Origin of the sequence: Hymenobacter tibetensis, assembly GCF_022827545.1 — a bacterium.
Taxonomy (GTDB): domain Bacteria; phylum Bacteroidota; class Bacteroidia; order Cytophagales; family Hymenobacteraceae; genus Hymenobacter; species Hymenobacter tibetensis.
Map to the genome: position 1 here is coordinate 363,357 of NZ_CP094669.1, position 115,343 is coordinate 478,699.

At 56.3% G+C, this 115,343-nt stretch carries 91 protein-coding genes (2 of these 91 cut by a window edge); 35 read left to right on the forward strand and 56 right to left on the reverse strand.

Translation table 11 applies throughout. From position 1 onward, the window contains the following. The 9 genes from MTX78_RS01445 to MTX78_RS01480 form a co-directional block, all read right to left on the reverse strand. Positions 1–11: the start of a RagB/SusD family nutrient uptake outer membrane protein gene (locus tag MTX78_RS01445; protein WP_243799253.1), read on the reverse strand. It extends 1,543 nt beyond the left edge of the window; 11 of the gene's 1,554 nt are visible here — the first part of the coding sequence; its start codon is at positions 9–11; its stop codon lies beyond the left edge, outside the window. A gap of 13 nt (positions 12–24) precedes the next feature. Then, positions 25–3,237, reverse strand: a complete 3,213-nt coding sequence (locus MTX78_RS01450) for a SusC/RagA family TonB-linked outer membrane protein (RefSeq protein ID WP_243799255.1) — start codon at positions 3,235–3,237, stop codon at positions 25–27. A gap of 324 nt (positions 3,238–3,561) precedes the next feature. After that, positions 3,562–4,593, reverse strand: coding sequence for a 5-methylcytosine restriction system specificity protein McrC (locus tag MTX78_RS01455; protein ID WP_243799257.1), 1,032 nt, complete (start codon positions 4,591–4,593; stop codon positions 3,562–3,564). Positions 4,594–4,623: 30 nt separating this feature from the next. Continuing rightward, positions 4,624–5,958 carry an AAA family ATPase gene (locus MTX78_RS01460; RefSeq protein ID WP_243799259.1) on the reverse strand — a complete coding sequence of 445 codons (1,335 nt, stop codon included), beginning with the start codon at positions 5,956–5,958 and terminating at the stop codon, positions 4,624–4,626. A 116-nt stretch (positions 5,959–6,074) separates the two neighbouring features. Further along, positions 6,075–6,197 carry a hypothetical protein gene (locus tag MTX78_RS25245; RefSeq protein ID WP_262924447.1) on the reverse strand — a complete coding sequence of 41 codons (123 nt, stop codon included), beginning with the start codon at positions 6,195–6,197 and terminating at the stop codon, positions 6,075–6,077. A gap of 381 nt (positions 6,198–6,578) precedes the next feature. Then, positions 6,579–6,986, reverse strand: coding sequence for a hypothetical protein (locus MTX78_RS01465; protein WP_243799260.1), 408 nt, complete (start codon positions 6,984–6,986; stop codon positions 6,579–6,581). An 89-nt stretch (positions 6,987–7,075) separates the two neighbouring features. Beyond that, positions 7,076–7,351, reverse strand: coding sequence for a carboxypeptidase-like regulatory domain-containing protein (locus MTX78_RS01470; RefSeq protein WP_243799262.1), 276 nt, complete (start codon positions 7,349–7,351; stop codon positions 7,076–7,078). Between the two features lie 64 nt (positions 7,352–7,415). Further along, the gene (locus MTX78_RS01475) at positions 7,416–8,399 is read right to left on the reverse strand and encodes a trypsin-like serine peptidase (RefSeq protein WP_243799264.1); all 984 of its coding nucleotides are present in this window, start codon (positions 8,397–8,399) and stop codon (positions 7,416–7,418) included. Positions 8,400–8,625: 226 nt separating this feature from the next. Beyond that, entirely contained in the window at positions 8,626–10,710 is a 2,085-nt protein-coding gene (locus tag MTX78_RS01480; RefSeq protein WP_243799266.1) for a sigma 54-interacting transcriptional regulator, read from the reverse strand. 231 nt (positions 10,711–10,941) lie between these two features. Between MTX78_RS01480 and MTX78_RS01485 the strand changes: the two genes are divergently transcribed. The 3 genes from MTX78_RS01485 to MTX78_RS01495 all read left to right on the forward strand — a co-directional run bounded on the left by MTX78_RS01485 (position 10,942) and on the right by MTX78_RS01495 (position 14,002). Next, positions 10,942–12,261, forward strand: a complete 1,320-nt coding sequence (locus MTX78_RS01485) for a TolC family protein (RefSeq protein ID WP_243799267.1) — start codon at positions 10,942–10,944, stop codon at positions 12,259–12,261. Between the two features lie 85 nt (positions 12,262–12,346). Next, complete coding sequence (locus MTX78_RS01490; RefSeq protein ID WP_243799269.1) at positions 12,347–12,784, forward strand: universal stress protein; 438 nt, start codon at positions 12,347–12,349, stop codon at positions 12,782–12,784. A 111-nt stretch (positions 12,785–12,895) separates the two neighbouring features. Continuing rightward, positions 12,896–14,002, forward strand: coding sequence for an HlyD family secretion protein (locus tag MTX78_RS01495; RefSeq protein ID WP_243799270.1), 1,107 nt, complete (start codon positions 12,896–12,898; stop codon positions 14,000–14,002). Positions 14,003–14,039: 37 nt separating this feature from the next. Here the strand turns inward: MTX78_RS01495 and MTX78_RS01500 are convergent, their stop codons facing one another. Next, positions 14,040–14,300, reverse strand: coding sequence for a four helix bundle protein (locus tag MTX78_RS01500; protein WP_243799272.1), 261 nt, complete (start codon positions 14,298–14,300; stop codon positions 14,040–14,042). Positions 14,301–14,524: 224 nt separating this feature from the next. Here MTX78_RS01500 and MTX78_RS01505 point away from each other — a divergent pair, with 224 nt between their 5' ends. Then, entirely contained in the window at positions 14,525–16,096 is a 1,572-nt protein-coding gene (locus MTX78_RS01505) for a DHA2 family efflux MFS transporter permease subunit (RefSeq protein ID WP_243799274.1), read from the forward strand. 163 nt (positions 16,097–16,259) lie between these two features. Here MTX78_RS01505 and MTX78_RS01510 read toward each other — a convergent pair whose 3' ends face one another. From MTX78_RS01510 to MTX78_RS01525, 4 genes are all read right to left on the reverse strand, one after another. Then, complete coding sequence (locus tag MTX78_RS01510) at positions 16,260–17,258, reverse strand: hypothetical protein (protein WP_243799275.1); 999 nt, start codon at positions 17,256–17,258, stop codon at positions 16,260–16,262. 181 nt (positions 17,259–17,439) lie between these two features. After that, positions 17,440–18,390: a hypothetical protein gene (locus MTX78_RS01515; RefSeq protein WP_243799277.1), complete on the reverse strand. Its 951-nt coding sequence runs from the start codon at positions 18,388–18,390 to the stop codon at positions 17,440–17,442. A gap of 209 nt (positions 18,391–18,599) precedes the next feature. Then, on the reverse strand, positions 18,600–20,018 hold the full coding sequence (locus MTX78_RS01520; RefSeq protein ID WP_243799278.1) for a M56 family metallopeptidase: 1,419 nt from the start codon (positions 20,016–20,018) through the stop codon (positions 18,600–18,602). Then, the gene (locus MTX78_RS01525; RefSeq protein ID WP_243799280.1) at positions 19,984–20,394 is read right to left on the reverse strand and encodes a BlaI/MecI/CopY family transcriptional regulator; all 411 of its coding nucleotides are present in this window, start codon (positions 20,392–20,394) and stop codon (positions 19,984–19,986) included. The genes MTX78_RS01520 and MTX78_RS01525 overlap by 35 nt, the downstream gene beginning before the upstream one ends. A gap of 236 nt (positions 20,395–20,630) precedes the next feature. Between MTX78_RS01525 and MTX78_RS01530 the strand changes: the two genes are divergently transcribed. Together MTX78_RS01530 and MTX78_RS01535 are read left to right on the forward strand one after the other, a co-directional pair. Then, positions 20,631–21,836 carry an alpha/beta hydrolase family protein gene (locus MTX78_RS01530; protein WP_243799281.1) on the forward strand — a complete coding sequence of 402 codons (1,206 nt, stop codon included), beginning with the start codon at positions 20,631–20,633 and terminating at the stop codon, positions 21,834–21,836. 830 nt (positions 21,837–22,666) lie between these two features. Further along, positions 22,667–25,804 carry a PKD domain-containing protein gene (locus tag MTX78_RS01535; protein WP_243799283.1) on the forward strand — a complete coding sequence of 1,046 codons (3,138 nt, stop codon included), beginning with the start codon at positions 22,667–22,669 and terminating at the stop codon, positions 25,802–25,804. Positions 25,805–25,898: 94 nt separating this feature from the next. Here the strand turns inward: MTX78_RS01535 and MTX78_RS01540 are convergent, their stop codons facing one another. From MTX78_RS01540 to MTX78_RS01555, 4 genes are all read right to left on the reverse strand, one after another. Beyond that, positions 25,899–26,255 (reverse strand): hypothetical protein, encoded by a 357-nt coding sequence (locus MTX78_RS01540; protein ID WP_243799285.1) that lies wholly within the window; start codon positions 26,253–26,255, stop codon positions 25,899–25,901. Between the two features lie 12 nt (positions 26,256–26,267). Further along, positions 26,268–28,754: a penicillin acylase family protein gene (locus tag MTX78_RS01545; RefSeq protein WP_243799287.1), complete on the reverse strand. Its 2,487-nt coding sequence runs from the start codon at positions 28,752–28,754 to the stop codon at positions 26,268–26,270. 106 nt (positions 28,755–28,860) lie between these two features. Next, positions 28,861–29,487 carry an outer membrane beta-barrel protein gene (locus tag MTX78_RS01550; protein WP_243799289.1) on the reverse strand — a complete coding sequence of 209 codons (627 nt, stop codon included), beginning with the start codon at positions 29,485–29,487 and terminating at the stop codon, positions 28,861–28,863. A 119-nt stretch (positions 29,488–29,606) separates the two neighbouring features. Beyond that, the gene (locus MTX78_RS01555; RefSeq protein WP_243799291.1) at positions 29,607–30,374 is read right to left on the reverse strand and encodes a septal ring lytic transglycosylase RlpA family protein; all 768 of its coding nucleotides are present in this window, start codon (positions 30,372–30,374) and stop codon (positions 29,607–29,609) included. Between the two features lie 629 nt (positions 30,375–31,003). Between MTX78_RS01555 and MTX78_RS01560 the strand changes: the two genes are divergently transcribed. Continuing rightward, a complete protein-coding gene (locus MTX78_RS01560) occupies positions 31,004–31,915 on the forward strand; it encodes a DUF72 domain-containing protein (RefSeq protein ID WP_243799293.1) in 912 nt (303 codons plus the stop codon). An 11-nt stretch (positions 31,916–31,926) separates the two neighbouring features. On the opposite strand, the gene MTX78_RS01565 is transcribed toward MTX78_RS01560, so the two are convergent. Genes MTX78_RS01565 through MTX78_RS01580 form a run of 4 tightly spaced genes read right to left on the reverse strand, consistent with a single transcriptional unit; the run spans position 31,927 to position 34,841 of the window. Then, complete coding sequence (locus tag MTX78_RS01565; protein ID WP_243799295.1) at positions 31,927–32,664, reverse strand: hypothetical protein; 738 nt, start codon at positions 32,662–32,664, stop codon at positions 31,927–31,929. Between the two features lie 16 nt (positions 32,665–32,680). Continuing rightward, on the reverse strand, positions 32,681–33,622 hold the full coding sequence (locus MTX78_RS01570) for a hypothetical protein (protein WP_243799297.1): 942 nt from the start codon (positions 33,620–33,622) through the stop codon (positions 32,681–32,683). Continuing rightward, on the reverse strand, positions 33,619–34,302 hold the full coding sequence (locus MTX78_RS01575) for a hypothetical protein (RefSeq protein WP_243799298.1): 684 nt from the start codon (positions 34,300–34,302) through the stop codon (positions 33,619–33,621). The genes MTX78_RS01570 and MTX78_RS01575 overlap by 4 nt, the downstream gene beginning before the upstream one ends. Further along, complete coding sequence (locus MTX78_RS01580; protein WP_243799300.1) at positions 34,299–34,841, reverse strand: RNA polymerase sigma factor; 543 nt, start codon at positions 34,839–34,841, stop codon at positions 34,299–34,301. Before MTX78_RS01580 ends, MTX78_RS01575 begins: the two co-directional genes overlap by 4 nt. Before the next feature lie 201 nt (positions 34,842–35,042). Between MTX78_RS01580 and MTX78_RS01585 the strand changes: the two genes are divergently transcribed. Then, the gene (locus MTX78_RS01585; protein WP_243799302.1) at positions 35,043–37,151 is read left to right on the forward strand and encodes a matrixin family metalloprotease; all 2,109 of its coding nucleotides are present in this window, start codon (positions 35,043–35,045) and stop codon (positions 37,149–37,151) included. 44 nt (positions 37,152–37,195) lie between these two features. On the opposite strand, the gene MTX78_RS01590 is transcribed toward MTX78_RS01585, so the two are convergent. Continuing rightward, positions 37,196–37,810 carry a DUF6992 family protein gene (locus MTX78_RS01590; RefSeq protein ID WP_243799303.1) on the reverse strand — a complete coding sequence of 205 codons (615 nt, stop codon included), beginning with the start codon at positions 37,808–37,810 and terminating at the stop codon, positions 37,196–37,198. A gap of 90 nt (positions 37,811–37,900) precedes the next feature. After that, complete coding sequence (locus tag MTX78_RS01595; RefSeq protein WP_243802789.1) at positions 37,901–38,845, reverse strand: 3-oxoacyl-ACP synthase III family protein; 945 nt, start codon at positions 38,843–38,845, stop codon at positions 37,901–37,903. A gap of 160 nt (positions 38,846–39,005) precedes the next feature. Between MTX78_RS01595 and MTX78_RS01600 the strand changes: the two genes are divergently transcribed. The 3 genes from MTX78_RS01600 (at position 39,006) to MTX78_RS01610 (ending at position 44,163) form a co-directional block, all read left to right on the forward strand. Then, positions 39,006–39,569: a hypothetical protein gene (locus MTX78_RS01600; RefSeq protein WP_243799305.1), complete on the forward strand. Its 564-nt coding sequence runs from the start codon at positions 39,006–39,008 to the stop codon at positions 39,567–39,569. 291 nt (positions 39,570–39,860) lie between these two features. Next, entirely contained in the window at positions 39,861–41,630 is a 1,770-nt protein-coding gene (locus tag MTX78_RS01605) for a PA14 domain-containing protein (protein ID WP_243799307.1), read from the forward strand. A 745-nt stretch (positions 41,631–42,375) separates the two neighbouring features. Next, positions 42,376–44,163 (forward strand): PA14 domain-containing protein, encoded by a 1,788-nt coding sequence (locus tag MTX78_RS01610; protein WP_243799309.1) that lies wholly within the window; start codon positions 42,376–42,378, stop codon positions 44,161–44,163. A gap of 109 nt (positions 44,164–44,272) precedes the next feature. Here the strand turns inward: MTX78_RS01610 and MTX78_RS01615 are convergent, their stop codons facing one another. Then, a complete protein-coding gene (locus MTX78_RS01615; protein ID WP_243799311.1) occupies positions 44,273–44,989 on the reverse strand; it encodes a head GIN domain-containing protein in 717 nt (238 codons plus the stop codon). Positions 44,990–45,448: 459 nt separating this feature from the next. Between MTX78_RS01615 and MTX78_RS01620 the strand changes: the two genes are divergently transcribed. Beyond that, the gene (locus tag MTX78_RS01620; RefSeq protein ID WP_243799313.1) at positions 45,449–45,931 is read left to right on the forward strand and encodes a nuclear transport factor 2 family protein; all 483 of its coding nucleotides are present in this window, start codon (positions 45,449–45,451) and stop codon (positions 45,929–45,931) included. A gap of 49 nt (positions 45,932–45,980) precedes the next feature. Here MTX78_RS01620 and MTX78_RS01625 read toward each other — a convergent pair whose 3' ends face one another. From MTX78_RS01625 to MTX78_RS01635, 3 genes are all read right to left on the reverse strand, one after another. Next, the gene (locus MTX78_RS01625; protein ID WP_243799314.1) at positions 45,981–47,321 is read right to left on the reverse strand and encodes a phosphatase PAP2 family protein; all 1,341 of its coding nucleotides are present in this window, start codon (positions 47,319–47,321) and stop codon (positions 45,981–45,983) included. Positions 47,322–47,455: 134 nt separating this feature from the next. Next, positions 47,456–49,222 carry a hypothetical protein gene (locus MTX78_RS01630; protein ID WP_243799316.1) on the reverse strand — a complete coding sequence of 589 codons (1,767 nt, stop codon included), beginning with the start codon at positions 49,220–49,222 and terminating at the stop codon, positions 47,456–47,458. Between the two features lie 482 nt (positions 49,223–49,704). Further along, positions 49,705–51,156 (reverse strand): ArnT family glycosyltransferase, encoded by a 1,452-nt coding sequence (locus tag MTX78_RS01635; protein WP_243799317.1) that lies wholly within the window; start codon positions 51,154–51,156, stop codon positions 49,705–49,707. 779 nt (positions 51,157–51,935) lie between these two features. Between MTX78_RS01635 and MTX78_RS01640 the strand changes: the two genes are divergently transcribed. The 3 genes from MTX78_RS01640 to arfB all read left to right on the forward strand — a co-directional run bounded on the left by MTX78_RS01640 (position 51,936) and on the right by arfB (position 53,823). Beyond that, positions 51,936–52,364: a hypothetical protein gene (locus MTX78_RS01640; RefSeq protein ID WP_243799319.1), complete on the forward strand. Its 429-nt coding sequence runs from the start codon at positions 51,936–51,938 to the stop codon at positions 52,362–52,364. A gap of 100 nt (positions 52,365–52,464) precedes the next feature. After that, a complete protein-coding gene (locus MTX78_RS01645) occupies positions 52,465–53,223 on the forward strand; it encodes a PA2169 family four-helix-bundle protein (RefSeq protein ID WP_243799320.1) in 759 nt (252 codons plus the stop codon). 192 nt (positions 53,224–53,415) lie between these two features. Further along, positions 53,416–53,823, forward strand: coding sequence for an alternative ribosome rescue aminoacyl-tRNA hydrolase ArfB (gene arfB / locus MTX78_RS01650; RefSeq protein ID WP_243799322.1), 408 nt, complete (start codon positions 53,416–53,418; stop codon positions 53,821–53,823). A gap of 34 nt (positions 53,824–53,857) precedes the next feature. On the opposite strand, the gene MTX78_RS01655 is transcribed toward arfB, so the two are convergent. Both MTX78_RS01655 and MTX78_RS01660 read right to left on the reverse strand, forming a co-directional pair. Continuing rightward, a complete protein-coding gene (locus MTX78_RS01655) occupies positions 53,858–54,595 on the reverse strand; it encodes a hypothetical protein (RefSeq protein ID WP_243799324.1) in 738 nt (245 codons plus the stop codon). A gap of 111 nt (positions 54,596–54,706) precedes the next feature. Then, positions 54,707–55,618 (reverse strand): magnesium transporter CorA family protein, encoded by a 912-nt coding sequence (locus MTX78_RS01660; RefSeq protein WP_243799325.1) that lies wholly within the window; start codon positions 55,616–55,618, stop codon positions 54,707–54,709. Positions 55,619–56,003: 385 nt separating this feature from the next. Here MTX78_RS01660 and MTX78_RS01665 point away from each other — a divergent pair, with 385 nt between their 5' ends. After that, positions 56,004–56,609: a DUF4142 domain-containing protein gene (locus MTX78_RS01665; protein WP_243799327.1), complete on the forward strand. Its 606-nt coding sequence runs from the start codon at positions 56,004–56,006 to the stop codon at positions 56,607–56,609. Between the two features lie 107 nt (positions 56,610–56,716). Here the strand turns inward: MTX78_RS01665 and mgtE are convergent, their stop codons facing one another. Continuing rightward, entirely contained in the window at positions 56,717–58,102 is a 1,386-nt protein-coding gene (gene mgtE / locus MTX78_RS01670) for a magnesium transporter (protein ID WP_243799328.1), read from the reverse strand. A gap of 356 nt (positions 58,103–58,458) precedes the next feature. On the opposite strand from mgtE, the gene MTX78_RS01675 reads away from it, so the two are divergent. The 3 genes from MTX78_RS01675 (at position 58,459) to MTX78_RS01685 (ending at position 62,173) form a co-directional block, all read left to right on the forward strand. After that, complete coding sequence (locus MTX78_RS01675) at positions 58,459–59,274, forward strand: cyanophycinase (RefSeq protein WP_243799330.1); 816 nt, start codon at positions 58,459–58,461, stop codon at positions 59,272–59,274. Positions 59,275–59,547: 273 nt separating this feature from the next. Beyond that, the gene (locus tag MTX78_RS01680) at positions 59,548–60,690 is read left to right on the forward strand and encodes an OmpP1/FadL family transporter (RefSeq protein WP_243799332.1); all 1,143 of its coding nucleotides are present in this window, start codon (positions 59,548–59,550) and stop codon (positions 60,688–60,690) included. A 22-nt stretch (positions 60,691–60,712) separates the two neighbouring features. Next, complete coding sequence (locus MTX78_RS01685; protein WP_243799334.1) at positions 60,713–62,173, forward strand: SGNH/GDSL hydrolase family protein; 1,461 nt, start codon at positions 60,713–60,715, stop codon at positions 62,171–62,173. A gap of 73 nt (positions 62,174–62,246) precedes the next feature. On the opposite strand, the gene MTX78_RS01690 is transcribed toward MTX78_RS01685, so the two are convergent. Next, the gene (locus MTX78_RS01690; RefSeq protein ID WP_243799336.1) at positions 62,247–63,257 is read right to left on the reverse strand and encodes a YpdA family putative bacillithiol disulfide reductase; all 1,011 of its coding nucleotides are present in this window, start codon (positions 63,255–63,257) and stop codon (positions 62,247–62,249) included. Between the two features lie 217 nt (positions 63,258–63,474). Here MTX78_RS01690 and MTX78_RS01695 point away from each other — a divergent pair, with 217 nt between their 5' ends. Then, on the forward strand, positions 63,475–64,386 hold the full coding sequence (locus tag MTX78_RS01695) for a class I SAM-dependent methyltransferase (RefSeq protein WP_243799338.1): 912 nt from the start codon (positions 63,475–63,477) through the stop codon (positions 64,384–64,386). A 161-nt stretch (positions 64,387–64,547) separates the two neighbouring features. Continuing rightward, positions 64,548–65,018 (forward strand): hypothetical protein, encoded by a 471-nt coding sequence (locus MTX78_RS01700; RefSeq protein WP_243799339.1) that lies wholly within the window; start codon positions 64,548–64,550, stop codon positions 65,016–65,018. Positions 65,019–65,093: 75 nt separating this feature from the next. Here MTX78_RS01700 and polA read toward each other — a convergent pair whose 3' ends face one another. The 5 genes from polA to MTX78_RS01725 form a co-directional block, all read right to left on the reverse strand. After that, positions 65,094–67,991: a DNA polymerase I gene (gene polA, locus MTX78_RS01705; RefSeq protein ID WP_243799341.1), complete on the reverse strand. Its 2,898-nt coding sequence runs from the start codon at positions 67,989–67,991 to the stop codon at positions 65,094–65,096. A gap of 164 nt (positions 67,992–68,155) precedes the next feature. Then, complete coding sequence (locus MTX78_RS01710; protein WP_243799343.1) at positions 68,156–70,525, reverse strand: hypothetical protein; 2,370 nt, start codon at positions 70,523–70,525, stop codon at positions 68,156–68,158. A gap of 77 nt (positions 70,526–70,602) precedes the next feature. After that, positions 70,603–71,787, reverse strand: a complete 1,185-nt coding sequence (locus MTX78_RS01715) for a DUF4249 domain-containing protein (protein ID WP_243799345.1) — start codon at positions 71,785–71,787, stop codon at positions 70,603–70,605. Then, on the reverse strand, positions 71,788–74,565 hold the full coding sequence (locus MTX78_RS01720; protein WP_243799347.1) for a TonB-dependent receptor: 2,778 nt from the start codon (positions 74,563–74,565) through the stop codon (positions 71,788–71,790). 54 nt (positions 74,566–74,619) lie between these two features. Continuing rightward, entirely contained in the window at positions 74,620–75,366 is a 747-nt protein-coding gene (locus tag MTX78_RS01725) for a hypothetical protein (RefSeq protein WP_243799349.1), read from the reverse strand. Between the two features lie 295 nt (positions 75,367–75,661). Here MTX78_RS01725 and MTX78_RS01730 point away from each other — a divergent pair, with 295 nt between their 5' ends. Beyond that, positions 75,662–76,303: a DUF1684 domain-containing protein gene (locus tag MTX78_RS01730; protein WP_243799351.1), complete on the forward strand. Its 642-nt coding sequence runs from the start codon at positions 75,662–75,664 to the stop codon at positions 76,301–76,303. A gap of 98 nt (positions 76,304–76,401) precedes the next feature. Here the strand turns inward: MTX78_RS01730 and MTX78_RS01735 are convergent, their stop codons facing one another. The 4 genes from MTX78_RS01735 to MTX78_RS01750 all read right to left on the reverse strand — a co-directional run bounded on the left by MTX78_RS01735 (position 76,402) and on the right by MTX78_RS01750 (position 83,562). After that, the gene (locus tag MTX78_RS01735; protein ID WP_243799353.1) at positions 76,402–77,289 is read right to left on the reverse strand and encodes a glycerophosphodiester phosphodiesterase family protein; all 888 of its coding nucleotides are present in this window, start codon (positions 77,287–77,289) and stop codon (positions 76,402–76,404) included. 94 nt (positions 77,290–77,383) lie between these two features. Continuing rightward, complete coding sequence (locus MTX78_RS01740) at positions 77,384–78,886, reverse strand: calcineurin-like phosphoesterase C-terminal domain-containing protein (RefSeq protein WP_243799355.1); 1,503 nt, start codon at positions 78,884–78,886, stop codon at positions 77,384–77,386. 31 nt (positions 78,887–78,917) lie between these two features. Then, complete coding sequence (locus MTX78_RS01745; RefSeq protein WP_243799357.1) at positions 78,918–80,363, reverse strand: SusD/RagB family nutrient-binding outer membrane lipoprotein; 1,446 nt, start codon at positions 80,361–80,363, stop codon at positions 78,918–78,920. Between the two features lie 10 nt (positions 80,364–80,373). Beyond that, entirely contained in the window at positions 80,374–83,562 is a 3,189-nt protein-coding gene (locus tag MTX78_RS01750) for a SusC/RagA family TonB-linked outer membrane protein (protein WP_243799359.1), read from the reverse strand. A 376-nt stretch (positions 83,563–83,938) separates the two neighbouring features. On the opposite strand from MTX78_RS01750, the gene MTX78_RS01755 reads away from it, so the two are divergent. Continuing rightward, positions 83,939–84,547, forward strand: a complete 609-nt coding sequence (locus MTX78_RS01755; protein ID WP_243799361.1) for a 3'-5' exonuclease family protein — start codon at positions 83,939–83,941, stop codon at positions 84,545–84,547. Between the two features lie 60 nt (positions 84,548–84,607). Here MTX78_RS01755 and MTX78_RS25250 read toward each other — a convergent pair whose 3' ends face one another. The 3 genes from MTX78_RS25250 to MTX78_RS01775 form a co-directional block, all read right to left on the reverse strand. Next, a complete protein-coding gene (locus tag MTX78_RS25250; protein WP_262924448.1) occupies positions 84,608–85,435 on the reverse strand; it encodes a TPM domain-containing protein in 828 nt (275 codons plus the stop codon). Continuing rightward, complete coding sequence (locus MTX78_RS01770; RefSeq protein WP_243799363.1) at positions 85,432–85,893, reverse strand: TPM domain-containing protein; 462 nt, start codon at positions 85,891–85,893, stop codon at positions 85,432–85,434. The genes MTX78_RS25250 and MTX78_RS01770 overlap by 4 nt, the downstream gene beginning before the upstream one ends. Positions 85,894–86,133: 240 nt before the next feature. Next, positions 86,134–86,712 (reverse strand): LemA family protein, encoded by a 579-nt coding sequence (locus MTX78_RS01775; RefSeq protein WP_243799364.1) that lies wholly within the window; start codon positions 86,710–86,712, stop codon positions 86,134–86,136. Positions 86,713–87,016: 304 nt separating this feature from the next. Here MTX78_RS01775 and MTX78_RS01780 point away from each other — a divergent pair, with 304 nt between their 5' ends. From MTX78_RS01780 to MTX78_RS01800, 5 genes are all read left to right on the forward strand, one after another. Then, positions 87,017–88,018 carry a sugar phosphate nucleotidyltransferase gene (locus MTX78_RS01780; RefSeq protein ID WP_243799366.1) on the forward strand — a complete coding sequence of 334 codons (1,002 nt, stop codon included), beginning with the start codon at positions 87,017–87,019 and terminating at the stop codon, positions 88,016–88,018. A gap of 104 nt (positions 88,019–88,122) precedes the next feature. Next, entirely contained in the window at positions 88,123–89,628 is a 1,506-nt protein-coding gene (locus tag MTX78_RS01785; RefSeq protein ID WP_243799368.1) for a hypothetical protein, read from the forward strand. A gap of 145 nt (positions 89,629–89,773) precedes the next feature. Then, on the forward strand, positions 89,774–91,951 hold the full coding sequence (locus MTX78_RS01790) for a prolyl oligopeptidase family serine peptidase (RefSeq protein WP_243799370.1): 2,178 nt from the start codon (positions 89,774–89,776) through the stop codon (positions 91,949–91,951). A gap of 184 nt (positions 91,952–92,135) precedes the next feature. Continuing rightward, positions 92,136–92,363 (forward strand): hypothetical protein, encoded by a 228-nt coding sequence (locus MTX78_RS01795; RefSeq protein WP_243799371.1) that lies wholly within the window; start codon positions 92,136–92,138, stop codon positions 92,361–92,363. A 116-nt stretch (positions 92,364–92,479) separates the two neighbouring features. Beyond that, positions 92,480–92,965, forward strand: coding sequence for a GNAT family N-acetyltransferase (locus MTX78_RS01800; protein ID WP_243799373.1), 486 nt, complete (start codon positions 92,480–92,482; stop codon positions 92,963–92,965). An 86-nt stretch (positions 92,966–93,051) separates the two neighbouring features. Here MTX78_RS01800 and MTX78_RS01805 read toward each other — a convergent pair whose 3' ends face one another. From MTX78_RS01805 to MTX78_RS01820, 4 genes are all read right to left on the reverse strand, one after another. Next, positions 93,052–93,354 (reverse strand): DUF4286 family protein, encoded by a 303-nt coding sequence (locus MTX78_RS01805; RefSeq protein WP_243799374.1) that lies wholly within the window; start codon positions 93,352–93,354, stop codon positions 93,052–93,054. 203 nt (positions 93,355–93,557) lie between these two features. Next, a complete protein-coding gene (locus tag MTX78_RS01810; RefSeq protein ID WP_243799376.1) occupies positions 93,558–94,007 on the reverse strand; it encodes a DUF6526 family protein in 450 nt (149 codons plus the stop codon). 105 nt (positions 94,008–94,112) lie between these two features. Beyond that, positions 94,113–94,511 (reverse strand): hypothetical protein, encoded by a 399-nt coding sequence (locus MTX78_RS01815; protein ID WP_243799377.1) that lies wholly within the window; start codon positions 94,509–94,511, stop codon positions 94,113–94,115. A 74-nt stretch (positions 94,512–94,585) separates the two neighbouring features. After that, a complete protein-coding gene (locus MTX78_RS01820; protein ID WP_243799379.1) occupies positions 94,586–95,833 on the reverse strand; it encodes an MFS transporter in 1,248 nt (415 codons plus the stop codon). Between the two features lie 289 nt (positions 95,834–96,122). Between MTX78_RS01820 and MTX78_RS01825 the strand changes: the two genes are divergently transcribed. Continuing rightward, positions 96,123–96,365 (forward strand): hypothetical protein, encoded by a 243-nt coding sequence (locus tag MTX78_RS01825; RefSeq protein ID WP_243799381.1) that lies wholly within the window; start codon positions 96,123–96,125, stop codon positions 96,363–96,365. 45 nt (positions 96,366–96,410) lie between these two features. Here the strand turns inward: MTX78_RS01825 and MTX78_RS01830 are convergent, their stop codons facing one another. Continuing rightward, a complete protein-coding gene (locus tag MTX78_RS01830) occupies positions 96,411–97,286 on the reverse strand; it encodes a helix-turn-helix domain-containing protein (protein ID WP_243799383.1) in 876 nt (291 codons plus the stop codon). Positions 97,287–97,644: 358 nt separating this feature from the next. Between MTX78_RS01830 and MTX78_RS01835 the strand changes: the two genes are divergently transcribed. From MTX78_RS01835 to MTX78_RS01845, 3 genes are all read left to right on the forward strand, one after another. After that, entirely contained in the window at positions 97,645–99,477 is a 1,833-nt protein-coding gene (locus tag MTX78_RS01835; RefSeq protein WP_243799384.1) for a sodium:solute symporter family protein, read from the forward strand. A gap of 233 nt (positions 99,478–99,710) precedes the next feature. Beyond that, positions 99,711–100,937: a glycoside hydrolase family 130 protein gene (locus tag MTX78_RS01840; protein ID WP_243799386.1), complete on the forward strand. Its 1,227-nt coding sequence runs from the start codon at positions 99,711–99,713 to the stop codon at positions 100,935–100,937. 36 nt (positions 100,938–100,973) lie between these two features. Further along, entirely contained in the window at positions 100,974–102,179 is a 1,206-nt protein-coding gene (locus tag MTX78_RS01845; protein WP_243799388.1) for an AGE family epimerase/isomerase, read from the forward strand. 163 nt (positions 102,180–102,342) lie between these two features. Here MTX78_RS01845 and MTX78_RS01850 read toward each other — a convergent pair whose 3' ends face one another. The 6 genes from MTX78_RS01850 to MTX78_RS01875 form a co-directional block, all read right to left on the reverse strand. Next, on the reverse strand, positions 102,343–103,305 hold the full coding sequence (locus MTX78_RS01850) for a cation diffusion facilitator family transporter (RefSeq protein ID WP_243799390.1): 963 nt from the start codon (positions 103,303–103,305) through the stop codon (positions 102,343–102,345). A gap of 116 nt (positions 103,306–103,421) precedes the next feature. Then, a complete protein-coding gene (locus MTX78_RS01855) occupies positions 103,422–105,884 on the reverse strand; it encodes a TonB-dependent receptor (RefSeq protein ID WP_243799392.1) in 2,463 nt (820 codons plus the stop codon). A gap of 255 nt (positions 105,885–106,139) precedes the next feature. Continuing rightward, entirely contained in the window at positions 106,140–106,706 is a 567-nt protein-coding gene (locus MTX78_RS01860; RefSeq protein WP_243799394.1) for a hypothetical protein, read from the reverse strand. 70 nt (positions 106,707–106,776) lie between these two features. Continuing rightward, complete coding sequence (locus MTX78_RS01865; protein ID WP_243799396.1) at positions 106,777–107,985, reverse strand: YncE family protein; 1,209 nt, start codon at positions 107,983–107,985, stop codon at positions 106,777–106,779. Positions 107,986–108,016: 31 nt separating this feature from the next. Continuing rightward, positions 108,017–110,407, reverse strand: coding sequence for a TonB-dependent receptor (locus tag MTX78_RS01870; protein WP_243799398.1), 2,391 nt, complete (start codon positions 110,405–110,407; stop codon positions 108,017–108,019). 151 nt (positions 110,408–110,558) lie between these two features. Next, entirely contained in the window at positions 110,559–110,900 is a 342-nt protein-coding gene (locus MTX78_RS01875; protein ID WP_243799399.1) for a hypothetical protein, read from the reverse strand. Between the two features lie 672 nt (positions 110,901–111,572). Between MTX78_RS01875 and MTX78_RS01880 the strand changes: the two genes are divergently transcribed. The 3 genes from MTX78_RS01880 (at position 111,573) to MTX78_RS01890 (ending at position 115,210) form a co-directional block, all read left to right on the forward strand. After that, positions 111,573–111,944: a hypothetical protein gene (locus tag MTX78_RS01880; RefSeq protein WP_243799401.1), complete on the forward strand. Its 372-nt coding sequence runs from the start codon at positions 111,573–111,575 to the stop codon at positions 111,942–111,944. Positions 111,945–112,219: 275 nt separating this feature from the next. Further along, positions 112,220–114,061: a molecular chaperone HtpG gene (gene htpG, locus MTX78_RS01885; protein WP_243799403.1), complete on the forward strand. Its 1,842-nt coding sequence runs from the start codon at positions 112,220–112,222 to the stop codon at positions 114,059–114,061. Between the two features lie 204 nt (positions 114,062–114,265). Next, a complete protein-coding gene (locus MTX78_RS01890) occupies positions 114,266–115,210 on the forward strand; it encodes a toxin-antitoxin system YwqK family antitoxin (protein ID WP_243799404.1) in 945 nt (314 codons plus the stop codon). Positions 115,211–115,241: 31 nt separating this feature from the next. Here the strand turns inward: MTX78_RS01890 and MTX78_RS01895 are convergent, their stop codons facing one another. Next, on the reverse strand, positions 115,242–115,343 hold the 3' portion of the coding sequence (locus MTX78_RS01895; RefSeq protein WP_243799406.1) for a YraN family protein. It continues 258 nt past the right edge of the window; the window shows 102 of its 360 coding nt (coding positions 259–360); its start codon lies beyond the right edge, outside the window — the gene reads right to left on this strand; the stop codon is at positions 115,242–115,244.

The window sequence follows — 115,343 nt, forward strand, 5'->3', positions numbered from 1 at the left end:
GATGACTTCATTAGACTGCCGTAATTAGAAACCAATGTTGAAACCCACCGTGTATGTCCGAGCCTGACCAACCGAGTTACGGTCGACGCCGGCGCCGGTGTTGGCGTTGGAGCCCGAGGTGGCGTTGGTAGAGATTTCAGGATCGATACCCGAATAGCCGGTAATCAGGGCCGCGTTCTGCACCTGAGCGTATACCCGCACGCTGGAAACATTAAACCGAGTCAGGACCGAAGGCTTCACGTTGTAGCCCAGCGACACGTTGCGCAGACGCGCAAAGTCGCCTTTCTCGATGTTCGACGACATCACTAAGGCCGAGCCGTTTGATACGTTGTCACCATACACCACCCGTGGCCATTCAGCATTGGTGTTGGTTTCGGTCCAGCGGTTTAGAATATCGACATCGTTGTTCCAGAAGCGCTGGTCATGCAGGCCCGACTTGGTACCATTGTAGAGGTAGTTGCCGCCGGAGAATTGAATGAACACCCCCAAATCAAAGCTCTTGTACTGGAAGGTGTTATCAAAGCCTCCATACCATTTGGGCAGCGTTGGGCCAAAGTACCGGCCATCAACTAATTGGTTGGGGGCCGCGGTGGCCAAACCAGTGGCTACGTCCGTCCAGCCCAAGCCGAGGTGGTTGTATTGAGCCACAACGCCGTTGGCTTTCTGAATCATCCGCTGGCCGTTTTCTGGATTCACGCCCAACGAGGGCACTGCCAATAGCTCTCCAACCGAACGACCCACTTCCGTGTAGTTTACTGTTTCCAGGGAGGTAGGCGTACCAATGCGTTGGCCTTCCGTGGCCAAACTCAACACTCGGTTCTTGAGGGTGGTATAGTTGCCGCTTACCGTCCAGGTGAAGTTGGCGGTCTGCACTGCAATGCCTCTTAGATTCAGTTCGATACCCGTATTACGCATCGAGCCCACGTTGGCTAGGTACGTGTTGTTGTTGATGTTGGCAACGTCGCCGGGGGTGGAACCCGGAATGCCTTTAGACGGAGCCTGCGGTACTCGCAGAATCAGACCGTCCACGAGGTTGCGGTAGTAGGTGACGTCACCGGTGAGCCGGTCGCCGAATGCCCCAAACGTAAGACCTGCATCCGTTTTCTTGCTGGTTTCCCAGGTGAGGAGCGGGCTGCCAGGGTTGCTGAAATACAGGGTGGCGTTGTCGCCGTACAGGCTGTTTTCGTAGGTGAACAGCGAGGCGTAGTCGTCAACGCCTTGGCTGTTGCCCACTTCACCGTAGCTCCCTGTAAGTTTCAGGAAGTTGAATTTCTCGGCAAAGCTAGAGTTCTTCCAGAAGTCCTCCTCTGACACAATGTAGCCGAGCGAAGCGCCGTAGAAGTTACCCCACTTCTCGGCCCAAGCCGAGTAGCCGTCGCGCCGGAAGTTGAAGGATGCCAGGTACTTCTTACCGAAATCGTAGTTCAGACGACCGAAGTAGGAGAGTAAATAGTTTTCACCTTGGAAGTTACCTGCTGCCGAGATATTGGTAAACGTGCCCTGGTAGTTGGTCAGGAATGGATCAGCAATGTTGGTTCGGCTAGCACCCCAGCGCTCCGTTTCGGTATGCTGTTGTTCGCTGCCTACCAGCAACGAGAAGTTGTGCTTTTCACCAAACGTACGGTCGTATTGTGCTGTGTTCTGCCAGTTCCACCGTTTGTTAACCCGGTTGTAGTTGGCAGCTGTGCCCCCCGTCGAGAAGCCGTCGCCCCCTATGTTGGTGTTGAAAGATTTGTCTTCGAACAGGATATTGTTGATGCCGAACGTGGTACGCAAGTTCAACCCTGGAACCACTTCCCAGTTAGCATATACGCTGCCCTGAATTTCATTGCTTTCCGAAATGAAATAGTTGTTTTCCAGATCTACCAGCGGGTTGTAATAGTTGACACCCAATGCGTTGCCAGTAGTGGGGTCGATGTTGGCACCCGAGCCGATACCAGCACCACTGGTGTTGTAGGTACCGTTGGGGTTGAATGCTGCTACGTTGGGTGGCAACACCAGCGGCAAGCGGCCTAGGCCACCCGTTCCGAAAGCACCATCAGCCGTCGAGCCCGAGTTAGGCGACTGGTTACGGCCGTTGGAAATGCCTACCCGAGTGCCCAGCGAGAAGTTCTTGAACAGCTTATGGTCGAGGTTGAGGCGCGCCGATATACGCCGGAACTCGTTTTGCTCCAGCATGCCCTTCTGGTTGGTGTAGCCTACCGACGTGTAGTAGTTGGTTTTCTCGGTGCCGCCCGAAAAGTTCAAGGTGTTGGAAGTCGAGAAACCAGTCCGGTAGATGTAGTCATACCAATCCGTATCGACGTTGTTGCCGTTGGGATCTTGCTGAAGCCGGAAGCCTTCCACGTTGGTGCCTGGCTGTCCTACCGAAATGCGGTTGGCATTCAGGTTCCGAACGGCCTCGTTCTTGATGTCAACGTACTGCTCGGCATTGAGCACATCAAACAACCGCACGGGCTGCGACCAGCCTGCCCACGAATCCAAGGAAACGCGGCTTTGGCCTTTCTTACCTTTTTTGGTGGTTACCAGAATAACGCCACCTGCCGCCCGCGAACCATAAATGGCCGTGGCCGAGGCATCCTTCAGTACCTCAATGCTCTCAATGTCGCTGGGGTTAACGTTACTGAGCGGGTTGTTGGGCACGCTGCCCACCGCTGAAGTGTTGCCGGTGAAGGCCGGGATGCCGTCGATAACAAAGAGGGGTGACGAGCTAAGCGTGATGGAGTTTACGCCGCGAATCCTGATAACCGGGGCGTTGTTGAGTACCCCGTTCGGAGTGGTGATGTTCACGCCCGATGCCCGGCCTTGCAATGCCTGATCAAAGCTTTGCACTGGCTTGCTCGCAATTTCTGTTCCCTTAATAGTGGCTACCGAGCCAGTCAAATCCCGCCGTGACTGGGTGCCATATCCTACTACCACTACTTCGTCAAGACCGGTAGAGGCCGAGCCAAGCGTAGCATTAACAGTGGATTGGGTGCCTAGTGCTACTTCCTTGCTATCGAAGCCAACTGAAGAAAAAACAAGCGTGCTAGCAGAGGTAGGCACTGCCAGGCTGTAACGGCCTTCACCGTCGGTGGCAGTTCCTACGGAAGTGCCTTTTGCTACAACTGTAACGCCAGGAAGCCCTGCGCCGTCAGTGCCTAGCACCCGGCCGGTTACAGTGCGCGTTTGAGCCTGCACATCATGGCCGGCAAACGTAGCTACTGCAAGAGGCAATGAGAGTAAGATTTTTCTCATGTGTCAATTAAGAGTGAAAAAGAAGAGTGTTGCAAGGTTTTTAGAGAAGCAACTGTATTGTCAGTTTTAGCAAGTATATGTTATTGTTTCTTTAATAAAAACTACTAATACCGAATAAATTATTAAAAATTTTTAATCTAATAATACAGTGACCACACACTTACTATACTTTTTAGAGACAGTTTGAACTATGATAAGGTATATTCTGGCTTGGTAACAACGGCTGCCCTTTGTCTTGATTAAGCCCTATGTGCGAGGGTAGAAAATAGAGCCTTGCGTTAGTGAGTGCTAACCCCTACGAGTTTCTAGCGAACGACTATGAAACTAAGCAATCAACTCCAGTAAGGCGGTGGCAATGCCTTGCCAAGGCTGAGCTAGGTTCAGAGTAACGATGCGGACGGGGTAGCCGCCTAGCGTGTAGCGCACATCGAGGGCTTGTGCGGCGGCGGGGTACAGCAAAACTCCTTCTAGCGCCTGGCCCGGAGTAGTCGGCTGGTTTTGCAAGTAGGCATAAAGCTGGTAGAGGTGGGGCGAAATCAGCTTTTGCTGATCGTAGCGCGGACGCAGAGCAGCCTTATAGTATTTAGTATCGAGAATAATTTTGCGGTGGGGTGCCTCTAGCGTGGTGTCGGTAATCATGGCCGGAAGCAGATTCAGGGCCTCGGGCGTAGCAGTAGTGGCTTGCCAGCGGATAGTTTCCGATGATACTCGAAACTCCTGTTGCTCTAAGCGGTAGAAGTTGCGCACGAACTGCTCGAAGAGGCGCGCCATAAGTTGCTCATCGCGGCGGAAGTCGCGGAAGCGGAGGCGGCCGTCCGCGTTTGGTTCAGGCAAGGCGCTGTGGTACACTAGCTCACATACGTTCAGCAAGAACCCTTGCACCCCAGTGGGGCGTAGGCGGTGTACGGTGCGCAACAGGTCCGAAGAAAGCGGCAATGGAAGTAAGCCCACCGGAAACCGGCGTTGTGTTAGCTTGAATTCGTGGCGGAGAGCAGCGGGCAACGCGCGGCTGCGGCCTAGCTGCTGCAACGTGCCAAGCAGCAACTGGTTGAACGGCGTCTGGAAGCCTAATTCATCGTACACGCACTGCGCCCGACCCCGGCGCAGCAAGTCGCGGGAGAGGCTGGGGGCTAGCTGCACGCGTCCGCGCAGTTCCGGCAATTCTTCTTCCCGCTCGGCATACGCCACGCCCAAGCCTTGCCGCAACAGCCGCCGCGTGCCTAGCAGAAGCACGTGCGCCAGCAATTCCAACGGCCGATGAAAAGTGTCTGCCTCTGCCGTCAACAGCTCTTGCTGCTCCGGCAGCCGATTCCAGGCGTAGCAGAGCAGATAGTACAGGTTCTGAATCGGAATCATGCAGGGGGCGGCAGTGGGTACTACGGTGGGTTACCCTAAGAGCCGCTTCTTTTGGGCAGTTGCTTTGGCCGGCTGATCCAGCCAATAATCATCCAGCAGAGGCGCTATTTCCTGTTGCAATATCAAGCTCAGCCACGCGTCGGCGGCGGCAGGTTCGGGTGGAGGCTGGCAGAAGTAGCTATGGCCAATACAGAAATCGGGGCCAAGCTCTGGGTCATCGGCAATGGTGAGGTTGAGGTCGGTGAGGCGGTCAACGAGGCGCTGCACAACGGGGGCCGGCACCTGCTGCGCCGCCAGAAACTCTTGGAAAGGAACTCCGAATTCGGGGGCTAACTCCACAAAGGCAAAACGACGACGCAGGGCATAATCCAAGGGCGCTAGGCTACGGTCGGCCAGATTCATTGTGCAGACAACAAACACGTTGGCGGGTACGAAGAAGCGCGCATCGGTGGCGGCAGCATACGGGAGGCGCAAGGCGTGCGCAGGGCCTCGCTTATCGGCTTCCAGCAGCAAAAGCAATTCGCCGAAAATGCGGCTGACGTTGCCTCGGTTCAACTCGTCAATCAACAGGAAATAGGGGCGCTCCGGGTCTAGAGCGGCCCGCTGACAAAACTCGGGCAGCACCCCGTTCTGCAACCGAAACGAACCCTGGGTATCGGGCCGGAAACCTTGCACAAAGTCTTCGTAACTGTAGCTCGGATGAAACTGCACCAACTCTATGCGGGTGGTATCGGTGGCACCTAGCTCCAACCAAGCCAGGCGCCGGGCTAGAAAGGTTTTGCCGGTGCCAGGAGGGCCCTGTAGTATAAGGTTGCGGCGGCGGTGCAAGGCGGCCAGCGTGGCATCCAGTTGCTGTTCGGAAACAAACAGCTCTTGCAGCGCCGTAGCCCGGTCGTACGGTTGCGCGGCTGGCAGCTCATAAGCTGGGGCTGGCTCATGAACTGTGCTCGCAGGAGCCGCTGACGTATCGGTGAGGGTGTCAGGTGCCACCTGTTTGCGGCTGCGTGCAGGCTTTTCGCGGGTGATGCCCGTGTGCAGCTCCTGCATAGCATCCTGTGCGGCCACGTCGCCGTCCAGAGAAGAGTTTTCTAGGGTGGGGCGTTTGGTGGCAATGGTGAAGTCGAGCAGTTCCAGCACCTGGTTGGTTGGAGCGCCCGCCGGTAGGGGCCAGGTGGCTTCTGGTTGGTCGGTAGCTAGCCGGTAGGCTAATTGGGCCACGGCCCGCGGGGCGTAGCGCCGCCCCCGGTACACCAAGTCGTACACCGTGCTTAAGGGCATCCGAAGGCCTTCGCGGTCCATCTGGCGCAGGGCGCGGAGCACCTGCTCGCGAGTAAGCAAGCTCAGATCGGGTTCGGGTTTTGGCATGCGTTTAAAAGTACGGGTAAAACCTATTTGCCGCATGATTAGGTCCCGCCATAGCACTTTTTAAACGCAAAAAGCCCGGTTGCAGCAAGCAAACCGGGCTTCTAAAGCAGGCAGAATTACTTCTGCTGCGTGGTCTTTTTTTTGCCGTCGGGCTTATCCTTTACGGTTTCCTCGTTTTTCTTTTCCTTGCTTTTGGTAGCAGGATCGGTATGCTGCGGAGTGGTGGTGGGCTGAGCCATGGAAGTTGGGGTAACGGATGAGGTATAGCGCTGTTACGCGGAAAGCAGTCTAAGAGACGAGTTTCTCCGCGCTTTCTTCCCTGGCCAACCAAAAACCAAAGCGGTGCAGTGCCCTACGCAAGGCGCGCTAAGTGCGCGGGCTTGTCATGAAACCAGCCAAGACAACACGTGTATCGGCGAGTAGGAACGCTACTGCAAAGGTTCCGCTTACCCAGCTGCCCGTGCAGCGCTGGCTATCAGCACGGAGGTGTTTGGCAACTACGAGCATCAAACAACTTGGAGCCTAGCTTTCATGCACAAATCAAGAGGCTTACAACAGCGTGTTGTAAGCCTCTCGAGCTAGCTAAATAAGAATACAATGTTATAGAATAATGGGGTCTGTTAGGACTCGATAATCACGTCAACGCGTACGTTCAGAGGGCTGCCGAATGCTACATTCAGACGAATGAAAACGCCACCATTGTAGGGTGCCACGTTGTAGATCTGCATGACAGCGTTGCCAATGAAGCGGTTCAGACGTGGGTCCGTGTTGTACTCGCTGATTGAAGCCACAACCCGGGAGTTGGAGTTGATGGCGGCGTGCGGGCAATTCAACCGCACAGTGCCGTACCCACGATATGTGTAGTAGGCCGAGAATGCTTGGATAGATACGTCATCGGTGCCTCGCTTGGAGGTAGCCGTGTTCTTGGTGGATGTTTCTTCACCAAGCTTGCCCATCTCCACCTTAATAGCGGCATTGCTGCCTGCTTTCACTTCGGAGGGGGCAGCAGTTTTTTCTAGTGTTTCCATAATTGAAAAGTTGAAAAGGATAGGAGCCCGAGTTCACCAACGGGCAGTTGATTCTGGATACTGTGTACAAAACGTGGCGTGAAGCCAGCCTAAGGCTTCACGCTGATTTCCACGTGAACTGACTGGGAACTGGTAGCGGGCACCTGCACCGTGATGGTGGCTGGCGCATACCCATCGGCTGTGCAGCCTATCTGGTAAGTGCCAGCTACCGGCACGGCCAGTATAAAAGAGCCCTGTGCGTCAGTGAGGGCAGCCATGTCTGGTAGCGGTACCGGACCTTGCAGGAAATACACGCGTGCCTGCGCTACCGGCTGCCCAGACGGGCCGAGGACTCGCCCGGCAACAAGCGGGGATTGGGTGGTCATAGTGCTTCGGAGCCAGATGCCTAGGCCCACGGCCACGAGTAGGCCCGCAGCCCAGTACCAGCTGTTAGGCCTTCCAGGCCATGATGTTGTTGTAAACAGCTTGCCCAATGCGGGTTCCTGAGTTGGTGGTTGCCCCGCCATACGCATGAATGGCTACGGCATAGCGGCCCCCGTTGATGATGCGGTATACAGCGCTGCCGCTCTGGCCACCGGCCGTATCAATATCATAGTACACCTTGCGGCTGTTCACGGCCGCAATTCGGCGGGCAGCGTACCACTGGGTGCCGCTCGGTTTGTCGCCGGGGTAGCCCGAGATGTTGCCAACGGCGCTCAGCAAGTCTGCATCAGAATACACCCCGAACCCATACCAGCCTGTGGAGTTGCCAAGGTTGGTTGGGATGATGATGGCGCCGTAATCGAAATTTTGGTCGCCGTCGTTGGTCCAGCCGGCAACCGAGCGCAGGTTGGAGCTGCGGACCGTACCGTAGGGGAGCGAAGAGCCGTTGCGGCCCGGCATTACGCTGATGCTGCGCACCCAGCCGTCGCGGCCCGGCACGCCACTGTTTTTGATAAACACCACGTGGCCAGCCGTTATCAGGGTGTGCGGCCCAACAAACCACCCCGTACCAATCCACTGCGAACCGTCGCGGGCCGTGATTAGCAGCGAGGCATTGGCCCGCCACGGATAGGTGTTGGTGGCGGTAATCTGCACTCGGTCGTCGGGACCATGTACTGTTTTGATGGAAGGGCCGAACGACGCTTCGGCAATATCCGGCAGCTGGCTGGTGTCGGGCGCTTTGTAGACTTCAGCCATTGACTCCTCCGTCAGGGGCCGGAGCTTGAAGCCTTTCACCGGCTCGATACCGTCCATACTCGGGGCTACCGTGCGCGGGTTGGTGCCTTCGGAGGGCGCCATGCTCAGGGCGGCATTAGCTTTATCCTCCGCCTCGTCGGTTTCTGGCGCCAAACTCGATACGGGCGTGTGCCCGCTCATGCGTTTCAGCTTAGTGCCGTTCTTTACTACTTTCTCAAGGGCTTCCGTTTCCATAGTGTTTGGGTGGGGTTAAATAGAAGGTGGACGATGCCCCAAACATAGATAGTATAGGAAGACATAGATATAGCATATACATGTGATTGACAGCGGGTTAACATATCGCTCGGTGCCAGCGCGCCCGCCTTGCAGAGCGAGAGTTATGCTATTGCACTACAGGGCAGCGCCCTGTAGTGCGGAGCGCCGTTGAAACCAAGAGCCACAGCGCGAACGGTACGGTTGCTTACTCCGCTACCCCTATCGTGCGCTGTATGCCCAGCTTTTTCATGCGGGCTTCCAGCGTTTTCGGGTTTATATCGAGGAGGAGGGCCGCCCCAGTTGGGCCGCTCACCCGGCCACCGGTTTGGCGGAGGGCCGCCAGAATATGGTCACGCTCCTGATCCTTGAGGGTTTTCAGCGGGGTGTTGGTGTCGGGAGGCACTGGAACGGGACGAGCCGAAAAGCCCGCAAACTCCAGAAAAGGTCCTTCACTCACGATAACTGCCTGCTCCAGCACGTGCTCTAGCTCGCGCACGTTGCCGGGCCAGCCATATTGCCGCAACGCCCGCAAGTCCCGCTCACGCAGTCCGCGCACCGGCTTGCCCATCTGCTTGGTAAACCGCTCCAGGAAGTGCCGCATCAGCGGTTCAATGTCGTCGGGACGTTCGCGCAGGGCGGGCAGCCGAATCGGAAACACGTTGAGCCGGTAGTATAAGTCGGCGCGGAAGCGGCCCGCCGCTACTTCGTCTTCCAGGATGCGGTTGGTGGCGGCAATAACGCGCGCATCCGACTGAATAACGCGCCGGCCGCCGATGCGCTCAAACTCTTTTTCCTGGAGCACCCGCAGGAGCTTGGCTTGCAGCTCCAACGGTAGCTCGCCTACCTCGTCCAGGAAAATAGTGCCGCCGTCGGCTAGCTCGAACTTGCCGATGCGACGGTCCACGGCTCCCGTAAACGAACCTTTCTCGTGGCCAAATAGCTCGCTCTCAATAAGCTGAGCGGGCAGGGCTGCGCAGTTGAGCTTGATAAGGGCGCGGCTGCGGCGCGGCGACAGGTTGTGCAGGGCACGGGCTACCAGCTCCTTGCCCGTGCCAGTTTCCCCCTGAATCAGGACGGTGGTATCGGTAGCGGCCACTTGCCGGATGCGGGTTTGCACCTGTTGCATCACTGCACTAGTGCCCACAAAGTCCTCGAACTTAGCGCTGGTGTTGATTTCGTCGATGAGATAGGTTTTCTCTTGCTCTAACTGAGCCCGCAGGGCTTCAATCTGCTCGAAAGCAAACAGGTTTTGCATGGCCAGCAGAATCTGCGGCACCAAGCTGCGAACCAGCTCCAAATCGGCAACAGTAAAGTTGTCGGGGCGTTTGCTGGCCAATGCCAGCACGGCCAGTTGGTCTTGCTCCACCCACAACGGTACCCCCAGAATGGCGCGCATTCCATGGCGCTCAGCCGAGTAGCGCAGCATGCGGTAGCGCGTGGTAAGTTCCAGAAAGTCGAGGCCCCCATGAACGGAGGGTTCGGTGAACAAGCCGAAGGTTTCGGCCTGCATCGTTTCGCGGTCCGTCACGCCTTCCCAACGGTCTGCGCCCAACACGGTGAACTCGCCCTGCTCGTTTTTGGCAAACTCGGCAAAGCTTTCCGTAGCAGCCATCCGGCGCTGAATGCGCAACCCGAAATAGTCGCACGACACCACCCGGTCTAGTTCGGTTGCGACGGCGTGAAACAGCTGCCCCCGGTTTTTGCTGCTAAGCAAGGCGTTGTTGATGGTTAGCTGCGCTGATTTTTGCCGCTCCTGGCGAGCCACTTCCTCGAATGCCAAGGCGTTGCTGACGGCCATTGCCACCACGCTGCTGATTTTCCCCAGCAGCAGCATATCGTCGGGGGAGAAGGGCGGGCGTCGGCGGGCGGCCATCACCAGCAAACCCACCAACTGCCCACCCGTGCGGAGCGGTGCTACCGTCAGGTTCACCATGTGCCGCTCATGCAGCCGCTTGAATGGCTTGTACTCTGGGTACTCAACCAACAGGTCTTCTAAGTTGAGTTGCTGCACGTGCGGATCACGAACAAACAACTCGATGGGCGTACCTGCAATCTGGGTTTGCTCGGCTTCCGCCGAATCAGGCAGCAGGGTCGTGGCACTATCAATAAGGTCGCGTAGAAAAATGCGTTTGTATTGAAGTGCGTTATCGAAAGTGATGATGGCCACGCTGTCGAAAGGGAAGATAAGCCGGAGCTTCTCTGTTACTATCTTAAACAGCTTCTCTTTGCTGCGGGTGGTTGCAATGGCCTCATTGAGGTAGAGTAACAAGGATTCATCCTGATTATTCATAGATAAAGAAAGCAGAACGCTGCAAATATTGCTTAAATAACAGGACTTGAATTGAGGTATTCCTTAAATATAAGGAATAAAATAACAGGATAGTATGAGGTTATAATTGATTCACGAAAAAATAATATGTGTTTAAACGTTGTCAGCGAGGTTTTAGAGTGCTATTAAAAAAGTTTTAATGCTTTGGCACAACGTTGGGTAAGCAGCCAGCAACAACAAGCTGAATTTACGATGCTTTCCCGATCAACTTTCGCCGTTTCGCTTCTAGTCGCTGGTTTGCTGGCTGGTGCCCGCGCAGGCCACGCGCAAGTGGTGTCTGACTCTCTTACGCTGGGCGGCACCATTCAGGCAGTACTGGATGCCAACCCGGCCATTACCTCTTTAGAGGAAGAAGTGAATGCCGCTACCAGCCGCGTAACGCAGAGCCGCGGCGGCTTCTTGCCCCAAATCACTGGTACTGCCACCTACACCCGCGTCGACCCCGTGGTGAAGGTGCAGCTAAGCCCCGACGCGCCGGCCTTTCAGTTGGCGCCCAACAACAACTACGACGCGCACATCACGCTGCAATACGGTCTGCTCGATTTCGGTAGGAAAGAAGCCACAACCAACCTCGCCGAAAGCCGCCGTGCTACTGCCGTAGACAATATTGCGGTTACGCGGCGCGACCTGGCTTTTTCGGCTGCGCAAGCGTACTACAACATTCTGTTTGTGCGCGAAAGCATCAAGGTGCAGGACGCCCAGATTGTGTCGTTGCAGCAGCACCAGCGCGAGATGGAAAAGCGCGTGCAAGGTGGTGTTAGCACCCGGTTCGACGTGACAACCACCCAAGTACGTATCACGCAGGCCCAAAACACTAAAATCGACCTTGAAAACCAGCTCCGCAACCAGCAAACCTTGTTGGCCCGGCTGCTACACAAGCCCGAATACGTGAACGTGCCTGTCCGGGGCGCACTCACCTACCAGCCGCAACCCGTGGACTTGGATGCCGCCCTGGCGCAAGCCCTGGAAAAGCGCCCGGAAGTGAAGCTGGCCCGCGACGCTGAAAACACCGCCAACCTCAACCTCAAGCTGATTGAGCGCGCCAATACGCCCACTTTGGGGGTCGGTGCTCAGCTCGGTGCTAAAAACGGCTATTTGCCCAACCTAGACAGGGTGCGGCCCAACTCCGTGGGCGTGGTGCAGCTGTCGGTACCGATTTATGATGGCAACAAAAACAAAAACCAGCGGGTAGAGGCCCTGGCCAACATTCGGGGTTCCCAGGCGCGCATCGAGGACACGCAAGAGCAAGTCCGCTCCGATGTGCGGCAGGCCACCAACAACCTGCAATCCAGCACGGCCCGTTACGAAAACTCGGTGGTGCAGATTGCGCAAGCCACCGATGCCCTCACCCGGGCTCAGGGCCGCTACCGCTACGGCGTAGGCCAGAACCTTGATGTGCTCGACGCGGAAACTTCGCTAGCGCAGGCCCGCTTGTCTCGGCTGCAGGCTATCTACAACTACACCCTCGGCCAGTATCAGCTCAAGCGGGCTGTTGGCGAGCAAATTTGGTAGAGACTAGTGGCGTAGGTGGGCGCCCACTCAACGCAACAAGTCCCGCGCCCCCAGTACGCCGCTATTCAGCCACTCAGGTATTCTTATGACTCTCTCATGCATTCTTTGTCCGATTGACTTTTCGGAGGCGACGGGCCCACTGGTAGCTTATGCCGCGGCGTTGGCTGCGGGCACGGGTGCCGAGCTGCGGCTGCTGCACGTGCTAGAGCCGCAGCCCATGCTCCCGGGCCTCTCCGACCTGGAACTAGCCCAGCAGCTGGCGCGCTACCATGCCGCTGCTGAGCAGGCCGGGGCGCAGGTGAACACCGGCATTGTGCCGGGCGCCGAAGCGGCCACTGAAATAGTAGCCGAGGCTCGACGCTTTTCTGCCGATATGATTGTTATCGGAGCACACGGCCGCACGGGCCTCAGCCGCTTCCTGATGGGTGGCACGGCCGAAACAGTGGTGCGTACGGCGCCTTGCGTAACGCTACTGGTGAAGTCGCCGGGCGCCGAGTCGACCACGTATTATAAATCAGCGTAGGCTTCGTCGTTGAAGCTTTTACACGTGGATTCTGTTCTGAAGTTGATGTTCAACACGCCAGCAGCCGCCACAATCAGCAACCAAAACCAAGAAACCAGAACCTCACATAATATGGCAACCATTCAACAAAACCCGGCCGTAGCTTCTCCCTCGCATGCTGCTCCCGCACTAGAGCCAGTGGAAGCGCAGCCGGAAGGTCGCTCCAAACGCCCTATCCTACTCATTGTGCTGGCCCTTGCGCTGCTGGTAGGCGGTTATTTCGGCTGGCAGCGGTACCAGTTTGCCCAGGCGCACGAAGAAACCGACGACGCGCAGGTGGAAGGGGATGTATACCCCATTCTGCCCCGCGTAGGCGGCCCTGTGCTGGAAGTGAAAGTGCAAGACAACCAGCAAGTGAAAAAAGGCGACGTACTTGTTACGCTTGACGCCGCCGATTATCAGCAGCGCGTGAATGCGGCCGAAGCCGCCCTGGCAGCTGCCCAAGCCAACGTAGTGGCCGCCCGTGCTGGTGTGGCTACGGCCCAAGCCACCGTGGGTAGCTCCGAAGCCACCATTGGCGTCAGCGACGCTTCTCGTGCCCGCCTGGAAAAAGACCTGAAGCGCAGCGAATTCCTGCGTAAAGAAGACATCATTCCTCAGAGTGAATATGATGCCGTACAGGCCAATCTGCAATCTACCAGCGCCCAGCGCGCTACGGCGCAGCGGCAGGTACAAGTGGCTCGCCAGCAAGTAGCTGCCGCGCAGCAGCAGGTAGCTGTGGCGCAAGCCGTAGTGAAGCAGCGCCAAGCCGACCTCGACAACGCCAAGCTACAATTCAGCTACACCACCGTCACAGCGCCCGGCAACGGCATCGTGAGCAAGAAAAACGTGCAGCCGGGCCAAGTGGTAGCACCAGGCCAGCAGCTGATGGGCTTAGTGGCTAGCGAGCAAACTTGGGTGATAGCCAACTTCAAGGAAACCCAGCTAGGGGAGATGCGCGAAGGCCAGCCCGTGAAGATAGAAGTGGACGCCTATCCCGGCCGCGAGTTCGAGGGCAAAATTCAGTCGTTGTCGGCTGCTACCGGCGCCCGTTTCGCGCTGCTTCCTCCCGACAACGCCAGCGGTAACTTCGTGAAAGTAACCCAGCGCGTACCCGTCAAAATCGTCCTCGATAAAGTGGACCCCGAGCATCCCCTCCGCGCCGGTATGAGCGTGGTAGCTACGGTGAAGGTCAAGTAGGGAAGTGGTGAAAGGTGAAGGTGTGAGTTGTCCCGCTTTACAGATTCACCTTTCCTAATCTCGCTTTTGCCTTTTTGTGGATACCGGCTAAAATGGATACCATTTCTTGATATTCCTTTTCCAGATCTGCTAAGCGGGCTTTGGGAAAGACGCCAGCACCACCAAGTAGCTCAAGCCAAAACAATGTTTCGTCGGCTTCTTCCACGCAGATGCATCGCTTGGCGTACCATTCGGCGGCCGAGCGGCCCCGGCAGGCGGCACAAAAATTAGCAACTGCAGACGTAGCGGAACGCCGCAATTTTTGCCCAGAATAGCTGCCTCACCAGTGCGCGGCAACTGCTGAAACAGCCGAATTAGTCGCACTGATGCTTGCTTGGTTCGTACGCGGAGGTCTTCCTTGAAGGATAGTTGAGCGGAGGATTGTGGCAAGTCGTCATTTATACATACGGTGAAGTAGAAATAGGCTAGTGAGCTATAAAAACTGTCATTTCACAACTTCACCATTTCACAACATCACCATTCATGGAAACCGGATTTACCAAGTGGATCATCGTCATTACGGTGGTGATGTGCTGCTTGCTGGAGCTTATTGATACCAGCATTGTGAACGTGGCTCTCACCCAGATGATGGGTAACCTTTCGGCTACGCAACAGGAGGTAACCTGGGTAATTGCCTCGTATGGCATTGCCAACGTAATCGTCATTCCGATGACGGGCTTCCTGGCCGAGCAGTTCGGCCGCAAAAACTACTACCTCGTGTCGGTGGTCATCTTCACGCTGGCCTCTATTGCCTGCGGCCAAAGCACCAATATCTGGGAGCTGGTGGCTTTCCGCTTCATTCAAGGGATTGGCGGGGGCGCCCTGATGGCTACGTCACAGGCTATCCTCGTGGACACCTTCCCACCCAAGCAACTTCCTCTGGGCCAAGCCCTGTTCGGGATGGGCGTCATCATCGGCCCAACCATCGGCCCGACGCTGGGCGGCTACATCGTGGACAACTACGACTGGCCCTGGATTTTCTACGTGAACGTACCCGTGGGCATTCTGGCCTCTATCTTCACGATGCTCTTCATCCGCGACCCGGAGCGCATCAAGAACGCCATTCCGCGGCCTCTCAGCCAAATCGACTGGGCCGGTATTTTCCTGCTGATTCTGGGCGTTGGCTCTTTGCAGCTGGTACTAGAGCAGGGCGAAACCGAAGACTGGTTTGAAAGTGCCTACATCAACAGCTTTGCGGTGCTGGCGGCCATTGGTATTATCGGCTTCGTGTGGCGCGAGTTGACGGCCCGGCAGCCCATTGTGGACCTTCGGATACTAGGCCGAAGCCGTAACTTGGCGGTAGGGGCCGTGCTGTCGTTTGTGCTGGGGTTCGGGATGTTCGCTTCGGTGTTCATCTTCCCGATTTTCACGCAGCGCATTCTAGGCTTTAGCGCCGCCCAAACGGGCTATATTCTGCTGCCCGGCGCGCTGGCTTCGGGTATGATGATGCCAGTAATTGGCAAAATGCTGCAAGCCGGAGTGCCCCAGAAATACATGATTCCAGTGGGGTTCCTCATCTTCTTCGTCTTCACGTTCTGGATGGCTCGCATCATTTCGCCAACGGCCGGCGAGTCAGACTTCTTCTGGCCGCTGATGGTGCGCGGCTTGGGTATGGGCCTGATCTTCCTGCCCATTACCACCATGAGTTTGGCAGGCTTGAGCGGTAAAGACGCCGGGCAAGCGGCCGGCCTCACCGGTATGATTCGTCAGCTGGGTGGTTCGTTCGGGGTGGCTATTGTGGGCACGTACCTGGAGCGTAGCATCGCCCAGAACCGCATCGGCCCGCTGGCCAACATCTCGCTCTACGACACCGACACCGTACAGCGTATTCAGGCTTTCACCCAGAACTTTATGTCGCGCGGCTTCCCCCTGGAGCAAGCCCGACAGCAGGCCTACGCGGCCCTCGAAGGCATTTTGATGAAGCAGGTATCCATCATCACCTACTCCCAGGTGTTTACGATGATTGGCCTCTTCTTCGTCGTCTGCCTGCCGCTGGTGCTGTTCATTAAGCGCGCCCGCCGCGGCGAAGCCATCGACCTCAACGCCGCGCACTAAGGTGTAGGATGTGAGCTTAGAAATTCTTTGGTCATCAAAAAGCCCCAACCGAGTCTCGGTTGGGGCTTTTTGTGTTCAGTAGTAGTTGTATGGGGTGTTACTAGCTTCGAGATAAAGTAAAGGCAAGAAATGAACCGCCTAAACTCTTACCCTCTCACCCTATCTACTGGTACTGAATGTACAACGGCTTCGGGTTCAGCTCGGCCAGTACTTCCTTGGGCGTCATGATGTGGTGGGGAGCCGGCCGGGCATCGTACTCGTAGAACAGCTTGAAACCGGTGTACTGCACGGGCTGCTTCTCGATATACGCTTTATAGGAATCCTTTTTGAGCGTCGGGTTGCCCCAGCCGTCCATGTGCATCACCACCTGCACGCGCGGGTCGAGCTTGATGTTCTTGTAGTTGGTAATCATGCCCTGCGTGAAGCGGTGTACCGTCAGCACTTTGGGCGGGAGCTTGTTTTCGCTCACGATGCGCGCCAGGAAGTTGATGGTGTAGTTCACGTCCTTAGCATCGTAGGTGCCGATTTTCTTACCTGGGCGCACCCCTTTGGTGGCCATAGCAAACTCTGGGTCGATGCCCAAGTGCACGATGGGGTCTTTGAGGTAGGGCTCTAGCTTGTGCAATTCGTGCTCCAAGTCGCTGAGTCCCACTTGCACATCAAGGAATATGATGCACTTGTGCTCTTTGGCCCAGGAAATAACTTCCTCGATGGTGGCCTTGGAGTTCATCAGGCGGTACTTGCCATCGGAGCCGGCCGCGCCTTGCGCCGTGATGGTTACGTTATGCAGCGCGGGCTGAATCGGTAGGCCTGGCTCTGCGTCTTGCCACTCTTTCAGCACCTTCTCGAACTTGCGGAACATCTGCTCTTTCGGCTCGCGGCCCAAAATGCCCATGCCCTTCGCCCGGATGTTGCCATAAAACGCCACAATCCGGTGCCCGGGCAGGATAGCACCCGGCAGCTGCCCGCCGGCCCGCGTGATAGAGTCGGCCTTGAGGGAGTCGCGGCGCATGGCTTGGCGTTTCAGCGCCAGCGTATCTACTACGGCGGGTTTGGTGGTGTCGGCAGCGGCGTTGGAGGTGGCCGATTCGGTGCCGGAGCGGGAGCCACAACCCGGCAACGTGGTGAGCGTAAGTGCCAGGCCCAAGCCCGACAATAGCATACTAAGAGAAGAGATATACCGCACTGAAAGAGGCTAAGAGGAAAAGGGAAAGTGCCGGAAAGTTACACTTTTATTCCCTCGGCAGTAGCCGGATTCAGGATAGTATTTCGAGTTTGCAATTGACTGAAACCGGGTTTCTCGGCCTTAGTCAGGGGCCATAAACTCCTCCCAGCAGGCTGCGCTATTGGTACTGGATGTAGAGGGGGCTGGGCTTGAGGTCTGCCACTTCCTGCGAGGTCATGAGGCGAGACTTAGCGCGTAAGTCGTTCTTGTAGAAGATTTTGAAGCCGGTGTATTCCACGGGCTCCTGGGTGATAAACTTGCGGTAAGAACTGCGCTTCACGCGCGGGGTGCCCCAGCCGTCCATGTGCATCACAATCTGCACGCGCGGGTCGAGCTTGATGTTTTTGTAGTTGGTAACCATATCCTGGCGGAAGCGGTGTACAACCAGCACCTTGGGCGGAAGCTTGTTCTCACTCACGAGGCGCGCCAAGAACCAGCGGGCATAGTTGATATCCTCGGCATCGAACTCGCCCACCTCCGTACCCGGCCGCCTGCCCGACTTCATGGAAAACTCCGGGTCGATGCCCAAGTGCACGAAGGGTAGTTGCAGGTATTTTGCCAGCTTGGGCAATTCGTGTTGTAAGTCGCTGAGGCCTACTTGCACATCTACAAACACCAGGGCATTCTGCTGCCGGCCCACTTCTATTACCCGGCGAATGGCGCTGTCGGGCAGGGCCTGCCGGTACTTGCCATCGGCGCCAGAATCGCGCTGGGCAATAACGGCAATCAGGTGCAGCGCCGGCCGCACCGGCAACGAATCGGCTTGCTGCCAGTCGGCCACTTGCTTGTGCAGGCGGCGCAGCATTTCTTCTTCGGGATACTGCCCCAGCACGCCCATGGCTTTGTGCAGCGGGTTGCCATAGAAGGCCACAATCCGATGATTGGGCAAAATAGCCCCCGGCAACTGCCCGCCCGCCCGGGCCACCGAATCAGCCTGGAGGGAGTCGCGCCGAATGTCGGCCTCCGTTATGCGGGGTTTCTGAAGCGCCGACATTTTAGGTGGACGAGTTTCACAGCCCACGAGCATGAACACAAGCAGGGCCTTACCAACTACAGCAAGTGAAAACAAAACAACGCGGAAAGCAGAACAGAAAGCAAGCACTAACAGAACGTGTGATGGAAAGCAGCTAAGTAAACAACCAAAGTAGCTTTTGGATAGTGAAATACCGGATTAATTTTGCATTATAATAGTAGAGCTTAGGTAGGTCATCGAAAGCATCCAGCAGGACAGCAGAGTGAAAAAGGTGGCTGCTTACAGCCACCTTTTCCTAAAGGTACCTACTGTTGCGGTGAGGCCGGATACGTGATAGGCACAACGGATTTGTCGGGAAGTGTTGCCTTGGCTTGCTGCAAAGCAAAGCTTATGGGTACTGTGTAGGAAACGCTTACCACTTTGCCATCCTGCTTACCTGGAGTCCATTTGCCGGGTAAGTTGCGCACGGCTGCCACAGAGGCATCATTCATTTCCTTGATAACTGCCGCTGAAGCGTTGGGAGCAGTCAGGCCTTTCTGAATTTTGACTGCCTGCACGTGGCCATTTTCATCTACAACAAACGAGACAAACACGCGGCCTTCCACTTCGGCAGCCAACGCGGCTTGCGGATACCGGAGCTGTTGCATTAAGTCGGTTAAGAGCTGCGTCATTCCGCCTGCATATTCCGGCATTTCCTCTACATATTGGTACACTCCAGCAACTGGTGATGATGGGCCAGCCAAGGGCACTGGAGGTGCCGGTGGAGCTTCCTTACTGTCAGCTGAAGTAGCGGCGGCCGTTGGGGTATTCGGCTCGGCTGCCTGCTCACAGGCGAATGTAAAGAGCAGCATAGCGCTTACCGGCAGTAACAGCCACTGTTTCCAGCGGCGCGCAGAACGAGAAGAGTGTAGCATGGCAATACGGATAAGGGTTTGGGATTGAGTGAATGAATGGGCAAGTGGCAGATAAGGGTGCAGCCGCCGCAGCGTAAGGCGGGCCAGCAACGACGCGTAGGCGGTAGGCGCTCCGGGAGTGGCACCGTGCAGCACGGCCGCATCAGCAATGAACTCGTGCGTTAAATCCAGGGCTCGAGAATAGAAATGCACGAACGGGTTGAACCAGAGCACGGCCCGCGCTACCTCTAGGAGTAGCCGCTCCTGGGTGTGACCTTGGCGCACATGCACCAACTCGTGTTGTAGTATTTGAGTGGCCTCGGCAGAGGTGAGGGCAGCTGTTTCGTCCCAGAACACCAGCCGCCCGAAGGAACTGATAGGCAGCCTGCCACTGGTTTGAATCACGGTGAAATCCTCCCGTTTTTCGTGGGGCAATTGGCGGGTTTTGAGCCAAAGCAGCACCAATTGTCCGCCTAATCTTGCCAGCCAGAGCAGCACGCCGGCCCCATACACCAGCGGCAGCCACGTCCACCACAGCGTAGAGGCCGAAACCGAACTGCCAATGCGCACAGCCGGGAGCGTAACCGATGGGGTAAGCAAGATGGTGGGAGCCTCGTTAGAAGGTAGCCAGCTGCTCAGCAAGGGTGCGGCACTAGCTAGCAGCACCGGCAGCAATAGGGCTAACCACGGTGTGAAAAGCAGGAACCGGCGGTTGTAGTGGAAGCAAGGCTCTTGGCGCAGCAGCTGAAAGAGCAGCCAGCACGCTCCGAGGCAAAGCGTGCTTTGCCACATCCAGTCAAGCAGGGCGGTTGTCGTTGGGAATAACATCATCGGTGGCGTTACGGTCTTGCTGCGCGTGTCGAAGTAGCTCTTCTAGCTGTTTGGCATCCAGGTCTTCTTCCTTGGCGAAAAACGACACCAAGCGGCTGAACGACCCTCCAAAGTGCCCGCCGAGCAGCTTGCGCAACGAGAAGCGCCGGTAGTCGTCTTGGGCCACCAGAGCATAGTAGCGGTGGGTGCGCCCAAAGGCTTCGTGGCCCACAAAGCCTTTTTGCTCCAGAATGCGGATGATGGTGGATACCGTGTTGTAAGCGGGCGGTGGTGCCGGCATTTCGGCCAGCACTTCCTTCACATAGGAAGGGCCACGCTGCCATAATACCTGCATCACCTGCTCTTCGGCTCTGGTTAGTTCGGGGAAAGTTTGCATAGAGAAGGTGTTGATGAGTTGAATGTATAACTAAATTATTAGTTATACAACTAAAAAATTAGGTATGACGGAAAATCTTGATACAAAGCGTACTGCGCGCTGTTAGCCTGATTGGAATAGTAGTATTTATCTACGCAGTGGTAGGGGAGCAAGAGAGTTGGATTTCTGGGAGCGGATTGGAAGTTTTTTGGTGCGTCTGGTGTTATGAGGACGATATTCCACCTTAGTTTTTTACTGTGTCCTTCACCAAACCTGATTTTCGCCGACTACGCCTTGCCTTACTGCTATGGGGCGGGTTGAGCGTAGCCGCTGGCAGCTGCACCAAAGAACCTTCGCCGCAGCCTGAGGCGCCCGTTGCCGCCGAAACCCACTTAGTTAGCAGCACCCTGATTGGAGAATACAGCCCAACCGTACTGGCCAGCCGCGTGTCCGGTATCCCGCTGGTGGGGGCGCTGGTGCGCTACCCCATCAAGGTGTATAAGCTAACCTACACCACCCGCAACACCGACGGGCAGCAGGTCACGGCTTCGGGAGCTATTCTGGTGCCTGTTAGCACGCAGGCGCTACCGTTGCTTAGCTACCAGCACGGCACCATCAACCCCGCTGATGAAGAGCGGGCGCCGTCTTACTACCGTTCCAGCAGCGAGGTATATTCGGCGGTATCGGTGCTGGCTTCCACCGGCTACGTGGTGGTAGCCCCCGACTACATCGGCTACGGTGCTTCCAAGGCCCTGCCGCACCCGTATGAGCACGCGCCGTCTCTGGCGTCGGCTTCGCTGGATATGATGCGGGCCACCAAAGAGTTTTGTCAGAAAGAAAAGGTAGCACTCAACAAGAAGAATTTCCTGTTGGGCTATTCCGAAGGTGGCTATGCCACCATGGCGCTGCACAAGTTGATAGAAGAACAGTTTCCGGCAGAATTTGCCGTAACGGCCAGTGCACCGGGAGCTGGCGCTTACCACAAAACGGCCTTTGCTACCTACATTCTCAACTCCAACCAGCCGCTGAACTTCCTGAGTTCCTACGTGTGGGTGCTCGATACCTACAACCGGGTGTACAACATCAACCGGCCCCTTGCTTACTACTTCAACCAGCCTTGGGCCGGGCAGCTGCAAGCCGATCCTTTCAGCGAAGTACCCGAGCAGCCCAGCCAGCTGTTTACCAACGGCTTCCGCACCAGCGTCCTCAATAACACGGATGCTGCCATGGCTGCTGCCTTCCGCGACAACGACATCTACGACTGGCAGCCCAAAGCGCCACTAGCCCTTTTCCACGGCACCGCCGACGATTACGTGCCGTACTTCAACTCCGAAGACGCTTACAAAGCCATGCGTGCCCGCGGTGCCAGCCAAGTTACACTGCATCCCATCCAAGGGGGCAACCATTTCACTTCGGTGGCACAATACACACTGGAAGCGCTAGGCTTCATCTCGCAGTATTAAGAGTGGCTTTCCCGCAAATGAGCTATAGTGCTGTTAAAGTGAAGAGCGCTCAAATTGCCGCGGAGTAGCTTTCCGGTGATAGTCGGTATCTGTGTTCACGCCCACCTTGTGCATTATGCATGGGTGGGCGTTTTGGTTGGAAGCCACTAAACGATGCATAGTTATCCTCCAGAGAACATGGGCACTACTGAATTGTCAGTCTGCAATAGAGTGCTAGCTGTGCGAGCGTAGGTCTGTAGGCTTGATGGGCGCATGTAAATAAAGCCCAGAAGGAAACCAACGTTGTAGTAGATCTACATCTACAAGTTGCATCATAAGCCTAGCCTCAGTAAAACAGAACCGCTTGTGTGGTGCGTTAGCAAGGCTTCAAGCGAATAGCCCTTTAACGGGGCGATAGCGCGTCATAATCGCTAAATACTATGATGCCCTTTACGTACCCCAATAGCACTATTCCGGCTGCTTCCTTTATATTAAAGAAGCTGAATAAAGTCTGAATAGGATAGACCGACAACGCCGCATTAGTAGCGTAAAAATATTTGCTTTAACTGTATAATTTAAATTATTATTTGCATTATCATGCAGTGCGAAGACAGAAAAATATTTAATAGATGCAAAAAGCTTTTTCCAAAAAAGCGTGAGGGGCTGGCGTTGGGTATAGTGAAGTAGCGGCTAAGAAGTAGCCTTTTATCTACTCCCCATTCTGAATTCATGTGACATGCTCGCCCAAAAAGCAAGCATGAATGGCTGTGCCTTGCCCTGTAAAATCCAGTAGCTCCTTCTATCACCTCTTCTTTCCACACCCTATTCTTCCATGTACAACTCCTTTGCTCATGAAAAACAAACTTTTACTCGCATTCCTATGCTTTCTGTGCTTGAATGGGCAACCCCTCTTCGCTCAGGCACCTCCCGCTGGTTTTTCCTCTGTTGTTGAATCGACGGGTTGGAACGAAGCAGTGGGTCTTACTTTCAATAGAACCGGCAGTGACCTTTTCGTTTGGGAAAGACCGGGTACAGTATGGACAGTCAGAAACGGGCAAAAGCACCTGCTGCTTGATATCAGTGAAGAGGTAGGCGGGTGGCGCGACTTTGGGCTGCTGGGCTTTGCATTGCACCCCGATTTTGCCACGAACGGCTATTTCTACGTGCTCTACACCGTCGACCGACATCATCTGATGCATTACGGTACGCCCAGCTACAGTTCGACTGCCGATGAATACTACAATGCTACCATCAACCGCCTAACCCGTTATCGGGCCACGAGAACAGCGGAAGGTTATGCGGTGGACCTCTCCAGCCGCACCATTCTGATTGGGGCCACCCCCCAGACGGGCATTGCCATCTTGCACACAAGCCATGGCCCTGGCAGCTTGGTGTTCGGAACGGATGGCAGCTTGCTTGTTTCTTCTGGCGACGGGGCGAGCTTCGACAGCAACGACGTTGGAAGTGCGGGCGAAACATACTACGCCCAGGGTTTGATAGACGGCATCATTTCGCAGGAGCAGAACGTCGGGGCGTTGCGCGCGCAACAACTGGAAAGCTACAGTGGAAAAGTGCTGCGTATTGACCCAATGACCGGAAACGGGCTACCCAACAATCCGTTTTACCAGTCTTCAGCACCAAATTCGGTGAAATCCAAAGTGTGGGCGCTTGGCTTGCGAAATCCGTTCCGCATGACGCTCAAACCTGGGACGGGCAGCGCTACAGACCCCGGTGTTCTCTACATTGGAGACGTGGGCAACAATTCGTGGGAGGAAATTAATGCGGCCGTTAGACCAGGGATGAACTTTGGTTGGCCGTTATTTGAGGGCTTAACGCAGCAAGACGGCTACTGGTACGCGCGAACAGCTAATCGATATGCCCCCACCAGTGGGGGCTGCGCGCAGCCCTACTACTATTTCCAGGATTTGATTACCCAGGAGACGCCAACGGGCTCAGCTACATTTGCCAATCCCTGTGCTACGGGCCAGGTTATTCCGGCTAGTACTCCCACCTTTGTGCATAGCCGCCCCCTCATCGACTGGAACCACCAAGGCACCGGACCTTCCCGAACCGGTATTTTCACTGGTAATATGGCCAGCGAAATCAATATTGGGGCGTCAGGTTCGCCAGTTTCCGGGCCGCAGTTTGGGGGTAGTTCGGCCATGGGGGGCGTCTTTTATCCGCACAACGATTTTCCTGCGGAGTACCGAAACACCTGTTTTATTGGGGATTATCCAGGCGGGTGGATTCGCAGCTTAAGCGTAGATGGCAACAACAAACCAGTAGCCGTTCGCAATTTCGTCGATCAGGGGGCCATTGTGGTAGCCATGGCCACGCACCCTACGGAAGGTGGCTTGTACTACGTGAACTTCTATCCGTCGGAAATCAGAAAAGTGGTGTACCACGCTCCGGTTAGCACTTCCCCGGTAGCCGTGGCCTCGGCCAACAAGACGTACGGAAGTGGCCCCCTAACCGTGCAGTTCACCGGCAGCGCTTCGTATGATGTAGACAGCCCGAACCTAACCTACTTATGGAACTTCGGGGATGGTGCAACCAGCACGGCGGTGAACCCTTCGCATACATTCGCTTCCGGGCAGCCAACAAATTACAACGTAACCCTAACGGTCAGAGACGCTACCAGCGCTGGCCAAACTTCTCTTGTTATCTCGGCCAACAACACGCCTCCGCAAGTGGCAATTACTAGCCCGGCTGTTGGCACCAAATACCCACTTACCGGCCAAGCGACCTACACCTTGCAAGCCAGTGCTTCCGACCAAGAGCACAGCAGCAGCCAACTCTCTTACCAGTGGCAGACCACGCTGCACCACGACGACCACTCGCACCCAGAACCTATTGTTACTACACCCCAGGCCAGCACTACCACTTCTCCGCTGGGTTGCGGTTCGGAAGTGTACCATTATACCATCAGCCTGAAGGTAACCGACGCATTGGGGCTAGCCGCAACAAGCGAGGTGGCATTATACCCCGATTGTAGTTCTCCCGTTAACCAGCCACCAGTAGCCAATGCCGGTGCCGACATCACCCTCACGCTGCCTACCGCTACGGCTACGCTGCGTGGCACAGGTGCCGACCCAGATGGCTCGATCAGTAGCTACAACTGGACGCAAGTAGGCGGTGCGGGCGCGAGCGTACGGGGCGCAGATACGCCTAACCTAACGGTGAGCAACTTGACCGCTGGTAGTTACACGTTTCGGCTGACAGTAACCGACAACACCAACGCCAGTGCGTCAGACGAGGTAACCATCATCGTAAATCCGGCAGTTTCCACTGGACCACAGGTGCTCCGCTTTGCTTTAGTGAACGACGACACCGAGCAAATACTACAATTCATAACGGAAGGCGAAACCCTCAACTTGGCCGCTTACCCCACCACCAGCTTCAACATTAGGGCCATTACCAATGCGGCTACTACTACTATAGGGAGAGTGGAGTTTGTATTGACGGGTGCCCAAAGATCCGACTACACAGACAAACAGGAGCCGCACGAGGCAATCAAGAAGTCTCCCGGTAAAAAAGCGGGCTGGCTACCACTTGCTGGCAATTATACGTTGGTTGCAACGCCTTACGCAAGGCCCGGAGGCGGAACGGCAGGCATTGCCGGAACTGTTCGCTTCCGCGTAACCTATGCGCATGCAAGAGGAGCAAGTAGCAATTCGGCGGCTCTGCCAGTCACTACTAGTGCGTCGGCTTTACCTGCCACCTCAACCGCTGTTGGGTATCAGTCGCTCGTTGTTAGCTGCTACCCCAACCCGTTCACCGACCAGTTTACGGTGCACGTGCAAGGAAGAGTCCCACGCAAGCTGCCCGTGAGAGTGTACGATATGGTGGGCCGAGAACTACTGTTTTTGGAGGATTTGCCGACGGGGGAACCAGTAAGCTTGGGTGGAACGCTGAATGCGGGCGTCTACACGCTGATGGTCGGGTCCGGCACGGAAGCCAAGCGCTTTAGGATAGTCAAAGCAAAGTAGAGGTCAATGTGCCTGCCAGGCTCAGGCTCACCTGTCGTCTGGCAGGCACGCTACCCGGCTAGTAGGTAGCTGTTTGCATCCACGTTTAGGGAAGTTAGCTGCTGTGGGTTGGCGCCACAGCGGCTTGGCGGAGCCACGCCCCGGCTAGTGCTGCCAACCCACCTACCAGGCCACCTAGCACGGCCGTTACCAGCACCAACAGCCAGCCCTGCCCACCCAAGGGCAGCAGTTGCGCCACGCGGTGCGCCAACAACCCGTCGTTGCGGACACTCAGCCAGCCAGCCAGCAGCACCCAGCCCAAGCCGATACCCAGGAAGCCAGCCAAAAACGAGCGGCCACCGGAAAGCCCGCGCCAGGCAGCCAGCCCGAAGCATAGCAGCGTTATCACCCACCACGGCAGGAAAAGTTGCCCTACGAATGCCAGCACCAAAATCAAGACGAAGAGTAGCATACAGGAGAAAGGCTATTTAGATAACATCCAGGAGACCCGTACGCGGCGATTGGGCTCTCCGGCGTTGCGCAGAAAAACCAGTTCGTTTAGTTTGCCCACGCGCCAAGTTTCCAACATATCGTCGTAGGCCGCGGAGCCAGGGTTGCCGCTTTGCCCGCCCGGAAACACGCCGTAGGCTTTCACCTGCGGCCCCAGGGCCACCACCATCCGCCAAGATGGGCCCGTGCGCTCGGTGGTAGCATTCACGATGCCCGCGCCGCCGCCACAATCCAGATCCATGTGGCCGAAGCCGGGGAGCAGAAGCATGTGCAGAATGTCGGTGCTCTTCTGGTTTTTCCAGGCCCATTCGGGGCTCATAGAACCGTATTTGCGCGTCAAAGAATCGGTGGCGAAGTGAAGGGATTGATACACTAAATCGTGTAGCGTTTCGCGTTCGGGGGTGCGGCGGTCATCTATCCACGGGGAAGCTTGCTTGCCGGATGGGTTGGCCGGGGCACTGGCTTCTTGCAGTAGGAGGGTGTTGGTTCGGTCACGGGCAGGGTAACGCATCGGGCGTTCTGGCGTGGTCCCGAAATCATCGTCCCAGAGTCGCTTCACTAAGTTGCCGTACCACAAGTCGAAGATGCTGGGGGCAGTTGCGTCGGCCTCGTAGCGGTAGTTCCATTGGCTGAGTAGCTGCAACGCCGCGTGTTCTGGCGAGTTGGGTGCGGGGGGCGCCACGGCTTTGTTGTTCAATACGCGCAGCAGGGTGGGTAGTATCAGCTGCGCGTTGAGGTTGAGGTTGTCGTTTTGCAGCACGCGCAAGCTGTCGGGCGTGGCCTGGGTCATGCTGGCCAGCCGCTGATTGATGCGGTGGGCCCGGTCGTAACTGCCGTCGCCGTAGTTCCAGTTCAGGTAGTACGGATAGTCGGGGCCGGTGGAAAACTGGTTGGCCGACGACACAAAGTTGCGCGGCGGGTTCTTCACGTGTGGATTCTGAGTGGCCGGAATCCAGCCCTGCCAGTCGTAAGCGGGGTCGGTGCCATCCAGGATAAACTTGCCTTGGTTGCGCCATTTCAGGGGGAAGTGACCATTGGGCCAAATGGCAATATCCTTAGTGGCACTAGCGAAAATGAAGTTCTGCGCTGGGGTGCCGTAGGTGCTCAGGGCAGCAGTGTAGTCTTGGTAGTTTTGGGCGCGGTTGAGGCGGTAGAAGGTTTGGTACTCGTTGGCCGCGTCGTGGGCGGTCCAGCGCATGGCGTGGGCAATGGGCGTTTGCAGCAAGAATGGCTTCTCGGGCTTGTCGTACACGACGGGGCCGTGGTGGGTGTAAAGCACGGTATCGAGGCGGTCGGGCTGGCCGCGTACTTTGATGCGCTCTACCACGCGGCGCACCGGTTTCCAGCGCCCATCGTGCCAGTACTCCCGGCGGCTGTTGTCGCGGAATTTCAGCTGGTACCAGTCCATCACGTCGGCGGCCACGTTGGTGACTCCCCAGGCCACTTGCTCGTTGAAGCCGATAATAGCGAAAGGCACCCCTGGAATACTGACCCCATACACGTTCACACCGGGAGCTGCCAACTGCACCTGATACCAAATGCTAGGCAGGTTAAGCTGCAAATGCGGGTCGTTGGCCAGCAGCGGATAGCCTGAGGCCGATTTCGCCCCGCTCACTGCAAAGTTATTGGAGCCTAGTTCGGGGTCGGGTTCGTGCTGCGGCGTTTTGCTGGACATAGTGGCCGCAAAGCCAGGTGGCGTGGCCGGTAGCGGGAGGGGCTGGAAATCCAGCGGCGTCCCGACGGGTATAATCGGGTCTTCGCGGGTCGGGTAGTCCGGAAACAAGTCCTTCACCACGTCGGCCCCATACGTTGCCAGCGCGTTGCTCATGCGTAAGTCATCGGAGCGGCCACTCAAGTCGAACGCCATGTACTTCAGAATAAAAGCGCTTTTCAGCGGCTCCCACGGCTCCGGTGTGTAATCAAGCAGCTTGTACTCGAATGGCATCGTGCGGGGGGTGAGCGTGCCGATGTAGGCATTTACCCCGTCGGAATAAGAAGTCAGGACGGTGCGCGTCACGGGGTCGGCCATGGCGGCATCCAGCGACTTGCGGGCCCCAAACCCCATGCCCATCCGGCGGAAAAACCGGTCGGTTTCTAGCCGTGCGGGCCCCACTATTTCGGCAAGCCGCCCGCTGGCTACATGCACAATGAAGTCCATCTGCCACAGCCGGTCTTGGGCCGTGAGGTACCCTTGGGTGTAGTACAGGTCGTGGTCGTTCTGGGCGAAGATGTGCGGCACCCGCTGGTCATCGAAGCGTACTTGCACGGGCTGTTGGAGACCCGGCAGGCGGAGCGTTTGCTGCGCGGGTAAGGCATCAGCCGTTTCCCCGTTCTGCCAAAAGCCTCGGAATGGGCTTAAAAACTTGCCGAACGGCGGGATGTCGCCGTGCTTGGTATTTAGTACCCACGTAAAGGCCAGGGCAACAACGGTGGCCAGCAAGGCCCGAACGTAACGCAGCATAAGTCAGGCAGGAAAGTAAGTCCGCCCCACAACATCCGACAAAAAAACGCGGCACGCAAACCCCAAGATGAGTTGCGTGCCGCGTCAATGTATGCTTAATACTTGTTTACTGAGCAGGAGAAGTAGTCGGCAGCTTGGAAGGCAAAAAGACGGCGAAACCTGCCGTTACGTTTAATACGCCTGTGCTTTGCTGACGGTTAGAATCAAAGACATTAAATGAATCATAACGCTTGTAACCAGCCATTACTTCTAAAGCAGCTCCTGGAGTCAGGAAATAATTGTAACCTAGAACTCCTCCATAGTTGAAGGCAGTAGCGTTTTGGCGCTGAACAGCAGGCGATGCTACAGAGTTTTCTGAATTGTAATAGTAGTTGAATCGTGAAATACCGCCTTCTACCTGACCGAAAAAACGATGTGCATTAGTGCCTGCGAAATAGTAGCGGCCATAAGGAGTGAGGCCATAACTTATATTACGATTTATAGTTTTGCCAGATCCTATTTTGTCGCTACTCCTGGCATAACTCAACGGTAAGCCAGTGCCTAATAACAAATTGTCAGCGATAAATACACCCGCTGACGGAGTTAATGTTGCTCCTATATTGGTTCTAGAATCGACATCAGTATAGCTGACGTTGCCAATGTTTGCTCCTATGTATTTGTTGCCCTTTTCAGTTTGGGCCATAGAAGATGCAGACATAGCACAGGCTATACCTAGCAGAAATAATTTTTTCATTTGCTGTAAAAAGAGCGTGAATTATTGAACCAAGGTGAGGGTCCAATAATCGGACCAAGGCTATATAGAAAAAGCCGTTAGCACCTAGTGCCAACGGCTTCGCCTTACCATGCAGTCGTTTACAGGTTTTCGCCCTGGCGAACCAACCCAATCACGCCGACTTTCGCTAGGCGCTGGCAAATTGCTTTGGCCTCTGCGGGCGTAGCGAAGCGGCCTACAACTACCCTATTCAGCGTCTTGCCTTCCGGCGTGTTTGCTGCCACGGTCGTAACCAGCAGCTTCGGGTCGAGGCTTTGGATTCGGTCAATCATGGCTTGCGCATTGCGAACGTCGCCGAACGTACCGGCTTGTACTACATAGGTGGCGGCGGGCTCTGGGAGCAAGGCCACATCATCGGCTTCCGTGGCGCCCGTACGGATATTAGTGTGCATGCCTGCTTCCGTCCCGATGGTTGGATCTTCAGCTAGGGCAGCCAAGTCGGCGGGGGCTTCGCTAGGCCCAAGTGGTACATCCTCGGGCACTATTTCGGCCAGCACCGATACGGCGCCGTGCTCGACAATGCCCAACGGGCGAGCCGCAATTTCGGAAAGATCTAGAATGCGCTGGTGCCGGAAGGGCCCTCGGTCGGACACCCGAACGACCACCGATGCTTGCGTTTCAAGATTGGTAACGCGCAGCTTGGTGCCGAAGGGTAAAGTCTTGTGTGCGCAAGTGAATTTGTTGCGGTCGAACCGCTCCCCGCTGCTGGTGCGCAGGCCCTGATGCTCTCTTCCGTACCAGGAAGCCCGTCCTCGCAACACCGCCGCTCGGCGGGCCGCAAGTGCTGGATTCTTGTCATCGTCGCTGTTAGGCCGCATGGCGTGAGCCTGCGGTGAGAAGAGCGACAAAATTGAAAAGTACAAAACACCCATCAAGCCCGAAGCACTCAGTCGTAAGGTCAAATTCATCGATACGCTGTGTTGGTTAATAACCAAATCTAACAGGGACTTTGAAACTAACACCATGCTTCACCCCTAGAAGCGCCTGAACCGGACTTTAAAATTGTCCTTTTACAATAATATTTGCATTTAGTTTATTGAATGCAAAATAGCCAAAGTGTGGTTTGTGTTTACTTGAGGCGTTATTTGCACTATTAATAGACAGCTTGGTTGCGCTCAAAAAAATAAGATTATCGGTCGGCAATTTTTTTTCTCGGACTTGACTGGTTTTGGGTTTTCCAACTGCTTGCATATGTCACGGAATTTTCATAAGGATAGAACAGGCGCCTACTCGCCGCCAAGGTGAGAGCTGTGCAAAAAGCAGCAAGTGGTAGTTAGGCCGTAACGGTGGTTCGGTGGCGTGTTGGACACCTCATTGCGAAGGTCAGCCAAGCGGCTCCGCGCTGCCAGGCTAGCCCTCATCTATTCCACCGTATAGCTTCCCGCAAGTGGGCACATACGGTGAAAAGCAGTCAACATTTTAGGGTCACCTCTACCCCAAGCATAGGCTGCCAATTCATTTCAGCGTAATTTGCTGTATGGATTTTGGCCGTCTTTCCGACCTGCGTTACGTAGATTTTCGTTTACCCCCCGACCACCCTGATACTGCTGCTGTGCTGGCCCGCGCCGCGGCTGCGCCTGTTGCGCCGCAGGTATTTGTTGGGTGCCCCATCTGGACCAACAAGGCGTGGCTTGGCTCATACTTTCCGGCCGGTATCCGCGACGCCGACTACCTGCACCACTACGCCCGCCAGTTCAATAGCTTGGAGCTGAACACCACGCACTACCGCATTCCGGATGCGCCCACCGTGCGCAAGTGGCGCGATGCTGTGCCTGTAGGGTTCCGGTTCTGCCCCAAACTGCCCCAGGTAATTAGCCACGACCGAGCGCTCTACAACGTCGATGACTTGACCATCAGCTTTTGCCGTTCCATCCGGGAGTTAAACGAGCGCCTGGGATGGTGCTTTCTGCAACTGCCGCCTACTTTCGGGCCCGAGCATCTGAGCCGATTGGAGCGTTACCTGCTCGACTTTCCGGCCGACATACCGCTGGCCGTGGAGCTACGCCATCCGGGCTGGTACACCGACAAAGTAGCGTTTGCCGCCGTGGCCGCCATGCTCGAAGCGCTCAACAAAACCCTGGTTATTTCAGATGTAGCCGGCCGCCGCGACGTGCTGGCCATGCGCTTGACCACGCCTACTGCCTTTATTCGCTTCAATGGCCACGGCCTCATCAACTCCGACTACCAGCGCGCCGATATCTGGGCTACGCGCATTGCGGAGTGGCTGCAACAGGGGCTGCAAACGGTGTACTTTTTCGTCCACCAGAAAGACATCATGCACACACCCGTCTGGACGCAGCATTTTCTGGAGAAGCTCCAGGCACTAAGTGGTGTTGCAGTACCAGCCCCGCACATCATTCCGCAGCCAGTGCAGGGTAGCTTATTCTAAAGCCTGGTGCTCTAGCGGCCTAATGCCAAGCCAATCCGAAGAGTGGAGGTGAAGCCAAAGTCGTCGATTTCGGGGGCGAGCTTGGTGCACACGCCTACGTTGAAATCAACAAAGCCATACTGCCCTAGCCGTCGCTGTAACCCGTAGAGCATGGCCAAATCGGCGCGGACGAAAGGCTTGCTGAAATCGTAGTAGTAGAACGGCGTTTCGTGGGCCCGCCGGCCAAAGCCGGTGCCTATAGCCAGCGAGAGGTAATTGGCGGAGAAGTTGCTGGCGCTTTTGCCTTTCCGAATCCGGTCGTTGAGGTTGTAGTAGAACCGGCCAGCGACCTGCGAACGAACCGCGAGGCTAGTGCGCGTGGGCGTATCGGTGGCTCTTCTGTAGCGGGTTATGTCGGGGCTCAATTCAGCCATTACCGATATGTCGGGTTGTAGCTTGCGCTCATAAATCAGGTACAGGCCGTAGCGGGTGTACAGCTTTCCTTCGCTGCCGGTATACGGCAAGGCGAGGTTGTTTAGTCCCAGCTTCCAGACGCTTTTCTCTTCTATTTGAAGGCGGGCTAGGTTGCTGTACGTACTGCCCAACGACGTAGTAGGGGCGCTGGCTTCGGTAACAGTTTCTTCGCTGTAGCTGATGCGGGTGGTATCGGGGGCTGTTTGAGCAGCAGCCTGGCCCAGCAGCCCGACCCACAAAAGCGGGAGCACCAAGAGGCGCAGTACAGCCCCACCAGAAATAGAAATTGGATTCATAGAGAAGCAGAAGAACTTAGCGCTGAATGAGAAGCGGCTGCGTTTGGAGCTTGATAGGGGCGTAGGACGTGCTGACGCGGATAAGCGGCAGCTTGGGAGCGTTGGTGACTTGCAGCGTGTTGCGGCCCGTCAGGGTGCGGTGGGGCGTGTAGCTAGCCGGCACAACCAGCTTGTCTTGGTTGGTGCTGAAATCATAGTTGAAAAGACCAAGCTGCGGAACGGCAATGGTTACCTCGGTGCGTGTGGCATCAATAAAGGCACTTTTCAGTTCGTCGGAAGGCTCCAGCACCACGCTGCCGTAGCTGTTGCTGATGGCATAGGTACCGCCCGCGCCCGTTACCTGCACCGCCGATTTATCGGCCCGGCAAATAAACACGCAGTTCAGGGAAGCACCGGTCAGTTCGGTGTAGCGGACCGTGGCTTCCAGGCTGCCGCCGAGGTCGTGGAGGGTCACCTTCCCGAAGTCCTGCGTCAGGGTCTGGCGACCAACCAAATCAGCTAGGTCCGTGTGGCCGTAGGCGTTGATTACCTCAAGGGCGTTGTCGGCAGGCATCATCACGATGTATTCGGCCCGTAGGGCACTCCGGACGGGAGGAGCCCCAACAGGCAACGCAAAGTAGTTCACCAAATCAATGGTAGCGCCTTTTTTCGTTATCTGATAACGGGCCGCTGGCAGTTCGCGCTCGGCTATGGCCCGCTCTGGGTGCCGGGCGCTCAACCGCAGCACCACCTGCACGCTGGGCTTGTCCCAGCCCTGCACTTTCAGCGAAGCTTTTTCGGCGCGGATGCGGACCAGAGTGCCGGGCGGACACGGTAGCGTTTGCTCGATTGTGCGGGTGAGAACCTGCACCTTGCGCTGGGCCTGCACGGTGCTCGGTAGCCACACGCACACCAGTAGCAGCAGTAGGACTTCGCCCCACCGGCCCGGCTTCCAGATGTATGGTAGGCAGCTACTCATGAGATAAGCAATTCAACAAGCTCCCGCGTAACGGCCGCTTTCAGGGTGGTAACCCGCACTTGGTTGCGCACCAGTTCCGGGGTGGTGCCGAAGCGCTTAACGGCCTGTTGGAGGCGTAGTTCTTCGCTCTCCAACTCGGTGAGCTGGGTGCGCAACTCTCGGAACTCGCCGGACTGGCACACGGTAGGCAGAGAAGTGCAGTGCGCATCAATAAAGGCCACGCCTTCCTCAGCCAGCGGGTCGGTGGCAGCTGGAGCGGGTAGGGCAGGCGCAGGACCTTCCACGGTTTCTTCGGTGTAGGTGATGGTTTCGTGGGGTATGGAAGTATCGGCGCTGCTGGGGCGCTGCCACCAAGCTAGCACCAGCACCAGAATGGCGGCGGCTATGCTAGCCACCAGGCGCAGTTGCTTGGCCGGCCACATCGGCCGGACCACACGAGGGGCAGTTGGGGCGGCTTCTTCCTGAAGCTGGTCGAGGCGGCCGGCAATGGCGGCCCACACGGCGTCATCGGGCGTATGAACGGGTAGTTGGGGAAGGGTACGGTGTATGGCTTCCTCGGCCCCCAGCTGGGCTTCAATGCGCGGCCAGGTGGAAGGGGCGGGTTCGTGAACGGGCAATTCATTCAGCGCCCGCCGCAGGTTCTGGTACCCTTCTTCGGGCAAGTCGGGGGTCTGGTTCATAGATACAAATGGTGAAGTTTGAGTTGAAGCAGCCGCTTGGCATGAAAAAGCTGCGACTTGCTGGTGCCTTCCGAAATGCCCAGCATCTCGGCCACTTCGCGGTGCAGGTAGCCTTCTACCTCAATCAGGCAGAATACGGCGCGGTAGCCGGCGGGTAGCTCGCCAATGGCTTTTTCCAGGGCTTCGCCAGTGAGTTGGTCGTGCCAGGCTACCACGGGCTCGGGGTGACGCTCGGGGTCGTACACTTCCATACGCTGCTCGCGCCGGAGCGTGGCCAACGCCCGCCGTACCACAATGGTTTTGATCCAAGCACCCAGCGTGGATTGCTGCCGGAAGCTGGCCAGCTGCCGAAATACATCCACGAAAGCTTCTTGCAAGGCATCCTGCGCTAAGTCATGGTCGTTGCCGACGATGCGTAGCGCACAGGAAAACATGGCCGTCTTGTAGCGCTGATACAGCCGGTACTGCGCCTGGCGGTCCTGCGCAAGGCAGCCAGTGAGTAGCAGTTGTTCTTCAGACGTGTCGGACGGGGGAAGCAAAGTGACGGAACGCTTGTTTGCTGTAAAGGGAATCGGGAATCGCCAAAGGTTGGCAGAAGCTTGAAAAAAGGTGGGCAAGCGCAACGCCTACTTTTTCCGTATGCAAGTACGGGGCCACACTGGCCCCGCCCGTGGCCTAGCGGTAGTGTCGGGCTACTTGGTAAATCTCGTATCTTGAGCGAGTCTCTTTAGCGTTACTTTATGCTTGTTCGTTTATTGGTTTACTCTTGCGTTTGGTTGCTTTTGAAAAGCACGGCGCAAGCGCAAAGTCCAGCTGCCGCGCCCGAAACCCACTGCTTGCTGCTCGCCCTCGATCCTGCCCAACGTGCTGCGCAGGCTACTTTGGTAGTAGAAGGGGAGGTAACCACCAGTCGCAGTTTTTGGGACACCGAACACCACCGCATCTACACCGCTCACCAGTTCCGTGTGTTCAGCTCTCTGAAAGGCACCGCTCCCGCCGAGCTAACCGTGCTTACCGAAGGGGGTACCGTGGACCTAACTCGGCAGGAGCTAACCAATACGCTGGTTTTGCAGCCAGGCCAGCAAGGAGTGTTGTTCTTGACGCGGGCTGCCTTCCCGGGCACCGAAAGTGCCGGAGCCGCCTGGACGGCCTATGGCAGCCAACAAGGCTTTATTGGCTACGACTTAGAGGAAGGAACCGCTACCGAGCCTTTCCGGGAGTACGGGTTGGTCACGAATGCTTTCTACAAGACGCTAACAGCCACCACGGGGCAGGCACGCCAGGTGGTGCAGCCCAATCCGGTGCTGGCGGCCGCAGTGGCGCAGCAGTTGAATCCGCCTGCTTTGTCTCGGGTGCAGGCGCCCATTATCAGTGGCCTGAGCCCAACCACCCTGCCGGCTGGCACGGGGGCCGTGCTTACCATCACGGGTAGTGGCTTTGGCGCCACGCGCGGCAGCGGATTTGTGCAGTTTCGCAATGCCGACAACGGCGGTGGCTCGTTTGTTAAGCCTCGCGCCACCGATTACGTGAGCTGGACCGACACCCGCATTCAGGTGCGGGTGCCTTCGGTGAGTGAAACCAGTGGCGGTGCCCGCAGCCCCGCAGGCAGCGGCACCGTGCGCGTCACCAGTGCCGACCGGCTTTTTGCCACCAGCGCCATGAGTATCTTGGTGCCGTATGGTATCAGCAATGTGCTGCCTGCCAATGACAGCAGCCAAGTGGTGCGGCCCAGCCTAAACAACCAGAACAACCGGGGCGGGTATGGGCTACGGTTTGAAGCTAGCTTTGCTTCCAACGCGCCCGCCGCTACGGCTTTCCGGCGGGCATTGACTACGTGGCGCTGCCAAAGCGGAGTGAACTGGGATATAGAGCCCACACCCCGCACGGCCCGCGGCACCGAACAAGACGGCGAGAACAGCATCGGATTCGACCAAGGCACTGAACTGCCCGTTAATGTGCTCGGCCGGACCACCAGTTATTACCAAGGCTGTTTCCAACCCAATGGCACCATCTCCTTTGCGGTGCAGGAAATTGATATGCAGTTTGACGCCGAAATCAATTGGCAGTTTGGCCCTTCGGCGGCAATTTTGTCCCAGTTTGATTTCGAGACGGTGGCCGTGCACGAACTAGGCCACGCCCAACAGCTGGCCCACGTAATTCTGCCCCGGGCCGTGATGCACTACGCCGTGGCCCGCGGCCAAACCAGCCGGGCCATTAGCCCCGACGATATAACGGGCGCACGCCTGGTATTGAGGAGCCGCAGCTTTGTGCTGCCAGCGTGTGGTCCCCGGCCTATGCTGCCTGCTCCACTCACCACCCTTAGCGCCACCACCGGCACCACCGGCGTTGGCCTGACTTGGACAACTCAGGACGAGTGTTTCCTGCAAGAATTTGTGGTCGAGCGGTCGGTGGGGTTTGATACCACGGCCTGGCAAACGCTGGCCACCGTCCCGCGGGCGGGCAATGCGTACGTCTACCTCGATGCCCAACCTCAAAACGGCCTGCGCTACTACCGGTTGCGCCTGCGCCGCCCCAACGGCACCTTCGATACGGCCGCGCCCTTGGCCGTTTACGGCGATGCTGCCACTGCCGGAGAGCCCCAGGTATTCCCCAATCCAGTAGGCACGAGTGGGTTCCGCCTTCAATACCCTGCCACAACCAGTGGGCGTCTGTCGGTTGTTATCGTTGATGCCATTGGGCGGCAGCATGGCTTGTATGCGCTTGACTATCAGCCCGGGCTCAATCTCCTGCCGGTACCCTCCGCTACGCTGCGCCCTGGCTGGTACGTGCTCCGCCTACGCTCTTCCGAAGGCGAACTGCGCAACGTACCCTTCCTGCGGCTGCAATAACAACCAGGGTTTGGGTGCCCCAGCCCATTGCCAAACCGCGGACCTTACCTGATTGGTACGGCCAAGGCCACTGCGTTTGGCCCGACCTGCAAGTAGCTGAGCAACGGGTAGAGCGCCCGGTTGCCGTGCTTATGATGAGCCACGAACATGAGGCCGTCGAAGGCTAGCAGGAAGCCGCCTTGCAGGAGCAGCGAGCGGCCAAAGCCGGTGAGGCGGTCTTGCTGGCGCTGGGTGGTGCGGCTGTTGGCGCGTTCTTTCAGGTAGAAGCCCGTAGCCACGTACGCCACGTCCAGGCCGGTGTTGAGGAGGTATAGGTTTTCCGTACGTAACTGCGCCTTCACCACGGCCGGCCGGTCGGTGGGTGGAGCGGCGGTGTGGCGGGTTGTCAGCAATGCCGTACCAGCCAGCGCCAGATTCACCACACCCCACCCAACATTCATTTGGTGGAAGTACTTCTCGGGGCCTTCAGTAACAAAAGCCCTCGCCCCACTCACGCCCACATTACCAACCGCCCACGCACCCAGCACCCGCAACCCGCGCTGGTCGAGGACAGTGCGCTGGGTGGTGTAATCCATCAGGGAGGAAGGGTCTTGTTGAGCTACTGCCGGTAAGGCCAGCCCCCAAACTGAAACCAGAAACAAGCGTAGCGGAAGGCGCATAGCAGCAAACAACAAAGAACAGCAGACAAAGCCTGTAGCCGGGGTGTTTGTTTGCGGCACTACGCCTTAGCTACACTAGCAGTGCCAGCTCTAGCGTTCCAACAACATGGCGCCGTACGAGTAGCCACCCCCAAACACCGTAATTATCACCCGGTCGCCCTCCCGGAGCTGGTTCCACGTGTCGCCGAGGCCGATGGCGGCACCGGCACAGCCCGTGTTGCCAAGCTGCTCGATATTGGATACTGCCCGCTCAATGGGCATGTCTAGCTGCTTGAGCACGTTCTTGGTGATGCGCAGATTGGCTTGGTGCGGAATCAGGAACGTTACGTCCTCTACGTTGAGGCCCTGGCGTACCAGTAGCTGCTCGGTCACGCGGGCCATGTAGGTGCAGGCGTGCGTGAAAACGTCGCGGCCGTGGGGCATCACAATCCCTTTCTCTACGGGTTTCAGGGTCACGGCCTCGTCTGCTTTGCCCACCACGGCCGCCCCGCCGGTCACCACTTCCGTCACGCGCAGGTCGGTGGGGGCAAGGCGCTCTTTGCTGATCAGCAATGCCGAGGCTCCGTCGCCCCACAGGTGGCCGGCCATCGTATCCGTTTCGTTGTTGTAAGCCGTGTTGTGCTCACTCACTACCACCACCGCGCGCGACGCTTTGCCTAGCGCGAAGTAACCCTCTACTATTTCAATGGCATTCAGCAACGAAGAGCAGGCCGAGGAAATACTAACCACCGGAATTTCGTTGATACCCAAGTCGCGCTGTACAGCATGTGCCAGCGTGTAGATGGTGTCGTGGGGAGTGTACGTGGCCCCCACAATCAGGTCGATGCCGGCCGCGAAGTCGGGGGCTTGTGCGAGAACCCGGCGAGTGGCCTCAATGGCCATGGTGTTGGTGTTTTCGCCGGGGCCTGCTTTGCGCCGCTCCCGAATACCGGTGCGCTCAATTATCCACTCGGAGGCAAGGCCGTTGAGGCGAGTAAAGTGCTCGTTGGTGACTACGAAGTCGGGCAGATAGGCTGCCACCTGATGAATATACACGGAATGAAACGGTCGGGAGTGGGGCAAAAACAGCCACAATGTACGAGACTCTATCCGGACGGTAGGTCTTGATTCACGAAGTAGCCCGTACTTTGCGAGGCGTTTTTGCGTTCAAACGCCGAAAAAAGAAGGGTTGTTCACCTTCTTCAGTTACAAGATTATGATGTTTCCCTTTCCTGTATTCCAGCGGCAGTTGCTGCTGTTTGCACTGTTGGCAGTGGGCACGGCTAGCACCGCCTCCGCCCAAAAGTACCGTACGGCCGCCGGCTTGCGTTTCAGCTCCGGCCTCTACGGCCTTACCGTGCAACAAAAGGTCTTGCCCAAGACCACACTTGAAGGTCTCTTGCTTGCTGGCTCACGGGAGGTAACGGCCACGGTGTTGGCCGAGCAACACTTCGGGTTGTTGGGGCCGAGCCTCAACTACTACTTCGGTGGCGGTGCGCACGTAGGCAACCACAAGGATAACGGCGCGTTCGGCGGCATCGATGCCATTGCCGGGATTGAGTACAAGATTGCGCTTACCCGTTTTGTGGTTTCTGCCGACTTTAAGCCGACAATTGAGTTCAATGCCGAGGACTGGGCCCGTTTTGCCACGGGTATCTCGGTGCGCTACATCCTGATAAAAGAAAAAAAGACCGGCCTGCTCGACAGCTTGTTCAACGGCGACAAGAGCGACAACAAGCGGAAGAGAAACCCGGAAAAACGGCGCGGATTATTTGACTAAAGAGGCAACAGCCGCGTCTTTAGAAAAATACTTTATTTGACTATTTCTATAAGTACATGCAATGCGGCGGAGTCGTTCCTTTGAGTTAAAGAAGCGGCAAGGCGTGCTGAATACCTCAACAGCAGATATTTATATTCACCACAGTAATGTTCATAATACGCATAAATAGTATAACTATTTCGCTTCATTGATCTTAGCAAGTTCTAACTGTAGTAAGTATTATGCAACTCTTGGGTAAGTTGTACGTAAAACGTGGCCTTGCACTTTCACTTACACATTCACACCCCTTGTATGCAAACAAGCATTACTACCTTTTTCAAGCGGGCTAAGAAATTAGGAGCGCTGATTGGATTCTTAGGTTTATGTTCAGGCGCAGATGTAGCAGCGCAAACTCTTGCCTGCACCGGCAACGACCCAGACGGTAACCCAGCCGGCGCTGGTTTGTACGGCCAGTACTACAGCGGCTATTTCGACGACGATCAGAGCTTTTTCTCGACTAGAACTCCTGGGCTGAGCCGAGTGGATTTTGGTATCTACTTCCCTGGTCCAGTTGATTTCGGCGTTCTGCAGCCCACTGCTGGTGGCACCGCTACCAATCCCGACAACTTCAGTGTTCGTCAGCAAGGCAGCTTGCGGATTACTACCCCCGGTACCTACACGTTCTACCTGATTGCCGACGAAGCTGCTTACCTGTGGCTAGACAACGCCGCCCTCAGCCCCAACCCTACCACAACTAGCGCCACCATCAACAACGGCGGCCGCCACGTAATCCGCACGATATCGGCGTCGGTGTACCTGACGGCTGGCTTCCACAACATATTGATTCACTACGGAGATGTTGATGACAGCAATATCTTGGTGCTGGACTACGAGAACCTAGCCGCTGGTATCACCCGGCAAGCAGTGCCAAACAGTGAGCTGTGCACTTCCCGCCAGCCAGCTCGCAACTTGCCAACGGCCCTGAGCTACTCGCCCTCCGTGCAAACGGTAACCGCCGGTAGTGCTGCCACATCGGCCGTACCTACCCTTACGAGTGCTACTACCCCGCAGTACGTGCTGGCCAATGCCAACAACCTACCTAGCGGCATCACCATCAACCCAACTACCGGCCAGCTCAGCTTGAGCGCGGCCGTGCCAGTAGGCAGATACAGCGCCGATATTTCGGTGATCAATGCCGAAGGAGCTACAACCTTCAGCCAGGTATATACATTCGCGGTGGCTACGGCTGCACCGGCTGCTTGCGTGGGCATGCGTCCTGATGGCGGCCCAGCTACCGGTGGTCTTTATGGCGAGTACTACGCTGGCTATTTCAACGATGACCCGGCTTTCTTCACCACCACTACCCCCGGCATCCAGCGGGTTGATGCGCAGCTGAACTTCACGACCAGTGGCAGCTGGGGCAATCTTCTGCCGACCGCAACCGGCACCATTGTCGATCCGAACTTGTACAGTGCGCGCTACCGTGGCCGTATTCAAATTGCTACTGCTGGTACGTACACCTTCTACCTCACGTCGGACGATGCTTCCCGCATGTGGATTGACGACGCGGCGTTGCAGGCAACCCCAACCAACAGCACTGCGCTCATCAACAACGGTGGTCCGCATGATGTGAAGACCGAAACGGCTACTGTAACGCTGACGGCTGGGTACCACGACGTGTTGCTGCACTACGGTGATGCTGGCAGTGGTAACGTCCTGATTCTGGAGTACTCCAACGCAGCGGCTAGTATTGCTCGTCAGGCAATTCCAACTAGTGCCTTGTGCTCGGCCGCCAGCACTATGCCACAATCTGTGGCATCAGCCAAAACCAACAAGCATAGCCTTTCGGCCACGCCAAACCCAAGCGCAGGCAGCTTCACGGCTCGTGTAGCCCAGCTTCAGCCAAAGCCAGGTCAGCTTCAAGTGGTAGATATCCACGGCCGGGTGTGCTACGAGAAAGCCTTGCCTAGCGCAGCGCAGCAAGACGTAAACGTATCGGTGCCTAACCTGGCGGCTGGTCTGTACCTATTGCGCCTCACCACAGCCGACGGCACGTCCACCCAGAAGATAGTTATCGAATAAGGGACGCCACTTCCCGGTAACTAGTCAAACCCATCCGTTCAACTGCATAGTTGAGCGGATGGGTTTTTCTTTGGGCAAGGCTGCCACATGACTAGGTGCTGTGCGTCGTGCAGGATGTAGAAGGCTTCCCTGTTCGCACCCAAAACCCCTTGCTAAACCAGCATTGCGTTACCGGGTATAAGCAAATCAAAATAAACCGGTTAGAAGACCGAGCCGCCAGCCTATTGGCATAGATTGTGCGGACAGGCCTAGAAAGCCGCTTGGCAAAAACCAGGCGGCACCGAACACGCGTCTTGTTGCTTTCTGCGTAGCGAGACCAAACAGCACTGAAAGCGCTGACTATGAGGGGATGTTGAATGGGCTTTTTCAGAGGTGGCCCAGACACAGGTGGAAAAGAGAGAAACAGCAGCAAAAACAAGCATTTAACCCTCCTTCGCGAATTTATTTTCCTTAAATAACTTTTATTTTTCGATGCCTAGAGTAGAACTTTTCCTAGTGGAAAGTTGCTGCAACCTGCTGCTTTGTTCCCTCAAAAAGTTGATTCATTATCATATTTAATTGTTTTAAACAGTGTTAGCCTAAAACAGCGAAGGGGACTCTACCCACATATGTTATATAACTTTGCTGATTTTATATTAAAATTCGGATTTGAATTGTCGTAAATAAGATAGAAATTATGCAACTGAATACGGATACTACACGTTTGTCAGCATCACTCGCCCCGAGTACATTCAACACCCACGATATGAAAAAACTGTCTACTCTCTCTCGTACATATTTTAGGACAATAACTTTTCTGGTTGTGGTGCTGAGCGTATTGTCCGTTAGCAATGCCTTAGGGCAGTCCACGGCCTGTGTGGGCCTCGATCCGGCGGGTAATCCAGCAACCTCTGGTTTGTACGCCGAGTACTACACCGGGTACTTTCAAGACAACCAGCGCTTCTTCTCAACCACCCAGCCCGGCCTGGCCCGGGTGGATGGTCAAGTCAATTTCCCGTCTATCACCAGCTTTGGCGACATTATGTCCATAGCGGGTGTTGCTGGTTCGGGCTACAACAATCCCGATATGTTCAGTGTGCGCCAACGGGGCAGCCTGCGCATCAACACGGCCGGTACCTATACCTTCTACTTCACCACCGACGATGCCGCGTATTTGTGGCTAGACAATGCGGCGGCCAACCCGAACCCTACTGCCGGTAGCTCCCTGCTGAACAACGGGGGAATCCACATCATACAGACGGTGCAAAAAGCCGTGTACCTAACAGCCGGCCTGCACAACCTGCTGATTCATTACGGGGATAGCACCATTGAAAACGTACTGATATTGGAGTACGAAAACCGCAGCGCGGGCATAACCCGGCAAGTGGTACCAGCAAGCCAGTTTTGCACCGGAACGCAGCCGATACGCAACTTGCCGTCGGCTCTGAACTACACGCCGGCCATCCAAACGGTGCCAGCCGGTACTACTGCTACGTCGGTCGTGCCTACGGTCACGAGCGCCACCACCCCGCGGTATGTAGTAGCAAATGCCAGCAGCCTGCCCAGCGGCCTCACCATCGACCCCAACACCGGGCAACTTAGCGTGAGTGCAGCCGTGGAGGTGGGTACGTACGTGGTCAACGTAGCCGTAACGAATGCTGAAGGAGCAGTAACGTTTGATGGTGCCTACACCTTCATTGTAGCAGCAGCAGCACCGAATGCCTGCGCGGGCACCCGGCCCGATGGTGGCCCGGCTACCGGTGGCCTCTTTGCCGAGTACTATGCGGGCTACTTCAATGATGATCCGGCCTTTTTCACGGCCAAAACTCCTAGCTTCAACCGGCTGGACACCCAACTGAACTTCACCACCGACAACGGCTGGGGTAACCTTGCCACGGTGGCCACATTCCCCGCATCCAACCCCGCCAACCCCGATGCCTTTAGTGCTCGGTACCGGGGGCGTATTCTTGTGGAGAAGGCCGGCAAATACACGTTCTATCTGACCGCCGACGATGGGGCCCGCCTCTGGCTCGATGATGCCGCTGTGCAGGCTTCGGTGAGCAACAAAAACGCTTTCATCGACAACGGAGGGCAGCACCCAGTGAAAATGGTGTCGGCAACCGTAACGCTGGCGGCTGGCCCCCACGATCTGCTGCTGCACTACGGTGACGCAACCAGCGACAACCGGTTGATTTTAGAGTACTCCAGCACCGATGCCGGCATCGAGCGCCAGGTGATACCCGCTTCCGCGTTCTGCTCGTCGGTTAGCCCTACGCGGCAGCCAGTGGTGCCCATCAAAGGCAGCAAGGATTTACTGACGGTGTCGCCTAACCCCAACTCGGGCAAATTCATCGTCCACATCGAGCAAAACCAGCCAGCTTCCGGCCAACTGCACCTGATTGATGTGAGCGGACGCTTGTGCTTTAAACTCGACGTAGAAGGTGCGGCAAAGCAAGAAGTGAACGTCTCGCTGCCCGACCTGCCCGTGGGTATGTACCTCTTGCGGCTGATAACGGCCGATGGCACATCGATGTTTAAGGTATCTGTGCAGTAAGACCAGCAGGGACTGACGTAAATAGAGGGGGTGGCCAAAGTTCAGGCGGCGCTAACAGCACCAACCGAACTCTGGCCACCCCCTCCGTTTTGCTGGCGTGGATGCAGGGTTACTCTTGGCGTACCCGGCCGCTGCCGGCAGTCGAGCTGCTGACTTTCGCGCCGCCGGTTACGTACACGTTGCCGGAGCCGGCAATGCTGGCTTGCAGCGTTTCGGTGGCCTGCACGCGGCAGTTGCCAGAGCCGCTGATGTGAACCTTGCAGTTTTCGGTGCGCATTTTGGGGGCCTGCACACCGCCCGAACCACTAATTCTGATGTCTTGGCGCGGCACGGAGCCCCCATTGATGCTGATGTCGCCGGAGCCGGAGATGGTAGTTTCTAGGTCGTCGGCTTGCACTTGCGCTAGCTCCATGTTGCCGGAGCCGCTCACGGTGAGGTCCAGGTCCTGGGCCTTCAAGCCCGCCGCCGCTTTCATTTTGCCGGAGCCACTCACGGTCAGGGCGCTGATGGTGGGCACAGTTACGTACACCGTCACGGGACCTTTGAACTTGTAGTTCGACCAGCTCATGCCTTTCTCCTGCTTGGTGCCAATGCGCAGCCGGTCGCCGCTGACGCTGGTTTCGAGGTGGGAGAGGTCTTCAGCTTCGGCATCTACCACCACTTTCTGTGGGCTGCCCTGCACCAGTATTACGGTAGCAGAGCCCGCCAATGCCACTTGGTTGAAACTCGCTACTTCACGCGTTTCGCGGCCAGCCGTGGCAGCAAAACCCGACAGCAACAGCGCGCCGGCAAGAACAGGAGAAAGATAAGAGCGCAACGTTTTCATGGCAAAGGATAGTTAGAAGTGAGGTGTCTGTATGAAAGATGTTCGCTCGCGCCGAACCGTTGCCTGCGCCTGAAAATCACCAAGATAAATCTGGGCATACTAGCTTCTGGTGGCACCGAGTTCCTTACCTCGGAGCCAGGTTTCGGTAGCTGAACTCTGCACGCGTGGTGCTGTATGTAGCCGGGGCCCCCGAGTGGTCATGGCTTCTAGGGGCAGCCTGGTTAGGTGGCCCGTTCGGTTCGTCTGGATTCCACTTTGCGTCCATTGGCCTTGCCGCGCTGCAGGAAGTAACTGAAACGGGTTTTGCGCCTGCTTTCCAGGAAGCTGCTACTGCACAGCCAGCACAAGCAGGGGCCAGTTACAAACAATGCCTGCCCTAGATGCGGCGGGCATTGTTTTTTGTGCAGCTTTAGGTTTCCGTTGTGGCCGAGCTTCGGCTACCTGTTATGCCGCCTTGCCATGCACCCACACGACCACCTCGTGCACCGTTTCTACCAAGCCTTTCAACGCCGCGACTATGCGGGAATGGCTGCCTGCTACCACCCCGAGGCCACGTTCGAAGACGCTGTTTTTCAATTACAAGGACCCGCAATAGGCAAGATGTGGCGCATGCTTTGCGAGCGAGGTAAAGACATGCGCTTAGCTTACAACGACATTCAAGCCGACGAGCAACGCGGTAGTGCCACCTGGGATGCCCACTACACCTTCTCTCAAACGGGCTGCAAAGTGCACAACCACGTGCAAGCCAGCTTCACGTTTCAAGATGGCCTCATCCGCACTCACCACGACCAGTTTAGCTTCTGGCGCTGGTCGCGGCAGGCGCTGGGGCCGGTAGGCTGGTTGCTGGGCTGGTCGGGGTTTTTGCAGAACAAGGTGCGCAAATCAGCGGCCGAAGGCTTGGCCAGCTACCGAGCTACCGCCAACGGAACAGCCGGCAGCTAGGCGGCTTCACTGCGTTCTGGCGACCCTGAAAACCACCGCACACCCGCTCTTAGCGCTTGGCCAGCTTGGTAGGTGCATCAGCACCATCCTGGCGCGCCCATCTCACCACTTCAGCGCCCACTTTCTCGCCCATTTCCAGCCCCACCGTATTGTCGATGCGGAAATGAACGCCGGCTTCAAAGCGTGATTCAGCGGCTTCTACGGCTTGCTGCTGGAAGAATTTCGCGTCCTCCGGAAACAAATAGCACAGCACCTTCGCCCGCGCATTAGAGGTGGTGGCGTGCCCAGATGGGTAGCCCGGATGGGGTGGGGTGCCCGGCAGCACGGGCACGTAAGTAGGGTCGTACTGGTTGGGCCGAATGTACCAATAGGTGTACTTGGTGTCCCAGCAGGCAATGCTAGCATCGTTTGCTGCCACGCTGAGCAGCGCGTACACACGGGCGGCGCGAGGAGCATTCAAGTGAAGGTCGGTTTCGAAGAGCTTACGGTCGACTAGGCTGCTCCATAAGTCGCTGTCGCCCCACCGGAATGCGCGGTACATGGAAGCGGGGGTGCGTTTGAAGTTTTTGAGTTCCTGCATGTCGGCGGTGGGGTCTGGCGGAGGGCCGGGCCGAAACTGCTTAGCCGAGGTCAGTACCATGGGGCGCCAATGGCCCCGCATAGGCGCCAAGGGTGGCCTATCGTCGTGCCAGAGACCGGCTTGCGTGGGCACGCTGCCTTTCCAAACGGCGTCGCAGCTATCCGTTTTGGCTTGAGCAATAACGGCGGCGGCTACGTGCTGGCCCAGGGCCATGCCGGCCTCTACGTCGCTTGGGTACGCCACGCCAGCCAGCAGCCGCGACTGGCCCGCCGCCACCGCCAACTGCTGGATTGAGTCGGCTTTAGTAGGGAACAAATACGCTAGTATAGCCCCGGCAGCCCCGGCCGCCACCGCATGTTCCGACGGATAAGAAGGCGAATCGGGACTAGCCACATACGCCGCCACTTGCTTGTATTTGGTAGCAGGCCGGGGCCGTTGGTACGCGTATTTGGTGTTCCAGGCCGCCACCGTGGCATCATAAATAGCCACATTGAGTAGCATCTTGTTGCGCCACCAGTGGGTTGGGTCCGTGCTCAGCGCATCAACTATAGCTTGCCACCGGTAGCCCGGTGCCCCCGCATTCCAGTACCGAATCAGCTGAACGGCGGCAGAGTCGCGCTGCTGGGTTAAGCGCACCAAGGTTTCAACTTCCGCCCGCGTGGCTTTCGCCGATGGCGGCGGCGGCAGCCGGTACGCCGCTCCCGACGGAATTATCCACGTTTTCCACTCGCCCGCGCCGGGTTCTAGTTGGGCGCTGCTTTGCGTAGCCACCAGCCAGCAAAGCGCAAAAACGATAAGCTTCGCATTCATGCGTTTCAGGTGTTTACTTTACCTGAAGGTAGCAACAAGCACTAGCTAGTTACTTGCTACGGGCATCACATAATGATGTGACAACGAGTTGCATAGCCTTGGGCGCTACGCAGGGCATGGCTAGCCAGGCTACTCTAATAGTGCGTGTGGTTGACGACGGTGCTTTTCAAATAGTCTCGGTTTTTCTTGGTGTCTTGGTTGCTGTAGCGGGCCTGGCTGCTACCGTACACTCGCAACCGGCCACGGGCCAGCGTTATCACCTCTTCGGCGCCCTGCCCCATAAAGTCAAACATGTGAAACACGGGGTCGGGGAAGTATAGCTCGCCGGTGCCGGCATCGTTGAGGCGGAATTTGTGCCAGAACAAGTGGGTGGATCCGTCGCCGCGCCAGTTGCCGCGCACGAAATCCGGGTTACCGTTGAGAGGGTTGCCGGGCCACTTCTTGAGCAGAGTGCCGTGGTTGCTGAACCAGTACAGCTGGCTGGACAGGTAGGGCTCACCAATAGTGCGGTTGCCGTAGGTACGGCCCCCTACTACCACCTGCGGGCCGGGCACGCCGCGCAAAAACTGCCCTACTTGTACCTGCTGGCTGTGCTCGGCCGTGTTCTGCCAGATGATCTTGCCCGTCAGCGCCTCGTACACAAACACCCCCGTTTCGCTGTTGGCCGTCACGATGTCGAGCTTGCCGTCGCCGTTTACGTCGCCGAATTTGTAGCTGTCGGCATGGTCGTGGTTGTCGGGTAGCAGGTCGAACCGGTTCCATAGCTGCTGGCCTTTGTTGTCGAGTAGCAGCGAGCCTACCAGCACTTCATCGAGGCCATCTTGGTTCAGGTCGACGGGGTAGATGTAGTGGCCCAGGTTGTCTTTCTTGCGGGTTTCGGTGTGTTTCCAGAGCGGCTTAAGCGCAGGGCTGTAGGCACTGATGGTGATGGTGCCGCCCATGTCGGTGAACACCACCAAGTCGTTGGGGCCGTCGGGGTGCAGCTTGGCCACGGCCAGCCGAAAGTTGTTGTACACGTGGGGGAGGGGCTGCGTCGGCCATGGCGTTTGGCGGCGCACCTTGCCGGTGCGGCCATCGGCTACCACCAAGTATTCCTTGCCTTCCACCTGGCGCCAGTGCACCACTTCGGCTTTGCCGTCCCCATCAAAGTCCCACACCACGCCCGGTGCTTCAAACTCGGAGCGTTCTTTGGTGTACTCGGTGGGAGCTTGGTAGCTCCACAGCTCCCGGCCATTATGGTCGAAGACGTGGGCGGAAAAGTTGGGCTCCAGCACCAAGAAGTCGGTTTTGCCGTCGCCGGTTACGTCACCGAACTTCACGGCATTGGAAACCGGAATGCTGTACTCCTTCAGCAGCTGCACATCCTCCGGCAGTTGGTACGGGCGCATGTCTTCTTCGCGCAGGTTCGGGTTTTTGCTGAGCACCAGCAAGTCGAAAGCGGGGCCGCTGTCGATGCGGGTTATCTTGACGTTGAGGCTGCCCGGCTGCAAGTCAAACGTGCCACCCGCCTGCCAGCTCAGGGGCGCCTGCCCGAAGCTAGCAGCCGTCACCTTATCGTTGAGGGCCACCTTGAAGCTGGTTCCTTTCTCGCCGTGGCTCCGAACAAAGAGGTGGTAGGTGCCCGCCTCTGTCACCTGTACGGTAGTCATCAGGTTGGTTTCCGACTTCAGCACCAGCGCCGTATTGTTGAACACCCACGGCACTTTCAGCGCGTCCGCGTCGGCAATGGTGTTGCCTTTCGGAATCTCCTGCAAAAAGTCGGAGGCCGGTAGCAGCAGCGTGGCTGGCAAGGGCGCCGGACGAGCCGCCGCAGTGGGCTGAGTGGCTGGTAGCGGCTGCGCCCAACTGGGGGGCAGGGCTGCAACCAGGCTAACGGCCAGCAGAAGGATAGAAGTCTTCACAGGATTTGTATAGAAGTGCTTCGGCTGCTTTGTGGTACCATTGCCAGGCGTACGAACACCGTAGAAGTAGCTAGCGTGCTGCCGCAGCACAAAGTCAATGAGGTGGTGGAAACTGATGTGAGTATGCCGCTGCGTGCTGCCTTGTTGCCTGCGCAGTTGTCTGCTTCCTTATTTGCCAACCGCAAACGTGCCGGTGCGGAGAAGCGAGCATACAAGCACTGAACCGGGTGGGATAGACATAGCGAAGAACGGAGGGCTGGTTGTAAGTCAAGTCTAGCGTTTTGCTTGGGGCAAGGCGTCCTGTACTTTCCTGTCAGAGAAAAGCGGTGCAAGCACTTGAAATAAAGAAAGCCGCCTTCCAGCTGGAAAGCGGCTTTTCAAGACCAGTAAGCAGGTTGTTCGCGCAGCTCCCAGGTATAGAGGAGCCCAAAAAGCCAGAGGATTTTACAGCGTTCCTTTGACAGGATAGGGCCTATCGTTAGCTAGTTCTTTAGTTCGAATAATTTAACGTCGATACTTTCTCGTTGGAAACTATCCACGGGTGTACCACCAAGCTCCATAACCTTGTTGGTTAAGGCTGCGCTATGGGAGAACGTGCTTTTGTGATACCACCTTGGGTTGCGGCCAGGATACTCCCCGATGTTATTTTTTAATTTGGGATTTTGGATAACCCAAAGCCTTTTCTTGCCGCTTAAATCACCTATTTGCTGCTGTACTTTAGTATAGTAGTCTTGCTTGTTGGCTGACAAGGACCGTAAATCTTCACCGCCTCTTGCTATATAAGCAAGGGGATAGGCTTCTTTATAATATTTGTACGCGTGGTTCATATTCCAATAGACATATACAGCATCACCTGGCTGATACCTATCGTTCACATACAGGATAGCTTCTCTATTATATTCTTTTTTATATAGCGTAGTTAGAAATACGGTGAACCTAACGGCATTCCAGGTTGGAGGAAATAATAGGAGCAAGAAAAGCACTGATGCTACAATATTTCCTGTGCGCTTGCTAAAAAATTCAGCTGCTTTTTCAGCGCCATAGGCGATTAGAATAATAAAAAGAGGGGATAAAAATAATATAAACCTCTCGTAAAATGGGTAGAGTCTGAAGCTGGAAGCAAGCAACGCTAAGCCTATAGGAAGAGCAAGCAAAAACAGGTGATATCTATTTCTTATAAACAAATAAATTATGCCTACCATTTCCAGTGAAAGTGGAAGAAATGGCATCCGAAATAACGTTTGCATAGCAGAGTAATCCTTGATATCGCCGAACTTGGTTAGTATGCCCAGGTCTCTTTCCAAGATCATGTAGTGGGAATACGCAAGCCAAATCATATCCTTCAACGAGGATGGAGGTAGTGGCATGTACGCACCATATACAACCTCAAAGAAGTTTTTAAGCCAGCCTGAATCTTGATATCTGCTCAAGAAAAAGTAGTAGACAAGAGCAAAGCTGAGCAGCCACGAGACAAAGGGAATCAGGCGAAGGAAGAACTGCTTCCATTCTTTTTGAAGTAGGCTGTTGCAACTCACTACAATGGCTATTCCTGCAAGAACAAATATCGATGAGTAAGAAAACCATAATAGAATGGCGCCACTAATTCCCCATAGTAATAACGAGGATACTTTAAACGACCTGTGATATTTTGTAAATAAGTAGAAAGCCAAGATAGAAGCTAAGAGCTCGGTCCCGTATTGCTTGGCTTCAGTGGAATGGTAGACGAAAGGCTCCCCTAACGCTAGAATTGCCACTGCTAGTATTACAGTCCAAGGTTTCAAAAAATAGCGTGCAACCGGTATGAAAGCAAATAACGAGATAATGCCGCCGAGTAACGAAAATAAACGCAGGGCCATTTCTTGCTTGCCAAAAAGCACTACTGCAAGTTTCGAGGCCCACAAATAACCAAGAGGAGCTTTTTGTTCGTAATCCATGGGTTGAGTAATCAACTCCATGAACCCCATCTTCACAAGATTTACGTTCAAGTATAGCTCGTCTATCCAAAAAGATCTGTTGTCAACGAAATGATATATTCGCAAGAATATTCCTATGGCAACAACCGTTGTTAGAATTTGCTTCTGATTTTCCCGTAATAATTCGAATACAGTAAATTCTTCTCTGCGTTGTCGGATTTTAAATTGTGTAGCGGCTGACATAAAGTGTTAGTAAGTGTGTAGAAGTGAGGAACGAGAGCGAGGTAATGCAAGAAGAGGCAGGCGCTATAAGGCGCTGACGGTACGACGATCAGCAGGAGGTATGCCTCTCACAGTGAGTGAGGACGTATAAGAGAGGCTAGTTGGGCTGACTTGGCTTCAGCTTTTTAGTGATTTGTAGTTGTATAAGACTTATAAACCATAGCCTGCCGTATGCTCATGGCGGCGGGCATATCAATTGCTGATTACAGCAAGAAATGAGGGCGTAAGCTTGCGAGTTGGATGAGTAACCAGGACTATATAAATCTGGTTTTCAATATTATTAATATTCTATGACTTTTTTATATTTAAACTCCTCGTTAGCGTAAATTTTGTTTTATATGGCTATAAAATATAAGGATAAATGCACCTGTAACGCGTATAGGCCATCTTTAGCAGGCCGACAAACACACGAAAAGAGGCTATTTAGCCTGGACAGCAAACGACCTCAACAACCAGAACAATGATGTGGGTGTTGTTCGGGCAACAAGCTTTTGTTCTGTCTGCTTTTCACCTTTGCTATGTCGCTTAAGCTAGTGCTGTTGCTCAATTTCACGTTGGCCATTTACCTCACCGGAGTAATCTGGACGGTGCAGCTCGTGCATTACCCCAGCTTTGCCCAAGTGGCCGCCGATAAGTTCTTGGCTTTTCATCAGCAGCACTCCACGCGCATCAGTTGGGTGGTGATGGGGCCGATGCTGGCCGAGCTGGCGCTGGCCACCTGGCTGGCCTGGCAGGGCCGAGCGGTGGGAGCGGCAGTGTGGTGGGCCTTGGCGCTGGTGCTGGTCGTGTGGGCTGCTACGTTTTTCATTTCTGTGCCCTTTCACAACCGGCTTGCTCAGGGCTACGACTATGTGGCGATTGATGGGTTGGTGCGCACTAACTGGATTCGGACCCTGGCCTGGACCGTGCGTAGCGGGTTGCTGGGGTGGCTGTTATGGAAAATGTAAGCAGGAGCGTAGCAAACAATAATGTAAGCTCGGCCTAACATGCTGAGACCGAATAGCGTAAGGGGTAGAAGATTTTACATCACCCTATCTTCTTACGCTCATGAAACAACCTCAGCAACCGACCTCGCCTGATAACGGCCAGCCCGAAGCACCTACCACCGACAGCCAAGCTTCAACCTCCGAAAACGGCGGTGCCGGCAACCTGCTCAACCAAGCCAAGGACTTGCTAAACCAAGGCAGCGTGCCTGATCTACTCTCGCAATTACCGGATTCGGTAAAGCAACTGCCCAAGACGGTGAAAGGCGCTAGTACCAACGCCCTGTCGAGCATCAACAAACTCAGCACCACGCAGAAAGTGGTTGGCGGAACCTTGTTGGCCGCCGGCCTTGGCTACTTAGCCGTACGGAGCCGCAAGCCTAAGTCAACCGGCCAAGCTGCCACCCTACACGAGTTATTGCTGTTCGTCAACGACCGGATTGAGGGCTACCAGCGTGCCGTAGATGAAAGCCAGGACACCAAACTCCGCGGCTACTACAAGCAGCTCGTAAGCCAGAGCCAGCAGTTCTCCAACCGCCTCAACCAATTCCTGCGCCAACAAGAAGGCGGCGTAGAGAAAGGCAGAACCGTGAAAGGCCGCCTGTATCGTGCCTGGATGGACACCAAGGCGGCCATTACCGGCGCCGACGAAAAGGCCATCTTGGGCTCTAACATCTATGGCGAAGAGTGGGCCCTGAAAGCCTATGAAGACGCCATCAACGACCACACCTTGACCGGGGCAATTCGTTCGGAAGTGGAGCGTCAGTATGCGCAGTCGCAGAACACGTACAAAGAGTTGCAGAAGCTGGACGCCAAGCTCTAAGCAGCTGAAGTTCGCTTACGCATCAGACCCCATCGGGAACAGCACACGTTGTTTGTTCCGGGTGGGGTCTTTGCTGTGGTGCTATCTGTGAGCAGTAATTCAACCTGTAGTTTAGCTGCACGATGGTTTATTTTGTTCGCTCTATCTTCCGGCCGTTGTGCCCTTGTGTTTTGCACCTTCCCGTATTGTTGAATGCTACCTCCCGTTACCGACTTTCTGCCTGAACTACAGTTCCAAACCAGCCGTAGCAGCGGCCCCGGCGGCCAAAACGTAAATAAAGTGGAGTCGCGCGTAGAGTTGCGCTTTCGCCTCCCCGATTCCGAGTTGCTCACCGACGAGCAGAAGCAAACCCTGCTGCAAAGGCTAGCTTCCAAGCTCACCACCGAGGGCGACTTGCTGGTGGTAGCGCAAGAGGACCGAAGCCAGCTCCGCAACCGGGAAATTGCCTTGCGCAAGTTTTACGAGATGCTGCAAAAGGCCTTGCACAAGCCCAAGCCCCGCAAAGCCACCAAGCCCAGCAAAGGAGCCGTGCGGGAGCGTCTGGAGTCCAAGAAAAAGCACGGCGAGAAGAAAGCCAACCGCGGTAAGCTAGACTACTAGACGTAACCATTCCGGGTAGCGGTACACAGACCACTCAATTCAAATCCAGGCCGAACAGCACGCCGAACCAGGGTTTGCGCTGGTACAGCCAGCTGCGGCCATCGGGCCCCAGCAGCTGGTCGGCCCCAATGGCTAGGCCGAGGTTGAAGATGCGGGCATCGTAGATGGCAGCGGCGCCTGCGTGCACCACAAAGCCTTCGTACTCGGCTATGCGGGTTTGCTGGTTGGTTACGTCGGGGTTGATGATGGTAGAACCCAGGCCCGTAAACAAGCCGTAGCCCAAGCCCACCGTTCTGATTTGCGGGGTTTGGTGCCCGTTCAGGAGTTGCTTGCTATTGACGTGGTAGAAATCCAGCCGCCGGCCAAAGTACAGCGCCGCATTGAAGTTGGTATTGAGCTGCACTGGCACTGGGCCTTGTGGGGGCCGGGCTTTAAAGGGAATCGTGAAGACATCCAGGTCGAACTTCCGATCTAGCAGCAGTACGTGGTGCCCGCGGCGAACCGGGTAGCTGAAGTGGCGCGCCGTACCGCTAGCTGGCTGCGACAAGAACAGCAACGAATCGTGCGCCTGCTCGACGTAGAAAGCGCGGTCCTGGCCCACCGCCGCTGCTAGGGCAGGGTCGTTGGTACGAAAGAACTGGTAGTCGCCGGGCTCTAGGGTAGGCAACCGGCCAACGGCGGCACACCCCGCAAGCAAGCTGCTAGTTGCCAGCACTGCAAGCCCTGGAAAACACAGCCCACGCTTGCGGCGCACAAAATTGAAATAAGACATAGCAGGCAACCTCGCAAGTAAGCGCTCTATCGGATACGGTGACGTGCGCGGCTACCTCGAGTACTGCCCGAGGAAGTGGCGTTTGCGCCAACCGCAGCAAAGTACGGGGTTCTATATCCAATTTTTGCGTTTAAACCAGGTGTAAATACCAACGGATATAACCACCATGGCCACCATAGCGCCTGGGTAGCCTAGCTTCCAGCCTAGTTCAGGCATGTATTCGAAGTTCATGCCGTACACGCCCGCAATAAAAGTCAGGGGCAGGAAGAAGGCCGAGAAGACCGTGAGTACCCGCATGGTTTCGTTGGTGCGCTGCGACGACAACGACAAGTACAGGTTCATCAAGTTGGTGGCACCCGCATCAAGCTGTTGGTAGAGCGTTTCCACTTTCACTTGCAAATCCTGGGTGTCTTGCAGCAGAATGGCATCGTCGGATACCATTTGCCGCCGGAGCATGGTCAGGATGTCGCGGGTGAGTAGCAGGAGCTGCTTGGCGGCCGAGGCTTTGCGCTTCAGAAAGTACAGACCCTGCAACGCATTGGGCACCTCCCGTTTCAGAAATATCTCCGACTCGTAATCGTCTAGCTCCCGGGTAAGCGTGAGGGCGGGCTGCAGGTAGCTGTTGAGGGCGTAGCGCACCAAATGAATGGCCACTTCCGCGGGCGTGTCGCACTCCTGGCCGGGTGCGCGTGCTATACTTTTCAGGCTGCTCAGCACCGGATGCGGACGCCGATGCACCGTAATCATGTAGTCTTTGGTGTAGAAGATGGCAATCTTGGTGCTCAACTCCTGAATGGTATCGGCCTGCGTGTTTTCGGGGGTGCTGAAAATGCGCAGGATAATGAAGTTCAAGCCATTATTGGTTTCAAACTTAGGTAAGTGGCTTGGCTCTAGGCAGTCGCGCACCAACGAGTCGGGCAGGTCGTACTGCTCGGCCACGGCTTGCAGCTCGGCGGCGCTGGGGCTGGTAATATCAAGCCAGGCAAAGTCGCACTCTTGGCGGGTAAGAAGATTTTCAGTCATAAGCTCGTCAAAGGGAAGGCCGCGCGCACGAGGTGCCCGCTCGTTCCTGGGGTGTACGTTGCCTACATACGGCGTAGCCCTTGCAAAGAGTTAACCCAGTAGTTACTACTGCTTTCCGAGTTGCCGCCCAAAGCCCCCGTAGCCCGGCTGTAGCTGACGTCCAGGGTGCTGCTTGGGCCGAAAAAAGCAGCCGGAACTGCGTGCATGTAGCAGAACTGTGTGCTTGGTTTGCGGTGCTAATGGAGTGTTGAGCTTACCTGCTCAGTAGCAAGCTCGTCCTTTAACCTTCTGTCTGTGTTGACGTTACATTGCTGGTTTGGCCTGTTCGGTAGCTGTTGCAACGCAAGGTCAGGCCTCATGAAACCCACCTTGAAACCCAGACCTTATGAACAAGCTACATCAGGCTACGCCACGCCGGGAATTTCTTACGCATTCAGTGAAAAGCACCGTGGCGCTAGGCGTCGGAATGTCCGCTTTTGCTTCACTGCTCCAATCGTTTACATTCAAAGAAGACGAGGAAAGCGGCTTGCTCCTGCAAGGCGCGGGAGCCATTACCACCGAAGCCCAGTTTCGAGCGGCCATAGCCGGCCCCGTCAATACCTCGATGCTAAGCAGCCAGTTGGCTACCACTCAGGCGTCCAACCAATACGCCAAGCAGTTTGCCGGTTTCGAGTTAGAGGAGACAAAAGGCATGCTGAGTATTCTGAAGGACATGGGTACCACACCTCCGCCCCCAGACGCCAAAGCACAAGCCATGATGACCCAAATGAAAGCGGCGACGGGCGCTGCTTTCGACAAAGCCTACATTGCCGCGCAGCTTCAAACGCACCAGCTGTTGCGCACCCTCACCGAAGGCTACCTCGCCAGCCCGGCCCCCGCCCAAACCAACATGATGGAAAAGCACGGCCGCCACATTGCCACGTTGGCCCTAGCCACCATCAAGGAGCACGTCGCCATTACGCAACGCCTGTCCACAGTAGTAGGCAGCTAACACCACGGCCCGCTACATGGAAAAAGCCGCTGTTCCCATCAGGAGCAGCGGCTTTTTAGGTGGTAAGGCCCGAAAGAAACCAACGTTTGCGCCGCATCAAGCAGGCGCTACAACAAGGTGCCGCGTAGCACCAGCGTGGCCACTGAGAAGTAGATAATCAAGCCGGTTACGTCTACGAGGGTTGCCACGAAGGGCGCCGAGGCAGTAGCTGGGTCGAGGCCCAGGCGCTTAAGCAGCATGGGCAGCATTGCGCCTGCCAGCGCGCCCCACAGCACAATGCCTAGCAGCGAGAAGCCCACCGTAATGGAAATCAGTTGCCAGTACTGACCGAAATAGCCGGGGTCGATGAGCGTAGCCCACAACACAATCCGCAGGGAGCCTACTACGCCCAATATCGCGCCCAGCAGCAAGCCTGATATGATTTCGCGGCGCATCACCATCCACCAGTCGCTGAGCTTGAACTCGCCCAAGCTCATGGCCCGGATAATGAGCGACGTAGCCTGCGAACCAGCATTACCCCCGGCCGAAATAATCAGCGGAATAAACAACCCCAGCACGGCCGCTTTCTGCAAGTCATCTTCGAAGTGGTGCATGGCCGACGTAGTCAGCATCTCGCCGATGAGCAGGATAACCAACCAGCCCGCCCGCTTTTTCACCATGCCCCAGATAGAGGTAGCCAAATACGGCTCATCCAAGGCCTCGGAGCCTCCCAGCTTCTGAATGTCCTCGGTGTCTTCTTCTTCTCGGATGTCTAGTATGTCGTCAATGGTCACGATGCCGAACAGCACACCGTCGTCGTTGACGACGGGCAGCGCTACCCGGTCGTTGCGCCGGAACACGTCGATGGCCTCTTCCTGGTCCTGCATGGCCTTGAGGTTGACGTAGCGGTGGTCCATTAGCTCGCGTACCTGCTTTTGCGGGTCGGCCAGCAAGAACTCCCGAATGCGAATGTCGTCAATGAGGACGCCTCGCTCGTCGGTCACGTAAAGCACACTCAGCGTTTCCGACTGTCCCCCGTGGCGCCGAATGTAGTCGAGCACTTGCTGCACCGTCCAATGCTCCCGAATGGCAATGTAGTCGGGTGTCATCAGGCGGCCCACCGAGTACTCGGGGTAGCCTAGTAGCTCCAGCGTCACCTTGCGCTCCGGCTCCGACAGCGTTTGAATCAGCTCCTTCACGAAATCATCGGGCAGGAACTCCAGCAATGCCGTCCGGTCGTCGGGCGACATTTCGTTGAGGATGTTGGTGATTTTCTCTTGGGTCAGGTTGGTCAGGAAGTGTTTTTGCACTTCCAGGTCGAGGTACTCGAACACCTGGGTGGCCAGCTTGAGTGGCAGCAGCCGAAAAATGATGAGTTGTTCCCGCTCTTCTTCTTCCTCGATCAGCTCTACTATCTCAGCCGGCTCGTATTTTTTAAGAAGTTCTTTGAGCTTGAAAAACTCGCCCTCCTGAATCAGGGACGTAATGTGTTCGGTGGTCGGATGCTGATTCATGAAAAAAGAAGGGAGTGTCTCGCTAGGCAGATGGAATTAGTGACCAAAAGGCGCGCAAAAATAGCCTGATTCTGTGGCTCAACCGCATATCGGGTGAAAAATAGCAGGGCATCTCCCTGACCGCTGCTGTTCTGCTTGCAGCGCGCCAGCGGCGGCCACCTGCCACCGTAAACAAGCCAGGGAAACCCACCCCAGACGGAGGGAAGAGCTAGCCTATACGCGCAAAAAGGGGTTGCGGAACAGCCAAGCAGACCAGAATACCAATTCTTAACACGGAAAATAGAAACGTAGCCGCTTCTTAACCAGCCAAAATTTCTGGCTGCGCGTACATTTGAACCGTTTCCTTCGCGTTTCTCATGCCCCAACCGACGCCCGCCGCCTTACCACTCGGCACGCTCGTTGCCCTCGGTGGCGGCGACGATGATGCCCTGCTAGCGCTGCTCTGCGACCTGCTCCCTACTCTCGATACGCCCGTCGAAATCCTGACGACGGCCTCCAGCAACCCCGCCCGTACGGCCGCCGCCTACGAAAAGGCCTTCCACGACCTGGGCTGCACCGCGGCCCGGCACCTGCCCATCAACCAGCGGCACCCCGCCGATACGCCCGCTACGCTGCGCCGCCTCAGCCGCGCCGGCCTGGTTTTTTTCACCGGTGGCGACCAGCAACTCATCAGCGAGTTCATCCGGGGTACCGAGTTTCTGACGCAGCTCAAGCACCGCTTCCAAACCGAAGCGGGCTTTATGATAGCCGGAACCAGCGCCGGCGCCGCCGCCCTGCCCGAGCGTATGCTAGTGGAAGGCTACGGCTGGCGAGCGTTGCGCAAAGGGGGCATCCAAACAATGGCCGGCCTAGGGCTGCTACCCGACTTGTTTATTGATCAGCACTTTGTGGAGCGCGGACGGTTTGGGCGGCTAATGCACGCCTTGTTGGCCCATCCAACGTGCCTGGGGCTGGGGCTGTCAGAAGAAACCGGCATTATCATCCGGAGCGGCAACGTGGCAGAAGTGTTTGGCGACGGCATCATGATGATGATGGATGCTCGCCACTTGAAGAGCAGCAACCTCGGCCGGGTAGGGAAGGGAGAGCCAGTAAGCGGCCAAGACATGCGCGTGCATATGCTGGTGTCAGGACAGCAGATAAATTTGCAGACCCGGCAAGTGCTGGCGGGTTAAGTGCATTTAGTACCAGAACCGGCCCGCCGCTCGATAAGTGAATATTGTATAAATCCTATGATTGCTCTTGAGTATGCCTTGAAATTGTTAGGCAAGCCTACTACTCTTGATTTTTTTCAACTACATTTAATGCCATAACCCCAACTTCTCACCCACTTACTTTAATCGTATGAACTTCAAATCTTTACTCCTCGCGGGGGGGCGCTGCTTTCGGGCACAGCGGCCTCGGCGGGCGGTTACCAAGTAACGCTGGCCGGGCAGAAAAACAACGGTATGGGTGGCGTCGGCGTTGGCTTGTCCCTCGACCAGGCCGCTATGTTCTACAACCCGGGTGCTTTGGCTATGGTCCGCGACCGGGGTGTGCAGGTGGGTGTAAATGCTACGCTGGCCCGCAATGCCTTCGTTGCCGAAGGCGGAAGCCAGCAGCGCCAACTCCGCAACAGCACCGTAACCCCTTTCAATCTGTACGCGAGCTTCGGTCCGGCTGAAGGCAAATTCCGGGCGGGTATTGCGGTATATACGCCTTTCGGTAGCAAACTTCAGTATGCCGACGGGTGGGAAGGGCGTACCAGCCTTACCGATATCACGCTGGAGTCCATTTATGTGCAGCCTACCTTCAGCTACGCCATCACCGACCAACTGAGCATCGGTGCGGGGCTGATGATACTAGCTTATGGCTCCGTGAACTTGCAGCGCGACATCCCGCTGCCCGATTCGTTTGGACATGTTGAGCTAGACGGCAAGGCTGAGAACAAGCTCGGCTTCAACGTTGGGGTATTCTTCAAGCCTTCCGACAAGTTGAGCGTGGGTATCAGCCACCGCTCCAAGATTGATGCGCAGGTGAAAGACGGCGACGTTACATTCACCAACGTAGCTCCCGCGTTTGCCGCCAACTTCCAAGCCACCAAGTTCAACGCTACGTTGCCATTGGTAGCCACTACCAGCATCGGTATTGGCATCATGCCGAACGAGAACCTCACCATCGGCCTCGATGTGAACTACGCCGAGTGGAGCAAGTACCGCACGCTGGTGTTCGAGTTCGACCAAAACGTAGCAGGCTCCAACCGCAGCGAGTCGAAGCGCTTCTACGAAGATGCGCTTACGTTCCGCGTAGGTGGGCAATACAAGCTCACCAGCGGCCTGACGGTTCGGGCCGGTGGCTCCTATGACGCTAGCCCCGTGAAAGACGGCTATGTAACGCCCGAAACGCCCGACAACGACCGGATCAGCGGTACGCTGGGTGCTTCCTACGCCTTCGGCAAGTTCGGGGTGGACCTGTCGGCCCAGTACGTTTCCATCCAGAAGCGCACCCAAACCACGCAGGACCTGCTCAACAACGGCACAACCGACCGGATTGCCGGTACCTACAAAACCAATATCGTGATTCCGGGCATCGGCCTGAACTACAACTTCTAATTGCGCCTTGCATCCCACCACAATGACTACTTCTCTATTCCGCAAGTGCGCGCCGGTTGTGGCGCTGATGGGTTTGGGGCTCACTGCCTGCCAACCCGATATCGAAGACGATTTCACGCCTAGCGCCGGTTCGGTTGATTTCACCCGTTATATCGCCGTAGGCAACTCCCTAACGGCCGGATTTCAGGACAACGGCCTGTATTTGGAAGGCCAGCAAAAATCGTATCCGGCTCTGTTAGCTGAGCAATTTCGTGCCGTTGGTGGTGGCGAATTCGTGCAGCCACTATTCCCTGCCGGACAGGAAAATGGATCGGGCTACGTGCGGCTGGTTGGCATCACCAACGGTTCGCCGGTCACGGCTAACGTTCCTGGCAATGCTGGCCGTGTTGCGCCAACTTCAGCTCCGTACACCAAGTTTACGGCTGCTATCAACAACTTAGGCGTACCTGGTATTCGTTTGTCGGATATTGAAACGGCTGGCTTTGGAAACGTTCGGACTACGCCGTTGAATGCTAACACGTTCAACCCGTATTTCGAGCGTATTACCCCAGACGGAAGCAATCAAACGTACTTGCAGAGAGTTGCCACTGAAGCTACTACAGCCACGTTCTTCACCAACTGGCTCGGCAACAACGACGTGCTTGGTTTCGCCACTGCGGGTGGTGCTGCCAGCAGTCTGACAACACCGGCCAACTTCACCGACAAAAACAACAAAGTAGTTGACGCGCTGACGGCGGGTGGTGCCAAAGGCTTGGTAGCTACTATCCCCGACGTAACCAATATCCCGTTCTTCACGACGGTTGGGCCTGTACTACGAGCAACTTTGACAGCTAGAAACGTAGCAGGAGTTGTTATTACTACCGGTGGGTTCAATACCACTCCGGGTATGTCGGCTACTCGCCGCTCAATTGCTACTACCACCATTCGGGATGCCAGCGGCAATGGTAACCAACTGTTCACCTTGACGGCGTCGCCTTACTTGCCTCTGATTGGTGTTCCTAACAACGGCAGAGCGTGGCGTGATGTATTCAACCAGGCGCGGCCTTCTTTGCCTCCTATTGTTACGTTAGGTTTGTTCCTAGCATTGCAAGGCGTAGATACCACGAAGCAGTTCGGCATCACCGCTGAAAACCCAATTCCTAGTACGCTGGTATTGGATGACACAGAGCAAACTCAAGTGCGTAATGCTACTACAGCCTTCAACACGGCCATTACCAACAAAGCCAACGAGAAGGGCCTAGCCATTTTTGATTCCAACACCTTCTTCAGCGGGGTTGCACAGAGAGGCTTAGTCACCAATGGTGTGTCGAATACGGCAAGCTTCGTTTCCGGTAACCTGTTCTCACTCGATGGCGTGCATCCTACACCTCGCGGCTACGCTGTGATAGCCAATGAGATGATCAAGGCTATTAATGCGAAATACGGCTCGCGTATTGCGCAGGTGAATCCGAACAACTACCGTGGCGTGCAGTTTCCACGTTAAGTAAAACGCTCTTAATCTAAAAGCAAAAAGCCCGCAACTGCTAGCAGTTGCGGGCTTTTTGCTTTTGCAGTGATTATGCTTGAGGCGTGAGCTGCACGGGTTGCAGCACTTCGGGTAAGGCGGGTGCGGCTCGGCCAGCCAAGTGCGCGGCTATGACCTGGGCGTGGTAGCGGCCGTTTTCAATAAACCAGCGGCTGGTGTTGAGTCCTCCACAAACGGTACCTGCTAGGTATACGCCAGGACGGTTGGTTTCCAGAGTTTCGGCGTCGTGAGTGGGCGTCTGGGCCGCGTCGAGTTGGCAGGTGATGCCGAGGGCAGCCAAGAAGCTGAAGTCGGGATGGTAGCCGGTGAGGGCGTACACGTAGTCGGCAGGGACAGTGAGCGGACCTTCCGGGGTGTCGAGCTTCACGGTGTCGGTGAGGATACGCTGAATCGTGGTGTTGAAATGCACCTTGATCCGGCCTTCCTTGATGCGGTTCAGCAGGTCGGGCCGAATCCAGTACTTCACCGAATTGCTGATTTCCGCACCCCGCACTACCATCGTGACGCGGGCGCCGGCCCGGAGGAGTTGCAAGGCCGCTTTGGCCGAAGAGTTTTTAGCCCCAACTACCACCACATCCTGCCCGACGTGAGCATAGGGCTCCTTGTAGTAATGGTTGACGTGAGGTAAATCTTCCCCAGGCACGTTCAAGTAGTTAGGTACATCATAGAAGCCGGTGGCTATAATAACGCTGGCACACTCGATGCGGCCTTTCTCCGTTACTACTTCATACTTGCCAGGTTCCCCTTCCAACCCCGTAACCCGCTCATAGAGGCGCAAATTCAGGTTTTCAGTCTGGGCCACCCGGCGATAGTAGTCGAGGCCGTCTTCGCGCAGGGGCTTGTAGCTGCTGGTTGGGAACGGGTGCCCTCCGATTTCCAGCAACTCCGGGGTGGAGAAAAACTCCATGTTGGTCGGGTAGCCGATGATGGAATTCACCAATGCTCCTTTGTCAACTACTACTGCTGTAAGGCCAACCCGCTGCACTTCCAGTGCGCACGCTAAGCCTACCGGGCCTGCCCCAATTACAACTACATCAACCATAATTACCTTTCAACAACAAATGAAGATGCGCGCTGACATCTAAAGTTTCAAACCCCATACCTCTGCCCGAAGTTGTACGAGGCTGGGCTGGTTTTAGCGTTCTGCCCGGCCTTACATAAGGAGTGCTGGGCCACCAACCACTCCTAGAACAGACAAAGCCTACCTGCGGGTTTCGCAGATAAGTGCGAACTTGCCTCTTAGTTTGATTCAGAGCACTATGCGTACTTGCGACTTATGTGGGCATACGGCGTTTCGGCCGCGTCCTTTCTACTACGTTTTTGAAGGCCAGCGCCTGCAAGGTATGCAATGCCAGCACTGCGAGTTGGTATTTCTGGATCCCCAGCCAACGCCGGAACAGCTAGAGCGACTCTACGGCAAAGAGTACTTCACCGAGCGCCCCAACTACGACCGGACCGTTCAGGACCAAAAGTTCATCGAGGAAGGCGTTGCGCTGGACCTGACTAAGCCCCGCGCCGACAAGTTCACCGATTATATGATGCGCCGTTACCCCGGCCGCCAGTTTCGGTACTTGGAGGTAGGCTGCGGCCCGGGTTACACGCTGAAAAGCCTGCAAAGCCTGGGTTGGGAAACGCACGGCCTGGAAATATCCGCTCACGCCGCCGATTTTGCACGCCGTGAGTTGGGCCTGCCCGTCGTGACGGGCAACATCGAAACCACCGAGGACTTCCAGGAAAACCAGTTCGACCTGGCGTATCTCGGCGACGTGCTGGAGCACTTGCTGTCACCGTCGGCGGCGGTGGCCAAGTTTGGGCGCATTTTAGCGCCGGGCGGGTTGCTGGTGTTGGCGTTGCCCAGCGTGCTCAACCTGCCGAGCATGCGGGCGGGTTTTGCGCTCTATGGCTTGCTGGGCAAGCAACGCCGTATGGATATACCACCGTATCACCTCTATGAGTTCACGCCGGATACTATCCGGCAGCTGTTAGCCAAGCACAACTTCGAGGTAGTGGAATTGCTGAACCCGGTTAAGAAACCCCAGCAGATTCGTTTGGGTGGCAACCCTCTGGAGCAAGCCGGTAAGCTGGTAGGGCAGTACCCTACCTACTGGCTCAACCAACTCACCGGCCGCTTCGGCGACCGGATGTTTGTGGTAGCCAAAAACAAGAAGTAGCCGCACTAGGAAAACAGAAAAGGCAAGCGTGCTCACAGCACGTCATATTGGAAAATCAGCTACTACCTGCGCGGCAAAATACCTACTACTAGGTATTTCCGCCGCTAGCTAGGCTTTCTACTTTCGTAGGACAGCTCTTTTTCACCTTGTTGCCCTATTGCATGAAACGTATTTACTTGGCCTTGCTGCTCGCTAGCAGCGCATTTACTGGAGGTTGTGGCCTTCTGGGTGGAGATGATGAAGAGGAAACTCGGAGCGAAATCCTTGCTTCGGGGGAGTGGCGCCTGATCAGCTTCGTCTCTCAAACTGGCACGCAACCCGCTAGAAGCTTGATAGAGGCTTGTGACGAGGATGATTTTTTCAGGTTCTTAGAAGACAAGTCGTACGCGGAAGAACGCAACCAGCGCATTTGCTCTAATGCCACAAACTTCCCTCCAGTTGCCCTTGGCACTTGGTCTCAGACGGGGGACGTGGAAACTATTACGATTACCAACTCCACCTCGGCGGGTGGGATGGTGCTCGTGGGCACGTGGCAAGTAACAGAGCTCAACAACAATTCGCTGAGACTAACCGCTACCACAACCGTGTCGGGCTCCACGCGGGTGTCAACGGTGGAAATGAGGCACCAATAACTACTAACAGAAAACCCGGCTACGACAGGTGTAGTGTCGTAGCCGGGTTTTCTGCTTTTAAACCGTTTAGCGCTTCTAGTGCGCTTGCAGCCAATTGTTGCCGGTGCCTACTTCCACTTCCAGTGGCACGCCGCGGGGTAGGAGCAGGGCCGTGGTCATCAACTCCTTCACTTTGGGCGTGATGTAGTCGATTTCCTCTTTCACGGCATCGAATACCAGTTCGTCATGCACCTGCAAGATCATCCGCGTGGCTAGCTTTTCGTCGTGCAGCCAGTCGTGAATGTTGATCATTGCCTTCTTGATAATGTCGGCGGCGGTGCCTTGGATGGGGGCGTTGATGGCGTTGCGCTCGGTGTAGCCGCGTAGGGTGGCGTTGCGCGAGTTGATGTCGCGCAGATAGCGGCGGCGGCCCAGCAACGTGGTGGCGTATTCCAGCTCCCGCGCCTTGTTGATGCTTTCGTCCATGAACTTCTTCACAGCCGAAAACTCCTCGAAATAGGTGTCAATGATTTCGGTGGCTTCCTTGCGCGAGATGCCAATGCGCTGGGCCAGACCGAACGCCGAAATGCCGTAGATAATACCAAAGTTGACGGTTTTGGCTTTGCGGCGCATCTCGCCATCCACTTGGTCGAGGGGCACATGGAACACCTTGCTGGCGGTGCTGGTATGAATGTCTTGACCTAGTCGGAATGCCTCAATCATGGTTTTGTCGCCCGAGAAATCGGCCATGATGCGGAGCTCTACCTGCGAGTAGTCGGCGGCTAGCAGCACATGGTTCTCGTCGCGCGGCACAAAGGCTTTGCGGATTTCGCGGCCTTTCTCGGTGCGAATCGGGATATTCTGCAGGTTGGGGTTGGTGCTGCTGAGGCGGCCGGTAGCTGTTACGGCCTGGTTGAAGCTGGTATGCACGCGGCCGTCCAACTCACACACCAACTGGGGCAGAGCTTCCACGTAGGTGGAGCGTAGTTTAGTGAGCTGGCGGTGCTCCAAAATCAGGCCGGCCACGGGGTTGTCGGCGGCCAGCACACTCAGGATTTCCTCGCCGGTGGCGTATTGGCCGGTTTTGGTTTTCTTGATTTTGCCGCCGCCCAGTCCGAGCTTGTCGAACAGAATTTCGCCAAGCTGCTTCGGCGAGCCAATATTGAACTCCTGCCCGGCCGCCGCGAAAATCTGCTGCTCTATCTCTTGGATGTAGCCTTGCAGCTCCGCCGAGTACTCGCCCATGGCACCGGAGTCAATCTTCACACCCTCGTACTCAATAGCCGACAGCACCGGCACCAACGGATTCTCCACCTCGTTCAGCAAATCCAGCAAGCCTACTTCCTTCAGCATCGGCTCGAATACGTGCTTAAGCTGCAAGGTCACGTCGGCGTCTTCGCAGGCGTAGTCGGATACTTCGGCCGGTGGGAGGTCGGCCATGGTTTTCTGGTTTTTGCCTTTGTTGCCGATGAGGGAGGTGATGGCAACGGGCGTGTAGTGCAGGTAGGTTTCAGCCAGCACGTCCATGTTGTGGCGCATATCGGGCTCCAGCAGGTAGTGCGCCAGCATGGTGTCGAAGAGCGGCCCTTCCACTTCCACATTGTAGTGGCGCAGTATGGTAAGGTCGTACTTGATATTTTGTCCGATCTTGAGGATGCCCGAGGCATCAAAGAAAGGCCGGAACTCGTCAATTAAGGCTTGCGCGGCGGCGTGGTCGTCTTGCGGAACGGGCACGTAGTAGGCCTCACCCGGCAGCCAGCAAAACGAGAGACCCACCAGCCGGGCCGTCATGGTATCGAGGCCCGTAGTTTCGGTATCGAAGCTGACCTCAGTTTGCTGAAGCAGGAAGTTAAGTAACGACTGGCGCAACTCGGGCGTGTCGATGAGGTGGTACTGGTGCGGCACGTCGGCGAGGGTGAGGCGCGGGCCGGCAGGCGCACCGAAGCTGCCTGTTTCGCCTTCCTCAGCCCCAATAGCTACGGCCGCGTCAGAACTGTTGCCAAACAAGCTGGCTTGGCTGGCGGGTACTTTCGGCCGCCGCGAGCTTGACCGTGGGTTGGCGCGGTCGTCAGCAGTTGCTGGGCCACCGGCCTTTTCACCGCCACCCAAAATGCGCGCAGCCAACTGCCGGAACTCCAGCTCGTCGAACAGCTGGCGCAACTGGTCTTCGTCGGGTTTGTCGAGCACCAGCTTATCGGCTTCGAACTCAATGGGTACGTCCAAATGGATGGTAGCCAGTTCCTTGCTAAGCAACCCCTGCTCGGCGAAGTTGCGCACGTTTTCCTGCTGTTTGCCTTTCAGCTCGTCCACGTTGGCAATCAGGTTCTCCACCGAGCCGTACTTCTGGATCAGCGTCTTGGCCGTCTTCTCCCCGATGCCGGGAATGCCAGGAATGTTGTCGGAGGCATCGCCCTGCAAGCCCAAGATGTCGATGACTTGCTCGGGCCGCTCAATCTCGAAGCGCTGCAGCACGTGCGCCACGTCCAATATTTCGGCCGCATTGCCCATGAATGCCGGCCGGTAGATTTTCACGCAGTCGGTTACCAACTGGCAGTAGTCTTTGTCGGGCGTCATCATGAACACCTCGCCAAAGCCCTGCGCCTCGGCCCGGCGCGCCAGGGTGCCAATGACGTCGTCGGCTTCAAAGCCATCCACCACCAGAATCGGGATATTGAAGGCCTTGATAATCTTCTTGATATACGGAATAGCCAAGCCAATGTCTTCGGGCATGGCTTGGCGTTGCGCCTTGTATTCGGCAAACTGCTCGTGGCGAAACGTCTTTTTCTGAGCATCGAATGCCACGCCGATGTGGGTGGGTTTTTCTTTTTGCAACACCTCTACCAAGGTGTTAGTGAAGCCCAAAATAGCCCCGGTGTTGAGGCCCTTGGAATTGACGCGCGGGTTCTTGCTGAACGCGAAGTGGGCGCGGTAAATCAAGGCAAACGCGTCGAGCAGGAAAAGCTTGTGGGGTTGGTTGGCGGCGGTATCGGTCATGAAGGCGAAAGTACAGAGGCAGCGGGGAATGACTTGAGTAGCTATTCTACGATAATCAAGAAACAAACAACCATCACGAAGTGATACGAAATACACCAATAAGTGAAAAGCCGTTGACGTGCCAGCACATCAACGGCTTCTCGGCACTCAGCGGAACGCGGTACCTACAACGCCTGCTTCACCTCAAATGTGAAGCTGGTGCTGCCTGCGGCCCCGTTGCCGGAGAGGCCCTGGAGCACCACTACATAGCGTCCGGCTTGGTCGCCGGTATAGAAATCCAACTTGCTGGCTTCGGTACCGGTGGTTACGGTGGGGTTCCAGTAGAGCAGATTGCGCATATCGGGGAGGCGGCTGCGCTTGGCTTCCGGTGCATCGTAGCGAGGCGCGTAGAACTCGCGCTGGCCTTGTAAGCCCTCGTATTGCTGCACCAGTACCCGTGGGTCTAGCGGAAAGTCTTCCAGGTCGCCCTTGTACGTGGTGTAGCTTACCACGCCACTGTACACGGCCATGCCCTGAAAGTAGCGGCTGTCAATTACTTCCAGCTTCTGAATTTTTAGCGGATTCATGGCCATCATCTTGTTGATGTTGAAAATCGGTACCCCATCCAGTAGCACCATCGGATTTTCCGTGAAAACCGTTTTGTTGATTTTGTCGACCACCAAGAAGTGAAAACCGTCTTTGCGAATCCGGACGACCACACCTGGTACATATTCGCGCATCACTTCTTCCAGCACCTTGAACCGGGTGTACTTGTCAAGGAAGTAGGTTTCGTCGGGCTTGCCGTAGAAGGCTGCGCTGTCCGTGACGGCGAATGGCGCTGTGTAGCGGGCCTCGTTCTTGCGGGCGTAGCTGGTCTGCACTTGCGCTTGGAAATGTCGTTTGGCGTACGCTTGCTGCAAGCGGGTAAAGGCGCTAAAGGGTGCGGGTGGCGTGGCCGAATGCTCCTGAGAAAACGGATTCAGTATCTCGATGCGGCAGGTGCTGTCTTGGCCCGGATCTGTCTGCACCACCAGTTCTTTGGAGCCGTAGAAGTTGTTGGTTTCGAACTGCAGAAGCCCTTGCGCGTCGCTCAACGAGTTGTTGAGTCGGATCAGGCGGCTAGGTGTTGAGAGGTAAGTCAAGACGCCTTTTACGGGCGTGGTGGTGCCTGCTTTGGTTAATCGGCCTCTCACCACAAGCCCGTTGGGCTCGGGCATGTGCACGAACTTCAGAGGTGTTGGAGCCAACACGTGGTCCCAGGCAAACCGGCTCCACCCTTGCGTCAGCATTAGGTTGTCGGCGGCTTCAAGCACTTCTTGGCTGGGGGCCGCGCAGTAGTAGGCCGGGTTTTCAACAGTGCCCTTCAGGTCTGAGGTCAGCCACAAGTAGCTGTTGATGTCGGGGCCGGAGGCAGTGGTCAGCGAATCGAGCCGGTACACCGCCATCGAGAGTTGCGCCCCCAGCGGGCGGGTATCGGAAGTGGCAGCTATTTCCACGCCTACCTTGTCGCGGGGCGCATACTGGCCTTTGTCGGGGCGGGCCGTGATGGTGAGCTGGCGTGTAGGCTGCCGGAAGTACAGCCGCTCGCACACCGGTTTCTGCTGCGCATTGAACACGGTGAAATGCGAAATGCCTTCCAGCAGCTGGCTTTTGTTGACAACGAATGCCGCACGCCCATTCACTAATGGCGCCTGAGCCGTGACGGCAATTTTCTGGCGGGAGTGGCCCAGCAGAAAAATCGTTTCGGGCTGCAAGCTGGTCGAGCTTACGGTGATGGTGAGTGGGTCGGCACTGCTGTTGTCCAGGCGCATTACGTAGCCCTGCTCATAGACCCGCGGCAGCTTGTACCGGGCCACTTGCTTGCCTACCGTAACCATGGCGGTGTAGGTGCTGCCCGCATCCGGCGTGAACGTGAAGCTCCCCATGCCGTAGCGCAGCGTTTTGAAGCTGGCTACCACGGTGCCGCTTTGGTTGAGGACCTTACCTTCGACTGCTACTCCCGTGCCGCTTTTGGCGGTTGCCTTGAACGCTACCTTGCTGGCAATGCCCTGCACCAGATTGCCGCCTTCCGGGAAAAACTGCACGTCGTACGCTGCCGAATCCTTGTCAGCCACTGCACCAGACGCGGTGAAGGTGTTGAGCACCGTAATGGAGCTGTGGAAGTAGTATTCTGGCCCGAAATTCTGCATCCAACTGGTGTACGCGCGCACCGTGTAGGTGCCCGAGCCCAGGGAAGTAGGCAGCACAAACGAGCCATGTCCTGTGGCTTCCTTCAAGGGGACTTTGGCTTGTAATACGGGCCGCTGCTGTTTGTCGAGCACCTCCACGTAGGCCACTGTGCTCAGCGGCAAGGGGGTAGCTTGCGTACCTTCCACAGCATATACCTTGAACCACATTGTCTCGCCAATAAGGTAGACTGGCCGGTCGAGGTGCAGGAAAAGCTTTTCGGGGAGGGCCGCCTGCTGGTACCGGCTGAATTTGCGGGTAATGCCTCCCAAGGAATCGGTTTGGGCCTGTGCTGCTCCCGCCATAGCCAGCCAGAGAAGCAGTGCCATACAGGTGCGGAGACGTAACAAGCCCCGACGTTGAAATACCATCATGTTGTTGTAGCGCATCACGTTAACGGCAAAGACTAAGGCCAAAAGCTAGGTTTGATTGCACTGCCACGCGTACGGCAATCGATACAATCCCGCGACTTAGCTGTGTAGCCAACCAAATTTCCGCTTATCGGATTGTACACCTCGGCAATAGGCAGATACGTAGGGCCGCTGAAAGCATTCTGTAGGATTTGGGCAGGGGGGAGGCGAATCTCCGGACCTGCTATAAACACAGTGTCGGGTGGCACGCAGCTTTCGTATCCATTCTGAACTCGCCAGGTGCTCGGCAATTCCGGGCGAGCAATGAATATTCTCTTTTCCTGTACGGAATGCACCCCAACGTAGCCCAGCGCAAGCTCCGCCTGGTCGTTTAGGCACCGGATGTTGCCCGTGAGCTGGGCTGGAAGTGGGTCGAAGAGGGTACCTATTTGCTCGGTGTTTTTTCGAAGCAAATCCCAGTACATGTACTCCTCCGCAGTTTGAGCGTACTGCTTTACCAGGATGCTGTATCTGCGGTTAAATAGCTCGGAAGTGGTGGGGAAAGAGCGCAGTAGAAAGTCGGAAATTACATCCTTCGTCAACCGGGTCGTGTTGCTTATTTTGATGTCAGCAGACTTGGCATTGCTCCAGCAAAGTCTCGGGTAAGGAGTGGTTATAGACTGTATCTGGCCGTTTCGGTATTCAATGAAGGGCGAGTAGGGCGTTGCTATTTCCCAGGTCTCTTCAAATTCCCACCTGTAATATTGGGTCTTGTTGGTATCGTCGTGGGTGTTGACGTAGATGTTCAATCCGGTGTCAACGGCTCGCCAGGTAATGTTATCAATGGGAGGCGTGGTCTTGACGGCCGTGTACTCGGATGCGTAATCTTTGCTGTCGGAAGTGAGGATGTGCAGCCGATGATTCTTGGCCGCGTTCAGCCGCAGGTTGGGGGAGGTGTAAATACCGGGGCTGCTTTCCCGCAGATTATAGCGCACTCCACCGTCTTCCTCGATGTATACCGTCGCTCTAGTTACCTTGGGCGGCGTCGCGGAAGAGCTGATATCATAGGTGCGCGAGAGGTTAATGGTGGTGATGCCGTCGCTATTAATGAAGCCATCTACCACCAAGAAGTTGGTAGTGGTGCTAATTGCCTCCGGCATGTAAGGGTCGATGCAGCCGGGCATTAGTAGCGCCAAACACCACAATAGCGCAGCCCGGAAGGGAGTAGAGAAGAGGCGCATCTAGAATTTGAAGTTATAGGTAACGGTAGGAATCGGCTGGCCGAAAATGGAAAGCTTGTAGCCTCTGATCTGCCCGTTTTCCGACTTGAAATACACCGAATATGGGTTTCTGCGGCCCGTGAGGTTGTAGACGCCCACCGTCCAGGAACTGTGCGCCAGCTTCTTCACCTTGTGGCTGCCTTCTATGTTGAGCGCAAAATCGGCGCGGTAGTAGTCGGGTACTCGGTAGGCATTGCGGTCAGAGTAGTACACCCGTAGCGAGTTGGCTACGTAATACTTGGCCAGCGGCAGCGTAATGGGGCGGCCGGTGCTGTAGGTGAAGTTCAGCGAGGAGCTGAAGCGGCGGCTGAAACGGTAGTTGCCAATCAGCGTGACGTCGTGGGGCTTGTCGAAGTTGCTGGGGTAGTAGCGGCCCCCGTTGATCCTATCGGAAGTGGTGCCCGAATTCACTTGCACCAACGAGCGGGAGTAGGTGTAGCTCACCCAGCCGTTGATCTTGCCCGTGAGTTTCTTTACCATCATTTCCACCCCGTAGGCTTTGCCTTGGGCATTCACGATGTCGGTTTCAATGTGGTCGTTGAGGATGAGCGTGGCGCCGCTTTTGTAGTCGACGAAGTCATCGAGCCACTTGTAGTAGGTTTCCACCGACGCCTCAATGGTGTTGGACTTGAAGTTGCGGTAGTAACCCACCGACACCTGGTCGCCGACCTGCGGGCGAATGTTGGAGTCGCTGAGCTTCCAGATGTCGGCCGGCGAAACGGAAGCGGTGTTGGAAAGCTGGTGGATGTATTGGCGCGTGCGGTTGTAGCTGGCTTTCACCGATGAGTTGTCGGACACCGAATACCGCGCCGACACCCGGTATTCCGGGCCGTGATACGTAGCCAGCACCTTGCCGGAGCCATAGCTGACTGTGTCGGTGATGGTCGCTTCACTTCTCGACAGTCCTGGCGCATACTCATAGACGTTGCGCGGCCCTAGCGCATTGTACAACGAGTAGCGCAAGCCAATAGAAACCGAAAGCCGCTGGCTGATATCAATCCGGTCGGAGGCGTAGATGGCACTTTCCAGCGCCTGCTCCCGGCTCAAGATATTCGGCCGTATCAGCGACTCGGTGCCCGTGGGCGTGAGGCTGCCCGGCGAAATGTTGTAGAGCAGTGAGCTTACCCCGAAATCAATAGTATGGATGGAGTTGGGGAAGTAGCTGAAATCGAGTTGCAGGTTGGTTTGGTTGATGCCGTACTTCAGCCGGGAAGCATTAACCGGGTTTTTCTCGCTAACAATATCGTAGCCGTAGTGGCTGTAGGCGCCCGTCAGTACGCTATACAGCTTGTTGCTGAAGTTGTGCTGCCATTTCAGGCTGGCGTTCTGGTTGATGTACTGATACGACGTGTCGCTGGCCAACCGAAACTTATCGGCGCTCAGATACCCGGTGGCGTAGAGCGAGTTCTTGTCGTTTAGTTGGTGGTTGACGTGGGCACTGACATCGTAGAAGGATGCCGAGCTTTGCCGAAACGAGCTGTTGGACAGGCGCCGCAAAATCCAGTCGGAGTAGCTGGTCCGGCCGCTAATGATGAACGCGCTTTTGTCTTTTACAATGGGCCCTTCCAGGGTGAGGCGACTGGTAAGCGGCCCGATGCCTCCCGAGCCCGAAAACTTTTTCTTGTTGCCTTCTCGGGTTTTGATTTCCAGGACGGAAGATAGGCGACCTCCGTACTTGGCCGGAATAGCGCTTTTGTAGAGCTCCACCGTTTGCAGAATATCGGGGTTGAATGCCGAGAAGAAGCCGAATAGATGAGACGGATTGTAGATAGTGGTACCATTGAACAGAATCAGGTTTTGGTCGGTGGCGCCGCCGCGCACGTTCAGTCCGGTGTTGCCTTCCCCCACCGACTTCACCCCCGGTAGCGTCAGCACCACCCGCAGAATATCGGTTTCGCCGAAGGCCGTGGGTACCTGCCGCATCGTTTTGATGTCGAGCTTCTCCAGGCCCATTTGCATGCCCGACACGTTCTTGTCTTTTTCGGCTTCAATCACCACTTCTTTGAGTGGCGTGATGTCTTCTTCCACTTCAATTTCCAGCTTGGCATTGCCGCGTAACACCACCTGGCGCTTGGTGTTCTTGATGCCAATACCACGGATTTTTATGTCGTGGCGCCCGATGGGAAGCGTGAGCGAGTAGTACCCAAACTGGTCGGTGCTGGTGCCGTAAGACGGGCCTTCGGTGTAGAGCGTGGCGCCAATAACCGGCTCCCCCGATTTCAAGTCGCGCAGGTGGCCGGCCAGCGTGGCCTTCCCGCCCGCAGTACCGCCCGAGCCCAACTCATATACCTTGAATTCGGCTTCGCGCACATACCGCGACCGAACGGCGGCCGTAGGGGCGGCGGTTTGGGTGGCGCGGGGCGCGTTGGCTACCCCGTCGGCGGTTGGCGGCTGAAAGAAATCAGTGGAAAGAGCAGGGTCAATGGCCAAGCCCGCCGTAACGAACACCCGGTTTTCGTCGTCGATAGCAAAGCGCAGGGTGGTGTTCTGCAAGGCGCGCTCCATCACCGCAGCTACGGGCTGGTCTTGTACTTGCAGCGTGATGTACAGGCTGTCAACGGTAGTCGGATCAAAGTAAAACCGCACGTCAGCCTGAAGCTCTACCTGCGTCACAAACTGCTCGAAGGGAACGTGGGTGAAGTTGCCGCTGACCGTTTTGGGGGCTGGCTGTTGCCCGTAGCTGCTACCGCTCGCCAGTGTACACAGTAAGAGAAAAAGCAGATGGTACAGGTGCTTCATAGAGGGAAAGGATAGGGCAAAAGGCGATAAAGGGTAGGGGAGGCAAACTGATATTTACTGCGCGGCCAAGCTAGTGTAGTAGCGAGTAACCCGAACAATAGCCGCCTCACGACGGTCTTTCTTGAACTTTAACTTATTGGCTTGTATATACTTCTGCACCTCTTTGCCTCTGTCAGCGAACAGGCGGGTGAGCGACTTTTTGCTGCCAACCGGATGATAGACGGCGCCTTTCCTGACAAAAAGCTTGTCGCCGGGAAAGAACTCGATTTCAATCTTGCCCTGGTTGGCTCGTTCCTGCCTGATTTTTATTCGCTTGGCTAGCAGTTGCACGCTGCTGTCAACTAGCACCTCATAGTAGCCGGTGCGCAACACCTTGCTGGTTGAGCTATCCGCCACCAGCCGAATAAAGCGGTGGTTGTCGAGAGTGAAATGGCGTACGTTCTCGTTCAGCAAGCTCAGATATAGCGGCGTGGTAGGGTGCTTGAGCACCACTTGGTCCAGCGCAATATCATAGGCCAGCGCAATATCCTTGAACTGGTGATTGTTGTAGTAAACGTTGCCTCTATGCTCTTCGGGGCTGAGGAAGAACTGGTGCCCAATAACCGTCTGGAACCGCTTGGCATAGTCAACGTACTCGGGGCCTGTGTACAGCTGCGGATGAGCCGTAAAGAAGGCATCGTACTGCTGTTGCACCACAGCAACAGATGGGGCTACACTCGAGTTGTTGGAAGAAACTTGTGCGGACGCGTGGTTGTAGAAGAAAAGCGTGCACAAGCAGAAAACAGATAAGCGTATTCTCATAAATAACAGAAGCAGGGAACAGGTGTAATCAAACTACTATACTAGACTCGTCTTGCTGGAGCAAGGCTGCTTGCAGGTTGTTAGCCAGATGCTTGAAATCTGGGTGAGTGCTTGAGGATCTTGCGGATAGAGCTAATAAAGAATATTCTCGAACGACTCTGCTGGCGAATCTAATATAAAATAAGTATGAATCTGTTGAATACTTAAGGGCTCGTCTTTTCGGCTTGAGTGGCTCGGCACTAGCAACGCGCAACCGGAGCGGGCGGACTGTGAGTGGGGTACGTATCTTCAGGGCATGATACAAGCTATTACGTACCTGCTCACAGGGATATTTCTATTCTGCGCGTGGCCTAGTGCGGCCCAAAACGGCGGCTTGGCGCGGCCTTCTGCTGCGGAGCACAGCCGGATGGTAAGCGAATTTCAGGCAGAGCTGAATGCCGAGTACAAGGATGCTAGCCGCTCGCCGTTGCCGGCAGCGGCGCGGGAAAAGTTTACGGGGCTTCCGTTCTTTCCTCTAAACCAAGAGGCCTGCGTAGAAGCCCGTTTCACGAGCGATTCTACGCAGGCCCCTTTTGAAATGAAAACCAGCAATGGCCGCAAGCCGCTGTACCGCAAATACGGAGAGTTACATTTCGTGTTGAACGGCAGTCCGCAGCACCTAACGGTGTTTCAGAGCCTGGATTTGCAACAGCGGCAAGGCTACCAAGACTACTTGTTTGTGCCTTTCACCGACCGCACCAACGGCCATAGCAGCTACGGCGGCGGCCGCTACCTCGATTTGCGTACCGGCCAACTCAAAGACGGGCAACTGCTGCTGGATTTCAATCGTGCCTACAATCCGTTCTGTGCCTATAACTCCCAGTATTCCTGCCCGGTGCCACCCATCGAAAACCGCCTGACGGTGGCCATCAAGGCCGGTGTGATGAGCGACCATTAGAACCAACGAAACACAAGCAAGAGGGCGCGCGAATTAGACACGGACTTGGTCCGCATCCGGCTCGCGCGCCCTCTTGCTTGCTGCTTATAGGCTGTAACTTAGGGCTTCGGTAGAGTGGCGAACAGGTCGGGATAATCGGTGATGATGCCGTCTACTTGTAACTGCATGAGGCGCTCTATGTCGGAAGATTCGTTTACCGTCCAAGGAATAATTTGGAGGCCCTCTTTGTGGCAGGCTTGCGCCAAGTCAGCAGTTACCAGCTGAAAGTGAGGGCTGTAGATGGTAGGTCGGAAGCTAAGGCGTTTCAGATTTGCCGCTAAGCCTTGCGTGTTCATCACCAGTAAGGCAGTGTGCAGCGTCGGGGCGGCTTGGTGCACCACCTCCAGCGTGCGCGGGTCGAATGATTGGATGGTGACGCGGCTTGCTACGCCTTTGGCTTGCACTACGGCTAGCAGCAGCTTCACGAACTCCGCTGGGGCTGGGTGCAACTTACTGTCGCCTTCCGGAGTGGTTTTGGTTTCGATGTTGTAGCGCGGGGCGGGTAGTTTTTTCAAGCGGGCATACGCCTCCGCGGAATCAATTACTTCAGCCAGCAGGGGCTTATAGGTGCGTAGCTTCTGCTGCCGCGGGAACTTGGAGTTGCCTTGGCTACCCGTATCGTAGCGCCGAATTTCGGCGTAGGGAAGGGCATAGAGGCGGTGCTTTTGCTCGTCGGCTTTCTTGATGGGCTGCCCGTCTGGAGTCAGCACAAAATCGGCGCTCATGTAAGGGTCATGGGAGAGGAACACCTGGTTGTCTTGGCTCACCAGCACATCCATTTCCAGGGTAGTCATGCCGAGGTCTTGGGCTTTGCGCATGGCTGGAACAGTGTTTTCAGGCATTAGACCGCGGCCACCACGGTGGCCCTGCCGGTCGAAGGCAGCGCGCTGAGCAAGGGCCCCGAAACCAACGGGCATCAGGGCAAGGAAGAGAAGGAATTTTGTCATCAGGCGAACATGTGGCAAGTGAAAACTCCGCAACTGAAAGTGTGTGCCTTCAGCTGCGGAGTGAAACAAGAGGGAGTGCAACTAGCAAAGTACACTACGCAGACAACGTATCGGTATATACCTGCCCGAACCGGTCAGTGACTTCGACGCGAATTTCCTTGGCCTGCGTCGATACATTGGCTACAAACAAATGCTCGGTAATGGTGGGGTCAACCCACTTGTGCTTGGCGGGTAGGGCAGGGCCCGCATGGAGCCGCACCGATAGCGGGTCGAGGCCGGTGTACTGCTGCATGTCGCCTTTGCGCACCCCGTCTTCAAACCAAGCCACTTTCCAGGCCGAATCCCAGTTCCAAACATTCACGGCCAGCGCCTCGGGCCGCTCCGGGATGCTGCCCTTCGGGTAGATGCGGAATTGGTGGCTGCGCTCCTGCCCGATGGCTTTGTAGTACCACTTCAGCTCGCTGCCGCGCACCTCGTACACGCCGTAACCGCCGGGCGTACCATCAGTGCAGATCGGGCCGGTCCACCACGCACCGCACACGGTGCCATGCACGTGTTCGGTTACGTTGTCGGCGGTTTGCAGCACCTCGTTGAAGTGCGTGTGCCCCGACATGATGTGCGCTTTGTAGGGCTTCAGCAGTCGGTACAGCTCTTGGCGGTTGGCTACTACGCCACCCATCGGCTCCTCTTTGTCTTTGTTGCGTAGGTGTTGTCGGGTATAGGGCGGAATGTGCAAGCTCACGACCACCGTAGTGCCGGGCTTCACGTGAGCTAAATCCTGCTCCAGCCACGCCAGTTGCCGCTCCGTGAGGTACCCGATATACTTCTTGGCTGCCCCAACAAAGAACACGTCGTCGAGCACTACATAGTGAATTTCGCCGCGGTTGAACGAGTAGTAGGTGGGGCCAAACAGCTTCTTGAAGGTGTCCGCGGAGTGGTCGTCGGTGCGGGCCGTGAGGTCCATGTCGTGGTTGCCGATAACCTGGAAAAAGGGGATGCCCGTACTGGCTACACCTTCTTTGTAATCCTCGAAGATTTCAAAATGGTCCCACACCAAGTCGCCGCAGCCGATGCCGTGAAACAGGGTGCCGGGGCCGTAGCTGGCTAGTAATTTCTGCGTGTCGGGTACGGCGGTGGCTTTGAACTCGGCGGCGTCAGCCTTGGATATCATCTGCGGATCAGCCCACACCAGGAAGTTGTGCTGCGTATCGTCTTGGCTGAGTTTCTGCAACTCAAAATCCGCCTTGAACCGGCCGCGTACGGGCTCCTTCTTGCGGTAGAAGCGGGCCACGCCTTTTTCGTGCGGAAATTCATAGCCCCGCGGCACCGAAATGTACACGAAGTCGGTGGCGCCACTACTTTCCAGCGTGTATTGGCCTTTCGCATCAGTGACCGTAACACTGACGCCGTCGGTAACGACTACGCCCGCAATGCCCTGGCCGCCCGCGTGCACCTTGCCGCTGAGGGCCGCAACCGCCACCTCTTTATTGGTGCTGGCGGCATCCTTGGGGCGTGCCAAGCCGAGGTTCGCGTCCAACGTCACGCCCAAGCCTGCCAGGCCAATGGATTTCAGGAAGGTTCTTCTTTGCTGCGACATGCTATTGATAATAAGGTCGTAAGAAAGCAGGCTATTTTTCCCACCACACTTTGGTGTTCACGTCGTCGCCGCCCATGTTTTCCACCGCAGTGCGGTAGTTGGTGCCGTTGTTGGTTTGCACGATAAGCGGGTACTTGAAACGCACCGGCATGACGCCCCCATTCTGCAAATCTTGGCCGCGGGGCAGTACTGGCAAACCTGTGCGGCGGTATTCAAACCACTGCTGATAGTCGTTGAAAAACAGTGCGTAATACTTCTGCAGCATGATGCGCTCCAGCGTGCCATTGTACGCCGCCGCGGCATTCTGGAAGTAGGTAGCGGGTACTACGGCACCCCACTGCTCAATGGCGGCGCGTACGCCCCGTTCGTAGTGCGTGCGAGCATCGGCGGTGATATACCCTTTCTGGGCCGCTTCAGCCTTAATGAATTCGACCTCGGCGTAGCTCATCAGCACCGACGACATGGGCGCATCTACTCTGGCCGTTACCAGCGCCACGTTCAGGTTGGAAGGTACATACTGGAACTGGGCGTCGCTGCCACTATAGGCACTTGGGATACCTTTGTAGCCAATGGTGCTGTTGCCCATCTGCGCACGCGCTTGGGTGCTGAACTTCGGCAGGCGGGGGTCACTCCACGTGTTCAGGTTGTCGATGAAATACGAAGCCGCCGCCCGGGTGGTCGTGAAGTCAATAGCCCGGCCCCAAGGCGACACATTGGGCGCCACGCCATTAATTTTCAAAATGGCTGCCTCACTGTTTTGCGTGAATACTGGGTACTTGGCGGGGTCATTAATCATGGCCGCCAGCCGAGCTGGGGCATTCATTTCGGGGCGTTTGGAAGCGCGCAGCAACAGGCGCATACGCAGCGAGTTGCAGAACCGTCGCCAGTTAAGCACACTGTTGTTGTAGAGCAAGTCGCTGCCATAGCTCATCGACTTATTGACGTCGAAGAGGCCGTTGGCCAAATCCAGGTCGTCGAGTAGCTGCGTGTAAATAGCTTGCTGCGTGTCGAACTTCGGATAGAGAATTCCTTCCTCGGCACGGCTGGCTTCGGTCATCGGCACGTCTCCGAAGCAGTCGGTTAGGTTGGCGTACACCCAAGCGTTCAGGGTGAGCGCAACAGCTTCATAGTTGGGGTCTTGAGCGGCTACGGCAGCAATGCGCATTTCCCGAATATTGGCCAGCCACCGGTAATAGGTGGTCCAGGTGGAATTACCAGCGCTTTCGCTCACCAAATAGCGGTGCACCCCCCCCGACACGCTCGGAAACGGCAACGACACTTGCATAATGTCGAACGTGAAGGCATCAGCACGGTTGGTATTGAACGCGGCCAACTCGTACACAATGGGGTTGAGCAGCGTGCCGGGGCTGATTCGTTCGATGCGGTTAGGGTCGGTATTCAGCTCCTCAAAGCCATCGGTGCACGATACCATGCTGCCGCCCAGGGCGAGTAGCAGGAGCGTTATATATTTTTTCATTGCTGTTGCTCTAAAACTGTAGCGTGATGTTCACGCCCATTGTGCGTGTAGAGGGAAGCTGGCCGATTTCCACGCCGGGTAGGATGGTGCCGCCATTGAGTGCTGCCGTTTCCGGATCAAACATGGGGAAGTCGGTGAGCATGGCCAGGTCGCGGCCGTAGAGGCCAATGGTGGCGCCCGTCAGGGCCTTGGTGCGGGCGAGCAGCGCCGCGGGTAGGTTGTACTCGATGCGGGCTTCGCGCAGCTTCAGGTAAGAAGCATCGAAGGAATTACTTTCAATATTGGCGCGGCGGTAATACTCGGCGTAGTACTGGTACGGAGCTACTTGCTTCTCATTTGGCGAGTACGTGCCATCAGGGTTGGCCACCACGCCTTCGCCCACAATAAAGCCTTCCTCGCGGCCGGGCAGCGTAGATTTTAGCTTGCCCTGCTCCATCATTTTGTGGTGGGTCTGAGAATAGATGATGCCACCATACTGACCATCGAGCAGTACACTCACCCGGAAGTTCTTGTAGGAAAACTCGTTCAGGAACCCCCCTTTCCAGTCGGCGTAGGCCCGCCCGATGTATTTGACGGCGGCGGGCTGCACGGGTAGGCCGTCTTTGTTGTAGACGATCTGGCCATCGGGGGCGCGCTCGAAGCCGAATCCGTAGATGTCGCCGGTGGTGCCACCTACTTTGGCGATGATGGAAGCCGTGCCGCCCGTACCAATCACCTGCTGATCATCGAGGCCATCGGCTAAGCTCAACACCTTGTTGCGGTTGCGGGCCCAGGTAACGGTGGTTTTCCACTTAAACGAGTTGTTGTCAACGGGCCGGGCATTGAGTACCACTTCCACGCCGCGGTTGCGCACCTCGCCTGCATTCAGCAATGCCCGGCTGTAGCCGGTAGTAGGGTCGATGGGCACTTCCAGAATCTGGTTGCTGGTCGTATTCTGGTATACCGTCAGGTCAGCCCCGATGCGGCCTTGGAACATTAGGTACTCCACGCCGGCTTCGTAGCTAGTCGTGAGTTCAGGCTTGAAATCGGTGTTGAATAGCGTAGTTGGAACCGAGCCAGCGCCGGGGAAGTCGCTCCGGCCGTAGTACTTGCGGGTGTAGTACGGCTCGGTATCGTTGCCCACGCGCGCCGCCGATAGCCGCACCTTGGCCAGCGAAACCGACGATGGCATGGGCAGCAATTCGTTTAGAATGAAACTGGAACTGATAGAAGGATAGAAGAACGAGTTGTTCTGAGTTGGCAGGGTGCTCGACCAGTCGTTGCGGCCAGTCAAATCCACAAAAATCTTGTCGTCGAAAGAAAGGGTGGTGAGGGCGTAGAGGCTATTAATTTTGCGGGCACGCGTGGTGGCTGCCAATAGCGGGTTGCTGAGGCCGTTGGTGAGCTTGTACACGCCCGGAATTACGAGGCCCTCCACGGAAGTATCGATGCCCCGGAAGCGGCGGTACATGGCGTTGCCACCCACCGAAGCCCGCACGTCGAAGTGCATTCCTAGGGGTTGATGGTAGGTCAGCAGGAAGTCGGTGTTGGCCTCGTAGTTGGTGATATCCTGCTGCTTGTAATAGCCGCGCTGGAAGTTTGCCGTGCTGTAGGGGCGCCGCATTTCGCGTTCCTCTTGGCTCATCGAGATGCCAGAGCGAACCAGCAAACTCAGCTTTTGCGTGAAATCATAGGTGCCCGACACGTTGCCAACGGTAGTGCGCGTGGTCACCGAGTTGGTCATTTCGTGGGCAATCAGGTACGGGTTGTCGATAAACGAGCTGAACGGATGCACCTGATCCACTTGGTCGAAGCCGTTTTTCCAGATGGTACGGTACGCGTCGAGCGGTACGTTGGGGTTCTGGAAAATCATGAAGTACGACAACGACTGGTTGTTGTAACCGGTGGCGGGGAGGTTGTCGCTCTTGCGGTTGGTGAAGTTCACTTTGCCCGCTAGTTTCAACTTCGGAGTCAGGCTGTGGTTGACACTCAACGCCGCCGTCAACCGATCATAGCCGGTGTTGGGCATAATCCACTCATTCTTGGAGTGCGTAACCGAGGCCCGCGCCGAACTGGTTTCGTTGCCACCTTCCAAAGCCACGCTGTTGGTAAGTGTGGAACCCGTCCGGAAAAACCCTTTGATATTGTCTTTGTACGGCACCCACGGCAACCGTTCCGCCGACTGTGCCTGCGTTACGGGGTCGTACTGATAGAATAGCTGCCCATCGAATTTCGGCCCAAACGCGCTGCTCGTACCACCCGTGCTATTCCCATCGGCGGAGGTGCCGTACGAGTAGTACATCTCGCCAGCCGCGGTGAACGAGCGACCGGTGCCTTGGCCGTATTCGTACTGATATTCGGGCCACTGCAGCACGGTGTTCACGCTGTAGTTGCTGTTCACCGTTACGCCCAGGCCCTTTTTCTTGCGCGAACCTGTTTTGGTGGTGATAATCAAGGCGCCGTTGGCTGCGCGGCTACCGTAGAGGGCCGTGGCGCTGGCTCCTTTCAGCACCGTAATGCTGGCAATGTCGTCGGGGTTGATGTCAGCAATGCCGTTACCGAAGTCTACGGGCACATCATTGCCGGAACCAGCCCCGTACGCGCTACCTACGCCCGAACTGGCTAGGCCGCTGTTCATCGGCACGCCGTCCAGCACAATCAGGGCATTGTTGCCATTTGGGTTCAAGGAGTTGTCGCCCCGCAACGAGATGCGTGTGGAGTTTACTGGCCCGGAGCCCGCCGAAATCAGGTTTAGGCCTGCCACCTTACCTGACAGGGCCTGTGAAAAGTTGTTAGGTCTTGCTTCCAGTAGGGCTTCGCCACCAATGGTTTGCGTAGCGTAGCCGAGGGCTTTCTGCTCCCGCTTGATACCCAGCGCCGTTACTACTACTTCGTTGAGCTGCTTGGTGTCGGGCGTGAGCCGCAGATTGAGTTGTGTTTTGCCTTCCACTGGCACTTCCCGAGGTAAGAAGCCAATGAAAGTGACTTGCAGTACAGCGTCGGAGGGAGCATTGAGCGTGTAGGCACCCTGCACGTCGGTGGAGGCACCGTTTGTAGTACCCTTCACTACTACCGTCGCGCCGGGTAGCGGTTGGCCTTGGTCGTCAGTTACGGTGCCGGAAACTGATTGGGATTGTGCGAAGGCACTGTTGCTTAGCAAAAGCACAGGCAGGCCCATCGCACAGAGCCGGCCGGCTCGAGCTAAGTAGCTGTGAAACATAAGGTTGGAAGGTTGTTTTCAGCCGCAAAACTACCCGCAACCTGTTACCGGAATGTTACTCTAACAATATGAAATTATCAGCTGATAAATAAATTTATAGAAAATCAGGAATATATAACAACCTAGTCAAAGGCCTGTTGATAGCATGTCAGTGGGCTCTGTAGCTTCTAATTATCAGCGCTTTACAGATGGTGTCTTGTAGCAAGAGAACAAATTATCCCATGCTTGGTAGGTGAAGCAGATGACCTTATTATTATCTGACTGCTAAGCTTCTTTGCATTGTTAGTGTCTGCTGGTCAGGCTGTAGAACAGCCATTTTGATGCGTAGAAGCCCCCTTGCGTCAACGCCGCTAGACGGAGGCCGTACAGCTTCTTCATGCGCTACATTTCCCTTGACCTTGAAACTTCCGGTGGTCGGCCTCAGCGCCATCAAATCCTGGAACTTGCCGCCGTAATAGAAGATACCAAGCACCTATTGCCGCTGCCCGAACTGCCTGCGTTTCGGCGTGTGGTGCGCCACCCCGAATATGTGGGCACTGCCGGCGCGCTGGCTCTCAATGCCCGCCTGCTGCAGGAATTAGCCGATAAAGCACCCAACCCCGAGCTCTGCACCCCCGACCAGTTGTTGCCCCAGCTACGGGAATTTTTGCTACAACACGGTTTCAAGCCCGACAAGCAGGATTGCGTGAGCGTGACCATGGCCGGTAAAAACATAGCCTCCTTCGACCTCGGATTTCTGCGCGAATTGCCCGGCTACGGTACCTTGGTTCGGGCGGAGCCTGCCATGCTAGACCCCGCTGCTTTCTACCTCAATTGGCGCAAAGATTCGCGCCTGCCTACCATGACTATCTGCAAGGCCCGCGCTGGTTTCGAAGACGATACAGTGGCGCACGAAGCCCTAGCCGACGCGCTGGATGTGGTGCAGCTACTGCGTCCGTTCTATGAGCTGCCCATCTACAAGCAAGTACAGCCCGAACAACAATAAAAGAGGCCCGAACTACAAATAGCTCGGGCCTCTTTTAGTTGTGTGCTAGACAGAACAGCGTTACCAGTCGCCGCTGGCGCCGCCGCCGCCGGAGCTGCCGCCCCCGAAGCCGCCGAAACCGCCTCCGCCACCACCTCCGCCGAAGCCCCCACCGCCGCCAAATACGCCGCGGCCACCCGAGAAGTCGCCGAAGATAACGGGGGGTATCATCATGCCGCCACCCAGACCGCCGCGGCCACCCCGGCCACCACCTCCGCGCGACCGAAGCAGCATAAACAGAACCAGCGCGCCAATAATCACCCAAAACGTCCAGCCGGTGCCGCTATCGTCGGTGCGGCGCTGGCGGGTTTGGGTGGTTTGGTCGGCTTTGTATTCACCTTTGGCCAGCGCAATAAGCTGGTCGGTGGCTCGGTCAAGTCCTTGGTAGTATTGCTCTTCGCGGAAAGCCGGAACAATAGTATTGGAGATAATGCGCTTGGCCAAGGCATCCGGAATAGCACCTTCTAGGCCGTAGCCGGTTTGGATGCGGGCCTTTTGCTCTTTGCGAGCAATGAGCAGCAACACGCCGTTGTTGTTGCCTTTTTGGCCAATGCCCCAGGTTTCGTAGAGTTTCTGCGCGTAATCGGCAATTTCATAGTCGCTGAGCGTGGGTACGGTCACGACGGCAATCTGGGAAGAAGTGGAGTCGTTGTACGCCACCAGCTTCTGCTCCAGCGCCGCCACCTCATCAGGCCGCATCATGCCCGCCAAGTCGTTTACGAGGCGAGGGGGCGAGGGGCGGGCAGGCACCTCCTGCGCCAACGCGCCGAGCTGCACCGATAAAAGCAGCAGTACCAGCACCAGCGGCCGGAGCCACGCTCGGTATAAAACAGGAAGGGGATGCATCATACGCGAGGAGGCTGCGTAATGCCACCGCCAAACGAAATGGAATCGTCGAGTTCGTTTTTGTCGGTCACGGAGTCGTAAGGAAAGTAACGTTTCAATTGTTCGCCGACCATCCGGATGCCTTGCTCAAGCCCCGCCACGTACTTGGCGGTGCGGAACTGACTGAGCACGGTTTCCTTGGTGGTTTCCCAAAAGTCATCAGGAACGGCAGAATTGATACCTGCGTCGCCGATAACGGCAAACTGCCGACTCTTCCAAGCCAAGTAGAACAGCACGCCATTGCGCTGCGCCGTGCGGTGCATGTTCAGTTCGGCAAACACCTGAGCGGCGCGGTCGAGCGGTTCGGGAGTAGGGCAAGTGTCTTCCAGGTGCACCCGGATTTCACCGGAAGTGGTGATTTCAGCCTGCCGGATAGCCGCCACGAGTGCTGCTTCCTGGTCGGGGGTGAGGGGGTTGGTCATAGGTGGTGGGATTTCGAGAGAGGGGGTACGAGCAGAAAAAACAGGCGTGCCAAGAAGAGTTGAAGCATCTCGGCAAGGCAATAAATCCGGTGGCTTAGTCCTTGGAGCGAAACGGTATTTCATCTCCGCTCGGCACCACCAACAACCTTACTACGAAGCTAACGCACTACTTGTGGGCACTATAGCAAGCAGAACCCTGCTTTTCTGCCCATACGCACTCCTAGACCCCTGCCAGCCAAATCAGAACTGAACCGTAGGCGCTTTCTGCGAAGCTGGGTCGGCGGCGAAGTACGGCTTCTCGGCGTAGCCGAACATCCCCGCAAACAAGTTGTTGGGAAACGACTTCACGAAGCCGTTGTAATCGTTGGTAACCGTGTTGAACTTGTTGCGCTCCACGTTGATGCGGTTTTCGGTGCCTTCAATCTGAGCTTGTAGCTCCTGAAAGTTGGCGTTGGCTTTCAGCTCCGGATAATTTTCCGATACGGCCAACAACCGGCCCAGGCCGCTGCTTAGCTGGGTTTGGGCAGCCTGAAACTTCTGCAAGTTTTCGGGCGTGAGCTGATCAGACGAGATATTGACGCCCGTGGCGTTGGCCCGAGCCTGCACCACAGCTTCCAAGGTGCTTTTCTCGAAATTAGCGGCACCCTTTACGGTGTTCACGAGGTTCGGAATCAGGTCGGCACGGCGCTGGTAGGCACTTTGCACGTTGGCCCATTGAGATTTCACCGCTTGGTCGCGCGATACCATGCCATTGTAGCCGCACGACGACTGAGACAGCAACATCACCAGACCGGCAAAGTAGAGAAGGAAACGTTTCATAAAAAGAAGAAGGGGAGAGTTGGTAAATGAAAAACCAGTCAATAGGTAAGAGACAACGACAAGCCAGTGAGAATCCAGAGCCGCTTACCGCAGCCTCATACGGTGCTTTTGCAATAGTAAATAATATTACGGTTGCATAATATTTTCTTTGAGGCCGTGCGGCGGGCTTGTAGAAGCCGTGCAGGGTCTTATAATCTCACTATTTCATCGTGCCAAAGTACGAATTCGAGCTTCAGCGGTTGTCAGTGAAGCGGCTCCCGCTGCTATTCGCTATTTTGCGGACTTACGCCACGCCTGTTGTTCAATGAAAGCTATTATTCCCGTTGCGGGTATTGGGTCGCGCCTGCGCCCGCACACGCACACCCAGCCGAAATCCCTGGTGCCGGTGGCCGGCAATACCATTCTCGGGCACATCATCGACCGGCTCAGTGGGGCCGGGGTTCAGGAGTTTGTATTCATCATTGGCTATCTAGGCGAGAAGATAGAGCGGTACGTGCGCCGCACCTATCCTCAAATTCATAGCACGTTTGTGGTGCAGGAGCCCCGCGAAGGCATTGCGCACGCCTTGTGGCTGGCCCGCGACACGTTTCGGCAGGAGGCCGATGGTATTCTGATTCTGCTCGGCGACACCATTGTGGATGTAGACCTGCCTGCCATGATGCAAACGGCTGGCAACGTGCTGGCCGTGAAGGAAGTGAAAACGCCTTCGATGTTCGGGCTGGTGGAAACGGCCGTCAACGGCCGCGTAACCAAAGTGGTGGAAAAGCCACGCATTCCGAAGTCCAACTACGCCTTGGTGGGGCTCTACAAGATTGCCAATTCCGAGTGGCTGGCTACGGCTTTGGAGCGCCTCATCGACCAAGACCAGCGCACGCACGGCGAGTTCCAGCTCACCGATGCGCTGATGCTCATGATTCAGGACGGCGCCGAAATGACCACCGCTTCGGTGGACAACTGGTTTGACTGCGGCCGCAAAGATTCGTTGCTGGAAGCCAACGCCCGCTTGCTCAACCGCCCCGAGTTCCTAGACCGCCGCGACTATCCCCAGTTTCCGGATACCATCATTATTCCGCCCGTCAGCATTGGGAAAGACTGCGAAATCAGCAATTCCATCATCGGGCCCAATGTGGCCATCGGCGACCGGACCATTGTGAAGAACACTATTCTGAGCGAGTCTATTATCGGTTCCTACAGTGAGCTGCGCTCAGCTGTGATGCACGATTGTATCGTGGGCTCGGATGCTTCGTTCCGGGGTATGCGCCACAGCCTGAACATCGGCGACAACACCGAGATTGACTACAGCTAGGGTTGGGGCGTAGTGCGATGTGGCCAACGAAAAAGCTGCCGTTTCGCACCGCTGGCCCGGCTTTCGCGTATCAACTTCAACTTCTGAAAACTACTCGCTTGTATATGATAGGTACTTTCCGCCGCGCCCTTGCTGTTTTGGGGGGGCTACTTGCTGTGTTGAACGCCGCTTTTGCCCAGACGCCGCTCGGGCAGCCCTCGTTCGATGAGCAGAAGGTGCAGGTGTGGTGTGCCACCGCAAAGTTCGTGTACGAAGACAACGGCCGGCCCAACCTCAAGAGTACCTTGCGTTGTGGCGGCACCCTGAAGGAATTCGAGAACAGCATCAAAGCCGACAGCCAACGCGTGTTTAGTGCGCTTTATCAGCCGCTAGAGGGGCGCGGTATCATCTACAAAGGGCTGGGTTCCAATCCGTCGAGGTTGCAGAAGCTGAAAACCGAAATCATCAACCGGTTGAAGTCTTCGCCGGCTCGCCGCGCTAGTCCGGCCCGGATGCAGCGCCTGGCAGCCTTGGAAACGTCCCTGACCAACTATGTGGACAACGGTACGCCCATCGGCGACCAAGCCGAGGAACTGGCCGAAGAAAACCCAGACGAGGAAGCTGCCACCGAGGAAGTACCCGTGCCTGGTGATGCTGGGTTGAGCGAGGCAGGTGTTGCGCAAGCTCAGGACACAGCGCGTGGGTCGGGCGACAGTTTGATGAACCGATTTTTTGCCCCGCTGGCGCTGATAGTAGCCTTGTTGAGTTTGGTGCTCTACATGCTGATGCGCCGCAACTTGGCCGTGTTTCAGAAGGAACTGGTGGCCAGCATGACCCAGCGGCAAGACGAAATAATGGCTGCACGGCCTACACCCACCCCAGCAGCAGCTCCGGCCGCGTCCGCTCAGTCCCTTTCTCCTGAGCTGCACCGCCAGATAGAGCAGCTTGTGCAGCAACGGTTGGAAGCGGAGCTAGCCAAACACGCACCACTGGCCGCTCCGGTGGCGGCAGTAGCTCAGCCGCTAGCTTCAACCGAAGTGCCACCAGCCGCTGCGCCGCCACTAGAGGTGCCTCGGGTGATAGCGCAGCCGGTGGCTGTGGTAGCGCCGGCGCCATCAACCCCGGAATTTACAACGGCTGTACCCGCTACTGCTACCATACAAGACACACCAATACCCATGACGGAAGTGCCTGGTCCGCCAGTGGTTATACCAGCTGGATCGCCCGCTAGTGCTTTGCGCGAAGATTTCGAGAGTGTGGTGCCGGCCGTGCAAGTGCCTGGCCCGGCTGAAGAGCCAGTAGCCGAGAGCTTCGTGCGTTACAGTCCGGCTTTCAGAGCCAATACATTTCAGGCCGAGGAGTTTACGGAAGAGCTGCAACCTGATAGCGTGTATGAAATCTACCTAGACATGCAGTGGCCCGAGTTGGCTACGTTTCAGGTGAGCCCGGCGCCATCTGTGCAGGCATATCTGCTACAGGATGCGCCGCCTGATTTGCTGGCTGCCGCCTGCGAATACGAGCAGCCTGCTGGCCTTGTCACGCAAGTTATAACGGTAGAGGAAGGAATTTTGCGCAAGGTAGAAGGTGTTTGGCAGGTGGAACAAAAGGCGCTGGTACAGTTTGAGGAGTAGTCTGCTGCCCGATAAAACGTGGTGCAGTACGTCAACTGCACAACACACTTCCAACTTCATCAACGATTTGCAGGCGCGAGCTTATCAGCACATCGTGCAACACAATACCTGATTTATCTTCGGGCCTTTCCTTGTCACTTCCTTCATGCAAAAACGATTATTTCCGGCGCTGGCCTTGGTGATGCTCGCGGGCTGCCGCTCGTCGCAAACCTACTCGCCGGTACCCGAGAGTTCTTCTATCTCCGCATCTTTTCGCATACCCGTGCAATATCCCGCAACTCGCAAAGCCGACCAAGTAGACGACTACTTTGGTACTCCCGTGCCGGACCCTTACCGCTGGCTGGAAAACCCCGACTCCCCAGAAACCAAAGCCTGGGTGGAAGCCCAGAACAAAACCTCTTTCGGCTACCTGGAGAAGATTCCGTTTCGCGACAAAATCCGGGAGCGGCTCACGACCATCTGGAACTACGAACGGTTTGGCGTGCCACAAGAGGAAGGCGGACAGTTGTATTTCTCGAAAAATGACGGCCTTCAAAACCAAGCAGTGCTGTACACCCAGCAAGATGGGCAGGAAGGCCAACCCGATGTGCTACTCGACCCTAATAAGCTTTCGGCGGACGGTACCACGGCGCTGGCCGGCACTTTCTTCTCCAACGACCACCAGTACATGGCCTATGCCACCAGCGGCGGCGGTTCCGATTGGCAGAAGTACAAGGTGATGGATTTGAAAACGCGTCAGCCGCTAACCGATGAGCTGAACTGGGTGAAAGTATCAGGAGCAGCGTGGTACAAAGACGGCTTCTTTTATAGCCGCTACGATGCGCCAAAGTCCGGCGAGAACAGCTTGGCCGGAAAAAACGAGTTTCATAAGGTGTACTACCACAAGCTGGGCACCGCCCAGGCGAAAGACCAACTGGTGTACGAGGACCCCAAGATGGCGCTGGGCTTCCGAATGGTGGGCACCACCGAAGACGAACGGTTCCTGGTGCTCTACCTTACCGATGGCAAGGCCGACGGCAACCGCCTCTCCGTTCGGGACCTAACCGACCCTAAGCAGGCCGATACGTTTACGCCGCTCATCAGTAGCTACACGCATAACAACTCGGTGGTCGGCAACATTGGTGGCCAGCTGCTGGTGCTCACCAACTACAAAGCACCGCGCTACCGGGTAGTGCTCATCGACCCCAAAAAGCCGCAGGAGGCGAACTGGAAGGAAGTGCTGCCCCAAACCGAGCAAAAGCTGGAAGGCGTTGATCAGGTAGGAGGCTATTTGGTGGCTTCGTATTTGAAAGATGCCAGCAGCAACATCAAAGTGTACACCGAGAAAGGCGAGTTCAAGCACGATGTAGCCCTGCCCGCCATTGGTACGGCAGCTGGGTTTGGAGGCAAGCGCGATGCCAAAACGGTGTATTACGCCTTCACCTCGTTCACATACCCTACCACCATCTATAAGTACGACCTCGCCAGCAACACCAGCACGGTATTTCGGGCCCCCAAAGTAGATGTGAAGCCCGAAGACTACGTGACCACGCAGGTGTTCTACGCCAGCAAAGACGGCACCAAGATTCCGATGTTCATCACCCATAAGAAGGGGTTGAAGCTGAACGGAAAAAACCCCACGTACCTCTATGCATACGGCGGGTTCAACGTTTCGCTTACGCCTTCCTTCTCGGTGGCGCGCATGCTGTGGCTGGAAAACGGCGGCATCCTAGCCGTGCCGAACCTGCGGGGCGGTGGCGAGTACGGCGAAGCCTGGCACAAAGCCGGCATGACCCCCAACAAGCAAAACGTATTCGACGACTTTATTGCGGCCGCCGACTACCTAAAGGTGCAGGGCTACACCAGCACTGAAAAGCTGGCTATTGCCGGCGGCTCGAACGGTGGCTTGCTGGTGGGCGCCACCATGACCCAGCGCCCCGACCTCTGCGGCGTGGCTTTTCCTGCGGTGGGCGTGATGGATATGCTGCGCTACCAGAAGTTCACCATCGGCTGGAACTGGGCGCCGGAATACGGCACCTCCGATACCTACGGGCAGTTTCAGAACCTTTATAAGTTCTCGCCACTGCATAACCTGAAGCCGGCTGCCTACCCCGCCACCATGATAACCACCGCCGACCACGACGACCGGGTGGTGCCCGCGCACTCCTTTAAGTTTGCGGCTGCGCTGCAAGTTGCCAACACTGGCCCCCGGCCCCAACTGATTCGGGTAGATGTGAATGCCGGCCACGGCGCGGGCAAAAGCACTAAACTCCAGATAGAGGAATGGGCCGATGTGTGGTCGTTTGCATACCAGAACATGGGCATCAACCCGTATAAGAAATAAGGCGCGCCGTAGGGCGCTGACTATTAGGCGAAATAGGACGGAAGCACGACTGCGAAGCTTCCAGCCAGCCGATTGCTCGCCAACAATAGCCTAAACAGTGCAAAAGTCGTAGAAGGCATTCACCACTTGGTTCGTATCTTCGCGGCCACAACGCGCGTCCCTAGCTCTACCTTTAGGTTTTCACATGAAAAAAACGTTTCTGCTCGGTCTGTTGGCCGCTTCGCTGATGCTGTCCGCTACGTCGTGCAGCAACCCCGATTTCACCAAGGACGAGGAAATGGCTACTAAGCCACTGCCTCCCATCCCGGCTGCTCCCGACACCACTGGCGGCAAGGCTGCAACGCCAGCCACCCGCGAAATAACCGCGCCAAACGCCACCGAAGACATTAAAAAGATGCAGCCGGTTATGTAGCCAGCTGCTCGCAAGCAATAGGGAATGAGCAACAGCCAACTACGCGCTGTTGCTCATTCTTTGTTTTCAGCCACTGGCTGGCTGTTTTACTTTTCGCCCTCACATCTTTCCCCACCATGAATATTCGTCGTGGCCGCGAGGCCGATTTGCCCCAGGTGCTGGCGCTCATCCAAGAACTAGCCGTGTATGAGCGCGCCCCGCACGAAGTCACGAACACGCTGGCCGATATGCAGCGCGACGGCTTCGGACCGGATTCTATCTTCAAGTTTTTTGTGGCCGAGCAGCCCGATGCCTCTATTGTGGGTATTGCGCTATACTACACGGCGTATTCCACCTGGAAAGGCCGGATGCTGTTTTTGGAAGACTTGGTGGTGACCGAGCAACTGCGCGGCACTGGCGTTGGCAAGCAGCTGTTTGATGCAGTAGTGGCCGAAGCGCGCCATACCGGCGCCAACCGTATGAAGTGGCAGGTCCTGAACTGGAACGAGCCCGCCATTGGCTTCTACAAGAAAGTAGGAGCCAACCTCGACCCTGAATGGCTGAATGGCAACCTCAACGCCGAACAATTGCAAGCCTACGGCGGGATGGTGGTACCGGCGTAAATAGCAAAGGGGGCGAGTTGCTGCTAACCCCTATGGAGTCAGCAGCAACTCGCCCCCTTCGAGTTATCGGGTTGGCAGTGTGGCCTTTAGCTTACCACTTCCAGCATGGTGCGGAACGAAGCGTATCGGCCACCGAACTGAGCTTCAATGTCTTTGCGGAGGGCTGGAGCCGCTACGGCTTGGTATTCCTCTAGCTGTTCTAGGCTCACGCAATAGTATTGTGCGGCGTAAGTAATGCCGTCGTCTTCTTCATTAAGCAAACGGCACAGCTGGCTGCGTACGAAAAAGCCCGTAGCCATTACCTCTGGCATATGGGTGTCGCGCATGTAGGACACCCACTGCTCGGCAATTTCCGGATCGAGGCTGGTCGTAACGTTGTACAGTATCATAGGAGTAAGGTCTTGGTTGAGGGCTTAGGGCGTATGATGGGCGCCTTGCGTAAGCCTGAAATAGTGCCCTGCGCTTCAAGCGGCAGGGCTGGCTGCATCGAGCCTGAAACGAAGTGCGGTTGGGTAAGCGGGTAAGAGTGTATAACGCAAAAGTCGGCCAAAAAATCCAAGCTTCTGCGCGTAGTGGCTCGCAAGGCCCTACATCAGACGCGCATGTGGTCGAAATGAAACTCCTGGATGCGGGCCTGAATATCTTTCGAGGAAAGGTTTTCGCTGATAGCCGCCTGTACTAAGCCAGGCAGTTCTGCATTGCCCGCGAAGCGCAACGCTAGGATCTGGCTCAGTTTCAACTTGTTTTCCAGTGGTCGTAAGCTTTGGCCAGTGGCTTCAAAGTATTGCTGCCGCACCTCCAGCCGGATGATGCGGTCCTGTAGCGTGAGGGCATAGTGCTGGCGCAGCAGCAACAGCACCCCAAAGCTGACGACGGCCAGGGCCATCAAGGTAAACCAAAGCCGGGAATCCTCGGAGTCGTCGCCAGCTACGGCCACGTACCGGCGGATGGCATAGATAGTAACAACCAGCAGGGCCGGTAGCAGAACGAAATGATGCCATGGATACAGCATGGGCTTATTCTTGGTGGGTTCAGCAGCCATATAGAGAACAAAGGGTAAGCGAAACGGAAAAGGCAGACGCAAAAAACTCCGGCAAGTTGGCCGGAGTTTTCACAAAGCGTACTAGCTTGAATTTCAAGTTTATAGTTACGACTTAAGGGCTTTTGCAGCCTTCTTCGCATCACGGGCCTTGCGCTTTTCGGCGCTGGCGGCGTCTTTAGCGAGCTTCTCTTGGCGCTTGGCCTCTTTGGCGGCGTCTTTCTGGCGGTTCAATTCCAGCTTCTGCTCTTTCATCTGACGCTTTTGCTCCCGCATAGCGTTCTTCTGGTCTTTTATCTGGCTTTCCGTCTGGTCTACGCTGCTGCGCGACGAAGCGGTTTGTTGCTTTTGTGCATCGAGGGCAGCTTTAGCGTCAGCAGCGCGTTGCTGCTGCATCTGCAAACGTACCTGGGCGGAATCTGCTGGGGTGGTCGTCGTTTGAGCCTGGCCAGTATGACTGCTCACGATACCAACTGCAAAGGCGAAAATGGCGAGGATCTTTTTCATGACGGACTTGTAGTGAAGTTCAGGTCTGATACGGCATCCTCGGAGCAAAGTTGAATATCTATAGTTATTCCTCCTTACTCCACATAATCCAATTCTTTGCCATAGCTTTCGGGTAGGGTGCTGGCACTGTAGAAGGCGAGGACCAACGTCACGACGCCGATAACGGTGGCGGCACCCGTGATACCCAACGAAGGCTTGAGCGCCGAAAAAGCTGGGTTGATGAGCACAATAGCGCCGCGGGCAAAGTTGGGCGCCGTAGTAGCCACCGTAGAGCGCAGATTGGTACCAAACTGCTCGGCCGACACCGTCACGAACAGCGCCCAGAAGCCCCCCGTGAAGCCTATCATAAAGCACACAAAGTAAAACAGAGTGGTGCTGGCACCATGCAGCCCATACAAGTAAAAGCCCACCATAGCAGCGCAAGACGCTATAAAGAGCTGCAACGTACGGTTGCGGCTCTTGAAAACCTGGCTAAGAGTGCCGCTGGCGAAGTCGCCGAGGGTTAGCCCGAAATAGGTCCAGAAAATGCTTAGCCCGCCCGTTACGGCGCCTTGCACCCCAAACTCTTGGCCGAACTCAGGCGCCATGGTGATAAGGATGCCCACCAGAAACCAGAATGGCACGCCCAGAAACAGGCAGCGCAAGTACTTGGCCAGCCGGGGGCCGTTTGTGAACAAGCTGGCAAAATTGCCTCGTTCTACGCCTTCGCGCTTCGCCTGCTCGAACATGCCCGACTCGAACACGCCCGCCCGCAAGGCCAACAGCGCCAGCCCCAAGCCGCCCCCAATAAAATAGGCGTTGCGCCAGCCGAAATACTGCCCCACCAAGTACGCCACCATTGCGCCCGACACACCTACCGACGCCACTATCATAGTGCCATAGCCGCGCTTTTCTTTGGGCAAACTCTCGGCTACCAACGTAATGCCCGCGCCAAGCTCACCCGCTAAGCCCACGCCCGCAATCAGGCGCAGCCACGCGTATTGATCGACAGTTTCAACAAAGCCGTTGGCAATATTGGCCAGTGAATACATCAGAATAGAGCCGAACAGCACCGACAGCCGCCCCCGCTTGTCGCCTAGTATGCCCCAGAGGATGCCACCCAGCAGCATACCGCCCATTTGCATGCTAAGCAAGTACTGGCCTTGCTCGGTGATGGCGGCTGGCTCCGTAACTCCCAGGCCCTTCAGGCTCTCCACTCGCACAATACTAAACAGGACCAAGTCGTATATATCAACGAAGTAGCCCAAGGAAGCCACGATGACTACGGCGCTTAGCAGAGCGGCTGTTTTAGGGGCGGGAGAGTGGGGACTGGCAACAGACATGGCAGGCGGGGAAGAGAAGAAAACGACGCTATCAGTGGCACGTTATGCACAATCTGGAAAACCAGCAAATAGCAAGCGCCGCACTACGCCAAAGAAATTCGCCGGCTCAGCACGTTAGAGAATGCCTTGCATATGGAGCTACCTAGTTGATGACGCTACATCTGAAGCGGGTTGCTAGGTAAACAAGAAAAGAATTACACGTAAGATATATACTAATTTACTTGGATAAATTGCCAATGATATTAGTTTTGCACTTCTATTACCGTATCCATCCTTTCCTTCTACTGCTATGAAAAAGGAGCTACAGTACACGGTCTGCTGCCAACTTACCCTAGCTGAATTTGAGTTAGGGCAAATAGTTGAAACCCGACAAATACACCATCAGCTGGCCACCGACAGCACGGAACTCAACGAGGTATTCGCCGACCTCTACGACCAGTTTCGTAGCCCCGACCTGCTTGGACTCCAGATTGTCTCCATCGAGCCTAGCCACCAGCATACCCCGGAGCCGGTCTGGGAGGTAAGAGCGTAGCACATGGGCGTAACATAGCGCACGATACCGCCTAGGTTTGCCCGTTCAGATGAAGATGCGGGTGCCGGAAAAGCTCTGCCGAAACTCCCGTGGCGTGCAGCCTTTCTTCTTTTTGAAGATGCGGTTGAAGTTAGAAATGTTGTTGAAACCGCACTTGTAGGCTACTTCTGCCACATTATGGGTGGTGTCGATCAGCATGCGAGTGGCATGGCCCAGCCGGATTTCGTTGAGGCTATCAATAAAGGTGCTGCCGGTCCGCTTCTTGATGAACCGGCTAAAGGATACTTCCGGCATACTGGCCAGCTTGGCTACTTCCGCCAGCGTAATGGGTTGGCTGTAGTTAGCGTGCATGTACTCAAATACCTTCTCGATGCGGCGGCTGTTGTAGTTGAACTGCTCACTATTGAAGGTGGAGTCGGAAAGGGTGCGCATGTTGCGCGAGGTGGAGAGGTCGTGCAGGATGGAAAGCAGCTCCAGTACCGAGTCGAAACCGGTTTTTTGTTCCAATGACTGAAGCCGCCCGCGCAAGCGCTCCGTAGCCTCGCGCGAGAACAGAATACCGCGCTGGGCATTTTCGAGCATCTGCCGGATAAAGCTGAGCTGATTTTTGTGCAGAAACCGGTCTTCCAGGAGGTCTTTATGAAACTGAATGGTCACTTCCCGAATTTCCTCGCTGCGGCATTGGTGCGTAAACCAGGCGTGGCCCAGGTTGGGGCCTATCAGCACCAGTTCCAAGTCCTCAATCACTTCGATATGGTCGCCGACGATGCGCTTGGCACCGGCGGCATTCACGATGAAGTTCAACTCGAACTCCTCGTGGTAGTGCAGCGGAAAGTTGAACTCCTTTTTCACGCGCGAAAACAACGTGAAACAGTCGCTTTGCGTGAGGGGAGTTACCTCCCGCATTAGGTTGTGGCGCATAACAGAAAGCTACGGAATCAGGTGCGTAAACAAAGCAAAAAATGTTAAAATAGTATTAAGAAGAAATATAGCGCAAGAAGCCGGTTCAACGGCTTAGAGAGCTACAGAGGCGCGCTTCGCTTGCGCTGGGGTTACAAATCGGTTAAATGAGTACAAGAGAAGGGTAAGATAGCATTACTAACTGCTTCGGGTGCTGGCTACATTTGGAAGACCCACAGAGGCACTAAAAGCCAATTTTATAAGGCAGTCATACAGCTAGATACAGCCAGTCAGGGTAAGGCAGCGCCATTGCCCAACTGCACCTCTAGTATCTGCATGCCTTCATGAAAAGCGTAGGTGCCTTGCCGCTTCCCACCCAATGAAATTACGCCTGCTTGACGTACTCATTATTGTAGCGTATTTGCTCACAACCGTGTTTATCGGGTTGTGGTACCGCAAAAAAGCCCGCGAAAACAAAGACAGCTACCTCATGGGCGGCAAAAGCCTGGCCTGGTACAAGCTCGGGCTGAGCGACGCTTCCGATATGTTCGACATCAGCGGCACCATGTGGATGGTGAGCTTGTGCTTCGTGTATGGCTTGAAAAGCATCTGGATTCCGTGGCTGTGGCCGGTGTTCAACCAGGTGTTTCTGATGATGTACCTCTCGCGCTGGCTGCGCCGCTCCAATGCGGCCACCGGGGCCGAGTGGCTGGCTACACGCTTCGGCAATTCGGGGCCGGGCGTGGGGGCTTCGCACAAAGTGGTTATTGCGTTTGCGCTGCTAAGCTGCCTGGGATTTCTGGCGTACGGCTTTGTGGGACTCGGCAAGTTCATTGAAATCTTCGTGCCTTGGGAAATGGTGCAGGGCTACGTGCCTTTCAGCGTGGCGCCGCAGTACGTGCCGCACGTGTACGGCATCATCTTCACGCTGTTCGCCATGTTTTACTCTATTCTGGGGGGCATGCACAGCATCGTGCTCGGCGACATGATCAAGTACGCCATCATGACGGTGGCTTGCGTGGCCATCTTCGTTATTGCGTGGCAGAATTTGCAGGGCAGAACTCTGAACGTGCCAGCGGGCTGGGACACCCCGTTTTTTGGCTCCAAGCTGGAGTTGAACTGGACGGGCATCATCGACGAGGTTAATCAGAAAATCAAGTCGGATGGCTATTCTCTGTTTGGTATCTTCTTCATGATGATGGTTTTCAAGGGCATCTTCGCGTCGTTGGCGGGGCCCGCGCCGAACTACGACATGCAGAAAATCCTCTCGACCCGCTCGCCGGAGGAAGCCAGCAAGATGAGTGGGTTCGTGTCCATAGTGCTGCTGCCTGTTCGCTACGCGCTGGTGATTGGCCTGACGGTGCTGGGCTTGCTCTACTACAACCAGATGAACATTGTGGGGCCGGAAGGCACCACCGACTTCGAGCGGATTCTGCCGGTGGCCATCAATAATTTCCTGCCCACTGGTTTGCTGGGCTTGGTGCTGACGGGGTTGCTGGGCGCTTTCATGGGCACGTTCAGCGGAACCGTAAACGCGGCCCAAGCCTACATCGTCAACGACATCTACCTCAAGTATATCAACCCGAATGCACCCACCCGCACCATTATTTCGCTGAACTACGTGGTAGGGGTGGTAGTGGTGGCCGTAGGCGTGCTGCTAGGCTTCCTGGCCAAAGACGTGAACAGCGTTTTGCAGTGGATTGTGTCGGCGCTGTACGGCGGCTACATTGCTTCCAACGTGCTGAAGTGGCATTGGTGGCGGTTCAATGCTACCGGCTTTTTCTGGGGTATGCTCACCGGCATCGTGTCGGCTCTGATTTTCACGCGCTTTTTCGAGGGCATCGAGTTTCTCTATTACTTCCCCGTGCTGTTCCTGCTGTCGTTGGCAGGCTCGGTCATCGGGACGTACGCTGCGCCACCCACTGAGGAAACCGTGCTGAAGGCATTCTACAAAAACGTGCGGCCCTGGGGTTTCTGGGGACCTATCAACGCCCTGGTGGTGGCCGAAGACCCGAGCTTCCAACCCAACCGCAACTTCCGCCTCAACATGTTCAACGTGGTGTTGGGCATCATTGCCCAACTCTGCCTGACTGTTTTGCCCATGTACCTGCTGCTGATGCAAAAGCTGCCGCTGCTGCTCACGGTGCTGGCGCTGGCCGTGATAATCTTCATTCTGAAAAAAACCTGGTGGAACAAACTGGCTGATTACTAAAGCACGCTTTATAAGATGGGAATGGTCTGCCGCCTGGGAAACGGTAGGCCACGGGGGCCGGGGAGCAACTTGTTGCTCTTGCCGGCAGCTGGTCCACCGTTGGGAATTCGGTGGACCAGTCTTCCGTCCCGCTTACCCGGGCTTGTTGCGCCCAGTGGCTGTCTGCCGCTCCCACCCCTGTTCCTCTCTCAACCACGCAATGCTGGCCTAGCTAGGCTATCACTTACTTCGCTATGACGCTTTCCTTTGAAAACCGTGTGCGGGCTCTGCAAACCGCCCACGAAGCCCTACTGACGCGCCCTAATCCAGTCCAGGAGTCTGCCATGGCCAACGGACTCTACAGCCGATACCAGTTTCCGGTACTCACCGCTGCCCACGTGCCCCTCACGTGGCGCTACGACTTTCAACCGCAAACCAACCCATACTTGCTAGAGCGGATTGGCGTGAACGGGGTGTTCAACTCAGGCGCCATCAAATGGCAGGGCAAGTACCTACTAGTAGCCCGCGTGGAAGGCACCGACCGTAAATCGTATTTCGCGGTAGCCGAAAGCCCCAATGGCATCGACAACTTCCGCTTCTGGGACCATCCAGTGGTGCTGCCCGAAACCGCCGAGCCCGATACCAACGTGTACGACATGCGCCTGACCGCCCACGAAGACGGCTGGGTGTATGGCCTGTTCTGCACCGAGCGCCGCGACCCCGCCGCGCCGGACGCCGACCAGTCGGCGGCGGTAGCGGCGTGCGGCATTGCCCGCACCAAAGACCTGATAACTTGGGAACGGCTGGCCGACCTGAAAACCCGCTCGGCCCAGCAGCGCAACGTGGTGTTGCACCCCGAGTTTGTAGACGGCCAATACGCTTTCTACACGCGCCCCCAAGACAGCTTTATTGAGGCTGGTAGCGGCGGCGGCATCGGCTTCGGGCTGTCTGAGTCCATCGAGCAAGCCGAAGTGCACGAGGAAACTGTCATCGACCGAAAGCAGTACCACACAGTGTACGAGGCCAAAAACGGGCAGGGCCCGACGCCGCTGAAAACCCCACTTGGCTGGCTGCATCTGGCGCATGGCGTGCGCAACACGGCCGCTGGCCTGCGCTACGTGCTCTATATGTTCCTGACTGACCTCCACGACCTTACCCGCGTGACGCACAAGCCCGCCGGTTATTTTCTGGCGCCGGAAGGAGAGGAGCGCGTCGGTGATGTTTCCAACGTGGTGTTCAGCAACGGCTGGATTGCCGACGACAACGGGCAGGTGTTTATCTACTACGGCTCCTCCGATACGCGCATGCACGTAGCCACCTCCACCATCGATACGCTCCTGGATTATGTGCAGCACAACCCCGCCGATGGCCTGACATCCGCGGCTTCGGTACAAGCCATTGAGGCCTTGATTGCGCACAACCAGGAGGCCAACAGCGTTAACGTTGGAATGCAGGCCCGCACTTCCATTGCGCAGTTGTAAGCTGCATGCAGCAAGTCTGACCGAGAGTAAAAGGTGATGATGCAACAAGCGGAGGCATTTCAGGAAGAGCTAGACCGAATTCTGACTTATTGGAGCACCCACATGCTCGACACGGCGCATGGGGGCTTCTACGGCCAGATAACGGATGAGAACAACGTAGTGGCGCAGGCGCCGAAGGGCTCGGTGTTGAATGCCCGCATCCTCTGGACGTTCTCGGCGGCCTACCGACGGCAGCCCAACCCCACGCATCTAGCGTTGGCCACGCGGGCGTTCGGGTATTTGGAAAAACACTTCTTGGACGCCGAGCACGGTGGGGTATTCTGGTCGGTTGATTATCTGGGCCAGCCGCTGGATACCCGGAAGCAGATTTATGCCTTGGCCTTCGCCGTGTATGGGCTAAGTGAATATTACGCGGCCAGTGGCAACGAACGGGCGTTGCAACACGCGCAGGCATTGTTTCGCGCCATCGAGCAGCACAGCTTCGACCCGGAACATGGCGGCTACCTCGAAGCCCTGGCCCGTGACTGGTCGCCGCTGGCCGATTTGCGCCTGAGCGACAAAGACGCCAACGAGAAGAAAACGATGAACACCCACCTCCACATTCTGGAGGCGTACACCAACCTCTACCGCGTCTGGCCCGACCCACAGTTGCGCGCCCAAACGCAAGAGCTACTGGAAGTGTTTCAGGCGCATATCATCGACCCGACTAGCCACCAGTTGCACCTGTTCCTCGACGAGCAGTGGCAGCCGAAGTCCACCCTCGTTTCGTTCGGCCACGACATTGAGGCTTCTTGGCTGTTGCTGGAAGCCGCCGAAGTGCTAGGCAACGAAGACCTTGTGACGCAGTTTCGGCGGGTAGCCGTTGACATGGCAACGACTGCAACGCGTGGGTTGGATACAGACGGCGGCCTCAACTACGAGTTTGATCCTGCCCAGGAGCATGGGGACCGAGACAAACACTGGTGGGTGCAGGCCGAAGCCATGGTTGGGCTGCTGAACGCTTACCAAGTGAGTGGGCAGCGCCGTTTCTACGAGCAATTTCAGGCGGTGTGGGAATTCACCCGCACCCATCTCCTCGACTACGCGCATGGCGAGTGGCTTTGGGGTGTGACGGCAACGCACCTTCCTATGACGGGAGAAGACAAAGCCGGTTTCTGGAAGTGTCCCTACCACAACACGCGCGCTTGTCTGGAAGTCCTGGCTCGGCTGCCCAAAGTACCCGTGCCTGCCCGCGCCAACTAGTCTATCTACAGTTCAGCGTACAGCTGTTGCGGACTACGAAGCACGTTGGGCGGCTGTATAGGCGGCATACCTATCATGGGGGCAACTGAGGCTTCGTGCCTGAGTGGCTTGCGCTTTCATAAGGCCTGCTGCGAAGCCCGCCTCAGAGCACAAGAAGCTAGCTTCACGCTTCCTGCTTGGATTTTCGCGCTGGAACGGGCTTTTCGTCGCAGCAGCCGTGGGCGCCCATAGCGGGGGCTACGTCTTCGAGCTGTACGGTGCAGTGGCTGATGTTGAAGGCGTGCACCAAGTCGTGCTGCAGTTCTCCCAGAAACTCGTTGCTGTTGCCGCTGTTGGACCGTACCAAGTGCGCCGTAAGGGCCGTATCCTGCGTGCTCAGGGGCCACACGTGCAAATCATGGACGCCTACCACACCGGGCCGAGCCAACAGAAACTCCCGTACCGCCGCCATGTCGATGCTTTCTGGGGCTGCTTGTAAAGCCATCTGGATGGTTTCGCGCAGCAACCCCCAGGAACTGTAGCCTACCACCACCAAAATCACGAAGCTGATAGCTGGGTCCAGCCACATCCACCCGGTGAAATACACCAGCGCGCCACCCACTACCACGCCCACGGACACCAGCATGTCGGTGAGCATGTGCAGGTACGCGCCCCGCACGTTCACGTCGCCCTTTTGGCCGCTATGAAACAGCCAGGCCGTGAAGCCATTGACCACGATACCCAACCCAGCCAGCGCCATCACCACGGTGCCATTCACGGGCGTAGGGTGGCGCAAATGGTCCAAGGTGTCCCACAGAATAAAGCCCAGCGCCAGATACAGCAGGGCCGCATTCAGTAAGGCAGCCTGAATGGTAGCGCCTTTGTAGCCATACGTGAAACGCTCAGTGGCGCGGCGCTTAGCCAGCCAGGTGGCCCCCCAAGCCAGTGCCAAACTCAGGACGTCGCTCAGGTTGTGGCCCGCATCGGAAAGCAGCGCCGACGAGTTGGCCCACAAACCGCCAGCCGTTTCGCCAGCCACAAAAAGCAGGTTCAGGGCAATGCCCCATCCAAAAGCCCGGCCGAACTCCGCTGGCGGCGCATGGTGATGATGGTGGTCGTGTCCGTGTCCGTGGTGGGTGTGGGCCATAGTAGTCAAGCGTTTCGCGCAGGTTCACACAAAGTGAAACCGCCATGATGTGCTAGGTTGTTTACTGCAACGCGGCAAGCTCCTTTGGGATTCACTTTAGCACACCCGTTTGAAATTTACTTAAAACTCAACGGTACTACCAGCCGCACGCTCACATTTCGTCCTTGGTTGAACACGCCGCTACGGCCGTTGCTGGGGTTGTACGCTGCGTACTTCAGCCGGCTCAAGTGGCTCTGGTACCCCACATCAAACAGGTTATTGGCGGTCAGATAGATTGAAAACAGCGTTTTGTCTTGGCCATTGGTTATGTCAGAGCCCGCGCTTAGGTTGACTAGCGTGTAGCCGGGTGTGCGCGTTTCGGTTTCGAAGGCCGAGAACACCCGGTTTTGCGCGAAGGTGTATTCCACGCCGCCCCGGGCGTATAGGTTGCGCAAACGCGTGGTGCCCACCTTACGGAAGTTCACCCGCAGCTCCGACTGCAACCGGTCGGCGGGAATGAAGGGCAGATACTTCTGGCCAGCGGGCTGGTCGAACTGAATGGCGCGCACCATAGAAAACGAGTTTTCGAAGTGCAGCCAGTCGAAGGGGTGCGGGTGGAGGTCCAGGGTGATTTCGCCCCCAGCCAGGCGCGCATCGCCTTGGCCGTAGCGGAACACTGGGTCGCCGGTGGTAGCCACCGAGTCGGCGGTGCCGCCAGCGTTGAGTAGGCGCGCCGGGAAAATGTAGTTGCTGATGCCGTTGCGGAACGCGTCCACAAAGAGGCCCACATGGTCGGAGATGTAACTAACGCCGCCATCCACCTGAAAGCTGGTTTCGGCCTTCAAGCCTGGCTCCCCAATTTCGTAGCGAATGGTGCCCTCGTGTTGGCCATTCGAACCCAGTTCGGCAATATTCGGAGCCCGAAAGCCGCGGGCCAGGTTGGCTTTCAACACCAGCTTATCGGTGGCGCTGAAGGCACCGCCAAAGCTGCCGCTCACGTTGCGGAAGGTACTTTGGAACCCCGGAAATTTCTCTTCTCCCGTAGTGGCCGGCCGCTCGTCATCGTCGAGCAGCAGCCGGTCGGCCGTGATGCGGCGCAAGTCGTAGCGCAGGCCGCCGGTCAGGTCGAGCTTGCCAAAGGTCTTCTTAGTGACGCCGAACATACCGCCATCCGTCAAGTCGTACGCCGGAATTAGGAATTCCACGCCCTTGTTCTGGTTTTCCTGCCGCATGCCACTCACGCCCACGGTGGTTTGCCAGCCGTTCTTCTCAGGCAGAAAATAGCGCACCGCATAATCAACCGTGTGCAGCTGGAAGTAGAGGGAAGTTTCCTGGTCGTCGGCGGGGTTGCCGAATTCGCGCCGCAGGTTTTGCTGCCATCCTACGTTCAAGGTCAGGCGGCTTTGCCCCAGAATAAAGCTATTGTCGGTGCCGATGCGTAAGTGGTTGATCTGCTGGCTTGGCACCCCAATGCCGTAGCCGCGCAACTCGTTGTCGGTCACGGGCAATCCTACAATGTCGTTGGGGTCGAGGCCAACGGCTACTTGCTTTAGAAATCTGCCAGACACGGAGTCTCGGTCGCCTTCCACCAGCCCGAGTTCCTGGTTGAAGGAGTTGAACGTGAGGTGCGAGTAGCCCCAGCTTTTGTTTACGCCCACGTAGCCGCTGCCATCTAGCTCCCGAAAGCCGGAGTTGTACACGCGCCCGTCGTAGCGGTTGCGGTAGTTGCCGGCCAGCTTGCCCGTGCCACGCACCATCCAGTTCACTCCGTTCAGGTTGCCGGCGTTCATGAGCGAGTAGCCCTGTAGGTAGTTGTTGGTTTGGTAGTTGGCCGCCACCGACCCCAGAATCCGGCCTTCGTCTACCGGCTCGGGAGGCAGAAAGTTGATAACTCCCGCCAAGGCATCGGAGCCGTATAGCAAACTGCCAGGTCCTTTGATGATTTCCACCCGATCAACGCTGTATTCGTCGATTTCAATGCCGTGTTCGTCGCCCCACTGCTGGCCTTCCTGCTTGGCGCCGTTGTTGAGCGTTACGAGCCGGTTGGAGCCTAGGCCCCGAATAACGGGTTTGCTGATGGCCGCACCGGTGGTAATCTGGCTCAGGCCCGGCGTGTGGGCAATGGCATCCACGGCATTGGTAGCGGCCGTTTGGCGCAGCCGGGTCTGGTCTATCACGCTGGTAGGTACCGGCGAGCGGCGCAGCTCGGTGCTAGCTGATACCCCTGTCACGACCACCTGGCCAATTTCGGTGGCGGCTGGTGAGAGGGCTATGGTCAGCGGCTGCCCGTTGCCGGTTTCTACCGTTTGGACCACGGTGGTATAGCCCACAAAACGCACCTGCATCAGAAACCGGCCCTTGGGCAAATTCGCTAGCTGAAAGCTGCCATCAGCCGTGGTGGCGGTAGCGCGCTTGAGGTCAGGGAAGTAGATGGTGGCACCTGGCAGGGCTTCACCGGAGTTGGCATCGGTTACGCGGCCCGTGGTAGACTGAACAGCAGCTGGCGCCACTCGAGCCGGGCGAGTAGGGGAGGGCGCTTGGCCCAAAACACTTCCGCCCCCTAGTAATAGGCCAGCAGAAAGCAAAGAATAACGAACCATATGACAAGGTAAGGAGGCAGACATGAACGAAAAATGAGCGTTCGGGATGCACTTCCTATAAAATAAGAAAGCTCCGACCACTGGCCGGAGCTTTCCTCAGGTTTCTCCAAAACCAAACCAGGAGAAGATGGCGCGGAGCCGTTTGCAGCCAGCCCCGCAATATGGTAGAGGGTGAAGCCGCAGTACGCAGGCAAGGAAGCGGCAGGGCGGCTCGCTTCCCGCCGCGTTTCCTAGCCTACTCGTTGCTTCACCTTGTTATCTAACAGTGGTTAAGAATTTCACCTCCACATCCGTGTCGCCGGGAGTTTCCGTGCCGTTCTTGGTGCCGGGCTGGTGCCGTAGCGTGATCTTAAGCTCCCCCGTGCCAGCAGCGGTAGTGATCAAGCTAGTTTGCAGTCCTAGTTCCAGGTTTTTAGAATCCCGATCAGTACGCTTGATGGTCAGCAAGTTGGCTGGAGTGGAAGTGTACACGAACAGGTGCTCATCGGCCTCCTTCAGAATTTCAGCCGAAGTGTTTACTACCGGATTCTTGGTTTCATCAAGCAGGGTAAGAGTCCCGGTGTACGTGGTGTTAGCCGCCAGCGTGAGGGTACCCGTAACCGGAGCCGCGCCTCCTTCCCCGTCCGCATCTTTAGACGTCACCGATATTGGAGTACCGCCCCCAACTGGGGTGAGGGTATAAGTGACAGTCGTGATTTGCTCGTTGTCGTCGTCGGGCGTTGGGTCGTCATCGTCGTTGTTGCAGGCGCTGAACAACGGAGCGGCGGCCAGCAGTGCCAGCAGCGAAGTGCGGAGCAGAGAATTCTTGAAGGGAGTGTGCATGAGCTGAAGAATGAATGGAAGAGAAAGGTGTTGAAAAGGTCTAGTGAAGCACGTTGGGTAAGGTCAGGGCCTAGTGGCCGTCTTCATCACTTGCATCGGCGCCCGCAAACGCTATCCGCAACGGCTCGCCGGGCACGGTGAAGGTTTGCTGGTCGGCCAAGGTGTTTTTGTTGAGCATGTGCACCTTGCCTTGGGGTGCGTTGGTGATGTACACAAAGCGGCGGCTGGCCGCCAGATACGGAGTGGCTGCTTTGGTATCGAGCAGGCCGGTGAGGGAGCGGCTGGCTTTTTGGGCACCCGTTGCGGCGTCAAACACGGTCAGTGTGCCGTCTTCGTCCAGCACGAGCAGGTGCTCACCTTCCTGGTCTAGAGCCACGCGGGCCAGCTTAGTGGATGTGCCGATCTGCGTAATAGTGTTGGTGGTCAGGTCAATGCGGAACACGCCGTATCCGGCCCGTGAGCCCAAGAACGTGCGCGCTTTTTGGGCGTAATAAATGGTAGACAGCCAGTTGGAGCCCGCGCTGGCCGGATACGGAATCAGGCGCTGCTCCCCGGTTTGCTTCACCACCAACAGCCCGCTCGACGACCCAAACACGGCTTGCTGCCCGTCGCCGGCGTCGCCGTGGATGCCTTGCGTTGCCACGCCTGGAGCCGATACCACCGCGCCCTGCGTGTTCACGAGTTTCACCTGCTCCGGCAGCGAGCCGGCTACGGTGTTGTTTTTGTGGGTCACAGCGTAGCTGCCGTTGTCAAACAAAATCATGGCGCCGTGATGCGCCGCTCCTGTTGCAATAGCGCTTGGCGCCGGAACCGTGTGGAGCTTGTCTTCTTCTACGTAGCTAATGGAAGCATCTCCATCATTGAAAATACTCACCTTGTTGTGTGAAGCCAGCACGTGGCTAGGCTTGGCGCCTGCCGACTTGGTGAGGCCCCATTTCGGCGTGCCCTTGATGTGAACATGGTCGTCGTGCAGTTCGATACCCGTATCAAAGAACTCCACCAAGTTGTTGGTGGAGTTCACCACCGTGGCCCAGCGCCCTGCGGGCGTGGCATACACCGTGCTGCCCCCGTACGTCGACTGGAAAGTGCTTTGTTCGTTTTTGGCTGGGTTCAGCAGCGTGACTGTGTTGCTGGTTTTGTCGGTGACAAGCAAACGGGTAAACGAGCTTTCCTCTTTGGCCTCAATTGGGGCATCCGACTCGTTGTCGTTTTTGTCGCAAGAAGAGAAAATGCTGGCGGCCAGAACGGCGGCGAAGGGGTAGATAAATTTGAATTTCATGAGGAAAGTCTTGTCGAGAAGGAGTGGAATCCTAAAGTTTTAAGCTCAACCGCAGCGTCACGTTGCGCCCCATTTCGTCGGCGAAGTAGCGGTAGCGGTTGAGGTAGTCTCGATATCGTTGGTTGAGTAGGTTGGAGCCAGCCACGCTGATTTCCAGCGGCAGTCGGCCCCAATACAAAGTGGTTCCAGCTTCCAGCCCGAGCAGCGCGTAGCCGGCCGGTGGGAGCTTGTAGTCTCGTTCGATGTAGTTGTCGGGCACGCGGGTCTGGCGGGCCACGGCGTAGCCACCTAGCTGCACGTAGCGCTGCCGAAGGTGGGCAGTGGCTTGGTCGGCAAAGTCATAGCGCAGCGAAGCTTCGGCCCGGTCAGCTGGCATAAAAATCTGCCATTCGTCTTGGCGCGTGTCGCGGGCCCGTACCAAGGAGCCTTTCGCGCCCAACAGCCACTGCGGCCCCAACTGGTAGGTGCCCGCCACGTCGATACCGCGGAACGTGGCATCCGTCTGCTGGTATTCCCAGCTGATAAGCGCACCCCGAATGGTGATAACGGGCGGCAGAATAGGCACCTGGTAGATGAAGTCGGTGATGCGCGTCTGGTACACCGTTATTTCGCCGTTCAAGCGTGGGTTGTCGTGCCAGGTGGCTGTCAGCCCAATATTGAGGGCGGTTTCGGGTGCCAAAGGCCCATTGCCAGGCACCAAGTCATAGCCCAGTTCATATTGCGCGTTGTGCACACCGTCGCTATACCGCTCGTTGGCCGCCGGTGCCCGGCGCGTGAGGCCTGCTGCCAGGTTGAGCGTCAGGTGCGTAGAGGGGTCGAAGGTAGCCCCCAACGAGGCTGCTGGTGTGGTGTACTGAAAACGGGTACGGTCCACGAAAAAACTGCCGGTGCTGTCCCGGTCGCCACGCTTCACTTGCAAGTCGCGGCGGTCAAGGCGTAAGCCAGCTTCTAACAGCCACTTGTTGTGCTGCCATTTTTCTATCCAAAAAGCGCCAACGGTGGTGTTGGTGTAGAACGGAATGAATTGCCGACTGCCCGCCGCGTACCGGTTGAACTGGTAGGTGCCCGCCACGCCCACACTGCACGTTAGGTTGTGCCAGCGGTGATGTTCCCATTGTAGCTCGCCCGTGCTGGTGCGGTTGGTGTAGCTCAGCTCCGGCTTGTTGAGCGAAGCGAGGTTGTCGTTGCGCGGCCGGAACTTGTCGTATTCGTCCCGGAAATCAGTTTGCTGCGCCACCGTGGCAGTCAAACGGCCAACGTCACCAGTTTGCAGAAAGCCTGTGAGCTTGGCCACATCGTGCCGCACCTGCTGATACGCTCGGCTGATGTCGTAGCTGAAGCCAGACGTTTCCAGCGGCCGAGTGCGCGCAATAGCCAGTTCCAAATCGGTGGGGCTCCCTACGTGTGCGGCCGGCAAAATCCCGATTCGGGTGTTATACTGGCTGTAGAAAGCTTCCAGGCCGTAGTTGTCTTTGCGCCAGCCCGCGGCGGCCGAGAAGTCATACTCCTGAAAGCCGGAGTTCTTGAGATAGTAGCCAGGGGCCCGCATCGTGCCAGCCCGTTTGGCCGTGCCTTGTATCCGCCAGTTGAAGGCCGGTAGGCGGCGCAGTTTGCCTTCCACGGTGCCCGAAGCAGCGCCGAGTCCGTTGTTGCTCATGCCCACCAGATTCAGCTCGCCCCCTATGCCTACCGAATCGGGCAGGGGTTTCGGCTCGACCAGCACCACGCCCCCAATGGCATCAGAGCCGTAGCGGACACTGGCCGCACCTTTCACTACCGTGAGGCGCGACGCAATAAACGGGTCTATTTCCGGACCGTGTTCCTGGCCCCACTGCTGGCCTTCTTGCCGCACCCCGTTGTTGAGGATGGTGATGCGGTTGGAGTGCAGCCCATGAATCATCGGCTTGAAAATGCTGGGGCCAGTTTGTATGGCCGTTACCCCAGATATCTTCTGCAATGCCTCGCCTAGCGCCTGCCCCCGGGTTTGCTGCAACGCCTGCCCGCTGAGCGTAGCGGTAGGCTGCGCAGGAGTAGCTACCCGCTCACCGCGCACAGTAGCGCCGCGCAGGGCCACCGCATTAGGATGCAGCTGAAAGTTGCGCACCAATGCCCGTTCCAGGCGCAGTTCCACCGTCTCGGCTTGGTAGCCCAGAAAGGAAACCTGCACGTGGTAGAGCCCCGCACAAAGGTGAAAATGGAAGTTGCCAGCCGCGTCGGTTTGGGTGGCTTGCTGCGTTTCCAGCACCACCACCGTCGCTCCCGGCAGGTCCGCCCGCGACTCATGGTCGGCGACGCGTCCGCTCAGCGACAGAGCACATTCCGAGGGCGTTTGCGCATGGCCAAGGGTAGCTACGCTCAGTAAGAGCAGCAGCCACAAGCCTTGCCAGCCCGCCCCCGGGGTGCCCGGAAATCGGAAAGACATAAAACAAGAAAGAGCCGGTGAAAACTAAACCGGCCGCCATACGCTTCTAGCCGCTGGAAAGCAGGCAGAAGAATTCCCGTTGAAAAACGGGGCTGTGGCTACTGGTTGCTTTGTTCGCAAACTGGCAGCCACCGCAGGCAGCACTTCAGGTCTAGGACCGGCAGGGCGGACCGCGCAGATCGGCCGTGGGGCGCGTAGCCGATAGCCACACCGAAATCTGTGATTCGGAGCGGGTGCGCGCATACGCTGCAAAAAGCTGCGGCAGTTCCAGCGGCGGTGCCGGCTGGAAAGGCACGTGGTAGAAGTGGTTGACGTCGCAGTGCTGGTGTTTGGCACTCAGCACGGTCTTGCCTTTCAGGGTTCCCGGAGCCAGTGTGGGTTCTTCCGTGGTGTGCTGGTGGGCGTGCAAATTCAGAATCCACGCCTCTGGCAGCAGCACCCGCGTAAAGCAGAGCAGCAACACCAAAGCCAACCGGGACCGAAGAGTTTGCATATGCAACAATGTGTCGAAGACGGACAAATGTACAAGGGAATTCGGAACCTTGGTCAGATTATTCCCAGAAACAATTGACAATAGGGGGTGGACTTAATGAAAGCATAACTCCCTAACAATGCGGTGGCAATACAGGAAGCCGACCTTTGTGATGCTTCTTTCACTGATGCTATCCGCTATGAAAACCTTTGCTGCCCGTCTGCTTCGCCATGTTGCTTCTGCGTTGCGTCCTTACCCCAAACGCCCTACTGCTGCCAGCGAAACCCTCTTCGTATGAAGGCAAAAAGTAGCTCTAGCACTTTCCACTTCCGGCGAAGACCGTTCTGCTACCGACAGCCAGCTACTGTTTTCCGCTCCAGTAGCGCTTGTTCTATTGTTGAGCTTGTAGAAGTCTCGAAACCAACTGCGGTGCCTGCATTAGCGCAAAGCTGGGTGGTTGGTAAGTGGGTGAAAGCAGCGTGATAACTTAGCGACCTAAAACGCGTGTTTGTCGTCGCAAAGTTCAACGTCACCGAAAAAGTACTATTTGCCGATAAGCCCTTCTGTAAATTTGTAGCCTTCAGTGGTGCGAATGAGTGCTGCCGCTGGCCGCTCATGATTTGTCTGCTTGATTCTCTGTGTATTCAATTTTATCCTAGGCTACGCTTGCTGCGGTGGCAGTGGCAAGGGCCCATGTCATTACCTCTGTTCCAGCTGGCTTTCGGCGAGTTACTGATGTTTTCGTTGCAGCATAGTGCCAATCGTTGGCTGATTGATTCCAGCTCTATGCCGGCTTTGGGTATCGAAGAACAAGCGTGGTTGAGTGAGTTGTGGCTGCCCTGTGCCCGCACCATGCCTTTGCGCCATGTAGGCTGGGTTCTTCCCGAAGGGATTCACAATCAGTTGATAGTAGACAGCGTCATCAACGATGGCCGACAGTACTTAAACGCCAATGTACAGTTCTTTTCAGATACCCCTGCTGCCCTCGATTGGCTAACCGGCTCTGATTCGGTGGTACTAGAACTAGAGCGGGAATGGCAAGCCGCGTATGCCATTCAGCGGTAGGCAAATCAACGTGTTAGGTGGTAACAACCGTTAGCATTTAGAAGGGTAAGTAGCGGGCGACGGACGGCCAGGTATATCAGCGGCACCATCTTCACGGGTCGGGCATAGAACTCCGCAACGTGCTTTACAGGGTGCTTGGCGGCATATTAGGCTGTCAAACTGACAGCGGGGAAGAGGTGGAATAGGTTTTGAAACGGGTTTGCTACGAGCCGGTTCCTACTAGGGGCTGGCATAACGTCTGAATTTTAGTTTATACACCTCACAGCCAACGTGCCATGCAAGAGAAAGGCAGTATCTCGATTCATACCGAGAATATTTTCCCCATCATCAAGAAGTTTCTGTACTCCGACCACGAAATCTTCCTGCGAGAGCTGGTCAGCAATGCTGTAGATGCCACGCAGAAGCTGAAAAGCCTGGGGCAGTTAGGCGAATTCAAAGGGGAATTAGGCGAGCTGAAAGTCCGGGTGACCGTGGACAAGGAAGCCCGCAAAATCACGATTTCGGACCGGGGTCTGGGCATGACGGCCGAGGAAATCAAGAAATACATCAACCAAATTGCTTTCTCAGGTGCTACGGAATTCGTAGAAAAGTACAAAGAGAAGGATGCTGCTGCCAAAGACCAGATTATCGGTCAGTTCGGTCTAGGCTTCTATTCGGCCTTCATGGTAGCCAAGGAGGTGGAAATCTGGTCGAAGTCGTATAAAGACGACACCCTGACTGCCCACTGGATTTGCGACGGTAGTACCGAATTCACTCTCGACGAGCCCACTGGAGAACACGCCAAAGCTGAGCGGGGCACCGATGTGGTGCTGCACGTAGCCGAAGACTCCGACGAGTTCCTGGAAGAAGCTCGGTTGAAAGGCATTCTTACCAAGTACTGCAAGTTTCTGCCCGTTGAGATAGAGTTTGAGGGCGAGGTTATCAACCAGACGGCTCCCATCTGGACCAAGCAGCCCGCCGACCTTACTGACGAAGACTATACCAAGTTCTACCAGGAGCTGTATCCGTTTTCGGAGCCGCCGCTGTTCTGGATTCATCTCAACGTTGACTACCCGTTCAACCTGACGGGTATTCTGTACTTCCCGAAGGTGAAGGACGAGCTGCAATTTCAGCGCAATAAGATTCAGCTCTACTCGCGCCAAGTGTTCATCACGGACGAGGTTAAAGATGTGGTGCCCGAGTTCCTGATGTTGCTGCACGGTGTTATCGACTCGCCAGATATTCCGCTGAACGTGTCGCGGAGCTTCCTGCAAGCCGACGGCAACGTTCGCAAAATCAACAGCTACATCACCAAGAAAGTGGCCGATAAGTTGGCCGAACTGTACCGCAAAGACCGCACGGGCTTCGAGGAGAAGTGGCCAGATATCGGCCTGTTCGTGAAGTACGGTATGTTGTCTGATGACAAGTTCTATGAAAAGGCCAAGGACTTTGCGTTGGTGCAGAACGTAGCCGGCAAATTCTTTACTCTGCCCGAGTACCAGGAGTTCGTACAAGCCAACCAGAAAGACAAAAACGACCAAACCGTGGTGCTGTACACGACGGATGCCGAAGCGCAGCACGGCTTCATTCAGGCCGCGCAAGACCGAGGCTACGATGTGCTGAAGCTGGATGCCGTGCTGGATCCGCACTTTATCGGACAGCTAGAGCAGAAGCTTGAAAAAACCTCCTTCAAGCGCGTAGATGCTGATACGGTAGGCAAGCTGATTGAGAAGGACGAGCAAACTGAAAGCGTGCTCAGCGAAGACGACAAAACCAAACTGCAAGAGCTATTCAAAACGGCTGTCAGCAACGAGCAGATGCAGGTGCAGGTGTCGGCTCTTTCGCCGCAGGATGCGCCGGTTATCATCACCGTACCAGAGTTTATGCGCCGCATGAAGGATATGCAGCGCACAGGTGGCGGCGGTATGCAAATGTTTGGTAGCCTCCCCGACAGCTACACCGTGAGTGTAAACGCCAACCATCCAGTGGCACAGCGGGTGCTGCACGCCGAAGCCGAAGCCGGCCAGAAGCTCGCACGCCAAGCCTTCGACCTTGCCCTGTTAGCGCAAAACATGCTGAAAGGCGAAGCGCTTACTGCCTTTGTGAAGCGTAGCGCCGATTTGCTGGCCGCTGAGTAGTTTAAAATAGTAGTAGAAGTCTAAGATGGTACAAAACCTCACTGGCACTTGCTGGTGAGGTTTTGCTTTTCTGGGGTCCTTATGTTTTCAAACATATTCTGGCTATCCATAGGAATGGGGGCTAGAAACCAACAACTTACAGCAGGGCACCAAAACCCTATATCTTTGCGTTTGATGCTGCGAAAACTGTCTGTATTAGCTCCAATGCGCCTATCCCGTCTCTTTACTTTACTGTTGCTAGTAACTAGCCTAGGAGCGTGCTCCAAGAAAACAGTATCGTTTAATAGCCGCACCGACGTACCCGCGTTGGCTCTCAACGATACCTTGGCCACGTCTGGGGACACTACCAAGGCTCCTTCTCTAGACCCCAAGAAGGTTGCGGCATTAACGAAAGCGCAGGAAAAAGCGGCCAAAGACAAAGAGAGGGCCGAACTGCGCAAAACCAAAAAGAAGAAAAACATCTTCCTGGGTGAGCGAATCAAGAAGGGGTTTGCTAAATCGGGTCCCAAAGGCAAAAACCAGGTGCTTGAGATATTCTACTACCTCAAGACCTACAAGGAGCCAAATGCCTACTCCACCACAGTCTACTATTTCAATCCCCGCAAACGCAAGATTTTCCGGGCCGCTACCGAACTGAACCCGGCTACCGATAAAGTGCTGCACGGTCCGTACAAGAAATTCCAGGGGGGTAAGCTAATTGAAACCGGCTTTTTCGCCGTCGGCACAAAGCACCTGCGGTGGGAAAAAACCACCAAGGACAATGTACTAACCAGTAAGATTCATTACGAAATGGGCTTCCCGCGTGATGCCAACGTCACGTACTATGACACCGATCATAAACTGGTGAAAGAAGTGGTGCCCTACGTGAACGGCAAGCTGGAAGGCGAGTATGCTCGCTACCAGGAAAACGGGCAGCGTGACTGGTCCGGTGAGTTCGAGAACGGCAAGAAAGTAGGAGAGTGGATCAAATACTGGGGCTTCCGTAACCGCCGCCACTACGTGTATCAATATGGCGAGTCGGGGTATGATCCGGAAGTGGCAGAGCCGACGCTGGTAAAAGAATACAACCGCAACGGAGTGCTGGTCTATGAGAAAGACAAGCTCGACAAGCGCGATGCCATAACCGACCGGCCCGGCCGAAAAAAGTAGTTGCTAGCTGGTTCAGCTGGCAGTAGGCAGTTCAGTAAAAGGCATCTTCGAAGTGTTCTACCCGCAGGCCTTCCTTACTGGGCGTGACGGCCAAAATATCGAAGCGGATGTCGTGGGGCCACATTAGATTTTC

Bases quoted from the DNA above. Each gene is read 5' to 3' on its own strand.
- MTX78_RS01600 (WP_243799305.1), top strand. From the start codon at position 39,006: ATGATGTTTCCCTTTCCTGTATTCCAGCGGCAGTTGCTGCTGTTTGCA.
- MTX78_RS01645 (WP_243799320.1), top strand. From the start codon at position 52,465: ATGAAACAACCTCAGCAACCGACCTCGCCTGATAACGGCCAGCCCGAA.
- MTX78_RS01550 (WP_243799289.1), bottom strand. From the start codon at position 29,487: ATGAAAAAATTATTTCTGCTAGGTATAGCCTGTGCTATGTCTGCATCT.
- mgtE (WP_243799328.1), bottom strand. From the start codon at position 58,102: ATGAATCAGCATCCGACCACCGAACACATTACGTCCCTGATTCAGGAG.
- MTX78_RS01780 (WP_243799366.1), top strand. From the start codon at position 87,017: ATGAAAGCTATTATTCCCGTTGCGGGTATTGGGTCGCGCCTGCGCCCG.
- MTX78_RS01755 (WP_243799361.1), top strand. From the start codon at position 83,939: ATGCGCTACATTTCCCTTGACCTTGAAACTTCCGGTGGTCGGCCTCAG.
- MTX78_RS01495 (WP_243799270.1), top strand. From the start codon at position 12,896: ATGGCAACCATTCAACAAAACCCGGCCGTAGCTTCTCCCTCGCATGCT.
- MTX78_RS01815 (WP_243799377.1), bottom strand. From the start codon at position 94,511: ATGAAAAAGATCCTCGCCATTTTCGCCTTTGCAGTTGGTATCGTGAGC.
- MTX78_RS01625 (WP_243799314.1), bottom strand. From the start codon at position 47,321: ATGAATGCGAAGCTTATCGTTTTTGCGCTTTGCTGGCTGGTGGCTACG.
- MTX78_RS25245 (WP_262924447.1), bottom strand. From the start codon at position 6,197: ATGGCTCAGCCCACCACCACTCCGCAGCATACCGATCCTGCTACCAAA.
- MTX78_RS01590 (WP_243799303.1), bottom strand. From the start codon at position 37,810: ATGCGCCTTCCGCTACGCTTGTTTCTGGTTTCAGTTTGGGGGCTGGCC.
- MTX78_RS01845 (WP_243799388.1), top strand. From the start codon at position 100,974: ATGATGCAACAAGCGGAGGCATTTCAGGAAGAGCTAGACCGAATTCTG.
- MTX78_RS01835 (WP_243799384.1), top strand. From the start codon at position 97,645: ATGAAATTACGCCTGCTTGACGTACTCATTATTGTAGCGTATTTGCTC.
- MTX78_RS01655 (WP_243799324.1), bottom strand. From the start codon at position 54,595: ATGTCTTATTTCAATTTTGTGCGCCGCAAGCGTGGGCTGTGTTTTCCA.
- MTX78_RS01480 (WP_243799266.1), bottom strand. From the start codon at position 10,710: ATGAATAATCAGGATGAATCCTTGTTACTCTACCTCAATGAGGCCATT.
- MTX78_RS01485 (WP_243799267.1), top strand. From the start codon at position 10,942: ATGCTTTCCCGATCAACTTTCGCCGTTTCGCTTCTAGTCGCTGGTTTG.
- MTX78_RS01545 (WP_243799287.1), bottom strand. From the start codon at position 28,754: ATGCTGCGTTACGTTCGGGCCTTGCTGGCCACCGTTGTTGCCCTGGCC.
- MTX78_RS01830 (WP_243799383.1), bottom strand. From the start codon at position 97,286: ATGCGCCACAACCTAATGCGGGAGGTAACTCCCCTCACGCAAAGCGAC.
- MTX78_RS01735 (WP_243799353.1), bottom strand. From the start codon at position 77,289: ATGACAAAATTCCTTCTCTTCCTTGCCCTGATGCCCGTTGGTTTCGGG.
- MTX78_RS01615 (WP_243799311.1), bottom strand. From the start codon at position 44,989: ATGAAAACGTTGCGCTCTTATCTTTCTCCTGTTCTTGCCGGCGCGCTG.
- MTX78_RS01840 (WP_243799386.1), top strand. From the start codon at position 99,711: ATGACGCTTTCCTTTGAAAACCGTGTGCGGGCTCTGCAAACCGCCCAC.
- MTX78_RS01620 (WP_243799313.1), top strand. From the start codon at position 45,449: ATGCACCCACACGACCACCTCGTGCACCGTTTCTACCAAGCCTTTCAA.
- MTX78_RS01540 (WP_243799285.1), bottom strand. From the start codon at position 26,255: ATGCTACTCTTCGTCTTGATTTTGGTGCTGGCATTCGTAGGGCAACTT.
- MTX78_RS01585 (WP_243799302.1), top strand. From the start codon at position 35,043: ATGCTTGTTCGTTTATTGGTTTACTCTTGCGTTTGGTTGCTTTTGAAA.
- MTX78_RS01825 (WP_243799381.1), top strand. From the start codon at position 96,123: ATGAAAAAGGAGCTACAGTACACGGTCTGCTGCCAACTTACCCTAGCT.
- MTX78_RS01740 (WP_243799355.1), bottom strand. From the start codon at position 78,886: ATGTCGCAGCAAAGAAGAACCTTCCTGAAATCCATTGGCCTGGCAGGC.
- MTX78_RS01865 (WP_243799396.1), bottom strand. From the start codon at position 107,985: ATGAAATTCAAATTTATCTACCCCTTCGCCGCCGTTCTGGCCGCCAGC.
- MTX78_RS01750 (WP_243799359.1), bottom strand. From the start codon at position 83,562: ATGTTTCACAGCTACTTAGCTCGAGCCGGCCGGCTCTGTGCGATGGGC.
- MTX78_RS01795 (WP_243799371.1), top strand. From the start codon at position 92,136: ATGAAAAAAACGTTTCTGCTCGGTCTGTTGGCCGCTTCGCTGATGCTG.
- MTX78_RS01775 (WP_243799364.1), bottom strand. From the start codon at position 86,712: ATGAAACGTTTCCTTCTCTACTTTGCCGGTCTGGTGATGTTGCTGTCT.
- MTX78_RS01800 (WP_243799373.1), top strand. From the start codon at position 92,480: ATGAATATTCGTCGTGGCCGCGAGGCCGATTTGCCCCAGGTGCTGGCG.
- MTX78_RS01690 (WP_243799336.1), bottom strand. From the start codon at position 63,257: ATGGTTGATGTAGTTGTAATTGGGGCAGGCCCGGTAGGCTTAGCGTGC.
- MTX78_RS01685 (WP_243799334.1), top strand. From the start codon at position 60,713: ATGACTACTTCTCTATTCCGCAAGTGCGCGCCGGTTGTGGCGCTGATG.
- MTX78_RS01665 (WP_243799327.1), top strand. From the start codon at position 56,004: ATGAACAAGCTACATCAGGCTACGCCACGCCGGGAATTTCTTACGCAT.
- MTX78_RS01870 (WP_243799398.1), bottom strand. From the start codon at position 110,407: ATGTCTTTCCGATTTCCGGGCACCCCGGGGGCGGGCTGGCAAGGCTTG.
- MTX78_RS01505 (WP_243799274.1), top strand. From the start codon at position 14,525: ATGGAAACCGGATTTACCAAGTGGATCATCGTCATTACGGTGGTGATG.
- MTX78_RS01855 (WP_243799392.1), bottom strand. From the start codon at position 105,884: ATGGTTCGTTATTCTTTGCTTTCTGCTGGCCTATTACTAGGGGGCGGA.
- htpG (WP_243799403.1), top strand. From the start codon at position 112,220: ATGCAAGAGAAAGGCAGTATCTCGATTCATACCGAGAATATTTTCCCC.
- MTX78_RS01785 (WP_243799368.1), top strand. From the start codon at position 88,123: ATGATAGGTACTTTCCGCCGCGCCCTTGCTGTTTTGGGGGGGCTACTT.
- MTX78_RS01450 (WP_243799255.1), bottom strand. From the start codon at position 3,237: ATGAGAAAAATCTTACTCTCATTGCCTCTTGCAGTAGCTACGTTTGCC.
- MTX78_RS01475 (WP_243799264.1), bottom strand. From the start codon at position 8,399: ATGGAAACGGAAGCCCTTGAGAAAGTAGTAAAGAACGGCACTAAGCTG.
- MTX78_RS01525 (WP_243799280.1), bottom strand. From the start codon at position 20,394: ATGCAAACTTTCCCCGAACTAACCAGAGCCGAAGAGCAGGTGATGCAG.
- MTX78_RS01880 (WP_243799401.1), top strand. From the start codon at position 111,573: ATGTCATTACCTCTGTTCCAGCTGGCTTTCGGCGAGTTACTGATGTTT.
- MTX78_RS01860 (WP_243799394.1), bottom strand. From the start codon at position 106,706: ATGCACACTCCCTTCAAGAATTCTCTGCTCCGCACTTCGCTGCTGGCA.
- MTX78_RS01875 (WP_243799399.1), bottom strand. From the start codon at position 110,900: ATGCAAACTCTTCGGTCCCGGTTGGCTTTGGTGTTGCTGCTCTGCTTT.
- MTX78_RS01770 (WP_243799363.1), bottom strand. From the start codon at position 85,893: ATGACCAACCCCCTCACCCCCGACCAGGAAGCAGCACTCGTGGCGGCT.
- MTX78_RS01570 (WP_243799297.1), bottom strand. From the start codon at position 33,622: ATGAGTAGCTGCCTACCATACATCTGGAAGCCGGGCCGGTGGGGCGAA.
- arfB (WP_243799322.1), top strand. From the start codon at position 53,416: ATGCTACCTCCCGTTACCGACTTTCTGCCTGAACTACAGTTCCAAACC.
- MTX78_RS01455 (WP_243799257.1), bottom strand. From the start codon at position 4,593: ATGATTCCGATTCAGAACCTGTACTATCTGCTCTGCTACGCCTGGAAT.
- MTX78_RS01575 (WP_243799298.1), bottom strand. From the start codon at position 34,302: ATGAACCAGACCCCCGACTTGCCCGAAGAAGGGTACCAGAACCTGCGG.
- MTX78_RS01490 (WP_243799269.1), top strand. From the start codon at position 12,347: ATGACTCTCTCATGCATTCTTTGTCCGATTGACTTTTCGGAGGCGACG.
- MTX78_RS01850 (WP_243799390.1), bottom strand. From the start codon at position 103,305: ATGGCCCACACCCACCACGGACACGGACACGACCACCATCATCACCAT.
- MTX78_RS01820 (WP_243799379.1), bottom strand. From the start codon at position 95,833: ATGTCTGTTGCCAGTCCCCACTCTCCCGCCCCTAAAACAGCCGCTCTG.
- MTX78_RS01510 (WP_243799275.1), bottom strand. From the start codon at position 17,258: ATGCTATTGTCGGGCTTGGGCCTGGCACTTACGCTCACCACGTTGCCG.
- MTX78_RS01460 (WP_243799259.1), bottom strand. From the start codon at position 5,958: ATGCCAAAACCCGAACCCGATCTGAGCTTGCTTACTCGCGAGCAGGTG.
- MTX78_RS01725 (WP_243799349.1), bottom strand. From the start codon at position 75,366: ATGAGAATACGCTTATCTGTTTTCTGCTTGTGCACGCTTTTCTTCTAC.
- MTX78_RS01805 (WP_243799374.1), bottom strand. From the start codon at position 93,354: ATGATACTGTACAACGTTACGACCAGCCTCGATCCGGAAATTGCCGAG.
- MTX78_RS01695 (WP_243799338.1), top strand. From the start codon at position 63,475: ATGCGTACTTGCGACTTATGTGGGCATACGGCGTTTCGGCCGCGTCCT.
- MTX78_RS01715 (WP_243799345.1), bottom strand. From the start codon at position 71,787: ATGCGCCTCTTCTCTACTCCCTTCCGGGCTGCGCTATTGTGGTGTTTG.
- MTX78_RS01535 (WP_243799283.1), top strand. From the start codon at position 22,667: ATGAAAAACAAACTTTTACTCGCATTCCTATGCTTTCTGTGCTTGAAT.
- MTX78_RS01635 (WP_243799317.1), bottom strand. From the start codon at position 51,156: ATGGATTACGAACAAAAAGCTCCTCTTGGTTATTTGTGGGCCTCGAAA.
- MTX78_RS01520 (WP_243799278.1), bottom strand. From the start codon at position 20,018: ATGATGTTATTCCCAACGACAACCGCCCTGCTTGACTGGATGTGGCAA.
- MTX78_RS01700 (WP_243799339.1), top strand. From the start codon at position 64,548: ATGAAACGTATTTACTTGGCCTTGCTGCTCGCTAGCAGCGCATTTACT.
- MTX78_RS01745 (WP_243799357.1), bottom strand. From the start codon at position 80,363: ATGAAAAAATATATAACGCTCCTGCTACTCGCCCTGGGCGGCAGCATG.
- MTX78_RS01720 (WP_243799347.1), bottom strand. From the start codon at position 74,565: ATGAAGCACCTGTACCATCTGCTTTTTCTCTTACTGTGTACACTGGCG.
- MTX78_RS25250 (WP_262924448.1), bottom strand. From the start codon at position 85,435: ATGATGCATCCCCTTCCTGTTTTATACCGAGCGTGGCTCCGGCCGCTG.
- MTX78_RS01465 (WP_243799260.1), bottom strand. From the start codon at position 6,986: ATGGAAACACTAGAAAAAACTGCTGCCCCCTCCGAAGTGAAAGCAGGC.
- MTX78_RS01710 (WP_243799343.1), bottom strand. From the start codon at position 70,525: ATGGCACTGCTTCTCTGGCTGGCTATGGCGGGAGCAGCACAGGCCCAA.
- MTX78_RS01565 (WP_243799295.1), bottom strand. From the start codon at position 32,664: ATGAATCCAATTTCTATTTCTGGTGGGGCTGTACTGCGCCTCTTGGTG.
- MTX78_RS01890 (WP_243799404.1), top strand. From the start codon at position 114,266: ATGCGCCTATCCCGTCTCTTTACTTTACTGTTGCTAGTAACTAGCCTA.
- MTX78_RS01680 (WP_243799332.1), top strand. From the start codon at position 59,548: ATGGGTGGCGTCGGCGTTGGCTTGTCCCTCGACCAGGCCGCTATGTTC.
- MTX78_RS01810 (WP_243799376.1), bottom strand. From the start codon at position 94,007: ATGGCTGCTGAACCCACCAAGAATAAGCCCATGCTGTATCCATGGCAT.
- MTX78_RS01790 (WP_243799370.1), top strand. From the start codon at position 89,774: ATGCAAAAACGATTATTTCCGGCGCTGGCCTTGGTGATGCTCGCGGGC.
- MTX78_RS01470 (WP_243799262.1), bottom strand. From the start codon at position 7,351: ATGACCACCCAATCCCCGCTTGTTGCCGGGCGAGTCCTCGGCCCGTCT.
- MTX78_RS01640 (WP_243799319.1), top strand. From the start codon at position 51,936: ATGTCGCTTAAGCTAGTGCTGTTGCTCAATTTCACGTTGGCCATTTAC.
- MTX78_RS01610 (WP_243799309.1), top strand. From the start codon at position 42,376: ATGAAAAAACTGTCTACTCTCTCTCGTACATATTTTAGGACAATAACT.
- MTX78_RS01560 (WP_243799293.1), top strand. From the start codon at position 31,004: ATGGATTTTGGCCGTCTTTCCGACCTGCGTTACGTAGATTTTCGTTTA.
- polA (WP_243799341.1), bottom strand. From the start codon at position 67,991: ATGACCGATACCGCCGCCAACCAACCCCACAAGCTTTTCCTGCTCGAC.
- MTX78_RS01605 (WP_243799307.1), top strand. From the start codon at position 39,861: ATGCAAACAAGCATTACTACCTTTTTCAAGCGGGCTAAGAAATTAGGA.
- MTX78_RS01675 (WP_243799330.1), top strand. From the start codon at position 58,459: ATGCCCCAACCGACGCCCGCCGCCTTACCACTCGGCACGCTCGTTGCC.
- MTX78_RS01660 (WP_243799325.1), bottom strand. From the start codon at position 55,618: ATGACTGAAAATCTTCTTACCCGCCAAGAGTGCGACTTTGCCTGGCTT.
- MTX78_RS01730 (WP_243799351.1), top strand. From the start codon at position 75,662: ATGATACAAGCTATTACGTACCTGCTCACAGGGATATTTCTATTCTGC.